At 41.0% G+C, this 115,343-nt stretch carries 90 protein-coding genes and 1 pseudogene (1 of these 91 running past the window's edge); 23 read left to right on the plus strand and 68 right to left on the minus strand.

All coding sequences use genetic code 11. From position 1 onward, the window contains the following. Positions 1-70 precede the first annotated feature (70 nt). From hemG to pepQ, 4 genes are read right to left on the minus strand one after another with little or no spacing between them, the layout of a single operon-like run. Entirely contained in the window at positions 71-595 is a 525-nt protein-coding gene (gene hemG, locus PSE60_RS16940; RefSeq protein ID WP_210835753.1) for a menaquinone-dependent protoporphyrinogen IX dehydrogenase, read from the minus strand. Positions 596-655: 60 nt separating this feature from the next. Further along, positions 656-2,107: a Trk system potassium transporter TrkH gene (gene trkH, locus PSE60_RS16945; RefSeq protein ID WP_004914863.1), complete on the minus strand. Its 1,452-nt coding sequence runs from the start codon at positions 2,105-2,107 to the stop codon at positions 656-658. A gap of 28 nt (positions 2,108-2,135) precedes the next feature. Then, positions 2,136-2,750, minus strand: a complete 615-nt coding sequence (locus PSE60_RS16950) for an IMPACT family protein (protein WP_210835755.1) — start codon at positions 2,748-2,750, stop codon at positions 2,136-2,138. Next, a complete protein-coding gene (gene pepQ, locus PSE60_RS16955; protein ID WP_210835757.1) occupies positions 2,750-4,084 on the minus strand; it encodes a Xaa-Pro dipeptidase in 1,335 nt (444 codons plus the stop codon). The genes PSE60_RS16950 and pepQ overlap by 1 nt, the downstream gene beginning before the upstream one ends. A gap of 257 nt (positions 4,085-4,341) precedes the next feature. Between pepQ and fadB the strand changes: the two genes are divergently transcribed. Continuing rightward, a complete protein-coding gene (fadB, locus tag PSE60_RS16960) occupies positions 4,342-6,534 on the plus strand; it encodes a fatty acid oxidation complex subunit alpha FadB (RefSeq protein WP_272666207.1) in 2,193 nt (730 codons plus the stop codon). A 4-nt stretch (positions 6,535-6,538) separates the two neighbouring features. Continuing rightward, entirely contained in the window at positions 6,539-7,705 is a 1,167-nt protein-coding gene (gene fadA / locus PSE60_RS16965; protein ID WP_272666208.1) for an acetyl-CoA C-acyltransferase FadA, read from the plus strand. A gap of 494 nt (positions 7,706-8,199) precedes the next feature. Here fadA and fre read toward each other — a convergent pair whose 3' ends face one another. The 3 genes from fre to pepE all read right to left on the minus strand — a co-directional run bounded on the left by fre (position 8,200) and on the right by pepE (position 11,225). Next, complete coding sequence (gene fre, locus PSE60_RS16970; RefSeq protein ID WP_272666209.1) at positions 8,200-8,901, minus strand: NAD(P)H-flavin reductase; 702 nt, start codon at positions 8,899-8,901, stop codon at positions 8,200-8,202. A gap of 10 nt (positions 8,902-8,911) precedes the next feature. Beyond that, positions 8,912-10,387 (minus strand): 4-hydroxy-3-polyprenylbenzoate decarboxylase, encoded by a 1,476-nt coding sequence (ubiD, locus tag PSE60_RS16975; protein ID WP_272666210.1) that lies wholly within the window; start codon positions 10,385-10,387, stop codon positions 8,912-8,914. Positions 10,388-10,499: 112 nt separating this feature from the next. Continuing rightward, positions 10,500-11,225, minus strand: coding sequence for a dipeptidase PepE (gene pepE, locus PSE60_RS16980; protein ID WP_210835767.1), 726 nt, complete (start codon positions 11,223-11,225; stop codon positions 10,500-10,502). 165 nt (positions 11,226-11,390) lie between these two features. On the opposite strand from pepE, the gene rfaH reads away from it, so the two are divergent. Beyond that, positions 11,391-11,885 carry a transcription/translation regulatory transformer protein RfaH gene (gene rfaH / locus PSE60_RS16985; RefSeq protein ID WP_272666211.1) on the plus strand — a complete coding sequence of 165 codons (495 nt, stop codon included), beginning with the start codon at positions 11,391-11,393 and terminating at the stop codon, positions 11,883-11,885. Between the two features lie 76 nt (positions 11,886-11,961). On the opposite strand, the gene tatC is transcribed toward rfaH, so the two are convergent. The 17 genes from tatC to ltnD all read right to left on the minus strand — a co-directional run bounded on the left by tatC (position 11,962) and on the right by ltnD (position 27,829). Continuing rightward, positions 11,962-12,729 carry a Sec-independent protein translocase subunit TatC gene (tatC, locus tag PSE60_RS16990; protein WP_004914879.1) on the minus strand — a complete coding sequence of 256 codons (768 nt, stop codon included), beginning with the start codon at positions 12,727-12,729 and terminating at the stop codon, positions 11,962-11,964. A 3-nt stretch (positions 12,730-12,732) separates the two neighbouring features. After that, on the minus strand, positions 12,733-13,278 hold the full coding sequence (gene tatB / locus PSE60_RS16995; protein ID WP_210835778.1) for a Sec-independent protein translocase protein TatB: 546 nt from the start codon (positions 13,276-13,278) through the stop codon (positions 12,733-12,735). Between the two features lie 3 nt (positions 13,279-13,281). Continuing rightward, positions 13,282-13,563 (minus strand): twin-arginine translocase TatA/TatE family subunit, encoded by a 282-nt coding sequence (tatA, locus tag PSE60_RS17000; protein WP_096865125.1) that lies wholly within the window; start codon positions 13,561-13,563, stop codon positions 13,282-13,284. A gap of 113 nt (positions 13,564-13,676) precedes the next feature. After that, positions 13,677-15,311 carry a ubiquinone biosynthesis regulatory protein kinase UbiB gene (gene ubiB, locus PSE60_RS17005; protein ID WP_004914885.1) on the minus strand — a complete coding sequence of 545 codons (1,635 nt, stop codon included), beginning with the start codon at positions 15,309-15,311 and terminating at the stop codon, positions 13,677-13,679. Beyond that, the gene (locus PSE60_RS17010; protein WP_272666212.1) at positions 15,298-15,951 is read right to left on the minus strand and encodes a ubiquinone biosynthesis accessory factor UbiJ; all 654 of its coding nucleotides are present in this window, start codon (positions 15,949-15,951) and stop codon (positions 15,298-15,300) included. Before PSE60_RS17010 ends, ubiB begins: the two co-directional genes overlap by 14 nt. Before the next feature lies 1 nt (position 15,952). Continuing rightward, a complete protein-coding gene (gene ubiE / locus PSE60_RS17015) occupies positions 15,953-16,708 on the minus strand; it encodes a bifunctional demethylmenaquinone methyltransferase/2-methoxy-6-polyprenyl-1,4-benzoquinol methylase UbiE (protein WP_047756010.1) in 756 nt (251 codons plus the stop codon). Positions 16,709-16,783: 75 nt separating this feature from the next. Next, positions 16,784-18,139: a DNA recombination protein RmuC gene (rmuC, locus tag PSE60_RS17020; protein WP_272666213.1), complete on the minus strand. Its 1,356-nt coding sequence runs from the start codon at positions 18,137-18,139 to the stop codon at positions 16,784-16,786. Between the two features lie 107 nt (positions 18,140-18,246). Further along, positions 18,247-18,777, minus strand: coding sequence for a DedA family protein (locus PSE60_RS17025; RefSeq protein ID WP_004914898.1), 531 nt, complete (start codon positions 18,775-18,777; stop codon positions 18,247-18,249). Between the two features lie 150 nt (positions 18,778-18,927). Beyond that, complete coding sequence (locus PSE60_RS17030) at positions 18,928-19,710, minus strand: tyrosine-protein phosphatase (RefSeq protein WP_272666214.1); 783 nt, start codon at positions 19,708-19,710, stop codon at positions 18,928-18,930. Positions 19,711-19,984: 274 nt separating this feature from the next. Further along, the gene (gene udp, locus PSE60_RS17035; RefSeq protein ID WP_004914901.1) at positions 19,985-20,743 is read right to left on the minus strand and encodes a uridine phosphorylase; all 759 of its coding nucleotides are present in this window, start codon (positions 20,741-20,743) and stop codon (positions 19,985-19,987) included. Between the two features lie 289 nt (positions 20,744-21,032). Next, entirely contained in the window at positions 21,033-22,409 is a 1,377-nt protein-coding gene (locus tag PSE60_RS17040) for a GntP family permease (protein ID WP_004914902.1), read from the minus strand. A 10-nt stretch (positions 22,410-22,419) separates the two neighbouring features. Beyond that, the gene (gene denD / locus PSE60_RS17045; RefSeq protein ID WP_272666215.1) at positions 22,420-23,379 is read right to left on the minus strand and encodes a D-erythronate dehydrogenase; all 960 of its coding nucleotides are present in this window, start codon (positions 23,377-23,379) and stop codon (positions 22,420-22,422) included. A gap of 63 nt (positions 23,380-23,442) precedes the next feature. Next, the gene (locus PSE60_RS17050; RefSeq protein ID WP_004914906.1) at positions 23,443-24,210 is read right to left on the minus strand and encodes a DeoR/GlpR family DNA-binding transcription regulator; all 768 of its coding nucleotides are present in this window, start codon (positions 24,208-24,210) and stop codon (positions 23,443-23,445) included. Between the two features lie 12 nt (positions 24,211-24,222). After that, on the minus strand, positions 24,223-25,002 hold the full coding sequence (gene otnI / locus PSE60_RS17055) for a 2-oxo-tetronate isomerase (RefSeq protein WP_272666216.1): 780 nt from the start codon (positions 25,000-25,002) through the stop codon (positions 24,223-24,225). 10 nt (positions 25,003-25,012) lie between these two features. Further along, entirely contained in the window at positions 25,013-25,654 is a 642-nt protein-coding gene (gene otnC / locus PSE60_RS17060; RefSeq protein WP_109912576.1) for a 3-oxo-tetronate 4-phosphate decarboxylase, read from the minus strand. Further along, positions 25,647-26,924, minus strand: a complete 1,278-nt coding sequence (gene otnK / locus PSE60_RS17065) for a 3-oxo-tetronate kinase (RefSeq protein WP_272666217.1) — start codon at positions 26,922-26,924, stop codon at positions 25,647-25,649. Before otnK ends, otnC begins: the two co-directional genes overlap by 8 nt. After that, on the minus strand, positions 26,921-27,829 hold the full coding sequence (gene ltnD / locus PSE60_RS17070) for an L-threonate dehydrogenase (RefSeq protein WP_210835801.1): 909 nt from the start codon (positions 27,827-27,829) through the stop codon (positions 26,921-26,923). Before ltnD ends, otnK begins: the two co-directional genes overlap by 4 nt. 382 nt (positions 27,830-28,211) lie before the next feature. On the opposite strand from ltnD, the gene PSE60_RS17075 reads away from it, so the two are divergent. Beyond that, positions 28,212-28,601 carry a YidB family protein gene (locus PSE60_RS17075; RefSeq protein WP_004914918.1) on the plus strand — a complete coding sequence of 130 codons (390 nt, stop codon included), beginning with the start codon at positions 28,212-28,214 and terminating at the stop codon, positions 28,599-28,601. A 215-nt stretch (positions 28,602-28,816) separates the two neighbouring features. Here PSE60_RS17075 and metE read toward each other — a convergent pair whose 3' ends face one another. Next, positions 28,817-31,090, minus strand: a complete 2,274-nt coding sequence (gene metE, locus PSE60_RS17080; protein WP_272666218.1) for a 5-methyltetrahydropteroyltriglutamate--homocysteine S-methyltransferase — start codon at positions 31,088-31,090, stop codon at positions 28,817-28,819. 108 nt (positions 31,091-31,198) lie between these two features. Between metE and metR the strand changes: the two genes are divergently transcribed. Then, entirely contained in the window at positions 31,199-32,155 is a 957-nt protein-coding gene (metR, locus tag PSE60_RS17085) for an HTH-type transcriptional regulator MetR (protein WP_210835804.1), read from the plus strand. On the opposite strand, the gene PSE60_RS17090 is transcribed toward metR, so the two are convergent. The 3 genes from PSE60_RS17090 to PSE60_RS17100 all read right to left on the minus strand — a co-directional run bounded on the left by PSE60_RS17090 (position 32,040) and on the right by PSE60_RS17100 (position 36,256). Beyond that, a complete protein-coding gene (locus tag PSE60_RS17090) occupies positions 32,040-32,939 on the minus strand; it encodes a carboxylate/amino acid/amine transporter (RefSeq protein ID WP_272666219.1) in 900 nt (299 codons plus the stop codon). The two genes, metR and PSE60_RS17090, sit on opposite strands and share 116 nt — an antisense overlap. Positions 32,940-32,996: 57 nt before the next feature. Continuing rightward, entirely contained in the window at positions 32,997-34,646 is a 1,650-nt protein-coding gene (locus PSE60_RS17095; RefSeq protein ID WP_210835806.1) for a Na+/H+ antiporter, read from the minus strand. A gap of 263 nt (positions 34,647-34,909) precedes the next feature. Then, entirely contained in the window at positions 34,910-36,256 is a 1,347-nt protein-coding gene (locus PSE60_RS17100) for an NCS2 family permease (protein ID WP_004914933.1), read from the minus strand. Between the two features lie 613 nt (positions 36,257-36,869). On the opposite strand from PSE60_RS17100, the gene PSE60_RS17105 reads away from it, so the two are divergent. Continuing rightward, a complete protein-coding gene (locus PSE60_RS17105) occupies positions 36,870-38,558 on the plus strand; it encodes a hypothetical protein (RefSeq protein WP_272666220.1) in 1,689 nt (562 codons plus the stop codon). A 46-nt stretch (positions 38,559-38,604) separates the two neighbouring features. Here PSE60_RS17105 and PSE60_RS17110 read toward each other — a convergent pair whose 3' ends face one another. Together PSE60_RS17110 and PSE60_RS17115 are read right to left on the minus strand one after the other, a co-directional pair. After that, positions 38,605-39,888: an MFS transporter gene (locus PSE60_RS17110; protein ID WP_272666287.1), complete on the minus strand. Its 1,284-nt coding sequence runs from the start codon at positions 39,886-39,888 to the stop codon at positions 38,605-38,607. Positions 39,889-39,982: 94 nt separating this feature from the next. Then, on the minus strand, positions 39,983-40,735 hold the full coding sequence (locus PSE60_RS17115) for a sulfite exporter TauE/SafE family protein (protein WP_210835810.1): 753 nt from the start codon (positions 40,733-40,735) through the stop codon (positions 39,983-39,985). A 211-nt stretch (positions 40,736-40,946) separates the two neighbouring features. On the opposite strand from PSE60_RS17115, the gene PSE60_RS17120 reads away from it, so the two are divergent. Continuing rightward, positions 40,947-41,504 carry a helix-turn-helix domain-containing protein gene (locus PSE60_RS17120; protein WP_272666221.1) on the plus strand — a complete coding sequence of 186 codons (558 nt, stop codon included), beginning with the start codon at positions 40,947-40,949 and terminating at the stop codon, positions 41,502-41,504. On the opposite strand, the gene PSE60_RS17125 is transcribed toward PSE60_RS17120, so the two are convergent. From PSE60_RS17125 to ivbL, 4 genes are all read right to left on the minus strand, one after another. Further along, entirely contained in the window at positions 41,501-42,163 is a 663-nt protein-coding gene (locus PSE60_RS17125; protein ID WP_272666222.1) for a hypothetical protein, read from the minus strand. The genes PSE60_RS17120 and PSE60_RS17125 overlap by 4 nt on opposite strands. A 194-nt stretch (positions 42,164-42,357) precedes the next feature. After that, complete coding sequence (gene ilvN / locus PSE60_RS17130) at positions 42,358-42,642, minus strand: acetolactate synthase small subunit (RefSeq protein WP_070927583.1); 285 nt, start codon at positions 42,640-42,642, stop codon at positions 42,358-42,360. A 2-nt stretch (positions 42,643-42,644) separates the two neighbouring features. After that, on the minus strand, positions 42,645-44,342 hold the full coding sequence (gene ilvB / locus PSE60_RS17135) for an acetolactate synthase large subunit (RefSeq protein WP_272666288.1): 1,698 nt from the start codon (positions 44,340-44,342) through the stop codon (positions 42,645-42,647). Positions 44,343-44,444: 102 nt separating this feature from the next. Beyond that, positions 44,445-44,534, minus strand: a complete 90-nt coding sequence (ivbL, locus tag PSE60_RS17140; protein WP_109912586.1) for an ilvB operon leader peptide IvbL — start codon at positions 44,532-44,534, stop codon at positions 44,445-44,447. Positions 44,535-44,867: 333 nt separating this feature from the next. Between ivbL and PSE60_RS17145 the strand changes: the two genes are divergently transcribed. Continuing rightward, positions 44,868-46,040, plus strand: coding sequence for an MFS transporter (locus PSE60_RS17145; protein WP_272666223.1), 1,173 nt, complete (start codon positions 44,868-44,870; stop codon positions 46,038-46,040). A gap of 242 nt (positions 46,041-46,282) precedes the next feature. After that, entirely contained in the window at positions 46,283-46,690 is a 408-nt protein-coding gene (locus tag PSE60_RS17150) for a helix-turn-helix domain-containing protein (RefSeq protein ID WP_117163030.1), read from the plus strand. A 275-nt stretch (positions 46,691-46,965) separates the two neighbouring features. On the opposite strand, the gene PSE60_RS17155 is transcribed toward PSE60_RS17150, so the two are convergent. Beyond that, positions 46,966-47,487: a single-stranded DNA-binding protein gene (locus PSE60_RS17155; RefSeq protein WP_109912589.1), complete on the minus strand. Its 522-nt coding sequence runs from the start codon at positions 47,485-47,487 to the stop codon at positions 46,966-46,968. A gap of 485 nt (positions 47,488-47,972) precedes the next feature. Between PSE60_RS17155 and uvrA the strand changes: the two genes are divergently transcribed. Together uvrA and PSE60_RS17165 are read left to right on the plus strand one after the other, a co-directional pair. Further along, the gene (gene uvrA / locus PSE60_RS17160; RefSeq protein WP_272666224.1) at positions 47,973-50,807 is read left to right on the plus strand and encodes an excinuclease ABC subunit UvrA; all 2,835 of its coding nucleotides are present in this window, start codon (positions 47,973-47,975) and stop codon (positions 50,805-50,807) included. Positions 50,808-51,050: 243 nt separating this feature from the next. Continuing rightward, on the plus strand, positions 51,051-52,250 hold the full coding sequence (locus PSE60_RS17165; protein WP_272666225.1) for a hypothetical protein: 1,200 nt from the start codon (positions 51,051-51,053) through the stop codon (positions 52,248-52,250). Positions 52,251-52,318: 68 nt separating this feature from the next. On the opposite strand, the gene PSE60_RS17170 is transcribed toward PSE60_RS17165, so the two are convergent. The 10 genes from PSE60_RS17170 to dnaB all read right to left on the minus strand — a co-directional run bounded on the left by PSE60_RS17170 (position 52,319) and on the right by dnaB (position 63,395). Then, positions 52,319-54,880, minus strand: a complete 2,562-nt coding sequence (locus PSE60_RS17170; RefSeq protein ID WP_210835833.1) for a fimbria/pilus outer membrane usher protein — start codon at positions 54,878-54,880, stop codon at positions 52,319-52,321. Positions 54,881-54,946: 66 nt separating this feature from the next. After that, complete coding sequence (locus tag PSE60_RS17175; protein ID WP_247605251.1) at positions 54,947-55,699, minus strand: fimbrial biogenesis chaperone; 753 nt, start codon at positions 55,697-55,699, stop codon at positions 54,947-54,949. Position 55,700: 1 nt separating this feature from the next. After that, the gene (locus tag PSE60_RS17180) at positions 55,701-56,405 is read right to left on the minus strand and encodes a fimbrial biogenesis chaperone (protein ID WP_210835822.1); all 705 of its coding nucleotides are present in this window, start codon (positions 56,403-56,405) and stop codon (positions 55,701-55,703) included. 10 nt (positions 56,406-56,415) lie between these two features. Then, positions 56,416-56,949 (minus strand): fimbrial protein, encoded by a 534-nt coding sequence (locus tag PSE60_RS17185; RefSeq protein ID WP_210835824.1) that lies wholly within the window; start codon positions 56,947-56,949, stop codon positions 56,416-56,418. 8 nt (positions 56,950-56,957) lie between these two features. Then, the gene (locus PSE60_RS17190) at positions 56,958-57,536 is read right to left on the minus strand and encodes a fimbrial protein (protein WP_272666226.1); all 579 of its coding nucleotides are present in this window, start codon (positions 57,534-57,536) and stop codon (positions 56,958-56,960) included. Continuing rightward, a complete protein-coding gene (locus tag PSE60_RS17195) occupies positions 57,511-58,224 on the minus strand; it encodes a fimbrial biogenesis chaperone (protein WP_272666227.1) in 714 nt (237 codons plus the stop codon). Before PSE60_RS17195 ends, PSE60_RS17190 begins: the two co-directional genes overlap by 26 nt. Positions 58,225-58,317: 93 nt before the next feature. Then, on the minus strand, positions 58,318-58,878 hold the full coding sequence (locus tag PSE60_RS17200) for a fimbrial protein (RefSeq protein ID WP_210835830.1): 561 nt from the start codon (positions 58,876-58,878) through the stop codon (positions 58,318-58,320). 426 nt (positions 58,879-59,304) lie between these two features. Beyond that, entirely contained in the window at positions 59,305-60,501 is a 1,197-nt protein-coding gene (locus PSE60_RS17205) for an amino acid aminotransferase (protein WP_115166560.1), read from the minus strand. Between the two features lie 104 nt (positions 60,502-60,605). Then, positions 60,606-61,688, minus strand: coding sequence for an alanine racemase (alr, locus tag PSE60_RS17210; protein ID WP_272666289.1), 1,083 nt, complete (start codon positions 61,686-61,688; stop codon positions 60,606-60,608). A 294-nt stretch (positions 61,689-61,982) separates the two neighbouring features. After that, entirely contained in the window at positions 61,983-63,395 is a 1,413-nt protein-coding gene (gene dnaB, locus PSE60_RS17215; RefSeq protein ID WP_042848859.1) for a replicative DNA helicase, read from the minus strand. A 213-nt stretch (positions 63,396-63,608) separates the two neighbouring features. Here dnaB and PSE60_RS17220 point away from each other — a divergent pair, with 213 nt between their 5' ends. Further along, complete coding sequence (locus tag PSE60_RS17220) at positions 63,609-64,592, plus strand: quinone oxidoreductase (RefSeq protein WP_210835686.1); 984 nt, start codon at positions 63,609-63,611, stop codon at positions 64,590-64,592. A gap of 219 nt (positions 64,593-64,811) precedes the next feature. On the opposite strand, the gene dusA is transcribed toward PSE60_RS17220, so the two are convergent. Further along, positions 64,812-65,849, minus strand: a complete 1,038-nt coding sequence (gene dusA, locus PSE60_RS17225; protein ID WP_272666228.1) for a tRNA dihydrouridine(20/20a) synthase DusA — start codon at positions 65,847-65,849, stop codon at positions 64,812-64,814. A 229-nt stretch (positions 65,850-66,078) separates the two neighbouring features. Here dusA and PSE60_RS17230 point away from each other — a divergent pair, with 229 nt between their 5' ends. Next, entirely contained in the window at positions 66,079-67,596 is a 1,518-nt protein-coding gene (locus tag PSE60_RS17230; protein ID WP_272666229.1) for a phosphoethanolamine transferase, read from the plus strand. A gap of 74 nt (positions 67,597-67,670) precedes the next feature. Here PSE60_RS17230 and ycaC read toward each other — a convergent pair whose 3' ends face one another. The 6 genes from ycaC to PSE60_RS17260 form a co-directional block, all read right to left on the minus strand. Beyond that, positions 67,671-68,297, minus strand: a complete 627-nt coding sequence (ycaC, locus tag PSE60_RS17235) for an isochorismate family cysteine hydrolase YcaC (RefSeq protein ID WP_004260919.1) — start codon at positions 68,295-68,297, stop codon at positions 67,671-67,673. Positions 68,298-68,433: 136 nt separating this feature from the next. Beyond that, a complete protein-coding gene (locus tag PSE60_RS17240; RefSeq protein WP_272666230.1) occupies positions 68,434-68,643 on the minus strand; it encodes a YdgH/BhsA/McbA-like domain containing protein in 210 nt (69 codons plus the stop codon). Between the two features lie 357 nt (positions 68,644-69,000). Continuing rightward, entirely contained in the window at positions 69,001-69,474 is a 474-nt protein-coding gene (locus PSE60_RS17245) for a DUF6882 domain-containing protein (protein WP_272666231.1), read from the minus strand. Positions 69,475-69,477: 3 nt separating this feature from the next. After that, positions 69,478-70,413, minus strand: coding sequence for a uridine-preferring nucleoside hydrolase UriH (uriH, locus tag PSE60_RS17250; RefSeq protein ID WP_272666232.1), 936 nt, complete (start codon positions 70,411-70,413; stop codon positions 69,478-69,480). 98 nt (positions 70,414-70,511) lie between these two features. Then, positions 70,512-72,671, minus strand: a complete 2,160-nt coding sequence (locus tag PSE60_RS17255) for an ornithine decarboxylase (RefSeq protein ID WP_272666233.1) — start codon at positions 72,669-72,671, stop codon at positions 70,512-70,514. A gap of 272 nt (positions 72,672-72,943) precedes the next feature. Beyond that, positions 72,944-73,963, minus strand: a complete 1,020-nt coding sequence (locus PSE60_RS17260; RefSeq protein WP_272666234.1) for a mechanosensitive ion channel family protein — start codon at positions 73,961-73,963, stop codon at positions 72,944-72,946. Positions 73,964-74,106: 143 nt separating this feature from the next. Here PSE60_RS17260 and PSE60_RS17265 point away from each other — a divergent pair, with 143 nt between their 5' ends. Next, positions 74,107-74,514, plus strand: a complete 408-nt coding sequence (locus PSE60_RS17265) for a DUF2750 domain-containing protein (protein WP_272666235.1) — start codon at positions 74,107-74,109, stop codon at positions 74,512-74,514. A 33-nt stretch (positions 74,515-74,547) separates the two neighbouring features. Here PSE60_RS17265 and PSE60_RS17270 read toward each other — a convergent pair whose 3' ends face one another. The 3 genes and pseudogenes from PSE60_RS17270 to rbsK form a co-directional block, all read right to left on the minus strand. Then, positions 74,548-75,564 (minus strand): aldose 1-epimerase family protein, encoded by a 1,017-nt coding sequence (locus PSE60_RS17270; protein ID WP_272666236.1) that lies wholly within the window; start codon positions 75,562-75,564, stop codon positions 74,548-74,550. A 58-nt stretch (positions 75,565-75,622) separates the two neighbouring features. Beyond that, positions 75,623-76,916, minus strand: a pseudogene (fucP, locus tag PSE60_RS17275) (L-fucose:H+ symporter permease). A 108-nt stretch (positions 76,917-77,024) separates the two neighbouring features. After that, the gene (gene rbsK / locus PSE60_RS17280; protein ID WP_102139120.1) at positions 77,025-77,954 is read right to left on the minus strand and encodes a ribokinase; all 930 of its coding nucleotides are present in this window, start codon (positions 77,952-77,954) and stop codon (positions 77,025-77,027) included. A 168-nt stretch (positions 77,955-78,122) separates the two neighbouring features. Here rbsK and deoC point away from each other — a divergent pair, with 168 nt between their 5' ends. Both deoC and deoR read left to right on the plus strand, forming a co-directional pair. Then, positions 78,123-78,791 carry a deoxyribose-phosphate aldolase gene (gene deoC, locus PSE60_RS17285; RefSeq protein WP_272666237.1) on the plus strand — a complete coding sequence of 223 codons (669 nt, stop codon included), beginning with the start codon at positions 78,123-78,125 and terminating at the stop codon, positions 78,789-78,791. Positions 78,792-78,846: 55 nt separating this feature from the next. Next, positions 78,847-79,626 (plus strand): DNA-binding transcriptional repressor DeoR, encoded by a 780-nt coding sequence (gene deoR, locus PSE60_RS17290; RefSeq protein ID WP_272666238.1) that lies wholly within the window; start codon positions 78,847-78,849, stop codon positions 79,624-79,626. Between the two features lie 42 nt (positions 79,627-79,668). Here deoR and rnz read toward each other — a convergent pair whose 3' ends face one another. After that, positions 79,669-80,583, minus strand: a complete 915-nt coding sequence (gene rnz, locus PSE60_RS17295) for a ribonuclease Z (RefSeq protein WP_272666239.1) — start codon at positions 80,581-80,583, stop codon at positions 79,669-79,671. 235 nt (positions 80,584-80,818) lie between these two features. Between rnz and PSE60_RS17300 the strand changes: the two genes are divergently transcribed. The 3 genes from PSE60_RS17300 (at position 80,819) to PSE60_RS17310 (ending at position 99,448) form a co-directional block, all read left to right on the plus strand. Continuing rightward, complete coding sequence (locus tag PSE60_RS17300; RefSeq protein ID WP_272666240.1) at positions 80,819-83,101, plus strand: inverse autotransporter beta domain-containing protein; 2,283 nt, start codon at positions 80,819-80,821, stop codon at positions 83,099-83,101. Between the two features lie 195 nt (positions 83,102-83,296). Then, a complete protein-coding gene (locus PSE60_RS17305) occupies positions 83,297-85,465 on the plus strand; it encodes an inverse autotransporter beta domain-containing protein (RefSeq protein WP_272666241.1) in 2,169 nt (722 codons plus the stop codon). A 450-nt stretch (positions 85,466-85,915) separates the two neighbouring features. Beyond that, positions 85,916-99,448, plus strand: a complete 13,533-nt coding sequence (locus PSE60_RS17310; protein ID WP_272666242.1) for an Ig-like domain-containing protein — start codon at positions 85,916-85,918, stop codon at positions 99,446-99,448. A 59-nt stretch (positions 99,449-99,507) separates the two neighbouring features. On the opposite strand, the gene rtcR is transcribed toward PSE60_RS17310, so the two are convergent. Continuing rightward, positions 99,508-101,091 carry an RNA repair transcriptional activator RtcR gene (gene rtcR, locus PSE60_RS17315; protein WP_272666243.1) on the minus strand — a complete coding sequence of 528 codons (1,584 nt, stop codon included), beginning with the start codon at positions 101,089-101,091 and terminating at the stop codon, positions 99,508-99,510. Positions 101,092-101,577: 486 nt separating this feature from the next. Here rtcR and PSE60_RS17320 point away from each other — a divergent pair, with 486 nt between their 5' ends. The 3 genes from PSE60_RS17320 to PSE60_RS17330 are packed head-to-tail and all read left to right on the plus strand — an operon-like array spanning position 101,578 to position 104,748. Then, on the plus strand, positions 101,578-102,699 hold the full coding sequence (locus PSE60_RS17320; RefSeq protein WP_272666290.1) for a slipin family protein: 1,122 nt from the start codon (positions 101,578-101,580) through the stop codon (positions 102,697-102,699). A gap of 3 nt (positions 102,700-102,702) precedes the next feature. Continuing rightward, positions 102,703-103,929 carry an RtcB family protein gene (locus tag PSE60_RS17325; RefSeq protein WP_272666244.1) on the plus strand — a complete coding sequence of 409 codons (1,227 nt, stop codon included), beginning with the start codon at positions 102,703-102,705 and terminating at the stop codon, positions 103,927-103,929. A gap of 24 nt (positions 103,930-103,953) precedes the next feature. Further along, a complete protein-coding gene (locus PSE60_RS17330) occupies positions 103,954-104,748 on the plus strand; it encodes a nucleotidyltransferase domain-containing protein (protein WP_272666245.1) in 795 nt (264 codons plus the stop codon). A gap of 86 nt (positions 104,749-104,834) precedes the next feature. Here the strand turns inward: PSE60_RS17330 and PSE60_RS17335 are convergent, their stop codons facing one another. From PSE60_RS17335 to PSE60_RS17355, 5 genes are all read right to left on the minus strand, one after another. Next, positions 104,835-105,257 (minus strand): DoxX family protein, encoded by a 423-nt coding sequence (locus tag PSE60_RS17335; protein ID WP_272666246.1) that lies wholly within the window; start codon positions 105,255-105,257, stop codon positions 104,835-104,837. A gap of 205 nt (positions 105,258-105,462) precedes the next feature. Beyond that, positions 105,463-106,029, minus strand: coding sequence for a molecular chaperone TorD family protein (locus PSE60_RS17340; protein WP_272666247.1), 567 nt, complete (start codon positions 106,027-106,029; stop codon positions 105,463-105,465). A gap of 34 nt (positions 106,030-106,063) precedes the next feature. Then, positions 106,064-106,963: a dimethyl sulfoxide reductase anchor subunit family protein gene (locus PSE60_RS17345; RefSeq protein ID WP_272666248.1), complete on the minus strand. Its 900-nt coding sequence runs from the start codon at positions 106,961-106,963 to the stop codon at positions 106,064-106,066. Next, entirely contained in the window at positions 106,960-107,598 is a 639-nt protein-coding gene (locus tag PSE60_RS17350; protein WP_164528339.1) for a DMSO/selenate family reductase complex B subunit, read from the minus strand. Before PSE60_RS17350 ends, PSE60_RS17345 begins: the two co-directional genes overlap by 4 nt. Then, positions 107,595-110,012, minus strand: coding sequence for a DMSO/selenate family reductase complex A subunit (locus PSE60_RS17355; RefSeq protein ID WP_272666249.1), 2,418 nt, complete (start codon positions 110,010-110,012; stop codon positions 107,595-107,597). The genes PSE60_RS17350 and PSE60_RS17355 overlap by 4 nt, the downstream gene beginning before the upstream one ends. Positions 110,013-110,204: 192 nt before the next feature. Here PSE60_RS17355 and PSE60_RS17360 point away from each other — a divergent pair, with 192 nt between their 5' ends. Continuing rightward, positions 110,205-110,978, plus strand: coding sequence for an AraC family transcriptional regulator (locus tag PSE60_RS17360; protein WP_272571697.1), 774 nt, complete (start codon positions 110,205-110,207; stop codon positions 110,976-110,978). 24 nt (positions 110,979-111,002) lie between these two features. On the opposite strand, the gene PSE60_RS17365 is transcribed toward PSE60_RS17360, so the two are convergent. The 6 genes from PSE60_RS17365 to PSE60_RS17390 form a co-directional block, all read right to left on the minus strand. After that, positions 111,003-112,013, minus strand: coding sequence for an adhesin (locus PSE60_RS17365; RefSeq protein ID WP_272666250.1), 1,011 nt, complete (start codon positions 112,011-112,013; stop codon positions 111,003-111,005). 160 nt (positions 112,014-112,173) lie between these two features. Further along, positions 112,174-112,710: a fimbrial protein gene (locus tag PSE60_RS17370; RefSeq protein ID WP_272666251.1), complete on the minus strand. Its 537-nt coding sequence runs from the start codon at positions 112,708-112,710 to the stop codon at positions 112,174-112,176. After that, complete coding sequence (locus PSE60_RS17375) at positions 112,707-113,222, minus strand: fimbrial protein (RefSeq protein ID WP_272666252.1); 516 nt, start codon at positions 113,220-113,222, stop codon at positions 112,707-112,709. Before PSE60_RS17375 ends, PSE60_RS17370 begins: the two co-directional genes overlap by 4 nt. After that, positions 113,215-113,643, minus strand: a complete 429-nt coding sequence (locus tag PSE60_RS17380; protein WP_272666253.1) for a hypothetical protein — start codon at positions 113,641-113,643, stop codon at positions 113,215-113,217. Before PSE60_RS17380 ends, PSE60_RS17375 begins: the two co-directional genes overlap by 8 nt. Positions 113,644-113,657: 14 nt before the next feature. Beyond that, positions 113,658-114,362, minus strand: a complete 705-nt coding sequence (locus PSE60_RS17385; RefSeq protein WP_272666291.1) for a fimbrial biogenesis chaperone — start codon at positions 114,360-114,362, stop codon at positions 113,658-113,660. A 47-nt stretch (positions 114,363-114,409) separates the two neighbouring features. Further along, positions 114,410-115,343, minus strand: the 3' end of a protein-coding gene (locus PSE60_RS17390) for a fimbria/pilus outer membrane usher protein (RefSeq protein WP_272666254.1). Its footprint extends 1,619 nt past the window's final position; only the last 934 of its 2,553 coding nucleotides appear in the window; its start codon lies off the right edge, out of view — the gene reads right to left on this strand; its stop codon occupies positions 114,410-114,412.

Here is a 115,343-nt window from a genome sequence, read left to right on the forward strand (position 1 = left end):
ATTTATTTTACCAAGCGATGAATTATTAAACAAATCACACAAAATAACTACGTTTTGTTGAAATTACGAACTACAAATCATCAAATTCAACCGCGAATTCAGCAACCTTTTCCCAGTTAGTATATTCAATCTCTGTTTTTGGATCGGTTGGACCATCCGTCATTTTCATTATTAGACGAATCATCATTCTATCAAACCATGTATAGCGTGGATAAAACAGCGCTCCGGCAAAAACAGACTTCAATGTCGGCTTCCAAGGACATGCTTCTAAAAACTTTCGCGTATATGCGTTGGTTTCTACCGTATTCTTGCCTTCTTTTCTTGCCGTCAAATTTACAGCAAAAAAACCCGTCTTCATTGAGTTCAATTGATTTTGATGAGAAAGCACGAAGCGTTGTAGCTTTTTATTAAAGTGCCCATAACGAATGGATGCCCCTACTAATACTTTATCGTAGCCTGATAAATTAAGCTGTTGGTCAGTATTTAAATCACGAATATCACATTCACGACCAGAGTTTCTCAGTTGCTCCGCTATTTTTAGAATAATTTTTTTAGTTTGCCCATCCGTACTGGAGTGTAAAAGTAAGTAGCTCATTATTGTTCCTAAATTAATATCATTTCTATATAGGTAATATTATTTATTAATTGTACCCAACTATTCACGCCAAAAAGTGGGAGTCAGTAGCACTAATAAAGTGAAAACTTCCAAACGCCCAAATAACATCGTGACAACTAATATCCATTTCCCTGTAGGGTTCATCGTTGTGAAATTATCAGCCACAGTCCCTAACCCAGGCCCTAAGTTATTCAGTGTCGTTGCAATTGCTGAAAAAGCAGAGAATTCATCAACCCCTGTAGCAATCAGTAATAATAAGCTGACAACAAAGACCAGTGCATATGCAGAAAAGAACCCCCAAACAGCTTCGATGATCCTTTCAGGTAATGCGCGTTGCCCTAATTTGATTGTGTAGACTGCATTTGGGTGAACTAGGCGCTTTAACTCACGCGAGCCTTGTAAGAAAAGTAACAATATACGAATAACTTTTAACCCACCACCTGTCGAGCCTGCACATCCTCCAACGAATGCGGCGCACAATAGCAGCATAGGTAAAAAAAGAGGCCAACCAGAAAAGCTATCTGTCGTAAATCCAGCCGTTGTCGCCATGGACACGACTTGGAAGAATGCCTGATCAAGTGTTTGACCAAAGCTACTATAAACAGAATGGAACATAAGTACTAAGGTACAAATAACCACCAAGACAAACTGGAAGCTAATAAACATTCTAAATTCAGGATCGCGCCAATAAATCCCTAAACTACGTCCAGTTAATACTGCAAAGTGCAAACCGAAGTTACAACCAGAGATAATCAGGAAAATACCAATGATAGTGTTAATCGCAGGACTATTGAAATAACCAATACTGGCATCATGAGTTGAAAACCCACCAATAGCGATAGTCGAAAAGCTGTGAGAAATAGCATCAAAAACATCCATACCGGCTATCCATAAAGCAACTGCACAGGCAATCGTTAGCAGTACATAGATAAGCCATAATGTTTTTGCTGTTTCTGCAATACGAGGCCGCATTTTATTGTCTTTCAAAGGACCAGGCATTTCTGCGCGATATAGCTGCATTCCCCCGACGCCCAAAAGTGGCAAAATTGCAACGGCAAGTACAATAATCCCCATCCCCCCAAGCCATTGAAGCATCTGCCGATAAAATAAAATAGCTTTGGGCAGGGAATCAAGCCCTGTTAGCGTTGTCGCACCTGTCGTCGTCAAGCCTGAAAACGATTCAAAAAAAGCATCAGTTACTGAAAGATTAGGTCTTTCAGAAAAAATAAAAGGCAATGCCCCTACGCTTCCCAGTACCGTCCAAAATAAAACAACAATAAGAAAACCTTCTTTCGCTTTCAGTTCGTGCCGGCTATTACGGGTTGGTAGCCACAAAAAAAGGCCAATTAGCAAAGCAGTGACAAAAGTCTGGCTAAAAGCTCGCCCTGCACCATCACGATAAATTAGCGCAACAATACCAGGAATAACCATGGTAAAAGAAAAGATGATGACAAGCAGCCCGACTATACGGGTTATTGCACGAAAATGCATTCGGCAGGTTCCTTGATAAAACTGTTTACTATTGTGATTCTGACGTGAGCGTTATGGCTCCACGGCTTATATCGCGTAATTTATCATTGACTTCCTGCTCAAGAGTAGCAGGAATTGCAATTTGTAAAGAGACAGTTTCATTATAATCACTGTGTAAAACCGTGCCATTCACCTGGACAAGCAGTTGTTCAATCGCATTAATCAATGAATAGTCACACACTAAATTAAAGATTTTTTGTGGTACTTTTGTCTTTGTTGGTAATATTTTTAATGCTTGCTGAGCACCATTTCCATAAGCTTTAACTAGCCCACCAGTGCCTAGTTTTATCCCACCAAAATAACGTACAACAACACAGGTAACCTCCCCTAGGTTGCTACCTAATAGTTGCGCCATGATGGGTTTTCCTGCTGTTCCTGTCGGCTCCCCGTCATCAGAGAACCCCAATTTTTGTGAATCATCAGGCCGACCAGCAACAAATGCCCAGCAATGGTGCCGGGCATCTGGGTATTGAGCTTTAATCGATTGAATGTAATCTTTTGCCGCTTCAATACCATCTGTATGAGCTAAATACGTAATAAATTGGCTTTTTTTGATCTCTTCTGTAAAAGAAATGGTTTCAGCCGGTATTAAATAAGGTTTCATTAACGTAAATGTAAATCTCGAGTCATATTCTCAATACGATTTGCATGGATCACGATATTATCTTCAATACGAATCCCACCGTAAGGTTTGAAGAACTCAATTTTATCCCAATTAAAGTGCTGGCTGAACTCTCCATTTCTCCATTCAGATAACAGAGATTCAATGAAGTAGAGCCCTGGCTCAATAGTTAACACCATTTTAGGTTCTAAAACACGAGTACAACGCAAGAATGGATACATTTTAGGAGCGGCGAGATGAGTACCACTATCATCTTGCATAAAACCAGCAGCATCATGAACTTGTAGCCCAAGAGGATGGCCTAAACCATGAGGCAAAAACGGCGTTGTTAAGCCACATTCCACCATCGACTCTTCGCTAATACCTTTAACAATATCATGTTTAATTAGTATCTTAGCAATCCTATGATGCATATCCACGTGATAATCTGTATAGCGAACCCCCGCCTTAATCGTATCAATTAAAGCAAGCTGTTCTGTATTGACATCTGCAACCAATTCAGCAAATTCGTCTTTACCTTTCGCCGCATAAGTTCTCGTAATATCAGCAGCATAGCCATTATATTCAGCGCCTGCATCAATAAGAAAACTGCGTAATTCGTTCGGCACTGTTTGCTGCAGTTTAGTGTAATGTAATACCGCCGCATTTTCATTCAGCGCAACAATGTTACCATAAGGCACATTAGTATCTCGATGACCGGTGGATTGTAAGTAACTGACATTAATATCAAATTCGCTCATACCTGCTCGGAATGCTTCGAGAGCCGCAAGGTGTCCATTTACTGCCATTTTTTGAGCTTCTCGCATACAGTAAAGCTCATAATCTGTCTTATAAGAACGATGATAATGATAGTAATCTAAAACCGATTTGGGATTGATATTATGCAAAGAAATCCCTAAAGATTCTGCTCGTGCTGTTGCTGAGCCTATATAGGCGACATTTTCTTTTGATAAGCTTGCGAGAAACGTTTTGATGTCATCCGCATTTTTTAAATGGATTAACTCAATATCTTTAGTCCAAAAACTGTTTGGTAGTGGCTCAACACTATGCCAATAGTCAACGGGAGAATAAAACCATAGCTTAGGCTTATTTATACCATCAACTAATAACCATGAATGTGGAACATCGGTAACAGGTACCCACGCTTTGAAATGAGGGTTAACTTTAAACGGATAGTCGCTATCATCAAGAAAGATGCGTAGGGGTTCACCTGAATGAATCAATATGGCATCTAATTTGCTGCGCTGTAAAACTTGCTGAGTTCTGTTTTGTAACGTTTTAATGTGTTCAGCGTAGAGTGCAGTCAGTTTTTCCATTTCCTTCAACCTTTCAGCATTAATTAGAAAAATTAAGCTTACCACGTTCTGTTATTAACGGATATGCACTCTGTTGCAAACCTTAATTAACCAATTGATATATAATACGTTTATCATTAAAATCATTAATTATTCCACTTAATTGCTGTGACCAACCTTCCATTTTTGTCATTAATCATTTGCAATTAATTAACATTCTAGTCACACTCTTTTCATCTGGTCGTACCAGATAACACTACCACGTAGAGGAGAGCAGAATGCTTTATCAAAGTGACACTATCTATATTCAATGGTTGAAACAAGGGATTGCAGAACTGGTTTTTAACTCACCAGGGCCAATTAATAAATTGGATACCCACACCGTTGCTTCACTTGATGAAGCCGTGTCTGTTCTTGAGCAACAAACCGAGCTGCAAGGTGTAATTTTCCGTTCTGATAAACCCGCTTTTATTGTTGGTGCTGATATCAAAGAGTTTCTGTCACTCTTTGAAGCATCAAAAGAAACACTAAGCGATTGGTTACACTACGCTAATAGTATTTTTAATCGTATTGAAGACTTGCCTGTTCCAACGATTTGCGCCATTAATGGCTATGCACTAGGTGGTGGTTGTGAATGTGTTTTATCCACTGATTTTCGTATCGCCTCTCCTGATGCCCGAATTGGGCTTCCTGAAACAAAACTTGGGATCATGCCTGGCTTTGGTGGTTCTGTTCGGCTACCTCGATTAATTGGTTTGGATAGCGCATTAGAAATTATTACTGCGGGTAAAGATATCGATGCCTCTCAAGCTTTAAAATTTGGCCTTATTGATGCCGTTGTTAATACAGAAGCTCTCGCACAATCAGCGCTACAAGTCATTGAATCTGCAATTACCGGAGCCTTCAATTGGCAGCAAAAACGCCAACCTAAACTTAGTCCTCTGCAATTGAAGCCTATTGAGCAAACGATGAGTTTCAATGTCGCTAAGGGAATGGTGTATAAGGTTGCAGGCAAACACTATCCAGCCCCTATGGCTGCGGTGAATACAATAGAAAAGGCAGCAAACTGTACTCGCGATGAGGCCTTGAAGCATGAAACAGCAGCATTTGTTCCTCTAGCACATAGTGATGTTGCACGTGCGTTAGTGAATATTTTTCTAAATGACCAACAAGTTAAGTCAAATAGTAAAAAAATCGCACAACATGTTGATATTCCTACACATGCCACCGTATTAGGCGCAGGGATTATGGGCGGAGGCATTGCTTATCAGTCTGCCAGCAAAGGCGTACCTGTTTTAATGAAAGATATTAATGTTAAGTCATTAGAATTAGGGATTGAAGAAGCACAAAAGCTATTAAATAACCAATTTGAGCGTGGAAAAATTACAGCTGCAAAAATGGCGGCAACCTTATCATCTATTCACCCTTCATTATCTTATAATGGCGTAGAAAATAGCCAAATCGTCGTTGAAGCCGTTGTTGAGAACCCAAAAGTCAAAGCCGCTGTATTATCTGAAGTTGAGTCCTTAGTAACAAGTGAAACTATACTGGCTTCAAATACATCAACTATTCCAATTTCAATCCTTGCTAAATCACTAAAGCGCCCAGAAAATTTCTGCGGAATGCACTTTTTTAACCCTGTGCATCGAATGCCATTAGTCGAAATTATTCGCGGAGAACAAACCTCTGATAACACGGTTGCTAAGGTTGTTGCCTACGCCAATAAAATGGGGAAAACCCCTATTGTTGTCAATGATTGCCCTGGCTTCTTTGTTAACCGAGTACTTTTCCCTTACTTTGCTGGCTTTAACTTACTGTTACAAGATGGAGCTGACTTTAGAGAAATAGATAAAGTCATGGAAAAAGAGTTTGGCTGGCCAATGGGACCTGCTTATCTCCTTGATGTGGTTGGTATTGATACTGCCTTTCATGCAGAGCAAGTTATGGCTCAAGGTTTTCCTGAACGAATGGGAAAAAAAGGCAAAAATGCCATTGATGTGATGTATGAACAACAACGCTTTGGCCAAAAAAATGGCCAAGGGTTTTATCAATATGAAAAAGATAAAAAAGGGAAACCGAAAAAAGTTGATGACCCGCGGGCTGATGAACTACTTGCTACTATTTGCTCAACAAGACGCTCTTTCACCAAAGAAGAAATTATTGCTCGAATGATGGCTCCAATGATCAACGAAGTTGTTCGTTGCTTAGAGGAAGGCATTATCCAAAGCCCTTCGGATGCAGATATTGCTTTAGTTTACGGTTTAGGCTTTCCACCATTTAGAGGCGGAGTATTCTGCTATTTAGATACCTTAGGTAGTCAATCTTACTTAAAAACAACGGAGTCTTTACAGCATTTAAGTCCTCTATATCATGCGCCTAATGGCTTAAAAGAAAAAGCATCTACCAATGCAAGATATTACCCACAGCCACCAGTAGTGGCGATTGATGTCAAAAAAGTTGCGAGAGGTTAATTCTATGGAAAATGTCGTCATTATTGATGGAATACGTACACCTATGGGCCGTTCAAAAGGTGGGGTATTTCGCCATGTTAGAGCTGAAGACCTTTCTGCGCACCTCATGAATGCGATTTTTGAACGTAATCCAAACGCAAGTAAAAAAGAATTGGATGACATCATCTGGGGTTGCGTTCAGCAAACACTAGAGCAAGGGTTTAATATTGCGAAAAATGCAGCATTACTCACAGATATACCTCATACGGTTCCTGCCGTTACAGTAAATCGCCTTTGTGGTTCATCAATGCAAGCGATACATGATGCGAGCCGGTTAATTATGACTGGTGATGCAAAATCAGTACTCATTGGTGGAGTTGAGCATATGGGCCACGTCCCAATGACTCATGGTATAGATTTCAACCCTAAACTGACTTTACGCGTTGCTAAAGCCGCAGGCGCTATGGGACTGACCGCTGAAATGCTTGCCAAAATGTATAAAATTAGCCGAGAAGAGCAAGATGCATTTGCATTAAGGTCTCACCAACTTGCAGCCCTAGCAACGGAAAAAGGGAAGTTCAATAACGAGATCGTTCCAATTAGTGGCCATGATGCCACAGGTAACCTCATTTCAGTAAATTATGATGAAGTGATTCGCTTTGATGCAAACCTTCAAGGCTTAGCCGCTCTTCGCCCCGCCTTCGACCCTATTAGTGGTACAGTGACTGCAGGTAATTCGTCTGCTCTATCTGATGGTGCATCTGCGATGCTGCTAGCCAGCGAAAGTTATGCCACACAGCAAGGCATTAAACCTCGAGCTAAAATACGCGCAATGGCAGTTGTTGGCTGCGACCCGTCGATCATGGGATTTGGACCAGTACCAGCAAGTGAACTTGCTTTAAAGCGCGCAGGACTAACTTTAAATGATATTGATATTATCGAATTAAATGAAGCTTTTGCGGCGCAATCTATTGCATGCTTAAAAGGCTTGAAGCTATCAGAAAACCAACTAGATGATAAAGTAAATCTCAGTGGTGGAGCTATTGCGCTAGGCCATCCTTTGGGATGCTCAGGGGCAAGGATTTCAACAGCATTACTTAATCAATTAGAACAAAACGATAAACAATTTGGTTTAGCCACCATGTGCATCGGGTTCGGCCAAGGTATTGCTACAATTATTGAGCGTGTTTAACAATTTAGTTTTAGTTTTCGCAAACATTGTATTTTGTCGATGTTCCCGCCTAGTCAGGGGCGGTTTTTTTTTTGCCTTTTTCTGGCCAAATAGCCACGATAAATTCAAAGATTATCGATAGGTGGCAAGTGAATAAGCCCCTAGGAGCATACAAAAGTCTGTGACTAGGGCGACCAACATTTCTACGATTTGAACGGGTCTGATTTCACGCAAAAACCATGACAAGTTTAACCCTCACAGTTCAGATTATCGATAGGCGGTAAGTAAATAAGCCCCTAGGAGCATACACAAGTATGTGACTAGGGCGAATGAGTGAGGTCAATCCCCCTACAATTTGAACGGGTCTGAGTTCACGCAAAAACCATGACGAGTTTAACCCTCATAGTTCAGATTATCGATAGGCGGTAAGCGAATGAACCCCTAGGAGCATACAAAAGTATGTGACTAGGGCGAATGAGCGAAGCCAACACCCCTACAATTTGAAGTAGGACGGGTTAAATGAATTCGTAAGCATCACCAAAGAGTTGTTCAGCCTTAGCTCCTCGCTCATTACAAAACCGCTCTCTCGCTATTTTAGCCATTTCAAAGCGACCTGCGATATAGATATCATGACTGGACAAATCGCCAAAATCTTCTAATACTGCGCTCAGGACTGTTCCTGTTCTACCACGCCATAGTTCGTCTGGTTGCTCTACAACTGGAACAATTTTCAAATTAGGGTAATTTTCACTGAGGGCCTGCAATTCACCAAGGTCATATAAGTGCTCCAATTGGCGCCCTCCCCAATAGAAAGTTATGTCACGATTCGAGTTTTCAGCTAAAGCCGCAAGTAATACAGAGTGGGTATAGGAAAAACCAGTTCCACCTGCAATTAAGATCATTGCGTTACTGCTATTTTCCCGAAACCAAGCTTTACCGTGAGGAATGTCAATATTTATACGTTTCTGGTCCAAAATTCTATCCATGACAGCCATTGCGTATAAATTAATCTCGGAAGCACCAATATGTAATTCAATAGTTTCTTTATTATTCGGTGTAGAAGCCATTGAAAATGGTCGCTTGTCTCTCTCATCCATCACAACCATTAAATATTGACCTGCTTTAAAATGAAAAGGACCATCTGGCAACAAAATCACCCGATAAACCGTATCCGTGATAGATTCAACAGATGTTACTTTACAGCTTAAAGTTGCCATGGTTTCCCTCTTATTTTGTGTCAAAAATATTTAACTGTTCCCAAATATCATCAATGCGAGATTTAACGCTCTCTGTCATTACGATAGGACGCCCCCACTCACGATCTGTTTCACCCGGCCATTTATTGGTGGCATCAAGCCCCATTTTTGAGCCTAATCCTGATACAGGAGAAGCGAAGTCGAGATAATCTATGGGCGTGTTTTCCATCATCACGGTATCACGAGCAGGATCCATACGGGTTGTAATTGCCCAGATGACATCTTTCCAGTCTCGTGCATTAATATCATCATCACAAACAATAACAAACTTAGTGTACATGAATTGGCGCAGGTATGACCAGACTCCCATCATGACTCTTTTAGCATGTCCTGCATATTGTTTTTTCATTGTCACAACGGCAAGACGATACGAGCACCCTTCAGGTGGAAGATAAAAATCAACAATTTCAGGAAATTGTTTTTGAAGAATGGGAACAAGGACTTCGTTTAACGCTTCCCCTAATACTGCGGGCTCGTCTGGTGGCCTTCCCGTATAAGTTGAATGATAAATTGCATCACGACGCTGAGTCACATGAGTCACCGTAAATACTGGGAAATTATCTATTTCATTATAATAACCAGTATGGTCACCATAAGGGCCTTCAGGAGCCATTTCACCCGGCTCAATATACCCTTCTAAAATAATTTCAGCGCCAGCAGGAACTTCTAGGTCATTCGATATGCATTTAACAACCTCGGTTTTATTACCGCGCAATAACCCCGCAAAAGCGTACTCTGATAATGTGTCAGGAACTGGTGTTACCGCACCTAAAATGGTCGCAGGATCTGCACCAAGGGCAACTGCAACAGGGAATTTTTCACCGGGATGTGCTTGGCACCATTCTTGAAAATCCAAAGCGCCACCGCGATGAGACAGCCAACGCATAATAACTTTGTTTTTTCCAAGAACTTGCTGACGATAAATACCTAAATTTTGCCTTTCTTTATGTGGGCCTTTAGTTACTGTCAGCCCCCATGTAATTAGAGGAGCAGCATCTTCTGGCCAACAATGCATAACAGGGATTTTTGTGAGATCGACGTCTTCACCAACCCAAATTTGTTCCTGACAAGCCGCTGAACTTAACCGTTTAGCTGGCATATTCAACACTTGTTTAAATTTTGGAAGCTTATCAAAAAGGTCACGAAAACCTTTCGGTGGATCAGGCTCTTTCAGAAAAGCCAGTAATTTGCCTACATCATGTAAAGCTTTTATGTCTTCTTGCCCCATCCCCATCGCAACACGTTTAGTTGTTCCAAACAGGTTACACAAGACAGGCATGTTATAGCCTTTGGGATTTTCAAATAATAGGGCCGGTCCCCCTGCTCTTAGTGTACGATCTGCAATTTCTGTCATTTCCAAATAGGGGTCGACTTCCATTGTAATGCGTTTTAGCTCGCCTTGTTTTTCAAGTTGCGAGATGAAATCTCTAAGGTCACGGTATTTCATTATCTTCTTTTACTGTTACAGAGGGAGTCCCATTATAAGACGTCCGGCCAAGGTTACAAGTTACTGTCTAAAGCACTTAAAAATCAATCTTTTTCTGGTTTAGTATACCATTTTACTGGCAATCAAAAGGGACTAATTTTTCTAATAGTAATGTATTAAATTGCTCTGAGAATGTTTTATTATGCTGAAATAGTTTAAAACCTTCATCTTTTCCGCTGAAATAATGAAGTTCATTACCTTTAATTTGTAACCCACTTCCTTCCCTGAGTGCAACAACAACTTCATGAGGATTAATCACACAAAATTCTTGTAATCGCTCATCACGAGTTTCTCCCATATGACCAGAGATGTGTGCATCAATATAATGAGGATTAATTTGTAATGGGAATAACCCCAGAGATGGCATAATTGCTGCGTTACTTACAGGCATATCATTCGTAGTACGAATACTTGGCGTCGCTACATTACATCCTGCGCTCCAGCCGATATATGGCACGCCACGTTCACGAACTGCGCGTTGAATCGCAACGATCAATCCATTCTCATGTAGGCATTTATTCAACCACCAAGTATTGCCACCACTTACAAGAATGCATTCTGCCTGTTCAATCGCGTCCACTGGACTAGAAAAATGCTCAATTGACGTAACTTTTATCCCCAATGCTTCGGAAAGCTGCTCTGCTCTTTCGTCATGTGAGCCGCGAAGAACAGCATAAGGAACCAAAACTGCTGACTTTATATTCTTACGAGTAATCATTTCTTTGATTCGAGGTAAGGCGTAACTTAGCCATACAGGATTGCCTGCTAGCTTGCCGTTACTCAACAAAAAGATATCCATTATGTCTCCTACTGATTTGGTTTTTGCATTACAGTTATCATAAGACTATATTCGATTAATATAGACTGATGAATATCAATGATATGGTGCTGTTATTCATTAGTCACATTGTTATGTCGTAATTTGTTATCATAAACATAGTTTTGTCAGATGGAATTCAAAAAAATGGAAAAATGGTATTTGCTTTATTGCAAACGAGGCCAAATTGAGCGCGCTATGGAGCATTTAAGTCGACAGAATGTTGTTTGTATGACGCCCATGACTAAAATGGAAAAAGTGGTTAGAGGAAAAAGAACGACTGTGCAAGAAGCTCTGTTTCCAAATTACTTATTTGTGAAATTTGATCATAATGAAATTCATACGACAACAATCCAGTCAACGAGAGGGGTCAGCCATTTTATTCGTTTTGGCCAATTGCCGACGGAAGTCCCTGAAGAAATTATTGAACTACTACAACAAACTCCTATTAGTTATTCCGTCGCACCAGATATACCAAAGCATGGTGACCAGGTGACTATTACCGAAGGTATTTTTGCGGGTGTACAAGCTATTTTTGGTGAACCTAATGGTGAGTACCGTTCTATTCTTTTACTGAATATTTTAAATAAAAGCGTACCCAAAGTAGTTGATAATACACAGTTTAAAAAAAATACAGATTGAGTATTGAAGCAATAAAAAAGCCCTTCCTAGAGGGCTTTTCATCATTCTGTATTGAATAACAATAGGTTAATACAAATCAGGACTCTTCTTTTTCTTCTTCCTCTGCACCTTCTTGTCGATTTCTACCTTTTCCAACATAGAAATTGGATAGTAAAACACCGAGCTCAAAGAGCAAATACATAGGAACAGCAAGTAAAGTTTGAGAGAGTACATCTGGCGGCGTTAAAAACATCCCAACGATAAATGCCCCGACTAAAATATAAGGACGTTTACGTTTTAGGGCTTCAGGTGTAGTGACGCCTGTCCAACACAGTAAAATAATTGCAATAGGGACTTCAAATGCAGCACCGAAAGCCATGAATAATGTCATGACGAAACTAAGGTATTTACTGATATCCGGGATAAAATTAACGCTATCTGGCGTTGTTTTAACAAAAAAACCAAATGCGAGCGGAAAAACAACAAAATAGGCAAATGCCATTCCCAAATAGAACAAGAAACTACTTGAAACAAGCAAAGGCAACATGAGTTTACGTTCATGCTTGTATAAGGCAGGTGCAATGAAAGCCCATATTTGATAGAGAATAACTGGGATCGATACAAAAACCGAAACCATCATTGTCAATTTAATTGGGGTAAAGAATGTAGACGCCACATCCGTCGCACTCATTTGCGAACCTACTGGCAGCTTATCAATCAAAGGAGCTGCAACCAGCCGATAGATATCATTCGAAAAATAAGCAAGCGCAGCAAAAACAATTAAAACTGTAATTAAACAGTTGAGTAGCCGTTTACGAAGTTCAATGAGGTGGCTAATAAGTGGTTGTGTATCATTTACAGCCATGTGTTATTTTTCACTTTCAGTTTGATTAGAGTTTTTTACATTAGCATCGAGTGACTCTACTTTTTTCACGGCTGCTGAATCTTCCGGTTTCTCATCCTCCTCAACAACTGCCGCCATTTTGGCTGCATGTTCAGGGTTTGGATCAGACTCTTCAGGTTGCTGAGTATTATCTTTCGCTTCCTTTACAGCACTATCGTAACTGTCAGTGATCTCTTTTGCTTTGTTTAACTCTGTTTCAATATCATTAGTTGTCGCTTGGTAATCGCTTTTAAGCGATTGTGCCGCTGTACGCAGTTCTTCCATAGACTGCTTAAGTTCCGGAGAAAGCGCTTCTAAATTCGCTTTTTCTTCCACCTTTTTCAGCGTTTCTTGTAGTTCCTGCAGCTTTAATTCTTGCGATAACTCGTTTTGTACATTTGCAGCCATAGAGCGCATCGCACGGATCCACCCAGCGACAGTTCTCACTGCCACTGGTAACCGCTCAGGGCCTAATACAACGAGACCAATAACTGCAACAAGCAACAGTTCACTAAAACCTATGTCAAACACGGTTTAACCCTGCTCTTTGTTTTTGCTCTCAACTGGGCTTTCTTTCTTTTCAGCAGCCTGTTGTTCCGTAATATTTTTAGGTGCGAAGTCAGCATCTTGCTTTTCTTGCTCTGCTTTTGCTTTTTCGTCATCGCTCATTGCTTTTTTAAAGCCTTTGAGTGACTCCCCCAAATCCGAGCCTAAAGAACGCAATTTTTTGGTGCCGAAAATTAAAATAATAAGCAAAGCAATGATAATGAGTTGCCAAGGACTACCGAAAGCAGCCATTGCAATAGTTGATTCCATTGTTAATACCTCTATAGTTTTGGGATCAATTGTTGTTAGATCTATTATATACAACCAACACAAAATACGGAAATGTTCACAGCCTTATAAACTTGTCGCAAAACAAAGTTTACTTAATTTCCGCCTGTTTTACACCAACCAAACAACCAAGACAATGCTCCTGCCACCATAAACACAATACCAAACGGGGTGAGATTCGAAATAAGGAACATACTCCCACAGAGAATAAATGTGGCACCTATACCTAAAAGGTACTGAGATTTACGCTGTTTATTACGCTGACTTTTCAGTTGTTGCGTTAATTGGTCTATGTTTGATTGTAAGTACTTATGTTGCCGTAATGCACCATAAATTAAATCAGGAATTTCAGGCATTTTTTCTGCCCAATACGGTGCCTTTTCTTTCAATGCTTGAGTAATTGCTGGTATCCCTACTTGGCTATGAACCCAATCCTCAAGGAATGGTTTTGCTGTTTTCCAGAGATCAAGCTGCGGGTAAAGCTGCCGCCCCAACCCTTCAACATACAATAATGTTTTTTGTAATAATACCAACTGTGGCTGAACTTCCATATTGAACCGACGTGCTGTATTAAATAAATTCAATAGCACTTGCCCAAACGAAATTTCAGCCAATGGTTTTTCAAAAATAGGTTCACATACCGTACGGATAGCAAACTCAAAGTCTTCCACATTCGTGTCTGAAGGAACCCAGCCTGAGTCAACGTGTAGTTCTGCTACTTTGCGGTAATCACGATTAAAAAAAGCAATAAAGTTTTCTGCCAGATAACGTTTGTCTTCTTTGTTCAATGAACCGACTATTCCACAGTCTATCCCTATGTATTGAGGATCTTCTGGATGATCGTAACTAACAAAGATATTTCCTGGATGCATATCTGCATGGAAAAAACTGTCGCGAAAAACTTGTGTAAAGAAGACTTTAACGCCACGTTCTGCCAGCAGTTTCATATTGGTTCCTTGCGCTTTAAGCGCAGCAATATCAGAAACTGGGATCCCATATATACGTTCCATGACCATCACGTTTTCACGACAATAGTCTGGATAGACCTCTGGCACATACAGCATTGCGCTGTTTTCAAAATTACGCCGGAGCTGAATGGCATTTGCTGATTCACGAAGCAAATTCAGCTCATCAATCAACGTTTTTTCGTATTCACGCACGACTTCTTTTGGTCTTAATCGCCGCCCATCTGGCAACAACGGAACCCAATTGGCAATGCGGTACATTAATTTAATGTCAGCTTTAATAATTGGCAGAATATCTGGGCGAATAACCTTGATGACAACATCTTTGCCATTTTCTTTTAATGTTGCGGTATGAACCTGAGCAATAGATGCTGAAGCTAAAGCTTGTTCATCAAAATCATCAAACCACTGTTCTAAAGGACCTTCGAGAGATTCTTCAATATAGCTTCGTGCTAGTTTGCCATCAAAACTCGCGACTTTGTCTTGCAATAGCGAAAGTTGATCTGCGATTGCTGGAGGGAAAAGATCTCGACGAGTCGATAGCATTTGGCCAAATTTGATCCAAACCGGCCCGAGTTCTTGTAGGGCGAGACGAAGCCTTTCACCCAATGCTTTGTCTTTATGCTTATTTCTAATCCAAAAGAAACCTAAGCGACCAATTCTTAATGGTAACGTTAGTTTAATTTTGGGGATTAACTCGTCTAATCCGTAAGAGAGAAAAACCCGAATAATGAAGTAAAGTCGTTTTATTTCACCGGGTGTCATGCTTCTCCTCCAACTGGCTTAACCGTTGCTCAAGCGCACTCATTGAATATTCCACTTGCTCGACCTCATCACTAAAATGAGCGAGTTCAAGCTGGCTAGGTGCCATTTTCCATTCTTCAACAATGGCGTCTTTGATATACGTTTTTTGCCGTTTTACTAAATGAGATGCAAAGCAAACACCTTTATTCAGGAACTTACTAAGGCCCTCTGCTGCAACATCACCAATGTAAGGTGACAGATAATGAGCAGGGTTCCAAATAGCTAAGTCAAGCAAAGAAGACCAGTGCTGTACAATTTGCATATCACCTTCAATCACGATATCACCACGATTGATAAGTTGAGCTAATTGCTGTTTGTCTTTCAATTTAACGAGCGTAAAGATGGATGTTTTAATGGTACAGTCCGCAGGCTCAACCCACTGGCTTAACACATCAACATGATTTTCAGCAAAAACGAGTGTCAACGTTTTATTCAGTTCTTTAAGTTCAATTGCCATAACTTTGCCAGCCAAACGCATCCTAGCCGGCTGTAGAACTTTTTCTTTGAACAACATGTGGTTAAGAGAGGTTTCCATCAATGCTGTGATCAAAGAATACAAAACTGTATTTTGGTTTTCGGTATGTGTTGATGGTGCTTCCATCTTAGAATTTAAACCCTTTATGCAATGCGACAATTCCACCTGTCATATTGGTGTAGGAAACCTGTTCAAACCCTGCATTTTCCATCATACCTTTTAGTGTTTCTTGGTTTGGATGCATGCGGATTGATTCAGCTAAATAGCGATAGCTATCGGGATCATTAACGATCGCTTGGCCAATACGAGGGAGTATATGGAATGAATAGGCATCATAAGCTTTATTCAGTGGCTCAATAACTGGTTTTGAGAACTCTAATACCAATAAACGCCCACCTGGCTTCAACACTCGGAACATAGAGCGTAGCGCTTTGTCTTTATCGGTGACATTACGCAGGCCAAAAGAGATTGTAATACAATCAAAATAGTTATCAGGGAATGGCAGCTCTTCCGCATTGGCTTGCACGTAATTAACATTACCAACAATACCAAGATCACGTAGTTTCTCACGCCCCATTTTTAGCATTGAATCATTAATGTCTGCGAGTATGACTTCGCCTTTTTCGCCCACTAAACGTGAAAATTTAGCGGTTAAGTCACCCGTTCCACCCGCAAGGTCAAGTACCCGCTGATTACGACGGACACCACTTGCCTCAATGGTAAAACGCTTCCAAATACGATGAATACCAAACGACATCAAATCATTCATTAAGTCATATTTTGATGCTACTGAGTGAAAAACATTCGCTACTAGGCCAGCTTTATCTTCTTTGCCGACAGTACGGAAACCGAAATCAATGGTTTCTTTAGTTGGTTCAGTCATTTCTCTTATGCCTGCTTATCATTCAAACTTTTGTAGGAAGTGTAACAGTCTTTGAGCCAAAACCCTATCAGAAGTCTAAGATTCCGCACAATTAGGCGTATCAGACCGCTCAACCAATTGAGGCGGGATAGGTTGCTTAATTTCGACTCCTAGCTCTTTAAAACTTTCCGCCTGGCTAATTAAATTTCCACGCCCTTGAGCAAGACGCTTCATTGCCGATAGGTAAGTATTATTGGCTTTATCAAGACTGGCGCCTAAAACCTGCATATCATCCACAAACAAACGCAGCTTGTCATACATTTTTGCTGCTCTATTTGCTATCTCCTGAGCATTTTGCCCTTGGCGTTCATACCGCCAAATATTATTAATCGTTCTCACTGCGACTAACAATGTTGAAGGACAAACTAACATAATATTCTGTTTAATGCCTTCATCAAGTAACTCGGGAGCTTCTTTCAAAGCCAGTAAATACGCAGGTTCAATAGGGATAAACATTAAAACGTAATCCAGTGAACGAATTCCCGGTAACTGGTGGTAATCTTTACGACTCAACATACGCATGTGATTACGGATAGATGCCACATGATTTTTTAACGCTTGTTGCTGTTCATGTGGATCTTCGCTATTGAAGTAATGTTCATAGGAAACCAGCGACATTTTTGCATCAACAACCACATCTTTCCCTTCTGGAAGATGAATAATCACATCCGGTTGATAACGGCTATTATAACTTGTATTGATACTAACTTGGGTTTCAAATTCACTTCCTTCACGTAAACCTGAAACTTCGAGGATCCGAGTAAGAATGGTTTCCCCCCAGTTCCCTTGAATTTTGTTATCCCCTTTCAGCGCTCGTGTCAGGTTAACTGCCTCTTTGGTCATTTGATTATTGAGCTGCTGTAATTGCCGAATTTCATAGGCTAAAGTGTGGCGCTCTTTGGCTTCCTCGCCAAAACTTTGTTGAACTTGCTGACGAAAGCCTTCTAATTGCTCGCGAAAAGGTGACAACATCGCCAATAGGCTTTTCTGTTGTTGCTCAGATGCACGACGCTCATTTTGTTCAAAAATACGGTTAGCTAAGTTTTCAAATTGTGCTGTCAGCCGTTGTTCACTGTTTTGTAAAATGCGCTGTTTTTCTTCGTTGGCTAGCTGGTTCTGTTCAAAACGGGTGATTACCTCGCGAAGCTCTGCTTCTTGCTCTCGGTTAATATCTCTTTGAGTACGCAGTTCTTGATCTAGCCTGTCGTATTCTTCTTTCCATTGCGCAAGGTGAATATTTTTTTCGTCACTTGCCGCAAGTTGGCGGTTGAGTTGTTGCAGTTCTTGATCTTTTTGCGCAATTTTTTGGGCAATAGAGAACCACGTTGCCAAGCCACCAATTAAAACGCCACTCAACGCACCAATAACAGCATATAAAAGAGAGGTATCCACGGTTAAATCCTTACTTTACAAAGTCTAGTGTAAGGTAATGGGATACTGTATAAGTGTCCAGAGGTAATTTCGCCATCGAAGAAAATTTTGCGAAGCGCTTCGCAAGCTTAGCCTATCCAGCTCGCAAACCATTTCAAGCCTAATGCTCCAGGCGCTAGAATACCAAATGCCCAAATCATCGCAGAAGCGATATTAGCGAGCTGGAAATGCCGTTGTGGCATGGCGCAAATCCCTGCAACCAAGGGAACAATGGCTCGCAAAGGCCCGAAGAAGCGCCCAAAGAAAATGCCCCAAATACCCCATCGGTCAAAGAAACGTTGCCCTTTATCAATCATTTGCGGGTTACGAGAAATCGGCCACATATGGCGTACATTTTCTTTGTAATGATAGCCAAACCAATAAGAAAGCCAGTCCCCAAAGAAAGCACCAAGTGCTGCTGCTAGCCATATTGGCCAGAAAGTAATATTACTTTCACCAATCAAAGCACCGAGCGCGAGTAAAATAACCGTTGCAGGTAACAGAAGCGACAAAAATGCCAGAGATTCCCCAAAAGCCAGAAAGAAAATAATAGGAAGCGCCCATACTTCGTGTTCGCGTGTAAAGTCCGTCACTATGGTGACAATTTCATTGAGTGTCACGGTCAGTTCCTTTCATTAGGGGATAATCAGAATACTGTAGCGAAAAAGTGGTAAATCAACGTTAAACAAAGCCAAAACACCTTTGAAAAAACCGAGTTGTGGATAAAGAAAAACGGATTATCCGACAACTCATGTTCCAGTTAGAGCAACTTAGTCCAGAAACTGGCTTTGCAGTGCTTCTCGTTGCTGCCTTCCTAAACCAAAATCTTTTTCTAGCCATTGGTCAACATTGCCATACTGGCTTTCAATACTGTTTAGTGCTGTTCTCAAGAAGTCTTCACGTACCGAATAGACGTACTCGAATTTTTTCACGATGCTTTCGTCCATCGTTTTTGCATGCTCTTCAAGTAAGTGTTTGCGGTAAGGTGCGAGTGTTTCATTAGTCAGTAAGTAATCTTCCATTACGGTGTCTAAATCTGCACCTAAAGCAAATAACACGAGCGCAGACCCGACTCCTGTACGGTCTTTTCCTACCGCACAGTGTTGTACTATGCCACCTTTTTCTGGTTGTTTGAGTAAATTGACTAATTGATGATAAGCAGGATTGTTCAGTGGTAACAATTCATATAAACGGAACATAAAGGCTTGCGGATCAAATTGTTCCAATATCTCTGGCGTTAATTTATCTAAATTTGCGGTGACTTCTTTGGCTAGCGGATTTGCTGGCGCATGTACATAATGCGCGCCTTGCCAAATGACATCAGGCTTATCTAAGATTTCAGCCTCATCACGATAGTCAATGATTTGGAAAAGATTTTGTGAACGCAAAACCGCTTCGTCTTCCTGTGTTAATCGGTCTAACGCACCGGAACGAAACAGGACACCGGGCTTGATTTTGCCACCGTTAGCAAGTTTTTTACCACCGAGGTCACGGAAGTTAATACCGCCCTTCAAAGGCAGAACAGAAGGATGAAGATAAGGTGTTGTTGACATAATAATTCCTTTTCGCCCTATAGCTTTCATTCAAGTTAGCAATAAAACAAACGTAACCTGAATAATTTAAGGGCACATAATATTGATAATTGTTTTTATGACAATAACAGATCTAGCAAATAAGAGGATCAGAATATTTCCTGTAAATTGATTAGTAATTGCCAAATCTATCGAGGAAATAAAGAGAAATGAAAAGTGGATAAAGGGACTAAGCCCGCTTACTTTTTGTCCACAACCGAGTGAAAGTCAAGTAAACGGGCCAGTAAATCACGGACTACAGTAAGCGGCGTGCAGCTTCAACCACAATACTTAATACGTTACCTTCAGTTTTCTTCAGTAACGCTTCATTTGGAATTTCTTGTTGGGTACGATTCACGATAACACCCGCAACCATACCAGCACGTAATCCTTTACTGCTAGAACACATAGTCAGCAATGTGGCTGATTCCATTTCGTAGTTCATTACGCCCATGTCTTGCCACTCTTTCATCGAACCTCTGAAATGACGCATCACACGGCCAGTATAGGTATCATAACGCTCTTGACCTGGGTAGAAGGTATCAGATGATGCAGTAACACCAACATGAACGGTCGCACCGGCATCTTTCGCTGCGGCATAAAGCGCATTAGTACAGTCAAAATCAGCAACAGCTGGGTATTCTAATGGTGCGAAGTGTTGACTAGCACCGTCTAGGCGCACTGCCCCAGTTGTCACCAGAACATCACCGACATTGATATCTTCTTGGATTGCACCTGTTGTACCAATACGTAAGAAAGTACGGATACCAAGCTGTGCAAGTTCTTCAACTGCAATTGACGTTGATGGACCACCGATACCGGTTGAACAAACAATGACAGCTTTTCCGTCAAGCTCACCACGCCAAGAGGTGTATTCACGTAATGACGCAAGGTGCACAGGGTTATCCATCAGACGTGCAATTTTTTCAACACGGTTAGGATCCCCAGGAACAATCGCTACGGTCGCACCCTGTAAGTCACTTTTCTTTAAACCTAAGTGGAAAACGTCAGACATTTCAAACTCCTTTACACAATGGCATCATTAAATCAGTTAATACTGATTAATCGTTATTTGTAATATAGCGAGAAAACGATATTTTTTTAGTGATGAACATCACTTTTAATGAAAACAATAAAAGATTGATTTCATAATTTGGTGATATATATCACATAAATTCATGGATTTTATTTCTCTTTGAATTCCATTGCCATCAGTATAGATGAAAGTTTGGCATAACGACAAAAGCGCCCTTAATTGCTGGGCGCTTTGATTATTTGGCAGAACTAAAACTGATAACGCTATGTTAGAGAATTACATCAAGAACGAGGACACCAACTAAGCCTATCGCCCACGCAATGGTGGTCGGAATAGACCAAACAATCATTTGTTGTTTAACGTCCTTAATTCCCATCATTCTGTTCACCACCCAGTACAGGCTGTCGTTGAAGTAACCGAAGAACAGAGACCCCATGGTTGCCGCTTGCGCAGCGACCAATAAGTTAATATCCGGTATTTGGCTAATGATTGGTGCAGAAATAGATGCTGCGGTAATCATTGCTACCGTACCCGAACCTTGAATCAAACGAACCAATGTCGCGATGATAAACGGAATCAATACTGGTGTAATCGGCAGATTTGCAACATGTTCAGCAAGAATATTTCCTGTGCCACTATCACGCAGTACCGCACCTAATGCACCACCCGCACCCGTAACTAGCAGGATAATACCCGCTGCTTGTAAGCCTTCTTCCATACGGTCGATGACTTCTTCTTTTGTTGCTTTTGGCATTAATGTGTAAACAGAGATCAACACACTAATTGATAATGCAATAATTGGTGCGCCTAAGAATTCAAATGTTTGGAAATACCAATTACTTTCCATACCTTGGAAAGATTCTGTTTTGAGAATTAATCCATTGATAGCATTGATAAAAATCAACAAAATAGGTGTAATAATCGGTAAAAGCGATAAGAACAGGCTTGGTAATGGCTTATTCGCTTTTTCTTCCATATAACGAGCGTGAACTTCTTTCAGGTCTTCGCTGCCCGTTTCATCTGGCATAAATTCAGGGTACTTAGTCCCTAACCATTTTGCGTAAAACACAATACCGATAACACAAGGGATAGCCAGGCTCATACCCGCTAGGATCATGGCGCCAACATCGACACCAAAAATCCCTGCCACGCCTAAAGGCCCTGGTGTTGGTGGAACGGTGTGGTGTGTCACCACTAACCCACCAGCGAGTGCAACGCCTAAAGTTAGTATGCTACGTTTACCATTTTTGGCTAATGCTTTTGCCAATGGGTATAAAATCACAAAAGCAGAGTCAACAAAGATAGGAATACTAACAATATAACCCGTAATCGCTAACGCCCATTCTTCACGTTTTTTACCTAACCATTTGATAAAGCTATAAGCGATTTGTTCAGCAGCACCTGAAACTTCCAGCACCCTTCCCATCATTACCCCGAGTCCGATAACAATACCGATGCTACCAAGTGTTGACCCAAAGCCTTTTGTAATGACTGTCACTGTCTCTGCGGCGGTCAAACCACCAGATACACCCGCGATTGCCGCAGCAATTAGCATGGCTAATAACGCATGAACACGCGTGCGTAATACTAAAAAGATCAGGACAAATATGGCCACTGCGAGGCCAATAACAGGAATATAGGACATAGGCTATCTCCTACTTAGACGAGCCGTGGTGAGTGATAAACGAACGGATCGCATCATCAAACGAGCCATCTGCACGGAAACCGAGATCCAATGCACGGCTGATATCAAATTTACCCGGCCAGCTCGCCACAATGCGGTTAATGCCTTCATCAGGTTCAAAACGAATAAGATCCACCGCTTCTTGGCCTGCAACATCACGCAGAGCATCAATCATGCCTTGAACAGTAACCGTAATACCTGGCAGGTTCACAGTGCGAGATTTACCAAATTTCTCAGCTGGGATACTGACCGCATGAATAAAGTTGTTAATCACGGTTTCAGGGCTGGATAACCATAGCGCAAGGTCAGGGGAGACAGGGCAAACACTTTCAACCCCATTTAATGGTTCACGAATAATGCCGCTTGCGAATGAAGATGCCGCTTTATTGGGTACACCAGGACGAATACTGATGGTTGGCAAACGCATCACCCGACCATCAACAAAGCCTTTGCGTGAATAGTCATTGACCATCAGTTCACACATTGCTTTTTGAGCACCATAGGACGATTGTGGGTTAACGACACACAAGTCTGTGATGACATCCGGTAGCTCACCACCAAACACGGCAAGAGAACTGGTAAACATAAATTTGATTGCTGGGTTCTTGGCACGAGCAACTTCCAATAATTGGCGAGTAGCTTCGAAGTTAACCTTCATGCCCAAGTCAAAGTCACTTTCAGCGTGGCTACTTACGATAGCGGCAAGGTGGAAAACCACGTCAGTTTGTGCATCGATCAGTTTATCGGCCGCGCCTGCTTGCGTTAAATCTAGCGCAACGCAACTGACTCTGGCATCTTCAACTGGTGATGTAGGGCATTGAATATCGGCTAAAACAAGGTGGTCAAATTTTAAACCCTGGCTATTTTTAAGCAAAGCAGCGGCTAGCTGCTGGCCCAGAAAGCCTGCGCCACCAGTAATAATAACTTTCATTGTAATTCTCCTTGCTATAGCCTTTTTGCTGGCTATGCAGTTTTAGGTAAGATTATTTATGTTTTATGTCTTGATTAAATGAAGTTTTATGTTTTGTTCTGTTATCCGCTGCACCACATCAGCTGGCAACTGGTCATCACAGATGATGTCGTGCAATTGATTCAATGGGCAAACACGAAACATGCCATATTTGCCGAATTTGCTACTGTCTGAAACCAATACACAGCGACGGGCAACATCCAATAGCGTTTGTTTTATCTGAACTTTTTCTTCATGTGGGGTAGAAACCCCGTGCTGTAAATCCCATGAACTGGTGCTGATAAAAGCAATATCAACATTGAGCGTTTTCAGCATCATCGCAGCCGTATTTCCTACACTAGAATGGTTACGTTTATCCACCAATCCCCCGGTGTGGTATAGGTTTAGCTGCGATTTATTCATTAAGTACTGCATAATCGAAAAATCATTAGTGACAATCGTTAAGTTAAAACGCTCACCGAGTACGCGCGCTATCTCAAAGGTGGTGGTTCCTGCATCGAGATACACTACTTGCCCATCTTCAACTAATGAGCTGGCAAACTGACCAATTTCACGCTTATGGCGATGATGCAACCGCGCCTTTTCACTCCAAGGTAGCTCTTGGCGCAACACATCATTTAACTTAACGCCACCACTGATACTGAGCACCTTCCCTTCTTCTTCTAACATCCGAATATCACGTCGTACTGTCATATGAGAGACATTCATTAGCTCAACCAAATCACTGATCGATACGGTTTGATGTTCATGCACGTAACGGTAAATAAAATCACGACGCTCAGAAGGGAGCATAGGTTCTCCTAATTATGAATTTGCTTGTTTAAGCCAGCCTAATCCATCTTCGGTGCGGCCTGCAGGATGGTATTCACATCCTAACCAACCTTCATACCCCATTTCATCCAACTGCTTAAAAATCCATGGGTAATTGACTTCACCGCTATCCGGTTCATGACGATATGGGACTGACGCTATCTGAATGTGACTAAATTTACCCCATAAACGTTCAATTGTTTTCAATAAATCACCTTCCATAATTTGGCAGTGATATAAATCCAACTGGATAAATACATTTTCACGATTAATTTCAGGCAGTAATGCTTCCGCTTGTTTTTGCGTCGTCAAAAAATACCCAGGCATATCGCGGGTATTGATGGGTTCGATAAGCACACGAATACCGTGCTCAGCCATCACATCTGCCGCATATTGAATATTTTTGATATAGCACGCGGTTTGCTGTTCAAGTGTATAATTTTCATTCACTTTCCCCGCCATCGCATGAACTTGTTTACAGCCTAATGCTTTTGCGTATTTCAATGCAGTTTGTACGCCCTCGGCAAATTCGCTCTCACGACCTGGGATCGACGCCATACCGCGCTCCCCCAGAGCCCAATTTCCCGCAGGCATATTAAACAGGGCCTGTGTTAAATGGTATTTACTCAGTTCACCCGCAATAACATTGGCATCTTCTTCATAAGGGAAGAGATATTCAACACCGTTAAACCCCGCATTTGCAGCACGTTCAAAGCGCTGTATAAAAGGCACTTCGGTAAACATCATGCTTAAATTTGCAGCAAATTTAGCCATTTTCGCCTCGCTACTTTTGTGGATAACGACTTTCGAGCTGTTCAACTTGCTCTTGCGTTAATGTTGTAAAGCCATGTGGGCGTAATGTGATATATAAACGAGCAGTATCTTCTAACTCTTCTGCATTGAAGAACGCTTGTCTTAACGTTTTACCACCCACGACCGGACCATGATTCGATAGCAATACCGCATTATGTGTCGGTGCTAATTTTGCAATTTCCTCACCAATTCGGTCATCCCCCGGTGGCAAGTATTCAATCAATGGCAGTTTCCCCACTCGCATCACATAATAAGGTGTGATTGGAGGTAAACAATTTTTTGTATCTAACCCCGGCAAGCAAGACAACGCCGTTAACCAAGGTGAGTGAAGATGAACAACCGCTTGGCAATCAGGGCGTTGCAAATACATCGCCATATGCATAGAAACTTCTTTTGTCGGTTTATCTCCCCCAATCCAATTTCCTTGTGCATCGAGTTTACTCAGTTTGCTAGGGTCTAAATCACCAAAACTGGAATTTGTCGGTGTCACAATAATCGAACCATCAGGTAACCGAGCACTAATATTTCCTGCACCACCGCTGCTGTAACCACGGTTAAACATTGATTTAGCCCAATCGACTAACTCTTGGCGCAGCGCCTTTTCATCACTCATTAAACATCTCCTGTGCAAACTGGAAGAAATTTTCTTGGCCGAAATTACCTGATTTCAACGCTAACCAGTTACCGCTTGCTAAGTCCTGTACCCATGGCACACCTGGGGCGATTGGTGAGCCAATACTTAATTGTTCTGTCCCAAGGCTTTGAACCACTTTTCCGGAGGTTTCACCACCAGCAATAATAAAGGTGTCATACCCTTTCGCTTGCAACAGCGCGACGACCTCACCAAATACCTTCTCAACCGCGAAACTCGACTCCGCAGCACCGTATTTCTCTTGTGTTTTTTTCAGTAATTCAGGTGATTGAGTGGCATAAAGCATTGGCGCCAAACCCGTTAGTTGCTGTGCTTGCACCCAATCTGCCAATGTTTTGGCATACTCAGGGTTATTTAAACACTCACCCACATCCAACATTTTTGCAGGAGCAACTTGCTGATAAGCCTGAACTTGTTTGTTAGTCATTACCGAGCAACTTCCCGATAAAATAACTGTTTTTCTGTTTTTACCTGTTGGCTTTTCACCTCGTTGCGTTGTACCGCCCCATGGACATTGGCTATCCACATTGGCCAGTGCAGCACCGAGACCGGACCCCCCTGTCAACAATGGCATCGCTTTAACCGCTTGTGCGATAGGGAGCAAATCATCCATTGTTAAGCTATCAACAACCGCGTAACTCACACCTTGTTGGGCTAACTCGGTCAGTTTTTGGCTAACAACGTCACTGCCTTTTTGAATATCTTCAAGTTTGATTAGACCGGCTTGACCTTTTGATTGTTTTTCCATCACACGCAATAAATTTGCGTCGGTCATTGGCGTTACAGGATGATGCTGCATACCACTTTCATTAAGTAGCTGGCCATTCACAAATAAATGTCCATGAATCACCGTTCTACCGTTAACGGGTAGCGCGGGGCAAACTAATGCTAAGTTTGTGCCCAGTTGTGCCATTAATGCATCTGTAACGGGGCCAATATTGCCTTTTTCGGTTGAATCAAACGTCGAGCAATATTTAAAGAAAATTTGCTGGCAATGCGCTTTTTGTTTCAGCCAATTACATGCATTGGTCGATGCACTGACGGCTTCATCGACAGGACAAGAGCGGCTTTTTAAACTGATCACTATTGCATCAACATCTTGTGGTACTGGTGTGCTCTCATCGGGTTCATTCAATAACTGAACAACCTTCCAACCGTTTTGCACCATAAAGCCTGCAATATCTGTCGCACCGGTAAAATCATCTGCTATTACGCCTAACTTCACTGTCATGCTTTTTTCTCCGGTAAAGTAATACCTTTAAATGTTTTGATCACCGCGCTGTCATCCTGTTGACCTAAGCCTTCATTGCTCGCTGAAATAAACATTTGATGAGCTGTTGAAGCAAGTGGTAATGGGAAATTTAATGCTTTTCCTGTTTCCATCACTAGCCCTAAATCTTTGACAAAAATATCTACTGAAGATTTTGGCGTATAATCACCGTCTAAGACATGTTGCATTCGGTTTTCAAACATCCATGAATTTCCAGCTGCATGCGTGACAATGTCGTACATCACGTCAAGCTCAATACCCGCTTTGGCGGCTAAAGCCATACTTTCTGCCGCAACAGCAATATGTACCCCAGCTAATAACTGGTGAATCGTTTTGACGGTTGAACCTAAGCCAACTTCATTCCCTACGCGGTATAGGCGCTCAGAAATAGCGTCAAATACAGGTGAAAGTTGCTCAAATAAAGCTGGCTCTCCTGAGGCCATTACGGTCAATTTTCCTTCAGCAGCTTTAATTGCCCCCCCTGAAATAGGCGCATCCACAAGGGGTAATTGATATAAGGCAAGGCGCTGAGCGATGTTTTTGGTTTGCTCCGCGGAGAGTGTGCTATGCAACACTATAATTGTACCGGGACGTAGTTGTTCAGCCAGAGGCTGTTCACCCGAAAACAAAATGGCTTCAACTTGACGACCATTAACCACCACCAGCAACAAAGCGTCAATTTCATGGGCAAATTCCGCTGCATTTTGCCCCACTGCAATTGCTCCTGCATTAAATAGGCTTTTGCATGCATCTTGGTTTAAATCAAATCCATAGGTAGGAATGTTATTTTTTATAAGAGATTGTGCGATCCCCATCCCCATAGAACCTAGGCCAATCACGCCAATTTTATTAACGAAATTTCCCATAATGACCCCTGATGTTGTTAATCTTCGTGACTGTTGTGAATTTTTACACAATAAAATTCACAAACACATGACTAATATCACATTTGAGATAATATAAAAAACCAACAAATTAAACCTAAACAACTGAATTAAAACAAAATAAAAGAAAGCTCACCTTAAACACACGTTCACAGGATGATGTGATAAAAAATGTGATGCATATTATGTTTATTCACGTTTAATTCACAAATGATAAACCGTGGTTTTTCTACTGGGCTATATTCAATGCATCATTTCTATTGACCTAAAACTTAAATTGCTGAAAATAGCCGACTACAATTTTTTGAATAATGCTCCATACTATGAATGAGAGCATAAATTGGCGGATTGCCTAGGAGATAACATGGGGTTGTTTGAGCAAATGATGGGTATGGTTGCAGGCGATAAAATGCAACAGTTTCAATCAGTAATAAACTGGGTTGAGAATCAAGGTGGCCTTCAAGGTGTTATCGAAAAATTTAATGAACAAGGCTTAGGTGGTGTTATTGCCTCGTGGATCAGTGAAGGGAATAATTTACCTATCGATGCCAGCCAATTAATGCAAGTTTTTGGAAATGCTAATATCCAAGAATTGGCTCAACAGGTAGGCTTAGAACCTCAAGCAACCTCAGAAATGATTGCTAAATATCTTCCTCAGTTAGTTGACAGCGCCACACCAAATGGTGAAGTTCCAGAAAACCTCGATTTAGCTTCTATCGGTATGAACTTACTAAAATCCAAATTATTTGGTTAATATTTTCTAAAAAGGCAGGTTTCCCTGCCTCAGACTGCTGACAAACATATTATGTTTGGCGGCAAGTCGAATAGGTTTTGAAAATAAACGAGGAAAATCAATTTATTGATTTTCGGCTGATAACACAAAGCGGGAAAAACCACGCTTTTCTCCCGCTTTGTCAACAACCTCAGGCTGGTTTCCCTGCCTTTTTGACACACTAACTAGTCGCCATTTTACTGCTCATTTCTAAGCTGTTTCGCTGCCTCAACCATGTTGGCTAATGCTTGGCGAGTTTCTGGCCAGCCGCGAGTTTTCAAGCCACAATCTGGGTTTACCCATAAGCGCTCAACCGGAACACGCTTCGCTGCCTTTCTTAATAGCGCAACAATCCATTCCACATTCGGTACATTTGGTGAGTGAATATCGTACACTCCTGGACCAATTTCATTTGGATAATCAAAATCTTCGAATGCATCTAACAAATCCATATCTGAACGTGATGTTTCAATCGTGATCACGTCGGCATCCAATGCCGCAATGGAATCCATGATGTCATTGAATTCGCAATAGCACATATGGGTGTGAATTTGCGTGTCGTCATCCGCAATCGCAGCACTGAGTTTGAAAGCATCAACCGCCCATTTAAGGTAAGCCGCCCACTCGTCTCGACGCAATGGTAACCCTTCACGCAGTGCAGGCTCATCGATTTGAATAATACCGATACCCGCTTTTTGTAAGTCATCGACTTCATCACGCAAGGCTAGCGCAATTTGTTTCGCAATCGTTTCACGGCTCACATCTTCACGTGGGAATGACCAACACAGAATAGTGACTGGGCCGGTTAACATCCCTTTGACCGGTTTTTCCGTTAAAGACTGAGCATATTTTGCCCACTCTACTGTAATCGCTTCTGGGCGACTAATATCACCAATAATCACCGGCGGTTTTACACAACGTGAACCATAACTTTGCACCCAACCATTTTGGGTAAATACATAACCATCAAAGTGCTCACCGAAGTATTCCACCATGTCATTACGTTCGGCTTCACCATGTACAAGAACATCGATATCTAAAATTTCTTGTTCTTTAATGGCTTGCTTAATATGCTCACTAATATTGGTGCGATAGTAGGTTTTATCCACATTCCCTTTTTTGAAGTCTAAACGTAATGTTCTGATTTCACTTGTTTGAGGAAATGAGCCAATCGTGGTTGTCGGCCATAATGGTAAGTTAAAGCGTTGACGTTGGCGTGCTGCTCGCTGTGGATAGGGGCTATAACGTTCTGTATCCCCTTCGCTGATTGCCGCCAAACGCTGAGCCACTGAAGCATTATTCACACGGGCTGATGTTCTACGCGCTCGAATAGGTGCGCTGTATGTATCTAATTCAGCAATATGGCTGTCTGTTGGCTGATTTAATGCTTTTGTTAACAGAGCGAGTTCTTCGCATTTTTGGATAGCGAAAGCAAACCAGCTTTTCACTTCAGCATCTAAACGTGCCTCATCATTTAAGTCAATTGGGCTGTGCAGTAATGAACATGACGTTCCTACCCATATATCACGCAGGCCTAAGAGCGGCTTCACCTGTAAGAATTTTTCCCCTAAGTCAGCCTTCCATACGTTACGACCATTAATAATTCCTAGTGATAATACCCAGTCTGCTGGCAGTATTTGGTGTAATTTTTCAATATCATCAGCGCCTGCAACCACATCGACATGTAGACCTTGCACAGGGAGTTGCTTAATCAAGTCTACATGGTGACTAATTCCATCGAAATAAGTGGTTAGCAGTAATTTGATTTGGCCTGACAGCGCTTGGTAAGCCTGCTGATAAGCTTGCTGCCATTGCTCTGGTAAATCTAACACTAATGCAGGCTCATCAATTTGCACCCACTCAAGGCCTTTTTCTGCCAAACGCGACAGGATCTCCTGATATACAGGCAATAATTCATTCAATAATGATAAGCGATCAAACGGTTCACCTTTCACTTTACCTAACCAAAGGTAAGTAATAGGACCAATGATAACCGGTTTCACATTATGGCCTAATGCTAATGCCTCATCGACTTCATCAAACAGCTGTGTCCAAGACAGGGAAAATTGTTGCCCTTTTTGAAATTCAGGCACGATGTAGTGGTAGTTAGTATTAAACCACTTAGTCATCTCGCCTGCTGGAGCAGGTTTGCCCGTTGGTGCGCGACCGCGAGCAACACGAAATAAGGTATCTAAATCAATCGAACCATCTTCATTTTGATGGCGTGGCGGCACATTGCCCAATAGCAAACTGGTTGTCAGCACTTGGTCATACCAAGCGAAATCACCAACGGGTAATAGCTCAACGCCCGCATTTTTTTGTTGCTGCCAATGGCGCACACGTAACTGATAACCGGTTTCTAATAGTGTGGTCTGATCAATTTTACCTGCCCAATAATCTTCTTGTGCACGTTTGAGCTCTCTTTTTAGACCGACACGTGGAAATCCAAGTGTATGATTTATAACAGACATATTGACCCCTTAAAATATTTAGCCGTCTAGATGTTTACACATCCATAATCAACAGGTACTGTATAAAGCACAAGCGCAAATTATTCATTGTCACCGTGAAGGTTTCTCATGATCGAATTAAAACATCTAAAAACATTGCAAGCGCTCAGCCAATACGGTTCATTAGCGGCAACAGCAACACACTTGCACCAGACACAGTCTGCTTTATCACACCAATTTAGTGATTTAGAGCATCGGCTAGGTTTCCGGTTATTTGTTCGTAAAAGCCAACCATTGCGCTTTACGCCACAAGGGGAAGTCTTATTACAATTAGCACAACAAGTCCTGCCATTAGTGAAAGATGCCATTCGAGTATGTAATGAGCCTGGGGTTTGTGCGTTACGCATCGCTATTGAATGCCATAGCTGCATTCAGTGGTTGACCCCTGCATTACAGCAATTCAGGCAAACTTGGCCTCAAGTTAGCGTCGATTTTAAATCTGGGGTGACGTTCGACCCACAGCCTGAATTACTTTCAAGGGAATTGGATATCGTGATGACCTCTGACATTTTGCCAGATCAAGGCATCCACTATACGCCAATGTTTGATTATGAAGTAAAATTGATTGTGGCGAATGACCATCCGTTAGCCAAAAGACCGCATATTGAGCCCCATGATTTGGCAGATGAAACGTTGCTTATCTACCCAGTACAACGGGATCGCTTCGATGTTTGGCGCCATTTTTTGCAACCTGCAGGCGTGTCACCTAACGTAAAAAATGTTGATAACACATTAATTTTAATTCAAATGGTCGCAGCTAAAATGGGTATTGCCGCACTGCCTCACTGGGCGGTTGATTCATTTGAAAAGCAAGGGTTGATTAAAACCAAAACCTTGGGTAGCGGTTTATGGAGCCGGCTGTATGCAGCTTGCCGTGAAGGAGAGCAGCACCAGCCAGCTATTGAGGCGTTTACTGAGACGACGACTGATCACGCTGTGGAGAACTTGTCTTATGTGAAGGCCGCGAAAGGATCCAACGCTTATGCACCCAAAGAGAAGCAACTATTAGGCTCGATCCTATGGTAAAACTCAGCCAATCCGGATGTTGTTGCCAGATAGCAAAATTAACTAATAACCCCGCTGGGACCATCATGTTATTCATAATAGCAAGGGTTCCAGCATCAACTTTGGTTGCGCCATAGTTCCACATAAAGTAGCCAATGCCTGAAGCTGCAATCCCCAACCAGAGTAAGACACCCCACTGGAGAGTTGTTGTCGGCATCATCGATTTATTACCAAATAGCAACCACCCAAGTAATGCAATTAACGTTGCACCAAGGTAAAACCATGAGAAAGCCTGATGTTGAGGGATCGGATGCACCTCCATCAAACGTTTATACCCCACCTGCCCAATCGCAAAAAAGATATTTGCTAGCTGCACAAAAAGCAAACCTAACCAAAAAGATTCGCTCAAGTGGTCATAGCGAATAATTGCCGCGCCAATGACCGCCAATAGAGAGCTAAACAAATAGCCTTTACGCAGCTTTTGCCGTTCTAGTAAATCATAAATTAACGTGACATATAGTGGTGTTAATACCGTAAAAAGCAAAAATTCGGCAACAGTAAGGTATTGATAAGCATGGAATACAAATAAGTACATGATGCCAAGTTGGCAAGCGCCCACTAGCATATAGAGTGCAATCACTTTAGCGCTAAACTGGCGCCAACGTAGGAAAGGTAAAAAAACGAGCGAAGCTAGTGCCACCCGTACAAGTACTGAAAACCAACTATCTACTTGGCCTGCAAGGTATTCGCCGATAAGACTAAACGACGCTGCCCAAAGCAGCGTCGTGATAACAAGTAACCACATAATGCTGTATTTCGCCCCAAACTTAACAATGTTGGCTAGAATACTCGCTTTTTGGTTTTAATGCTCTTTTTCGATCAAGACGGCTTCTAATAAATCCAGATCAACCAACAACGTTTGTAGCGTTTCATTACTGATTTTCTTAGTTGCACGTAAGTGATAAAGCTCACCACGCTCCGCACGTAATGCCGTCAAACGGAAACGTCGTTCAAGGTCTTCAATCAGCAAATTATGATCAATTTCATCTTGCCCTGCCGTGCGTCGTCTTAGATAACCTGTCACACGGGAAGCGACTTCACTGATATCTTCTGAATCGAGTTTTTCATCAACGTCTGCAGATAAACGTTCCTGCATCTTATTTAAACTGACAATCGCCACTTCTGCCATTGCGGCTTTTGCCATTCGAATTTCATTGGCATCGGCTTCTTTGTCTCCCACGGTAAAATTACGCAGCAGAAGCGGTAAAGCAACCACACCTGCAAAAATGGAAAATAAGATAACCCCTGCGGCAATAAATACTAGCTGGTAACGCGCTGGGAATGGTGAGCCATCGGTTAAAAATAACGGAATAGAAAGCACACCCGCTAAGGTAATCGCCCCGCGTACCCCTGCAAAAGAGGCTAGCCAAAGCTCACGTACGGTATAGTTAGCAAATTGCAGTGGCTTTTTCTTTAAGAATAAACGGCTAAACCTTTTCATCAGCCATAGCCAACAGAAACGCAATAGCAGTAGAGCAAAATAGATGATGGCTACTGCCGCGAATAGCATCCAGGTTTCTACGCTTGGGTCGAGATCGGCTTGGATAACAGACGTTTCCCAAATACCGGGCAATTGAAGCCCTAACATGATGAAAACCAACCCGTTAAAGACAAATTCAAGCATCGACCAAACGCTATCAGCACGTAGTCTCATCGCTAACGGAGCGTTACGGATAACCCCGGATTTTGTGATGGTCATACCGGCCGCAACAGCGGCTAAAATACCTGAAAAACCAATATGTTCCGCTATCATGTATGACGCAAATGGTAGCAATAGCATAAACACAATTTGGGTTGCAGGATCATCACCACTCCAACGGCTCATTAGACGCAATGATTTACTGTATAACCAAGTCACGATAATACCCGCGAGTAGCCCACCAATCGCGACCTTGAAAAATTCAATGGTGACGCCAGAGGCACTAAATACCATCGTCCCCATAGCAATTGCTACTGCAAATTTTAATGCTACCAGACCAGAGGCATCATTCATCAATGCCTCCCCTTCTAGCACACTCATCATCCGTTTAGGGATACGCCCCTTTCCGACAATGGATGATAAGGCAACGGCGTCGGTTGGCGATAACACCGCCGCTAGAGCAAATGCTGCAATCAATGGAATACCTGGCATCAGCCAGTAAATTAAATAACCAATCCCAATCACTGTAACCAGTACAAGAACCAACACTAAAATAAAAATTTCTCGACCATTTTGAAAGAATTCGCGTGTTGGCGTTTTCCACCCATCGACAAACAGCAAAGGTGGAATTAACAGAACCATAAAAAGTTCTGGGTCAAAGGTGACATGTAGGCCGAATTGAGGCCAAGCTAATAGCGCACCAATAGCAATTTGAATGAGAGGAAGAGGAATACGAATAGGAAGAATTTTAGCGGCAACCCCTGAAACAGAGACAGCTAAAATCAAAATAAGAATAGTAAAGAAAATTTCCATGTTGCCCTTACTGAATTAACCTAGCGACTAGAACCTAAAATATTGCCTGCCGCCGCATAGTAAGAGATAGCACCGTCCAGACCATGATTATTAAAACCCAGCCAGCCACCAGTGGAAATCATGCACATCCACTTGATTAACCGCCTTCTCTCTATTTTATCCCTAGCCATCCATTTTCGGGGAAAAAATTGAGACTTTACGATTAATTAATACAATAAGTTAAAAAGGTGGCAACATTAGCCACCCTCTTGAAAGAATATACTTTAGATTGCCAATCCTGAAGCGTAAAACGCCACTAAAAGTACCGCAATAATGACTGTACCAATATTCAATTTGCGCCATTCACCTGCACAAATACGACCAATAACCAAAGCAGCAAAGCCCAACATGATACCTGTGACGATATTACAAGTCAGAACAATGAATACCGCACACAATAAACCAGACATTGAATCTACAAAGTCATCGAAATCAAGCTTAGAGACATTACTTAACATTAAAAGCCCGACATACATCAATGCCGGCGCTGTTGCATAGGCAGGCACCAAATAAGAAAGTGGCGATAAAAAGAGAATGAGTAAGAACAGTACGCCAACAACTACTGCGGTTAAACCTGTACGACCACCAGCAGCGGTACCCGCTGCGGATTCAATATACACCGCCGCAGGAGATGCGCCAATCGCTCCCGCAAAGATACTGCTCACTGAGTCTGCGGTTAACGCTTTACCACCATCAATGATTTGGCCGTCTTTATCCAATAAATTGGCTTGTCCCGCCACCGCGCGAATAGTCCCCGTTGCATCAAAAACAGCGGTCATCACTAATGCAAGTAAGCTTGGCAATACCATTGGCTGCAATGCGCCCATGATATCCATATTGAAAACCAATGAAAGCCCATCATCACCCAATGAAGGCAACTTGAAAAAGCCTTGATATTTAACCGCAGGATCAAAAATTAAACCAATAATTGAAATTGCAATAATAACAAGTAATACGCCACCCGGAACACGGCGTTTTTCTAAACCAAAAATGACCGCTAACCCAGCCAATGACATTAATACAGGGAAAGAAGTAAATTCACCTAGAGCAACAGGCAGGCCTGCATTTGGGTTTTTAATCACTAAACCCACCCCATTAGCCGCAATTAACAGTAAAAATAAACCGATACCAATACCTGTGCCATGTGCAATACCCATTGGCATATTGCGTAAAATCCAACTACGGATACCTGTAACAGAAATGATGGTGAACAAACACCCCATTAAAAAGACAGCGCCCAATGCCACAGGAATACTAATTTGCTGCCCTAACACCAAACTAAACGCGGTAAATGCAGTCAGTGAGATAGCACAACCAATTGCCATCGGTAGATTGGCCCATAACCCCATCAATAAGGAACCAAAGCCAGCCACTAAGCAAGTTGCAATAAAGACCGCTGTTGGTGGAAACCCTGCTTGCCCTAACATGCCAGGTACAACGATGACAGAATAAACCATCGCTAAGAATGTGGTTAATCCTGCAATGATTTCACGGCGAACTGAAGAGCCGCGCGCTGTTATCTTGAAAAATGAATCCAATTTGCAACTGGATGAAGCCTGTTGGCCTGACATGGTATACCTCTGCTGTTTAATGGAAAACGACGACCTTCAAATACTGCTAACGACTAATTTTCACGTTGACGTAAACGATTACGTTTTTAAGAAAAAACAAACTAACTGAGAAAAAATCCCAATAAAAACAGTTACGCAATCGTTTGGTTTTTAAAATAGAATAAAACGTACCGTGAGGAGAGCAATTATCATTCTAAACAGGGGGGATGATCAAGCATTTTTAGCATTTCTTACCCGTTTGTTCTTTTTTACTCCCAAATATACAGGCTTTTAAGCAATGAACATTATTTTCAAATAATGATTCTTTTTAGTTACATTTATTTTACGTAAAAATAGCTAAATACCTTTCATATAATGTCTGTTTAAAGAGGAAGGTTATTTCTTTGATACAATCCAAGAATATTTGCTTACAAAACCAATAGCTAAAAACTTATTTACTGGTGGTAATATGCGTCTGTTAAAAATGTGGCTAAAAATCCATTTCTTATTGTTTTTCATTAAAAAAAACATCATTCGCTGAGTAAATATATATTTAAGTATATAAACTCAATTATTATCAATCGCAGTTATAGTTTCAATTTAATCAAGTAAAAAACACATAAAACGTATTAAAATGTCAAATAAGAATGCACCATTAATCATATTACAGCGGAGTATTTTACTACTTTTCATTAGTTTTCTTGCTCTGTATTTATTACCGGGAATATATAGTCATAGCCCTTGGAAGCAAGATGAAAATTATAGTTTTGGTATTATTCAAACTATGTATGAAACTGGTAAATGGTTAGTTCCCACAAATGCGGGTGAACCATTTATGGAAAAACCCCCGCTTTATTATTGGGTTGCTGCGATTTCCTCTCATTTATTTTCAAGCTTTATGCCACTTTATGATGCAGCCCGTAGTGCAAGCTTAATTTTTTCGGTTATCAATTTTTCATTTTTTATCCTTTTGGCGCGTCGCTTTTTCCAAGCCACAGACTTCACTGATACTCGGATTTGGGTCGCTTTTGCACTGTATGCCTGTGCTCCCGGTATTATCAGGCATAGCCATGATATGTTTACCGACGTTGCACTAATGGCAGGAACAACTATTGGCTTGTATGGGTTATTGGGGCTGATACAACAACAAAAAATGCACATGTCTACACTTTGGTTGTCTATTGGAACCATCGTCACCATGTTGTCAAAAGGCGTTTTCATTCCTGGCGTTCTCTGGATTTGTCTATTTTTATCACCTATTTTTCTTACTCAATGCCGAACTAAGCGGTTTTGGCTATACAGTTTAACGGCGGGGTTAATCGCGCTTATCGCCATTTTACCTTGGCCTATCCAACTGTATCTTCAGCATCCTGATTTATTTCTCGTGTGGTTTTGGGAAAACAATATCGGCCGCTTCTTTGGCTTTTCGGTTGAAAAATTAGGGGCAAAAGCTAATTTAACTCGGATTCCAGCGGCAGTATCTTTATTTGCCTTTCCTTCCGGCCTACTGGCTGTCGCTTACTTTCTAAGGCACCCTATTAAGCGTTTATTTAATTCAAACGAGTTTTTGTTGGCGCTATTTCCTTTATTAGGTATCGTTTTTTTACAGATTTCAGCATCTGGTCGCGCGCTATATTTACTGCCTTTTATTGCACCCATGGCCATTTTAGGAACCCAAACACTACTCAATTTCCCTGAAAAAATTCTTAATGGTATCGCTCGCTTTGCGGCTGTTTTATGGTCTGTACTCATTCTGTTTTTATGGCTCTGCTATTTCATCACCTTGGCTGGTCATCAACAAGAATGGCTAGCGCCATTTAGCCGCTGGCTTCCCATGAGCTACCAAATGCCCTTTTCTTCCATTGCATTTATCAGTGGTCTGTTGATTACATTAGTGTGGTTTTTACGCAATAAAATTATTCCAAACTTTATTTCACCGGCCTTTCACATGATGAAAAATTGGTTATTAGGCCTATGTGCCGTTTGGGGGATAATTTTAACCTTATTTTTGGGGTGGATAGACTACGCAAAAGGTTTCGAAGGAGTTTTTGTCGATTTAAACCAGCATTTAGCAGGCCAGTTTACAAAAAACGATTGTATGGCTTCTGATAATATTGGCGAGTCTGAAGCACCGATGCTCTACTATTACACTGGCGTATTACACCAACGCCAAGACCGCTTTGAAAAACCTGAACAATGCCGCTGGTTAATTGTACTCTCGAAAACAATCCAACCTGCACCGCAAGGCATGGAATTATTCTGGCACAATCATCGGCCAGATGAATTCCGAGAAAACCTTGTTGTGTATAAAGTTATTGAGTAAGTATTTATGGTGCTCGCTAACTTAAGTAGAGCACCACAAATGCGCTTTATGGGCTGACTTGTTCAACCATTTGAGCGCTATATTTTTCTCGTGTGAACCATAAAAATACTGCCACAGATAGAACCAATAGCACCGGTAAGCCCACTGGTGAGATTGAAGTCGCCACTCCCGCCAGTAATGGTCCTGATAAATTACCAATTCCCCATAGCATGGCCGCCGCTGCATTAGCGATGATCAATTCATTCCCTTTGAAATATTGGCCGATTTGTACCAAAGCAATCGTATAAATTGCCCCTGCCGTCGCCCCTAAGATAAATAGCAGCACCCAAATTAGATAAGGTTGAGTAATAAGGAAGGGTAATAATAAGCTAGCTGCGAGTGTGATAATGCCGCAAATTCGGTACAGTTTTTCTCTATTCATATGGTCGGCAAGCCAACCAAAAGGTAACTGCATAATGGCATCGCCAGCAAGGATGGCGCTAATCATTAATACAGCAACCGCCTCTGTATGCCCCATTCCCATGCCATAAATTGGGAACATCGATAAAATGGTTCCGTCAAAAAAAGCAAAAAATAAAATTCCACCACAAATACCCGGTGCAATTTTTACAAATTGAATAATTGAAAAATTAGATTTCGCGGCATTTTCAGCTAAACGGTCACCGACTTTTTGATCCATTAAAATAAATAGCACTACAGAGATTAAATGGATCAACGTACAAATCAATAAAGGCGATTTATCTTCCACACCATAATAAGCAATGAATGAAGGCCCAAGTAGCTGACTTACTGTGAAGACAGTGGTATAGATTGCTAAAATCCGACCCCGTTTATTTTCAGGGGATAATTCATTAATCCACGTTTCTCCCAAACAAATCATCACGCCACTCGCTAGCCCCGTAACTAACCGTAATGGAAATAACAGCCAAAGTGGTAACGTGCTCAATAATGGCAATAAGCTAATGGCAGAAACGAGGGTTGCCAATAGCATTGCCTTTCGCTTACCTGACCAACGCACAATACGTTGAACCACAGGGGCAATTAAAAACATACCTAATGCAGGAGCCGCCGAAATAATGCCTATATACAACTCATTGAAACCATAATTATTTAGTCTAAGAGCCACCATTGGAATACTTAGCCCAATAACGATACCAATGACAGCAATACTCATGGTGATGGTAAAAATAGCAAAAGATGGGGAACGACGAAAATTTTGTAAACGCTGATTATCAGAGCTCATGTTGAAATTAACCCGTTTCTTTTTAGCAAAAAAACAGATTTTAACTCCATAAAATAGATTATTATGAAAAATAAAAAACCGCATCATTACTAGTAAAACTAATAATGTTCGTGGTGATTGTAACACGACTCATATATTCTGCTATTTATCTTTATAAAACTATTTTTAATATTCTAAATACTTAAAGAACGAAAAAATATCGATAAAGCAGCACAATACCTGATAATAAAATTATGACATTAATAACTTTTAAAAAACTTTCACGTGAAATTTTTAATGTTATATGCCGACCAGCCCATGTACCAATTAACATGGCAGGGGAAAATGCTAAAGCAATCAATAAAATATCTAGGTTGAGATACACACCCATAACTAAAAATATCACTACTCGAGTCAGCGTGCTAAAGCCAATTAACGTCATTTGAGTGATACGAAAACGTTGTTTGTCTTCAATTCGGCTAGATAAATACATGGCATAGATAAAACCACCACTACCAAATAAAGCACTAAAAACACCACCCACTAAACTAAATGGGATAACCAACGCTTTTGAAAAAGGTGATTTTGATTTTTTAGAAAAGAAAGCATGTAATACATAACCAACAACAAATAACCCAAGTAATAATACGAGTATATCGGGACGAGTTTTTAATAAAATTGCAGCACCCACTAAACTACCAGCTATCATTAATGGAATTATCCATTTAATTTCCTGATAATCTGCATTTTTACCATCTTTAAGTAAATTTAAAACTGCCGCGGTTAGATCTATTAGCGCAAGAATTGGAACAATCATGTTTAACGGCAAATACATGGCTAATACAGGAGTTGCAATAAGAGCAGAACCAAACCCCGCCATGCCAAAAACCAAATAAGCAAACAGCAATGTCGAGAAACAAATCGCCATTTCTGGTGATAACAATTCAAACGGCATGACCTTAACTCCAGAAGTTTTTTAACGTCCTCACTATAGATTTTTTCAAATACATAAAATAGTTTTATTTTTGTAGGGTTTTAAATTTCAAATCTATATCAAAAAACAAAATAGCCGCTTTAAATACAATATACAACTAAGAGTGTATAATTTACTTCTCTGAGTGATACAGAACTAGCACAATAAATTAAAATTCAGGTAAAAACACATTGTGGATAAAAAAATTAATTTAAAAATAGGGCAGAAAATTCGGTTACTTAGGCAAGCAAGGGATCTCTCGCTTAACGAACTATCTCGTTTATCAGGAATCTCGAAAGCCGCTTTATCCAAACTGGAATCTGGTGATTCAAATCCACGCATCGACACATTAGAGTCGATCGCCATTGCTCTGCGCTTCCCACTAAGCGATCTGTTTACACGGCAACATGAAGCTTATCCCTACTTGCTTAAAGCCACTCCTAGTGAAAAAGAGTATTCACAACAGTTTAAGTTTCGCATTAGCATGGGAAATATCTCTGAAATCTGGCAATTAACCATGAAACGAGGCGCTATCATTAATAGCCCCGCCCATATGAGTGGAACTCACGAACACATTATGGTGAATTTTGGCTCACTCATGTTGCGGTTGCATAACGACCAAAATATCCTCTTGGAGGCGGGGGATTTCTATGCTTTCAGTGGTGATTTCCCACACAGTTATCTATGCATGGAAGGGGAGCTCCAAGCCACCGTCGTCATGACATACTCTCATCTTAGTGATAGTGTTTAAATTATGGCATGTTGTGCATCATAACTAATGCGCAACGTTCCCTTTTTAAATTTCATCGACTTAATTGAAAAATGCTGAATATTATCTAGTGAAGAAACATGCGTTCCACCACAAGGCATTTCTTCAGTTTGGTCGATGTAACTGATCCGCAAATCACCCTTTTGCTTTATTGTAACGGGCCGTCCACTGCGAATGCTTTGGTTAACAATATCTTCGATATATTGGCTATCAAGTTTATCAAAAGGAGTGACATCACCTTCCATCATGCTAAATTCTACTCGAGATTCATCAGGAAAATGATGGCCTTTTTGTGCCAGCCAGCCAAAGCGACGTAATTCCCAATTCAGCAAATGACCTGCGGTATGTAGCACGGCGTAACGCTGACGTTTTTCCTTATCTACCCTTGCAACCACATTATTTTCTTGGCTAAAAGTAACGCCTTCAGGTAGGTATCCTACAATTAAGCCACTCGATAGTTTCTTAATACGAACAGAAATATCATTCACCCAAGCTGTATCCATGGGCTGCCCACCACCTTGTGGGTGGAAAATATTGTCTTTTAGAGCCACCCAATAACCTTCATCATCATTCCCTTGCGCCAGTAAGTCCATTTCAATTTCACATAGATAAGCGTCCGACAAATAGATGTTGTTTTGCATAAATTTATACCTGTTTATTATTCAATTTACCAAATACAAAACTGTAATGTATTCAAAAAATCATTATTCAGCAACTGAACTTATATCATTTTTGTTCGCTTTAAGAAACCCTCATTATCGCTATGATTAAACATAAAAGAAAATAGCCCATACTGTTATGTATGGGCTATTAGGTCATAAAATTTGCCTCAGAATTACTGCAAATAATTTTGCATTGTTTCGAAAAGACGCAAATCATCACTAAAGCGTACTTCCCGAACATCTTCTAATTTTTCAACTTGGTTAATCATTTGCGACAAACGCTCATCTTTTTGTACTAATAGCCATATACGGCTTTCATCTTTATCTTTAATTGGCATACATAGAATGCCATCAACATTAAATGCTCTGCGCGCAAATAAACCACAAATATGTGACATTACACCGGGGTGATTACGAACAATTAGCTCTAAAGCAATCGGATGATGTTCAAATACCATAATTACGCTCCAATCATATCAATGTTAGCTGCACCTGGTGGAACCATTGGATATACCTTCTGATTCACATCAATCAAGGCATGGATCAAACATGGACCTTTGGTATTCATTATCGCTTCTAATGCCATTTCTGGATCTGCTTCATTATTTAAATCGCAAGTTTGCAAGCCAAACCCTGCCGCAATCTTGATAAAATCGGTTTGATACGGATAAGCTGCAGCAAATATGCGGTTTTCAAAAAATAAATCTTGTTGTTGATGTACCATCCCTAACGCTTGGTTATTCATTAAAATAATTTTGATATTCAATTGGTGCTCCGCTGCCGTTGCCAGCTCTTGAATATTCATCATCAAACTGCCATCACCGGAAAAACACACAATGGTTTTTTCGGGTTTTGCCAACGCTGCACCAATGGCCGCTGGTAGCCCAAAGCCCATGGTACCTAACCCGCCAGATGTCAGCCATTGACGAGGTCGAGACAGAGGGTATGCTTGAGCCGCCCACATTTGGTGCTGCCCAACATCCGTTGTTACAATTGCATCTTCACCTGCCGCACGTGCCGTAGACAGAACTAAGCCATAATGGTTCAGCGGGTTATCAGCCTCGCTAAAATTCAATGGATATTGCTCTTTTAATTGATTCACTTGCGCCATCCAATCTGTGCGTGCATTGCGTTCTACTAAAGGCAATAATAATTCCAATATTTGCCCTGCATCTGCATGAATAGCGATATCTGGACGCTTAATTTTGCTGATTTCTGCTTTATCAATATCCACATGGATGATTTTCGCGTTAGGACAAAATTTCTCTGCTTTACCTATTGCCCTATCATCAAACCGTGCACCAATCACAATCAATAGATCCGATTCTTCCATGATCATATTAGTACTTGCGGCAGCATGCATACCTAGCATCCCTAAATATAACGGATGCCTCATCGGAAGAGTGCCAAGTGCCATTAATGTCATGGTTGTCGGTAATGAAGCCTTTTCCGCAAAAGCGATCGCTGTTTCTGTCGAATCAGAACTAATTACCCCACCACCAAAATACAGCACAGGGCGTTTTGCGTTATTAATCATTTCAGCCGCTTGCAGAACTTTTTCCATATCAAATGCGGGTGCTTTATCTTTCGGTAATACTTCTGGTATTTCAGTTAGTTCAATTGTGGCAGTTTGCACATCTTTTGGAATATCAATCCAAACAGGCCCAGGGCGGCCTGACTCTGCAATACGAAAAGCATCACAAATCACTTGTGGCAATTCATTGATATTACGAACCAAATAATTATGTTTTGTTACTGGAATCGAAATACCATAGGTATCAACCTCTTGAAAGGCATCTGTACCAATCATTGACGAAGAAACTTGAGCCGTAATACAAACCAGCGGGATAGAATCCAGTTTTGCATCAGCAATAGCAGTTACTAAGTTAGTTGCCCCAGGTCCACTTGAAGAGATACAAACCGCGGCCTTCCCCGTGGTACGTGCAATTCCCTGAGCAATAAAACCGGCACCTTGCTCATGGCGAGCCAGTATGTGGCGGATTTTCTGGCTTTGACCTAATGCGTCATAAAAGGGTAAAGCCGCTCCACCTGGAATGCCAGAAACGATGGTAATACCGTGTTTTTCCAGTAAATGTACGATTAATTCTGCACCCGTAAAGCGGGTTTTATGTGGTGTTGTGGTGCCCGATTCGCTCATCATAATTATCCTTTGCTAGCCTGCGGATCCGAGCGAGAGGTGATAAAAAACCCCGCTCGGTTTGCGCCGGCGGGGTTTCTAAATCTGCGTGATTTGTACCCGTTACGGCGCTAAGCCCACGACCACCACCACACGCACGACCACCGCGGCACGTGGCGCGGTTAGTAGTAGGTTTAAGTGATTAGTCGTCATGTTCACGGGTTCTTCCTATTTAGTCTGTCTAATTTATTGATTATTGTTTTTCAGTGTCTTTTATTAAGAAAACATAAATTTCCCAGCATGACAATCATTTTTTCTTATTTTATCCCAAAGGGATAGTAATTGAGACACTCATCACACATTGAAATAACAGCAATATTATCTATTAAAATAAAAAAATATAGCATTAATCACTACTTAAAATACCATCACAGACCTTGACTTAAAGTCAACTTTAAGTTGTATCCTTTGCACCATTCAGAGGGATTATTCCCTCAATGTAAGAAATATAACCAATTGATTTTTACTTAATAGACAGAGGGATATATGCCAAAATCCGTTTGGTGGTTAACCATCACACTTGCATTATTTATCACAGGAAATGCAATTGTCCTTTCTGTAGCAGTAGTTATTGGCGAAAAACTGGCTACCAACCCAACTTATGCAACTATTCCACTGGTAAGCCAGTACGTTGGCTTAATCTTAGCAACTATTCCGATCGCATTTTTAATGCAAAAATATTCGAGAAGAGTGGGCTTTATTATTGGTAATATCGGTGGGTTAATCGGTGCAGGCTTCTCTATTCTTGGTGTGATAGAAAGTCATTTAGTGTATTTTTCCATCGGGCTGTTTTTCACTGGGATTGCTATTGGTACTGCGCAACAATTTCGTTTTGCCGCAATTGAAGAAGCACCAGTTTCTTTGCGAGCAAAAGCTATTGGCCTTGTTATGAGCGGAGGCATTGCCGCGGCTTTAATTGGACCAACATTAGCCATTACCACCCAACGGTTTTTTACAGAATACCCGTTTGCAGGGCCGTTCATCACGTTAGCTGCCATTTATGTGATCGCATTTATTCTATTACTCGTTGTGCCTTTAAAGAAAATAGTGAAAACGCCATCGGATGAAGCGTTAGTCAAACGCAACTACAGTGCATTGTATTCACAACCTATTTTAAAATTAATCGCTATTGTTAGTGCAGCAGGGTATGCCATTGTGGTTTTCACTTTTGCCTCGATACCGTTATCTATGAAACAACATGACTTCGCCTTTTCCTCGATTGCGATAGTATTTCAATTTCATGTATTAGGTATGTTTGCACCGTCATTTTTCACTGGAACATTAATTCATCATTTAGGGGCAAAACGCATTATTTACTGCGGTATCGTACTGTTAATTTTATCAGCGACTATGAACCTGCTAGGTAACCATTTTTACAATTATTTGTTGGCGGGTATATTTGTGGGTGTTGCGTGGAATTTGCTTTTAATCAGTACCACCAACCTACTACCTCATACATATGAAATGCATGAGCGAGCTAAAGTACAAGGCATTACTGATTTTCTTATCTATTTTTTCGGTGGAATAGGCAGCTTAGGAGCAGGCGTTCTTTTCTTCACTCTCGGTTGGCAGATGATGAATGTTCTATCTGTAATCATTTCCGCTACAATTTTAATTAGTTTTTGGAAGCTAAAAAAATATATCCCCAAACACCAATGAAAAGTGATATCACTGTACGATGGTTTTATATTCAGAGGGCATAATAGTTTCATCTATTGTTAATCGATATCATGATGAATATATCTCCTTAAGATAAACTCCACTGGCTATAAACTAATTAAAAATCGGTATTTTGTCTGTTTTGCCAATTAACAAACTGTATTCAACTTCGTTTACTATTTATTTATTGGATAATGACTGAATGAGGGATAAGATTAAAAAGTAGCTAATAGGAAGATATTATGTATAAAGAAATCCCTGTTCCCTATAATGGGAAGTACACAGAATTTCAATCTACAGTTGTTAATGAAATATTAGTTTGGATTGAAATGAACTTAACCAGTCGTCTATTACTTGATGATATTGCACTAAAATCAGGATATACAAAATGGCATTTACAAAGAGTATTTAGAAAAGTTGTTGGTATGCCTTTAGGTGAATATATTCGCCGAAGGAGGATCTGTGAAGCCGCTAAAGACCTATGCTCCACCGAACTTCAAGTTATTGATATTGCATTGAAATACCAATTTGACTCCCAGCAATCTTTTGCAAAGCGATTTAGAGCTTATTTAGGTACGTCACCGTCAATCTACCGCCTGTCCGGTGAAAGCCAAAATGACCCATTACTACTGGAACCTAAAGTAGCTTGACACGCTAATATGAAAATAAAATTTATATTTCCTTTTTTAATAACACTACCAATACAAAGCCCCATGTAAGTTAATTACTGGGGCTTTTTCTATTTTTTATTTATTTAAGAAATTCTTAATTTAAAATTAATAAACTCTTAATGTTCCAGTTCTTTATTTGTTTTATCATTCCAATAAAAAAAAATATTTTCTAGATATAGATTATTTATATTTATTAAAAATAAAGGCTTCACAAGGAAGCCTTTATTTTATTTATACATTCTAAGTCTTACTGATTAGAATGGAATATCGTCATCAAAATCCATTGGTGGTTCATTGGTTTGTGGTGCAGGTGCTGATGGGCGTGCGGCTGGCGCTCCACCACCACTGAATTGTTGTGCTGCTTGAGGCTGCTGTGGTTGGCCCCAACCACCTTGACCGCCTTGACCTTGTGATGGTGCATCACCGCCACGGCCACCTAACATTTGCATTGAGCCACCGATATTCACAACAACTTCTGTCGTATAACGATCTTGACCGCTTTGATCTTGCCATTTACGTGTTTGCAGAGAACCTTCGATATAGACTTGTGAACCTTTTTTTAGGTATTCACCTGCTACTTCAGCAAGTTTGCCGAAAATAACGACTCGGTGCCATTCGGTTTTTTCACGCATCTCACCGGTTTGCTTGTCACGCCAACTTTCAGAAGTTGCCAGAGTCAGGTTCGCCACAGCTCCGCCGTTAGGCATATAACGGATTTCTGGATCTTGTCCTAGGTTACCGATAAGAATTACTTTATTTACGCCTCTGCTGGCCATTTATTACTCCTGATGCATTGAATTTTAATCTCTGGATTAGCCGTGAAGTTTACCACGACCTCGCTTTTTTGCACCACGAAATTGAAACTACTGAGCGTTCTTGCGAAACGCTTTCCAACTTTTGGTGAAACGCTACCGTGCCAATTTTCAGTATAGACACAAAATAGTTCACACCGTATCTATCTTTTCGATAAATTCAGATCGCTGTTTTTCTGTTTTTCTGTTTTTCTGTTTCACCATTAAAATCTTACTCTAAATAGTTCAAGCTGTGGCTAGGCGGCAAACGAAGATATCGTAGGGAGCATACAAAAGTTATGTGACCTACTTAGCTAAGAGCAGCCAACACCGCCACGGTTTGAAATATGACGAGTAGGAAAATATGACATGCAGGAAAATATGACAACCACTGTATATCCATTCAGCCATAAATATGTGATAATAGTCTCTTGCGATTGTTCAATATCAAATCATCCGGGAAGTGGTAAATGGATAATATCGAAGTCCGCGGCGCACGTACGCATAATCTGAAAAACATTAATCTCATCATCCCTCGCGACAAACTCATTGTTATTACTGGGTTATCTGGTTCAGGGAAATCATCTTTAGCTTTTGATACCCTGTATGCAGAGGGTCAGCGCCGTTATGTTGAATCTTTATCTGCTTATGCCCGCCAGTTTCTTTCTTTAATGGAAAAACCGGATGTCGATCATATTGAAGGGTTATCTCCTGCTATTTCAATTGAACAAAAATCCACTTCACATAACCCACGTTCGACGGTCGGAACCATCACAGAAATTCATGACTATCTGCGATTATTATTTGCCCGTGTTGGTGAACCTCGCTGCCCTGATCACGACATACCGCTTGCGGCTCAAACGGTTAGCCAGATGGTCGATAATGTTTTGGCTCAGCCCACCGATCGTCGAATGATGCTACTTGCTCCTGTCGTTAAAGAACGTAAAGGGGAGCATGTTAAGTTACTCGATAACTTGGCCAGCCAAGGCTATATCCGCGCCCGAATTGATGGGGAAGTTTGCGATCTATCAGACCCACCAACGCTTGAATTACAAAAAAAACATACAATTGAAGTCATTGTTGACCGTTTCAAAATTCGTGATGATATTGCTCAGCGTTTAGCCGAATCTTTTGAAACCGCACTAGAACTATCTGGTGGTACCGCAATTGTCGCGGATATGGATGACACAAACGCAGAAGAGCTGGTTTTTTCAGCAAATTTTGCCTGCTCCGTTTGCGGCTATAGTATGGTAGAACTTGAACCTCGCCTATTTTCTTTTAACAACCCAGCAGGAGCCTGTCCAAGCTGTGATGGCTTAGGTGTCCAGCAGTTTTTTGATCCCGAAAGAGTCATCCAAAATACCGAAATCTCACTTGCCGGTGGCGCAATTCGGGGTTGGGATCGCCGTAACTTTTATTATTTTCAAATGCTGATGTCATTAGCTGAGCATTATAAATTTGATGTGGAAGCACCTTACGACACCCTGAGCCCCGCTATCCAAAAAATTATTTTATATGGTTCAGGCAAAGAAACGATTGAGTTTAAATACCGTAATGACCGTGGCGATATCACTGTACGCCGACACCCTTTTGAAGGCGTACTCAATAATATGGAGCGCCGCTATAAAGAAACGGAATCAACGGCTGTCCGTGAAGAATTAGCGAAATATATCAGTAACCGTCCATGTGTCTCTTGCCATGGAACACGCTTACGTAAAGAAGCGCGATTTGTCTTTGTTGAAAATACGACTTTGCCGGAAATCGCAGATTACAGCATTGGCCACGCAATGGAGTTTTTCCAAAACCTAAAACTCACTGGCCAGCGTGCTCAAATCGCAGAAAAAGTCTTAAAAGAAATTAGCGATCGCCTGAAGTTTCTCGTCAATGTTGGGCTTAATTATCTGACCCTATCACGCTCTGCCGACACCTTGTCCGGTGGTGAAGCACAACGCATCCGTTTAGCAAGCCAAATTGGTGCAGGTTTAGTGGGCGTGATGTATGTCCTTGATGAACCATCAATTGGCTTACACCAACGTGATAATGACCGATTACTTGAAACATTGATCCACCTACGCGATCTAGGAAATACCGTGATCGTGGTTGAACATGACGAAGACGCGATCCGCGCCGCAGACCATGTGATTGATATCGGCCCTGGTGCTGGGGTGCATGGCGGGCAAATTGTTGCCCAAGGAACATTGGAAGATATTGTCGCAAACCCAGATTCACTCACAGGTAAATTTTTAAGTGGTGAGCGCAGAATTGACATCCCGCAAAAACGCGTTCCAATTAATAAAGATAAAATGCTGACCGTGTTTGGGGCAAAAGGTAACAACCTGAAAAATGTGACATTAAAAGTCCCAGTTGGGTTATTTACTTGTATTACGGGTGTATCGGGTTCCGGTAAATCGACCTTAATAAACGACACGTTGTTCCCTATTGCTCAACGCCAATTAAATGGCGCGACCACCATCACACCCGCGCCTTATTTGGATGTCGAAGGCTTAGAGCACTTTGATAAAGTGATTGATATTGACCAGAGCCCAATAGGCCGGACACCACGTTCGAACCCTGCCACCTATACTGGTGTGTTTACACCTGTGCGTGAGTTATTTGCTGGTGTACCTGAATCTCGGACTCGCGGTTATAACCCAGGACGTTTTAGCTTTAACGTAAAAGGTGGCCGTTGTGAGGCTTGTCAAGGTGATGGAGTCATCAAGGTTGAAATGCACTTCTTACCTGATGTGTATGTCCCTTGTGACCAATGTAAAGGTAAACGCTATAACCGTGAAACTTTAGAGATTAAATATAAAGGTAAAAATATCCATGAAGTTCTGGATATGACTATCGAAGAGTCTCGTGAATTCTTTGATGCTGTACCTGCCCTTGCCCGCAAGCTACAAACTTTGATGGACGTTGGTTTATCCTATATCCGTCTCGGTCAGTCAGCCACAACTCTATCAGGGGGTGAGGCACAACGTGTGAAATTAGCTAAAGAGTTGTCTAAACGCGGAACAGGCCAAACTATCTATATTTTGGATGAACCAACAACAGGTCTGCATTTTGCTGATATCCAACAACTTTTAGTTGTTTTACATCAGCTTCGTGATCAAGGAAATACCATTGTGGTGATTGAGCACAACCTTGATGTCATTAAGACAGCGGACTGGATTGTCGATTTAGGCCCAGAAGGTGGTAGTGGTGGCGGTGAAATTTTAATTGCTGGCACACCAGAAGAAGTCGCTGAGTGTGAAAAATCGCACACTGCAAGGTTCTTGAAAACAATTTTAGAACGCGGCTATTAATCAACAAAACATAAGGGAAAGCCGATATTGCTTTCCCTTTACTTTATCGATATTCACTCAAGTTTCGCAGCAATAACGAGCAAATTATCGCCGAAACCTCGACATTCTATTTATCTTAGCAATTTCTATGACGAAGAAATTAAAACAACGTATATTATACGAAATACTTCTTTCATTGTAGATTAGTATCTATGAAGTACTAAGTCTCCTTTTCTTTTATGTGGTCAGGATATGACAATAGCGATGAACACAAACATACATAAAAAAAACACTTATACGCGATCGAGCCTCATCGCTATGTTATTTGTTGGTATGTTAGGGGTATCTCTTTCATCTGAGTCAGCCGTTGTTGGTACCGCGACACTAAAATTACATGGCGTCATTGATCTAACTTTATCAGATCGGTTCGCACAAGAAGTGCAAGGAACGTTAACTGGAGATACCGTCTTAGATGCCGAACCTATTTTTGATAATGTAGAAAAAAAATACTGGCTAGAAACCATCCCCTTGTTAGGTATCAGTAATAACCAATCACAATGTGACTTATCCGGCTTTGCTAAAATTCCTTATATGATTGCTAATACTTATGGTGCCCCACTCGTCAATAATGAAGGGGGAGTAAATGCATATGTGGTTCCGCAACTCGATTATGATTTAATTATTAGTAAATATTCTAACCGGTTAGAACCTGCATACCATGGTACCTTTTTTACCCGAGATAATAGCTCGAAACTCAGCCATATCCCGAAACCTGGGGTCACTGGTGCCTGTTTTCATCCATCAGACAGCTATAACTCTGTCCCTAAAGGTGGTCATAAAAACCTAACATTATCTGTTTCACGTCCCCAATTACTGTATGTTGATAGCAATTTACCTTCAGGTAAGATGCAATACAGTAATAAAGTTCCATTGTATTTTATGACCAGTGGATATATTAATGCAGCAAAAAGCGCCATCCGCTTAAATATTGATGCGGATATTACTATATTGCGCTATTGCGAAGTCAGTAATCTCACTAACAGCCAAATTAAACACTCTTTCTCAGATGAAATGCAATCATTACATAAATCTTCACTCACAATAACCTGTAATGGTAGTAAACAGGACAGTGTCAGAATGATAGCAAAAGCAAAAGACACCGATTTTGATGCAAGTAATCCCAAAAAATTACTCTTAAAACCTGTTGATACCACCGTTAAGTCAGAGGTTTTACCTTGGGTTATTGGTCGCATTTATGAATCAGGGAAATCTGCATCCTTAAACTGTAATGATTCCACCAATTCACAATTAATGAGTTTCCACGGTGAGGAAGTCGATCTTGGTGTAAAAAACACCCAAAAAGCGATGTTGTTTGATATTTCTTGGGCATTGTGTAGAACACCGGAGGTACCAAGTGGGGAGTATCAAGGTAAAGCAGATCTAGAATTTTTTATTAAAAGTTAGTTTTCATGACGTGACTAAATAGATGAGAAGACGTGCTAATGTTAATGCACGTCTTTTTATTTTTTATATTAACGAACACAATTTAGAGAAAGTGTCCTGATGGGATTATCTGGGGTTGGCGTTATATTTTGCAAATCACTGAAATGCACATCGCATGATTGTTTATTTTGCATTCCCCATTGAATGCGCAACACTCCCGAGTTTGGCAATCCACTCATATACAATTGGCCGTCATCCCCGACTAACCCTGTATTTTCCTCTGTTACAGAATCATCCACTAATGTGGCAACTGCTCCAAATGGAATGATCCCATTATCATCATTTAGTTGAATAATAGCCTGATAACCTATACGGGTATCAAATTTCACTTTAACAATAGCGCCTGAGGTTGGATAAATATTTTTCGATGTTTGTGTTAGTGTCACATCATCAGGAAGAGAGTTGACATCTAAACCGACACTATTTTTTGAATATTCAGAGAGATAAGGATAAATTGCCTGGCCTTGAGCATTGATTTGCGTACTCCCTATCGCTAGATGGGTTCCTTCAGCACCTTCAGCTTCGACAATAGCAAAGCTATCACTCATACTACGACCAAATAATAACCCTCCCGAATAAATGACCATTCCGCCATTAATTCCCGCATTTACAGAATTATAACTATTTGAATAATTATACCCTGCAGAAACGGTTCCTTTTGAGCCTGCATAGTTAGTGTAAAGGCTGCCTGAACTACGTTGGTTTTGGTTACCCCAGCTTTGTGAAACGCCATAAGTCAGTTTTGAATCTAATAAGCTCCCACTAACACCTGCTTGCTGAATTGTTTTACCGTTATTATCGTGGCTAATAGAGTAAGTGCTGCTAATGTTACGGGCCGCTGGTGAATTCGAAAATAAACTAAAAGGGATACTGAGGTTAAAACTTATTTGGCGATTTTCTGGCCATTGCTCGCTATTTTTAGTTCTATCAATGCTGTAATTGATACCGTATGAGACCCCTTTAATACTGGTATTGTAACCCGCTGAAACTTGAGTGACATTCTGTTCATCATTCCAATATTCATTACGACTTCCAGAAAAATATAGGTTGCCATAGTTTCCCAGCGGTTGCGAGATTGAGGCCGAATATTGTCGACGTTCCTGTATCCCCGTCCAAGGTGCAACATCATCAACATATCGATAGTTATAATTATTAAAATTATTGAAAGTATAATAATCTTTCGAGGTATAATGTGTTCCAGATAAATCAATTGAGGTATTCGTGGCTACAATATTTTTTGCGTAGCGCACACGATAGGCCTGTGCTTGGTGAGTTTGTTGATCTAACGTTGCCTGAGCATGGGTAATATCAGCAGAAATAGCACCGATATCTCCCATTGAAAACCCAATCCCAGAAACACCTGACCAATAGTCTTGTGCTGCAATCACTCCCCCATAAATCGTAATATCATTTGGCAAGCCATAGATACCACTAGCCAGAAGAAAATCAGACTCTTTTGACCCAACAGTTACACCACCATCATAGCGACCTGTTGTGAGTTCATATTGCCATCCGCCAGGGCGCTGCATAATCGGCAAAGACGAAAAGGCCACCGTAAATGTCCGCTCAGAACCATCTTCTTCCTTTACGGTGACATCTAATGCCCCCGAATTACTACCTGTTGCAAGGTCTTGGATACTAAAAGGCCCAGGAGATACGTAGGTTTGATAAATAACATAACCATTTTGACGTACGGTAATTTGGGCATTTGATTGAGCAATCCCTTTGATATCAGGAGCAAAACCACGGAGACTACTTGGCAGCATTTGATCGTTAGAGCTTAATTGAACCCCTTTAAAAGGGATCGAGTTAAATAGCTCACCACGAGTACTGCTTTCACCAACCAATAATTCAGAACGCATGCTATACAAATTTCGAGAGACCGCTGTATTTGAAAAGTGGCTTCTCGTTTGATTATGGCGAGTACCATTACCATACTGACGATTAACGGTATGAGAAAAATTTGAACGAAGTCGCCATGCACCAACGTTAAAACCATTATTTAGATTAATAAATAAATTATCGTTCTTTTGCTTTCCTGATGAAAACTGCTCATTCGTTGAATGGTTACCTGTTATCATATAATTTGTTTTTAATGCCGTAATACCATCATCAAGAAGTTCATTGGGAATATAGCCTTCTGCGGTATTATCCATCGCAATTTGTGGAATACTGATATTGACACTTAGTGTTGATAAATGTGTATCGACACTTGCATCTTCAATAAAATCAGGTAGTTCCGTAATAATATAATCTTTAGGCAACCCTCGTAATTTAGAAATAGCATCAATTTTCACACCGAGAGAAGACAACAATTCAATCGTTAGTTCGGGGACTACAACATCATGCTTATTAATAATAAAGTTAAGGCGATGTTCACCTTTAGGTTGCTGGTTAACGAAAACCTGCAAAGTATATTCCCCTGTAGGGGTGCTGTTATTTTTTGTAAACTGGCTTAGGTTGATATCACTGGCATCAATACCAAGCTGTTCATTGAGTAAATTCGGATCAAAATATTCATCACCTTGACTCATAAAAGGCAATAAAACTAATGAAGGCAGTAAGCCAATTTTAAAATAAGGTAACTTCATGATAAGTTCATCGCCTGTGCTGTTCTGCTGAGTCATAGACAAAATAACAGTAAAAAATTCTAATAATTATTTTATTAAGCTTACTTTTTGTTTTGTTGGTAATAAGTATTCATCTAAAATTGCCCACGAAACAGAACCTGATGGTAGGTTATCATAATAAAACCGCTGCTCTGAAAAAGGCGGAACTGATAAAAAAAGCACCTCTTCACTAAATGTATGCCCATTTATTGAAAGGTTATCAAAAGTGGCATAAATAGGGCTGTTATTTTTAACTACCAATGCATTCTTTTCACGTTGAAAGGACAGATTTTCCGCCACCTGTTCTAACGTTATTTCTTTTAATTCCACTGGTCGATAATACACTTTAAACAATAAAGAACGCGTAACCGTAAACTGTAGTGATTGCTCAATTTGACGTTCTGTCGAAGGAATAGCTTTTAGCTGAACAAGGAAAACGCTTTCCCTATCTGATGGTAAATTTTGCGTTTGCCCAGTAAACATAATCCGCCAACTATAATACTCACCACCATTTAATTTATGCAGGGGAGGTGTAACAGTAAAAGGAATTCTTTCACTTTTATTGAGAATATTAATACCTGTTCTTTCATCAAGCCACTGCATATTCGCTTGAATTAAGTAAGCATGGGTACTTACATTACGCAAGCTAACTGAAACGCTTTTTTCTCCCGTCACATAAGTGAGCCGTTGTAATGAAAATTTTAGGTTATCAGAGTCCGCTTTAACTGAAAAATAAGTTAGCGCCCCGATAATCAGTACTAAAACTCTCAGTAACCTTAACAGATTAAAATGTAGTCCCATGTTATTTTACCGATGAAGGGGCTAAGGGATAATGAAAAAAATCAGATAACCCACCAAAATCATTGATCATTTGCCAGCTTGCTGTCGTGATTTTACCATTAACACCATCAATAGTTGTTTGGTTAAATGGGGGTAACGTCAGGTTTTTTTTATAAGTTTGTTGGTTTATTTTTATGTTCACAACAGTGAGATAATAAGGTGTTGGATTATTAAATTGCCATTCAGTCCCTTTTGGGATTAACGTCACTTGCTCAAATATATTAGTGTTTGGTACCGCTAAATGATTTGGACGATATAAGACCTTAATGATGATATTGGTCACAAAGGTAAGTTTAGCATTACTTTCCTGCTCGTTTGGCTGTTGTGTGGCAGGAATAGCACGAGTATAAAGATAAAAAAGTGATTCTTTATCGGTTGGTAACTCTTTCTTATTATTAACTAATATTTTTGCACTAAATTTACTTTTTGCATCTAATCTAAATAATGGCGGCGTTACAATGAAAAAAGGTGACTTTTTTCCTTCCAGCTTATCGGTAACCGCTGTTTGAATTAAGTATGGTGAATTATCATCATTCAAAATACTAAAAACTTGGCTAGCACTGTCACTATTTATAATGACTCTGGTTTGGTCTAATCGAATTCCATCGGCCTGAGCAGTCAAGCTTAATGAAAATGCCAAAAATAACAATGTAATTAATTGCTTCATATCGCCTCAGTTAATCCACAATAAAAGAAAATGTAATCGTGGATTGAAAGTTCCCGACTTGCGGATCACAAGGTGTTCCCGATGCACATCTCACGTATGTATAGAGTGTTTTATCCAACTTATTTGCATCAATTTGAGTCCAGACATTCGATTCTTTTTCCATAAAATCACTGATGTTCGCTGAACTTGCAACATTGTCATTCTCAGAAAAACTAATCCCAAAACCTTTGGTTGGATCATCAATGAAAGTAATCGTGTCAAGATAGTTTTTTGGTGATATTTTCACCGAAGAGTTAGTGAAGTTTTTGGTTAAACAATCTGATAGAGAAATTTTAATCGGAATGGGCTGAACTTTATTTGCTTGGATATCGGAGAATGTTAAGTTACCAAAATCAACTTCATTAGTCGACGTGCCAGTTACTGATATTTTGCACATTTGAGCAATAACTTTCACATTAAAAGTAAACTCTGCATTATTATTTGATAATGCGAAAGGTGAGATAAACAACAAACTAAATAAAATAAAGCTAAATATTAATTTCATTATTCTCCTCATGGCTGTAAGAACGTAAAAACAATAGCCGCACTGAGTTTTCCTGGTTTTATCGCTGAATCGTCTAATTTAACCACTTTAGCTTCAAAATGTTTTTCGTTATCTCCATTTTGAATTGGAAAATCAAGAATGCTTTCATGGTTAGTAAAATTAATTGTTGTGCAATTTTTTTTCAAACTATCACATTGCAAGAAAGTAAAGGCTGCATTCGTCATATTATTCTTTGGTGACAGTTTACCCTCTATAATTTGAGACTGACTATCTGCTGCCATTGTTACCTGTAAGTCAGGCAATATTTCATTATTATAGTCTTGGCACTGGTATTCCACTGAAAAAGGCTCTACAAGTCTTGTATTATCTATATTATTAATATCTTTTACTGTCAGCACTCGAGAGAAATTAACCACTTTATGGCTAAAGGTAAAACCGCACGTACCTTTTGATACATGACCTTTAACAATCAAGTCAACATTCGCATCTTGTTCCGTAAGCGAATACGCTGAATGATATGCTGTACTCAGAGAAAAGATAACAGCACAGCAAGCTAGGAATTTAAGGAAGCTGCGCTTTAAACTCATTCGTTCCACCTAAATCAGTGATAGCACGCCAAGTAATTGTTCCTTTCTGCATATTGGATGAAATTGGGTAAGTTAATGATGAATAGGGAGCAATTGTTGTATTTCCTTTTTCCATACTCATACTGATTTTTTGTTTATTAATATTTATTTGGGCAAGATTAATATAGTAAGGAGAGTCATTCGTCACTTTCAATTGGTTACCCTGACTTTGAAATGACAGTTTTTTCTGTGCTTCTTCTGAGGTTAATTTCAAATTTTTGGGTCGATAAAATACTTTAATAACATGATCATAACCAATATTTAAACCATCACCATCTACCTTTTCAGATTGACCTGCAATCATTGTGGCATGAAAAAAGAATAGTGATTCTCTATCACTCGGTAAATTATTGCTCTTTTCTAAAATTCTCACTTCTTGTTGAGACTTGGGCGCTATCTTAAATACAGGCGGCGTTGTCTCAAATGGTACATTACGATCATTATTCGTTGAGGTAATAAAAGTTCGCGTTAAATATGAAACTTGTGAATGACTATTTTTTATAGATATCGATACACTTTTATCCCCTTGAGGATAAACAATACGAGTCGCATCTAAGCTGACACCATCAGCAAAAGAAAATGTTGAAGCTAACAATAACAATGAACTAAAACTAAATATTTTGGTGGTGTGAAACATTTCAAATTTCATATTGTTACCTTAATGTTCAAAGTCCCCAAAGGGACTCTGAAAATATTTCTATTGCTAATGTAGCATAATATTAATATTTTTTAACCTGTACTTTTAATTATAGGATACAGTGAAAGTTACAGGTACTTTCAAGCTATCACCTACAGTTGCTTGATTAACCATAATGAGTCGTGCTTGCATCGGAATATTAGCAAAACCATCTTTAGCAATCGTATCTTCAATAGTCATCTGGGTTTCTTTATTTGGTAAAATATCTTGTGCTTTATTATCAGCATCGATTGCTTTTAATTCAACTGCCAGAGATTTCGCCGCAGAGTTAGCAAATAATGATGGATTAAATGGTGAAGCAGCACCTGATGCATGAACAAAGACAGTTGAATCACCAGCGTCTGCTGCTGAGCACTCAGTTAATGTTAAATGGAAATTTTTAGTTTCGCCAATCGCATTCCCTTTAGTTGCGCTTGCTAATTCTTGAGTCGTAAATACTCCCCAGTTAACCATTGAACCTTCTGTTGTTGATGACACATTACAGCTTGCTGCACGTACTAAGGCTTCAAATGTAATTGTTGCTGCTTGATTTTCAGCAAATGCAGCTGGCATAGATAATGTTGATGCAATGATAAATGCTGGAGCAATTTTATTTAATAAAGTCATGTGTGTGTCTCTCATATTAAAGTTTAAGTTTTAAAAGTTTTAAATTCTTTTTTACATTCATTAATTAAAAATAAAGACTGGTTTTAATTAATAAAGCAGATTATATATCTTGTTTCGATGAGAGAATAATACGAATATTGTTTTTAGAAATAAACATTAAATGTGTAAGATAACTCAGATTAAGTGTGAATAATTTTAAAAATAAATAAAGAACAAAACAAAAATAAGCCATAAAAATCAATTATTTAATAATTTAACATTGAAATATTTGTTCACATTTCATGAAAATATACTTAAATACTATTAATCTGTAGTCGCATTGTTTTTATTTGAGAATGGCTAATATCATTAACTATGGGATATAAAGAAATAAAAAAACGCAGGCTAAGCCTACGTTTTTTAACAACTCTTTTGGGGAGTAAATAATTATTGGCTAACGGCGGCAAATGCTTCCACAATACGTTTAACATTATGGCGATTAACACCTGCCATACAAACACGGCCAGTTCCAACCAAGTAAACCGCAAACTCGTCTTTCAGGCGAGCCACTTGCTCTTTAGAAAAACCCGTGTAGCTGAACATACCGCGTTGCTTTAATAAGTGGTCGAAATTTTGGTTTGGTAGTGCCTTTTTCAGCTCATTAACCAGTACCGTACGCATGTCTAAAATACGTAAGCGCATCTCTTCCACTTCCGCTAGCCATTTGGCTTTTTCAGCGCTATTGGTTAATACCGCAGCAACAATTTTTGCGCCATTAGATGGTGGGCTAGAATATAAACGGCGAACACCCGCTTTTAGCTGACCTAACACACGGTCACGTTCATCTTGGTTTTCACAGATCACCGACAGGCCACCTGCGCGTTCGCCGTAGATACCAAAGATTTTAGAAAATGAATTACTAACAAACACGGGTAAACCCGCTTTAACCATCGCTCGGATAGCATAAGCATCTTCATTAATGCCTTCTGCAAAACCTTGATAAGCAATGTCTAAAAATGGGATCAGTTTGTGTTCTAATGCCACCTTAGTGACTTCATCCCATTGTGCAGGAGTCAGGTCGGAGCCTGTTGGGTTATGACAACACGGGTGCATTAGGATGATGCTATTTGCTGGCAATTTTTTGAATGTTGCTAGCATTTCATCAAATTTAACACCTTTGGTTTTTTCATCAAAATATGGGTAGTAATGCACTTTTGTCCCCGCGCCTGAAAAAATAGAGGCATGGTTTTCCCAAGTTGGGTCACTGCACCACACTTCGGAATCGGGATAATATTGATGTAAAAAATCAGCACCAATTTTTAACGCACCAGAACCACCAATCGTTTGGACAGTAGCGATACGTTCCTGTGCAATTAGCGGGCAATCCTCACCAAAGACTAATTTTTGTAATTCAGTACGGTAATCTTTCAAACCTTCCATAGGCAAATACAGTGATGCGCTTGCTGGCAGTTTATTTAAAGCCGCTTTTGCTGTACCGACTGTCGCCAGTTCAGGGGTTTTTCCTTCACCATCATAGTAAAGACCGATACTCAAATTAATTTTATTTTCACGAGTGTCTTTATTAAATTCATCCATTAACGACAAAATTGGGTCGCCCGGATAAGCATCAACATGTTCGAACACAGGACATCTCCTAATCATTGTTTTACGCTAAATAAACCAAGCGATGATTTGCCATATTTAGCACCATTTTTTTACGTTGTTATCTGAAAATAACCCTTTGCTGACTATTCGTCTACATATTCCATTGCAACTCTAGAGGTTAACTTCGTCAGTAACTCATAGTTTATAATGCCTGTTTGTATGGCAATTTCTTCAACTGGCAGTTGATTTCCCCATAAAATAACGTCATCTCCCACTTTATCTTCGGCATTTAATCCCAAATCCACCACGGTCATATCCATGGAAATTCGCCCAACAATAGGTACTTTTCGCCCATTAATTAACACAGGTGTGCCTGAAGGTACGTTACGCGGATAACCATCCCCATAACCGATAGCAACAACACCAAGCAGTGTGTTTTTGTCACTGCACCATGTTTCACCGTAACCCACACATTGCCCAGCCGAATGTTCCCTAATTGCAATTAATGTTGATTTTAATGTCATCACAGGAAGTAAACCGAAGTCTTTTGCACTTTTCCCTTCTTGTGGGGATGCACCATACATCATGATCCCTGGGCGAACCCAGTCATAGTGAGCTTCTGGCCACAGTAAAATTCCGGCGGAGGCGGCAATGGATTTTTCTCCCTCTTTACCCGCAATAAACTGTTTAAAACAAGTAATTTGTTTTTCAGTTGTCGGTAAATGAGGTGCATCTGCTTGGCAAAAATGACTAACAATATTAATAGGAAGCTGAACTTGTTGGCAGCGTTGTAAACGTTGATAAAAGTCTTCGGCATCTTTCGGCAGTACACCAAGGCGGTGCATGCCTGTATCCAGTTTCATCCAAACTTTAAGAGGATAAGGTAATTTAGTCGCTTCTAGCATTTCAAGCTGTTCAATACAATGGATCACGGTGTCAATCTGGTGCTCTGCCATCAACAGCAAGTCAGACTGCTCAAAAAAACCCTCCAGTAAAACAATCGGTTTTATCACGCCGTGCTGTCGTAAAAGTAGCGCCTCATTGAGTCTTGCCACACCAAAGCCATCCACCAGCTCTTCTACTGCCTGACCAACCCCTACTAATCCATGACCATAAGCGTTTGCTTTGACAACTGCAATCATTCGGCTATTTGGTGCAATTTCTTTCACCCGTTGCAAGTTGTGTCGCAGAGCGCGGCGGTTTATCAATGCGGTTGCCGCTTTCATTGTTTCCTCGTTCTTTTTCTCTAAACCCGCTAAAAATTGAGCTGCCATTTGGCAGCTCAATATGTTCTCTATTTGTTATACGCTAAAAAATATCAATTTCCATTCGATCTTGTTTCTTTATAAAGAAAAAAATCATTTAAGGTAGTTTCGCTTTAATACTCTAACGTCAATACTCTAAATAGTTTGCAGTGTCGCTAGGCGGCAAGCGAAGATATCGCGGGGAGCATACATAAGTATGTGGCTCGCGTAGTTGAGTGTAGCCAACACCGCGACAGTGTAAAATATGACGAGTATTTAGTCTTCGTCGTTATACGCAGGCCCCGCGTAATTATCAAACCGAGACCACTGCCCATTAAACGTCAACCGCACCGTACCAATCGGCCCGTTACGTTGCTTACCGAGAATGATTTCCGCAACGCCTTTGAGTTCACTGTTATCGTGATAAACTTCATCACGGTAGATAAACATGATTAAGTCCGCATCCTGCTCGATAGACCCTGATTCACGCAAGTCCGAGTTAACAGGGCGTTTATCTGCACGCTGCTCAAGACTACGGTTTAACTGTGACAACGCCACTACGGGAACATTAAGCTCTTTTGCTAATGCTTTGAGTGAGCGTGAAATTTCAGCAATTTCTAACGTTCGGTTATCAGAAAGAGCAGGAACTCGCATCAATTGGAGGTAGTCAATCATGATCAAACTTAAACCACCATGCTCACGATAAATACGACGCGCACGTGAACGCACCTCTGTAGGAGTCAGGCCCGAAGAGTCATCGATGTACATGTTGCGCTTTTCCATCAAAATACCCATCGTGCTTGATATTCGAGCCCAATCCTCATCATCGAGCTGCCCAGTACGAATGCGAGTTTGGTCAACGCGGGATAATGATGCCAACATACGCATCATAATTTGGTTGCCGGGCATCTCCAAGCTGAAGATCAGTACCGGTTTTTCTTCCGTCATTGCTGCATTTTCACACAAGTTCATCGCAAAGGTGGTTTTCCCCATCGACGGACGTGCAGCGACAATAATTAAATCAGAGCCTTGTAAGCCTGCTGTTTTTTTATCGAGATCTTGATAACCTGTTGAAACCCCAGTAACACCGTCGTGCGGTTGTTGGTAAAGTTGCTCAATTTTCTCAACGGTTTCCGACAAAATGGCTTCGATGCCTTTCGGCCCTTCGTCTTTATTCGCACGAGATTCTGCAATTTGGAAAACTTTGGTTTCGGCAAAATCGAGAAGATCTTCACTACTACGCCCCTGAGGATCATACCCAGCATCCGCAATATCATTAGCGACAGAGATCATATCACGCACAATGGCACGTTCGCGGACGATGTCAGCATAAGCATTAATATTCGCCGCACTTGGAGTGTTTTTCGATAACTCGGCTAAGTAAGCAAAGCCCCCAACGCTATCCAGCTCACCTTGTTGTTCAAGGGATTCTGACAAGGTGATTAAGTCAATGGGCTTACCCTGCTCAAGCAGGATCTGCATTTGTGCAAAAATAGTACGGTGGGGGCGGCTAAAAAAGTCAGCATGGGTAACACGCTCTGAGACTGTATCCCAACGCTCATTATCCAACATTAACCCCCCTAAAACAGACTGCTCCGCTTCGAGAGAATGAGGTGGAAGTTTCAACCCTTCCATTTGATGGTCTCGAGGGGCGTCAGTTTTAAAATTCGATGAGGGTTTTTTAGCCATACATTAATATCCAAGTCTATAATTAACCAAGAGAGCCGTAGTATACGCCAATCTGCTTTGAGTTGTGGTTTTCTTTACGTCTTTCCTTTGCAAGATACCAATCAAAATAAACAATACAAAGCACAAACCAATAATTCTTCTGATTGAAACATGGCGTTATGATAAAACGATTGTTATTGTAATTAAAACGAATAGTCCTTATTGGAGATTGTCATGGCAAAACGTATTGAATTCGCGCAACATGGCGGCGCTGACGTACTTAACTTGGTAGATTATTCCCCAGCAAATCCAGCAGATAACGAAATTCAAATTGAAAACCGGGCTATCGGGATTAACTTTATCGATACCTACGTTCGCAGCGGCTTATATCCTGTTGCTCAACTTCCCTGTGGTCTAGGTACAGAAGCAGCGGGTGTTGTTGTGAAAACAGGTGCACATGTTACAGGTTTCAAACCAGGTGACCGTGTCGTTTATGCGCAAGGCCCTTTAGGCGCTTATAGCGAAATCCATAACGTGCCTGAGAGTGCGGTTGCCCATCTCCCTGATAGTATTACTTTTGAACAAGCCGCCGCCAGCTCATTAAAAGGCATGACGGTTTATTACTTATTCCATCAAACCTATCAACTGAAACGTGATGAAGCCTTTCTGTTCCATGCCGCAGCAGGTGGTGTTGGGCTGATAGCTTGCCAGTGGGCAAACGCACTCGGTGCTAAGATGATAGGCACTGTGGGTTCTGCGGATAAAGCATTAAGAGCCAAAGATGCCGGGGCATGGGAAGTCATCAACTACCAAACAGAAGACATTGCAGCTCGCGTGAAAGAAATCACTAATGGCGAAAAAGTAAATGTGGCGTATGATTCTGTAGGGCAATCCACATGGCTTGCCTCGTTAGACTCGCTCAAACGCCGTGGCTTGATGGTTAGTTTTGGTAATGCCTCAGGCCCTGTCACCGGTGTAAATTTAGGGATTTTAAACCAAAAAGGCGGGTTATATGTCACTCGCCCATCACTTGGTGTGTATGTGACTAACCGCGCTGAGCTAGACCAAGCTAGTAATGCCTTATTTGATATGATTTTAAGCGGAAAAGTGAATGTAGATGTGCCGCAATCACAAATTTTTGCCCTAAAAGATGCGCAAAAAGCCCATATCACCATCGAATCGAGGAAAACCCAAGGCTCAAGTTTATTAATTCCGTAATCAGCCGCCCAACATACAAAAAGCGCCAATAGGCGCTTGAGGTTGTTGACAAAGCGAGATAAAAGCGTGGTTTTTCCCGCTTTGTGTTATCAGCCGAAAATCAATAGATTGATTTTCCTAATTTATTCTCAAAACCTATTAGACTTGCTGACAAACATAATATGTTTGTCAGCTGTCTGAAGCGCCAATAGGCGCTTTTTCTTTTCTCTTCGCACTAAGCTATTCACCGCGAGTGACAAACTCCAGAGCTTGCTCAACAACGGCTAAGTCAGCGCCTTTTTTATGTGCATTTTCACTTAAATGACGGCGCCATTGGCGTGCACCGGGGATACCTTGAAAAATTCCTAACATATGGCGAGTCATATGGCCTAAATAAGCGCCTTTTGTTAATTCATTTTCTATATAAGGGTACATCGCCCTAACCGCATCAACACCATTGGTGACAGGAAAGTGCTCACCAAATAATTGGTTATCGACTGCGGTTAAAATTGACGGATTTTGATAGGCTTCACGCCCCACCATCACACCATCTAAATATTGAAGGTGCTGTTTGGCTTCTTCTAAGGTTTTAATACCGCCATTAATGGCCATCGTCAGATGCGGAAAATCACGTTTTAGCTGGTAAACACGCAGGTAGTCTAACGGTGGGATTTCACGATTTTCTTTTGGGCTAAGGCCTGATAACCATGCTTTACGCGCATGAATAATAAACATTTCGCAGCCGCTTTGGTGAGAAACGGTTTCAATGAAGTCGCATAAAAATTCGTAGCTATCTTGTTCATCAATACCAATACGAGTTTTGACCGTAACAGGAATAGAAACAACGTCTTGCATAGCTTTCACACAATCGGCAACCAATTGGGCATCACCCATTAAACAAGCGCCAAAACGCCCATTTTGGACGCGATCTGATGGGCATCCCACATTTAAGTTAATTTCATCATAACCACGTTCTTGAGCCAGTTTCGCACACTGTGCTAATGCAGTAGGATCGCTGCCGCCAAGTTGTAATGCGACTGGATGCTCTTCCTCACTAAAAGCAAGGTAATCCCCTTTCCCGTAAATAATCGCTCCCGTTGTGACCATTTCGGTATACAACAAGGTATTTTTGCTTAATAGGCGATGAAAGTAACGGCAATGGCGATCTGTCCAATCGAGCATCGGCGCAACGGAAAATCGGTTTAGGTTGGTATAGTGTGTCTTACCTTGAAAACTCTTGTTTTCATTGTTTTTTATATTTGTCGTGTTTCCGTGCATTTTTACCTGGTTGAATGTCATCAATGTATTAATTTGGCATAAAAAGTTAAGATAGATTATTATAGCACAGGCAAAAATGAGGATAGAGTAGAAGTTATGCGGCAATACCACTCTCATTGTTCTTACAATGACAAAAAATTAATAGCTAAAGAACCAATTTTCGTGACAAGATAAAAGTATGTTGTCACATTTTTCATAAAGTTAACGTATAAAACCCCAAAATAAAAATATGCCAGTAGCAAAATTTCTCACTAAAAACAGTTTCTTATTAAATATAGTCTTAATATTTCTATTTTTTACGCTTGTCCATTATGCTATGGGGTATCACTTTAAGCCTTTTTATGTACTGGCTATTACGGGATTCGCTATATTCTTAAATAAGTATAGAAAACTCTATTTGGCTACTATCTTATTTTACACTGTAGTTGCATCGTTTTATTTCCCTGTTGGCGTACTTTATGGTCCTCCTGACTATAATATTTTTTCATCCTTTTATTATACTAATACCGAAGAAGCTAAAGGGTTTATTAGCAATATAAACTTAAGGTACTATATCTGGTCTATCCTACTATTCTTTTTTGGAATTTTTATTTGCCGAATTAAATTCAATTTTAGTAAGAAAATAAGAATAGGTGGATTTTCATTTTTTATTATCGTGGTACTGATACAACCATTCAAAGCGGTTTATAGCAACAGCCCGAAACTGTTTTTAACATCTGGCCTTCCTGAAATTAGATTTTTTACTGAAAGTTTGTACTATTTAGACTACTTAGATAAAGAAAAAAAATCGATAGAAGGGGATAACACTTTCGGTTCTCTCACCACTGATAGTCCATATGACACTTATGTTGTCATCATAGGCGAAAGTGTGCGCCGTGATTTCATGAATAACTATGGGTTTCCTATCAATAACACACCTTTTATGAACAACGTTAATGGCGTTTTTTATAATAACTACATCGCAGCAGCAGGATCTACGAATTTATCATTATCAAGAAGCCTTTCTATGTACCCAACAATGCCTAACAACATCATTACATTGGCAAACAAAGCAGGCTTTAGTACGTTTTGGATATCACGACAAGGACAAAGTGGTAAACATGATGGCCCTGTCGCTTCTATTGCTAAAAAAGCGGGAAAAACGTACTTTGTTAGTGGTAAAGCAAAAATTTCTGATACGGTAATCTCGGATGATGGTCCAGTCTTACCTAAGTTTATTGAATCACTTAATAACCCTGCCCCTAAAAAATTAATTGTTATTCACTTAATTGGTAGCCACTCTCCATTTTGCACAAGAGTTTCTGAGCAGTACGATACATTTTATAAAAGCAAAGACTTATCTTGTTATATTCAGAGTATAAAAAATACCGATTTACTTCTTTCTCAAGTGTACGCTGAACTATCAAAAACCCAAAAAACTTGGTCTATGTTATATTTTTCAGACCATGGGCTCTCTTTTATCGACCAACAGCAAGACCTAATTCATGGCTATAGCCGCCATCAAAATTTTGATGTCCCACTTTTTATCACCTCATCTGATTCTGATAAGAAAGAAATAATACAAGCACGAAGAAGTGGGCTTTATTTATTTGATTTATTTTCAGAATGGCTAGGAATAAAACAAGATAATAGAAATACATCCTGTAAAATGTTATCGAATGACGACTGTAGTAACCAAAATACAGTTGTTAACTCCGACCAACAACACATCGATTATGACCGGCTATCAGATGATAGTATTAAATAAATACCCCCCGATATGCGCAAATACATATCGGGGGTTACTAAACCAATTATGTCATTTTAATACTCAGTCACACACTATTTTTTCGCAGAAAGCAGTGCATAGCTAGTCATTAAGTTACGGTAATCAGGGATATGGTTTGAAAACAACGTCCCTAACCCTTCCACATCATTACGCCAGTCACGGTGTAATTCACAAGCAGCACCAAACCAGCTCATTAGCTGAGCTCCTGCTTTTGACATTCTATCCCATGCGGCATCACGTGTTATTGGGTTAAATGTACCTGAGGCATCAGTAATAACAAAAACTTCATAGCCTTCTTCCAGTGCAGATAGTGCAGGAAAGGCCACACACACTTCTGTCACAACACCGGCAATAATTAGCTGCTTTTTACCCGTGGCTTTGACAGCTTTGACAAACTCTTCGTTATCCCACGCGTTGATTTGCCCTGGGCGGGCAATGAAAGGGGCATCCGGAAATGTTTCTTTTAATTCAGGAACTAATGGGCCATTAGGACCATCTTCAAAAGATGTCGTCAAAATAGTTGGTAAGTTAAAATACTTTGCCAGATCGGCTAGTGCTAACACGCTATTCTTGAATTTGTCTGGATCTTGGTCACGAACTAGCGATAACAAACCCGTTTGATGGTCGACAAGTAATACAGCTGCATTATCTTTATCTAGGCGGTTATATTTAAAGCTCATATCAGCGACTCCTCAATGATTAGAAAAGTACTCTATGTTGGTTTAGATAAAACAAAAGTGGCATTTAATCTACTTACTGCTCTAAAACACCACTTTTCATCAAAAATATTTCAATAAGATGAATTCACACAATTCGTTATTTAGTTTCTGCACTCATTGTGACAAAATTTCCCATACGAGCACTGGTGATTGTATAGCTATCCGCACCAGCTGCTTTCGCTTTAGCGGCAATTTTTGCTTCTGTTGAAGCCAGCGTATCACCTGTTGCAGTGATTGTTGCTGCTGATACACCAAATGCAACGAAAGATAATACAGAAGCTGTCATCAAAGTTTTTAACATGTTCATAGTCTAATTCCTTCACTTATTATTCAATGAGACAACCCTTGTTGTCTGCGATGAAGGTATCTTATCGATAATCACATTTAGGTTAAAGCTAATAATATCGCTCATCTTATTCAATTAAACTGAAAGAAATGAATGTAAGAGGAATAAGAAAGAGATTTATTGATGGCTAAGTGGCGGAATACATCGATCCAACCATCGATGATTAGTTAACTCTTTATTAATTCAATAAGTTACTCAGCCAATTCTGGAGTTACTGCTGATAGCAAGTTCCTCATTGAAAAAGTGAGTGTAACGAATAGGTTATGGAGTAAAGGAGTTAAAATGCCTTATCGACCAGAGATAAGGCACCAATACAACCTAAATTTGCTGAAGAGAAACCTCACCAAATGTCATAAAGATCAAAGTATGCCCCGCAATTCCACGGTATACCCCTTGTTGACTATTGAGTTCACAGGCTAATGCCGTTAATTGCCATGCGTCATATTCTTCGATTTGACTAATGCGAGCGGTTAATAATGCATTGTCTTTCCGCTCACCATAAGCTTTCACCGCGATTGCATCTTGTGTTAAAGCGCTGTCGATAGAACTGTTTGCCCAACTCCACATCCAACTACCTTGGCTTTGGTCATATGTGCCAACAATTTGCACCGGCGCTGTTGCCATAAGATTATCAGGTGCATGAAAAATAATGGTTCCTTCGTCTTGATTCACTGACCAATCTGCTTCATCTAATTTCCATGTATCACAATGAAATTGGTTTTTGGTCTGTAACGCGTTCATGCTACGTTCAATTAATGCCTCATAAGGCATTTGTTCTATTTCATTATCCATTGATTACCCAATATTTTTTAATGCATTGATAATTAACTGCCAAAATTTATGATGATCTAATTTAACAGCAACTTGAGTATGGCAATTTTCAGGCGCTGGATGGCGGAAATCAGCCACTGTCATGCCTAACGTGTGTGTCCCAGTAAGCTCAATATTTATAGGGACTTTTTGTGTGGTCATTACAGTCGGAGCAATAACATAAGCAACCGCACAAGGGTCATGTACTGGCGGAGCATCGAAGCCTTGGGCTTGTTTGTACATTTTCCCAAAGAAATCCAGTAGTTCGACGACAAACTGTGAACAATCACTGCCAATCGCAGCAATTTTATTCACCACATCAGAAGTTGCCAGCGCTTGATGGGTAAGGTCTAAGCCCACCATGGTTAACGGCCATTTTTCATTGAAAACAATATGAGCCGCTTCTGGGTCTATTTTGATGTTAAATTCAGCTACCGCACTCCAATTCCCAACATGATAGCCTCCTCCCATCAGCACCACTTCTTTAACTCGCTCGACAATACGAGGCTCAAGGCGAGCAGCAAGCGCAATATTGGTTAATGCGCCAGTAGGCACTAAAGTTACCGTTTTAGGGGGGTGAGACATAATAGTTTCGATAATCAGTGAAACAGCATGTCTTTCATCAAGCTGCAATGTTGGCGTCGGTAGTACAGGCCCATCAAGCCCTGAATCCCCATGAATATCAGGTGCAACTTCAATTTCCCGAACTAACGGACGTGCTGAACCTGCGGCAAAGGGAATACCCGTAATTTTCGCCATTTCAGCGATAGCCAGTGCATTATGAGTGACTTTTTCGAGGGTTTGATTGCCAGCAACAGTTGTTACCGCCAATAATTCAATGTCAGGGTTACCATAAGCCAGTAATAAAGCGATAGCGTCGTCATGGCCGGGATCACAATCGAGGATTATTTTTTTGCTCATACCTTACCTTATTAAAATTGGAGTCAGAAATGGCACTGACCCCAATTTAGCGAGCTAGTAAGGTAAAATCTATGCTTAATATCTGAATATTCAGAAATTTATTTTAAAACATGCGCATAAACACGTTTTTTCTCACCTTCATTTTTTGAAATATACACACCTTGTAATTCCGGCGCAAAGCCCGGTAATGCATTAATACCGGTTTCAAGTGCTTTGAAATAGCGCAGTACTGGCCCTGACCATACTTCCCCAGGCACAACGCACAATACGCCCGGAGGGTACGGTAATGCCCCTTCAACAGCAATACGTCCTTCTAATTCATCCAATGGCAATAATTCACAGTTGCCTCGAATAAATTCTAAATGTGCTTGCTGAGGCGCCATTTTCACTTCAGGGAAATGCGCTTTACGGAACATCTCTTTTTGCAGCTGTTTAATATTGTCATTAACGCTGAGTTGGTGCATTTCTTGGCACAAACGACGCAAGGTATAGCCTTGATAGTGCTCTTGATAGCGTTGATAAACCGATGGCAAAACCTCTTCCAATAGTGCGTCTTCATCCAGTAATTGCTCAAAACGTACTAAATGAGAGACCAATAGCGCTAATTTTTCCTGTGTTTCTGCAGGGGTTAACAAAAATAAAATTGAGTTTAAGTCACATTTTTCAGGGATCACACCATGTTCACGTAAAAAATGCGCCAATATCGTCGCAGGTACGCCAAAAGCTTCATATTCTCCACTTTCAACATCAATACCCGGGGTCGTTAGCATCAGTTTGCAAGGGTCCACAAAGTACTGATCCTGCGCATACCCCTCAAATGCATGCCAACGCTCTTGCGGTATGAAGTTAAAGAAACGCTGCTCAGCGGCGATCTGCTCTGTAGGGTATTCTTGCCATAACTTGCCATCAACAATTTCAGGGACAAAAGGCTTAAAATAGCGGCAGTGCTGAAATATCGATTTTCTTACCTCAATTCCCACTTTCACACAGTCCATCCACATCATTTTACCTGCATCACCTTGGTGAATACGTGCATTGACATCTAAAGAAGCAAATAAAGGATAAAATGGGCTGGTAGAGGCGTGCATCATAAAAGCATTATTGAGTTTTTTGTGTGAAACAAAGCGCTCTTGCCCTTTGATATGATTATCTTTTTTATGGATTTGTGATGCTTGAGAAAAACCAGCCAGTTGTTTATGAACTGACTGAGTGACCATAATTCCGGGGTCGTTTTCATTTAATTCAAGTAGTAATGGCGAGCACTGGCGCATCATGGGAATAAATTGTTCGTAACCGACCCACGCAGAATCGAATAAAATGTAATCACATAAATGACCTATTTTATCAACGACTTGCCTTGCGTTATACACAGTGCCGTCATAAGTTCCAAGTTGGATCACCGCTAAGCGAAATGGTCGTTTGGCTTGCGCTTTTTCCGGCATCACTTCTTGGATAACTCCACGTAAATAACTTTCGCTAAAGCAGTGCGCATCAATACCACCAATAAAACCAAAAGGATTACGTGCCGTTTCAAGGTAGATAGGTGTTGCCCCTGCCTGTATCAGCGCCCCATGGTGGTTTGATTTATGATTATTACGATCGAACAAAACTAAATCACCCGGTGTTAATAGCGCGTTTAGCACCACTTTATTGGATGATGAAGTGCCATTTAATACAAAATAAGTTTTGTCCGCATTGAACACTTTTGCGGCGAATTTTTGCGCTTCTTTAGCTGCGCCTTCGTGGATCAATAAATCGCCCATTGCGACATCAGCATTACATAAATCGGTACGGAACAGGTTTTCACCATAAAATTGATAAAACTGCTCCCCTGTCGGGTGGCGACGGAAAAATTGGCCGCCTTGGTGCCCTGGGCAGGCAAAAGTCACATTATGACCCGCAGCATAATCCATCATTCGAGCAAAAAATGGCGGTAATAACTGCTCAAGATATTGATTCGCAGCATCAAGTAATTGACGACTATTTTCTTCACGAGCAGCGGGGGCGGGTGGTAATAGCGCCGTCAAATAAGGTGGTAAATTTTCATCGGTTGGCAGCTGTTTATCACTGATGATAAACAGCGGAATACTCAGCTGACTCTCAACGACTCTTTCCCACAACCCTTGGTTGGCATCTTGTTCAGATAGCACGACAGCGGCAATATTGTTTAACTGTGCATCGCGAATATCTACCCACTGAAATTGATTAGTGAAATAGATTGCGACCCCCTGGCTACATGCCACATTGATTTTGTTCATAGCAGTCTGGCTCTTAGTTAGCTGAGGAAAAGAGGCGGACAATATACTTGATAGATCAGGGAATTGAAATGATTAGCATGGTAAGAAAAGATAGCTAGATTTAGAAAGTCGAATATATTTTATAAGCCACTGGTTAATAGCATAAAAATTCTATCTCATCACAACCCACTCCCCCATACTTCAGGCCATCATAAAGATAATAAAAAGATAAATTAACCAATTAACCCGGTGATCACCACCAATTAATCGGTCAATTTATCCGTAATGGGACGTTAGTTGTTTTTTTCCACATACAAAGTCTGTGATGGGAATGCAAAGTCCGCATCGTGGCGTTTAACTATTTCAATGATCTTCAAATACACGGCTTGTTGCGCCGCTAACCATTCCGCCCAAACTGTTGTTTTGGTAAAGCAATACACCATAATATTTAACGAAGAGTCGGCAAAAGCATCGAAATAAACTAATAAGGTTTGGCTGGTATCGATATTCGCATCTTGTTGTAACATTGTGCGGATATCGTCGACAATCGCCCCAATTTTGTCTGAATCTTCGTAACGTAAGCCAATTTCAGTTTTGATGCGCCGGTTAGTCATGCGCCCTGGGTTTTCCACACTAATAGAAGAAAAAACCGAGTTGGGGATATATAGCGGGCGGTGGTCAAACGTAATAATTTTGGTGATCCGCCAACCGATTTCAACCACCGTTCCTTCGATATTTCGATCCGGTGAGCTGACCCAGTCACCAATGTTGAAGGGCCGATCAAAATAGAGCATTAACCCAGAGAAAAAGTTACTTAGGATATCTTTACCAGCCATACCGATAGCAATGCCGCCAATCCCGCCAAATGCCATCAAACCAGAAAGGCTCATTCCAAAATGCTCACCAAACAGTAGCACCATAATGACAAATATTGCGGTTTTAAATACGCGGGCGACAATACGTGCCGAAGTGGGGTCACTACCTTTTTTAATCTGCGTTTTTTCTAATCGGTTCGCTAACTGGAACAGCTTTCGCATTAAAATCAATGCAATCAATGAGATGGTTATAAAATTAACCAGAGAAGTTGAAATAAAGGTTAAATCAAAATCCGTTGCGGCCATGTCTACATATTGAGCAATAACAATCACCACGCCACACAGCACAAGAGTTTGAACCACATGGATCAAAATACTTTTGCGCTTATGTTTATGTTTACGTCGTTTATGTACAACCTCAAAAACTAAATAGACTGCGAGAAAAGCCGCAATTAAGGTCATGCCAATCGCATATTTTTCAAGTAATACTTCTATCATTTCTAACCGCCCTAAAATTTACCTGATAGATCTTATTTTTATTTGTTTTACTGTGTATTATTTCTCGTTATCTTGTTATTAAGATAACAATTATAAAGATAATTTTCCCAATAATTATCAGTTACTTTTTAGATTATCCAATAATGAATAACAACCTATTTTCCCCAAATGACAAAGAAATAGACAATGTCCATGCACTTAGGCCGTCCCAACAGTATAACTATTTCATTGGTAAAATAGCTGACTGGGAGCAGGTATGGAGCCTCGGTGATGGGGAAAACCTCGTTACCGCATGGAATGATGAAAAATGCCTCTTTCTGCCCCTCTGGCCTGCCAAAGCGTATGTTGAGTTGTGTTTAACGGGTGAGTGGGCGAATTTTACGCCAATGCTATTTACTCTTGAACACTTGATGACAGAAATTTTACCTGATATGCATGAAGCAAATATTAAGGTTGCGTTGATGATGCAACCTGATGGGAAAAAAACATTAGTTTATGATGCGGCGGCACTTCTCGCTGATTTAGAAGAAGAATATCAGCAATATGAGTAAAAGGCAGCAATTCACTGCCTTTTATTACGAGAACTACTTTTCAACACCGGTGGTCACGGTGAATTCACGGGTTTGCCCCGCTTCTAACCAAATCAGAGTTTGGCTATTTTTTGCGGCTAAAAAGCCTTCTGGACGACAAGTGGCAGGCAATACAAATGCGCCAACTTTTTGGTCACCATTGTACAAAATCCAACGAGTTGCATAATTTAGTTGGTTAGATTTAAAACGCGTAACAAACGTATCTCCTGCGGGTGAAATCATCCTAAACTCAGGCGTTGCGGTATATTGGCTGAGGTCATCCATAAAAAACACAATTTCAGGGTCACACATTTGTGGCTGATTAAGCTGATTTAATGAGACTTTGCCAGATTTCAATGCTTCATTAAATTCGAGCCATTTTTCAGTTGGCTGTACATGCCCCGGTATTGATTCACGCAATTTAATCGCATTTTCAGGAATATTTTGTGTTAGCGTTGCATTCTCCACGTAAGCATAATTCATATGGCACATATATTGGAGAGGCATAGGAACCGATGCTAAATTGGTGACTGACATATGAATATCAAATAATGCACTGCCCGCATTTAATTGCACTGACGGTGTCGCACGGTAATGGTGACCAAAACCCATCACATACTCATATTCGCCGACAACGTTCAAGCTTTCGTCTGTCAGTTCCAGCCAAGCGCTATCCATTGATGCACAGGGCATTTCTCCATGTAATGGATGTGAATCTTCTGGAGAAGGACAACCATTGCTGATTAAACCTGAATGGAATGCAAAGCAACCGTAGGTTTCAACTACTGTTGGAACACGTTTTGGCGCTGAAAACATATTTTCCATTTTCAGATTTTTGCCACAAAATTCCGCATCCCAAATCATTTGTCCTAAAAAAGGCAAAATAGTTAAATGCCCTTGTTGATTTTCAATTCGTAACCCTTCCACGCCAGTGTGATAACGAAATGCCGTGGCAGTAAATTGGTTATTTTTTAGAATAAGCGTCGGGTTTTCCGTAAATAAGCTTTTGTGAAGCGGTATCAATGTTTTCATTTTCATACTCACGGTTTAATAAAAGAAGTTGGGTAGCACACGCTACCCAGTTTGAAGACTATTTCGTGGCTTGTTTCGCTTTAAAACGGCGTTCACCAACAAAGTAAATACCGACATACACGAAACACAACATGGAAACGAGGAATGAAAGTTGTAATGAGTGCAGCATATCTGCGACATAGCCTTGAACAGCAGGGACAACCGCAGCACCGACAATCGCCATCACAATGACCGCCCCGGCCATTTCAGTATGCTCATTATCCACAGTATCCAATGGTTGCCCAGCAAGGTCCAAACAGAATACTGACCATCACCGCTGCATAGACCGCTGTAAAACTCGGAATAAATGCAACATAAATTAGGAACAGCGCACCAATCACCGAGTAGATAATTAGGACTTTTTCTGCATTAAAGCGGGTCATTAAAATATTGGCAATAAACTTACCAATAAAGAAACAAGCGAAGCTATACACCATGAAATTCGAGGCATCACGTTCGTTAATATCCCCCATTTCTAATGCGAGACGAATGGTAAATGACCATACTGCCACTTGCATTCCGACATATAAGAATTGGGCAATAATTCCTTTTCTAAAGCGGCTATTTTTCGCTAAATATTTTAAGGTTTCTAATGCAGTAGGACGCTTATGATCTTGCGTTTCTGCCACTTTACATTTAGGAAACTTGGTAATAAGGAATAAAATCATTACCACAACCAATACCATAATCATGTAACGATAAGGTTCGAGGGTATTTTCCAGCATGGCTAAACGGAACTCATGGATTTGCTCCGCATTCATTCCCGCCATTTGGTTTTGTAAGCTATCCCCTTCGGAAAATACCAGATACTTGCCCAGTAAGATCCCGCCTGCGGCGCCAATTGGGTAGAAGGTTTGGCTAATATTTAAACGCAATGTGGCGTATTGTTTCGGACCTATCATTGAACTATAGGTATTCGCAGCGGTTTCGAGGAAGCTTAAACCGATCGCAATGGCGAAAATAGCCGCCAAGAACATGGTATAAGTCGCCATATGAGAAGCAGGGAAGAACATACTGCAACCTGCGATATACAGGATCAGTCCCACCATAATGGCATATTTATAGCTGGTTTTTTTGATCACTAACGACGCAGGAATAGCGATTAAGAAATAACCACCATAGAATGCGCTTTGTACTAAAGCCGAGGCGAAGTTGCTGAGTTCAAAAACACTTTTAAACTGTGTGATTAAAATATCATTTAATGCTGCTGCACATCCCCATAATGGGAACAGGCACGATAGTAGGATAAATTGGAATAGAGGCGTCTTACTCAGGTAGCCATCCGGTAACTGAGTGATGTTCTTAATGTTCATAGTAACCCTTATATTTTTATAATTTATACCCGATGAGTGGCTATGTGGCTCTGATGACCACTTAATTATTCAAAGGGTATATAGCTACGTTGGACTATTATTATTTAGCTATTCATTAGCTGTGTTGATTTGCACAAATTCATTAAATTGCTCAACACTTGGATAAGAAGATTGAGTTCCTTTCCCTGTCACACTAAAAGCCGAAAACATCACTGCTTTTTTCAGTGCTTCTTCAATATTCCCCGTATGGACATAGTAATGTGAGAAGCAGCCGATAAAGGCATCCCCTGCACCACTGGTGTCAATCGCATTTACTTTAATTGCGGGTATATGTAACTCGCTGTCGCGAGTCATCCATAACGCCCCTTTTTCCCCTAATGTTACGATGACGTTTTTTAACCCTTTATCCAATAAAGACTGCGCAGCACGACGAATGTTATCCATCGTGTCGACTGGCATATTGGTTAAAATTTCGAGTTCCGTTTCATTAGGGACAAAGAAATCACATCGGCAGGCAAAATCGAGATCGAGCGTACGTTGTGCAGGGGCTGGGTTCAGTAATACTGGGATCCCATGCTTATTGCCGAATGAAATCGCGTGATAAACCGTTTCAAGCTGGACCTCTAATTGCAGAACGATCAATTTACATTTCTTCAGATCTTCCGCTGCACGATCAATATCTTCAGGTGATAAAAATTTATTCGCCCCTTTGACGATCAAAATACTATTTGATGAATTTTGATTAACAAAAATAGGTGCGACGCCACTTGAGGTACAAGGTACTTTTTCCACATAACGGGTATTAATACCGTAAGACTCAAGATTACGGATCGTATTATCTGCAAAAATATCATCACCAACTTTGGTTAACATGATCACTTTTGAATTTAACTTAGCAGCAGCAACCGCTTGGTTCGCACCTTTACCACCGCAACCAATTTTGAAAGCTGGCGCTTCTAACGTTTCGCCTTCTTTTGGCATTTGATCGATGTAAGTGATCAAATCAACCATGTTTGAACCAATAACTGCTATATCCATAATGTCCCTCGTGTTAAATAAATCACATAATGATATGATAGTAACATTATCATGTTGCAAAAATATCATTTGTGATTAGGATCTCGAATAACGAATGATCAAGTGTTATATCTACCACATTTCCTCATTCTTTGTTGTCTATCCCACATTTATATAGGAAAGTTGAAAATGCAAGACTTAGCAAAATATATTGATCACACTTTACTTGCTGCGAATGCGACTGTCAGCGATATTACCAAACTGTGTACGGAAGCGGCAGAACACCATTTTGCATCGGTGTGCGTAAACACGGGTTATGTTCCTTTAGCCAGTGAACTTTTAAAAAACAGCGACGTTAAGGTTTGCTGTGTGGTAGGCTTCCCACTAGGTGCAGGCTTAACGGAAACCAAAGCATTTGAAGCTGCAGAAGCCGTACGCCGTGGTGCTGATGAAGTGGATATGGTTATCAACATTGGCATGCTCAAAAGTGGCGACTTAGACTTTGTTCGCAAAGACATTGAAGCGGTATTTGCTGCCTGTGGTAAAGCAACATTAAAAGTTATTTTAGAAAATTGCCTATTAACCGATGAAGAAATTACTCAAGTTTGTGAAATTTGCCGCACAATTAAAGTCGGTTTTGTGAAAACTTCAACAGGTTTCAGTACAATGGGCGCAACAGAACACCATGTCGCCCTGATGCGCAAAGTGGTTGGCGATGAAGTCGGTGTAAAAGCCTCTGGTGGTGTGCGTGACCGTGAAACCGCAATTAAAATGGTTAAAGCAGGCGCAAACCGTGTTGGTGCTAGTGCTAGCGTTGCCATTGTCACAGGCAATAACACCAAACCAAGTGACTATTAAGTGATGGGGCGCGGTCTAACCGCGCCAATTTTGTATATCATAAAAGGATCGTAGGGTGATAGAAACTAAACAAAAAGAACGCCTTCGTCGTTTAAGTGAATGTTTAAAACGCTCAGGCCGCATTCATTTAAAAGAAGCCGCTAGAATACTCGAAGTCTCAGAAATGACTATTCGACGAGATCTCAGCGCAGATACAGAAGGCCCCATCCCCATGTCACTGCTTGGTGGCTATATAGTTTCTGTTACCCAACCTGCTAATTTAGTCGCTAATGAACAACAAGCGGACGTGTTTACCCCAGATCAAACGGAAGAATTATATATCCCGAACCTTGCCGCTAGCATGGTGACAGAAGATGATGTGATCTTCTTTGATAATGGCATTGAAATGGCAACCCTGATCTCCCTCATTCCTGAAGAGATCAATTTTACGGGCATTTGTTATTCACATAACGTTTTTCTCGCTCTTAGCCAGAAAAAAAATGCCACTGCGCTATTATGTGGCGGGGAATATCGCCCTAAAAGTGATTCTTTTTACAACCCATCACTCCCTTCATTACTTGATTCAATCAACCCGAAAAAAGCCTTTATTTCAGCAGCTGGTGTGCATGGGAATTTTGGCGTAACTTGCTATAATCTCGATGATTTACCCATGAAGAAAAAAGCGATGGAAAAATCTATCCGTAAGATTTTACTCGCCCCTTATAACCTGTTTGATGAAGTCGCTACCGCCAATATGGGGGAATTATCACAATTTGATGTGATAGTCACAAACAGGCAACTTTCTGATGAATATGAGACATATTGTCGTAATGGCTTTGTGAAAGTAATTTATTAAAACCATCAATAGATTAAGCGGACAATATCTTGCCCGCTGACATTAGATCTTCACTGTCAAATAGTCTTCTGCGATTTCGCTCGCGGGGAACACAGCTTGGCATTCCGCAAGTAATTTTGGGATATCCTCACTCGTATAGCGACCACTCAAGTGAGTGGCAATAAACCGTTTAACGCCTGCCGCACGAGCTAGCTCAGCCGCTTGTACCGTAGTCGAGTGCCCTCGCTCATTAGCTTTTTCTGCAAACTCCGCTTCTAAGGTTGTTTCATGGATCATCACATCGGCATTTCTCGCGAGTTCCAACGCTTGCTCTGTCGGTTGCGTATCGCCAAAAATCGCAACGACTTTACCGGGAACGGGCTCACCGAGGTAATCAGCCCCATTGACTGTTCGGCCATCATCAAGAACTATCGTTTCCCCTGCCTTGAGTGCCTGCATCCAAGGGCCACGAGGAATATTATCATTGGCTAATTTCGCCGCGTCTAGTGCGCCACTTTTCGGATGTTCTTCAATACGATAGCCATAGCACTCCACACGGTGATCAAGGGCATAGGCCGTCACAATCAGCTCCCCATCGTCAAATAACAGGCCAGCTTCGATTTCCACTATCTCCAGTGGGTATGTCATATAAGACACACTCACGGTGAGTACCGTTTCAATATATTGTTTTAACCCTTTCGGCCCATAAACAATCAGTGGGTCTGTAGCTCCCCCCATAGAGCGGCTACATAACAAACCGGGTAAACCAAAAATATGGTCGCCATGTAAATGAGTAATAAAAATTTTCTCAATCTTGGGCGCTTTAAATGGGCTGTTTAAAATACGGTGCTGTGTCCCTTCACCACAATCAAATAACCAGTAGCTTTTACGGATGCCGACTAAATTTAATATCATACTGGTGACATTTCGCTCTTTTGTCGGCACACCAGCACTGGTTCCTAAAAATGTTAATTCCATAATGCCCTCATCTAATTTATTGTTTTTATTATGGTAAGATTTTTTCCAATAGAAAATTTATTTATTTTATTCATCTATTATTCAATATTTTCCAATTATAAATAAACGTCGGTTATTCCTGATTTTTCCAATATACAAATCCCTTTTCTGTATTAATCCAATTAATTCCCAAGCGTTTTTTACGCCGCATATTCCACAATACTAAAAATGAATATCCAATCTAGGAATATATTTAATGCTTTGCTCTAAAAAGAAATTTCCTGCCCCTTTGGCCTTATTGGTGGCGACATGTTCATTAACTATTATGCCAACATTGTCCAGCGATGCAAAAATGCTAACACCGGATGAACTCCCTCTTTTAGGTAGTCCTATCCCAAAACTAGAAAGTAACGATGGCGAACGTAACTTAGCGCAATACAGTAAAACTGCCGCATCATGGCTTGCAGAACAAAAAAATAGCCATGAAATCTCACAAATGGCACAAAGTTATCTCAGTAATCAAGCGGCTAATGCAGCAATAGAGGAAATTACCCATTGGCTCTCAAAAGCGGGTAATGTGAAAGTCAGTCTGAATTTTGATAAGCAATTATCACTTAAAAATAGTCATTTTGATTGGCTGATCCCTTGGTATCAACAAACTAATATGCTGTTATTTACCCAACACAGTATTCACAACACGGATGGGCGACTACAAAGCAATAATGGGATTGGTTTGCGCCATTTCAACGAGCAGAGCACTGTGGGTGTCAATGCATTCTTTGATCATGATCTTTCACATTATCACTCCCGGTTAGGCGTTGGCGCTGAATACTGGCAAGATTACTTAAAACTCAGCGCTAATACCTATTTTCCCGTTTCGTCATGGCGTAGTTCATCTGAGCTAACTCGCGCTTATGATGCACGTCCTGCGCGTGGGTGGGATGTACAAGCTCAGGGATGGCTACCGGCTTACCCGCAACTGGGGGCTAATCTTAAGTTTGAACAATATGTCGGTCATAATGTTGCTCTAATGGGGAAAAATAAACTTCAAGAAGACCCAACCGCAGCCACTTTAGGTGTAAATTGGACCCCTTTCACTCTTATCACCTTGGGTGCAGAGCACAAAATAAGCAGTGGATTACAAGATACCAGTGCCAAAGTGCAATTTAACTGGGCATTTGATAAGACTTTTATTGAGCAAATTGACCCTGCTAAAGTCGGTGAATCACGACGTGTTTCGGGTAACCGCCTTGACTTCGTCAATCGCAATAACAATATTGTTCTTGATTATCAAAAGAAAATAGCAATTCAATTGAAGCTCGCGGCAAAAATTCAAGGTGAAGCCGGACAAGAGTTGCCATTGGTGCAATCAATAACAACGCAATATCCACTGAAAAAAATTGTCTGGAATGCACCTGAATTACTCGCTGCCGGTGGTGTTATTAGCTCATCGGGTCAAAATGCTACCGTAAAATTACCCACTTATAAAACGGCATCAACACCATCAGAACGGGAAAGATTGAATCGTTATCGCTTAAGCGGTATTGCTTATGATATTCATGGCAATGCATCATCGACCACCGATACCCTCATTGAAGTGACCAGCAAAAACACCGCAACAACTAGCCAACCAGTGATACAAAGTCTTAACATCGTTCAGACAGCAGCATTGGCTAATGGTAAAGCAGCCAATATGATTACTGCCTATATCACCGACGCTCTAGGTAATCCCATCGCAGGAGAAACCGTTAATTTTAGCGCGACTCGTGGTAAAATTGACGCTCAAGGGGTGACAAATCAAACAGGAGTTATTGAAATGCCACTCACTAGTGTACACAGCGGAATTAGTAGAGTGACCGCAACAATAAATGGCCAAAGTGAAACCGTTACTGTTTATTTTATCAGCGGAACATTGAAAAAAATTGAGATCCTGAATACGCAATCGCCCCATGCAGGAGAAGAAACTGTTATGGCTCTCAGGTTAACCGATGTGAATGGTAATCCCGTTTCTGGCGCAGATGGGATCATCATGGTCAATATTGGCAATAAACAAGTTCCTGTCGAGATTGAAGAAAGTTCGGTTAATTTAGGTGAGTATAGCGGGTTACTTGCAGGGCAAATGTCCGGAGATTACACCATTAGCGCTTCTTTACATGGAAAAACGTCACCTAAACATAGGCTAACGGTGAATCCACCACTCACTATCAATGCGAAAAATTCTGATGGCAGCGGCCCTCAAGGTCAGTTAGGTGTCGTCGAAAACATCGAAATATCTGCATCGTCCACGCATAATGTCACCGTTGGCAGTGATGTGCTCATTACGGTCACTCTTAGCGATGCCTTTGGCAACACACTTGAGGGTATAAACCCTAAAAATATCGACCTTGGTCGTTATAACACTAATATCCTTGGTTGGTATGAAGAGAGTGATGGGGATTATTCTACCTACTTAACATTATTAACACCGGGTGATATTGATATTATTGCTTCTATCAATGGGCATTCTAGCTCTAAATTTACGGTGCCTGTGACACCTTAATTCTCCTTAAACTTTTCCCCCTCGTCTTTAGAGGGGGAAATAAAAAACACCGATTAATCAATAGATAATAATAACCATTCCTAACAATTCCATAATGCATATTTCCTTTCCGTTTAAATCCAATCAATTCACAAGCACTGAGCACTTTCTACCCTGAAAATAGCAATGTTAATATTGATATCAGGAATATGTTCGATGAATCTCCCTTCGTCAAAATTGAAGCCAAAGCAACCAAACCGCTTAGTACTCTCTACGGCTATTTGGTCAGTTGCCATTGCGCCAATCATGCCGAGTTATGCCAAAATGCTCAGTACAGACGATTTACCAACACTCGGTAGCAGTGCCACTCAATTTGAAGGAACCCAACCTGAAGATAGCACCGAGCATTTTTTAGCGGAATATGGGCAAAATGCGGCAAATTTCGCATCAAAAGAAAACAAAACAAAAAACCTCACGGATATGGCGCAAGATTACGCTCGCCATAAAGCCGCAAATATTGCGACTGATGAAATAACGCATTGGTTATCCAAAGCAGGTAATGCCAGGCTGAACATTAACCTAGATAAAAAATTGTCAATTAAGACTTCTCAATTAGATTGGTTAGTACCTTGGTATGACCAACCCGATTTATTGCTATTTTCCCAACATAGTATTCATCGCACTGATGGTCGATTGCAGACTAATAACGGCCTTGGATTACGTCATTTCCAGCAAAATAGCATGGTCGGAGTAAATGCTTTTTTTGATCATGATTTATCCCATTACCATTCGCGCTTAGGGTTTGGTGTGGAGTATGCTCAAGATTATGTTCGAATGAGTGCGAATAGCTATTTGGGGTTATCGACTTGGCGTAGTGCGTCCGAGTTAGCCTATGAGTATAATGCGCGTCCTGCTAACGGCTGGGATATTCAATTTGAAGGCTGGTTACCCACGTATGCTAATTTAGGTGCGAATCTCAAGCTGGAGCAATATTACGGTGATGATGTGGCTTTATTTGGTCAAAATGAACGCCAGAAAAACCCAATGGCAACAACTTTCGGCGTCAATTGGTCTCCATTTCCCCTCCTCGCGCTAAATGCAGAACATAAAATGGGCAGTAGCGGCGCAAATGAAACAAGTGCAAAAGTTGCGTTCAATTGGTTGTTAGGGAAAAGCTTAGCGCAACATCTTGATGCTTCAGCGGTAGAAGCCACTCGTCATATCGCCAGTAACCGCTATGATTTTGTTAACCGTAATAACAATATTGTATTGGAATACCAAAAGAAAACCTTAATTTCATTGTCATTACCGAAAGTTATTCAAGGCATAACAGGAGAAGAACTCTCGATTATCCGCAATTTATCCACTAAATACCCACTCGATAAAATAGTGATAGAAGCCCCTGAATTGATAGCGGCTGGGGGAGAAATTCACCTTAACGGTTTAGAGAGTTCAGTCAAACTACCGTCTTACAAAATTGCCAGCAACACAGTTAAAAACCCACAACTCAACCTTTATCGTTTAACAGTGACAGCTTATGACACCAATGGAAATGTTTCGCCACAAGCGGAAACGTTAATTGAGGTGACTAACACAGGCACTCTCACCATCAGCCATGCAAATACCGCCAAAAGAAACAATGCCGTTGCTGATGGTAAAGACACAAACACCTTTGCCGTCGTCATCAAAGATGCGCTTGGCCACCCAGTACCCAATGCGAAAGTCAACTTTACACTGCCTACAAGCCTTAAATCTAGCGATCAAAAAAACACAGGATACTATTCATTACTTAATCATTTTATGTGGAAGGCTCAGGCAGCAAAATCAGTTCCGGAACAATCCCATAGCATCATCGCTAACAGTAAAGGTGAAGCTTCCATTCAATTTACCAGTTTGGTATCAGGAAGTTATGCAATAAAAGCAAATATTGATCATGGTACAGAAATTAATGAAATGTATAACTTTAAATCCGATATTAGCCAGTCATTTATTGGTAGCATTGATATTATTCAAAATAATGCGGTGGCAGATGGGAGCAGTAAAAATACAATTAAATTACATATTGTGAATAATAACCGACAAAGCATCGCTGGTGCGCAGGTTCATTTTGCAGCCCTAAATGGCATTATCTCAACGGTTAACCTGACTGATGAATATGGATATACAGAATTAAAAGTCAGTAGTTTAGTTGAAGGTTCAATGGATGTCATTGCGACCCTAAATGGCGATAGTAGAACCATACAAGTCAACTTTCTAAGGAATGGATCTGCGATAAATATTCAGCCAAGCACAGGAACTCTTTTCAAATCTCCAATAAATGAGCAAAACAGACCTACACGCACACCGTTAAGTTTGCTAAGGCAGCTATTTCAAAAAATGGGATAACACTCTTCATAAGAAAATAGACGTAATTTAATTGTTCTTTCCGTGTCAAAAAATGCCCCTTAACAAAGGCACTTGAGCTTGTTGATAAGGGCATTTTTAATTTAACTAACTGAGTTTATGGCTTTATTGCATCACGACGAAATTTACTATCATACCCACCAAACAGCGTCTTTTATTCATACCTTTAAAAGCCATATTCCCGTGTGATTATCGCATTCATTTATAAGCTAATTAATTGTTTTTATTTAGGTAAGATTTATTCCCAAGCGCTAAAAAAACGGTCAAATCAGCGAGGAGATTATTTTTTAATGTTATCAATAAAAGCCACCTATTCCACACTTTTCCACCTTGCAAATTCAGCTTCTGTTTAAGTCAAACTAATTCACAAGCTCTTACCACTATAAGCATTCAACAATAGCCAAGTTAATATTGAAACTAGGAATGAATTGAATGAACCCCGCTACGTCAACCACAAAACCAACACTGAGACATAAAATCTCAAATGGCTTTGTCCTCTTTACCGCAATATGGTCTTCAGCCTTCATGCCGGTTATGCCAAGCTATGCAAAAATGCTCACCCCTGATGACCTTCCAACCCTGGGGAGTGACTCTGTACTCAGCAATAGCAATGATGATAAAACAGAGAAGTTTATTGCTGAATATAGCCAAAGCGCGGCACGTTTTATTTCTGATAAGAAAAAGGCCGCAGATCTTGCAGATATGGCACAAGACTTCGCTCGCAGTAAGGTCACAAACGCGGCAACTGATGAAATTAACAATTGGCTATCCAAAGCCGGTAATGCCAAATTCAGTGTTGATGTAGATAAAAAGTTATCCATTAAAAATACCCAATTAGATTGGTTAGTGCCTTGGTATGACAGTACCGATTTATTATTGTTTACCCAACATAATATTCATCGTACTGATGGCAGGTTGCAGACCAATAACGGTATTGGGGTTCGTCACTTTACTCCTGAGCGCATGATGGGCATTAATGCCTTTTTTGACCATGATTTATCTCGCTACCACTCTCGCTTAGGTTTCGGCGCCGAGTACGCACAAGATTTCTTAAAACTGAGTGCGAATACCTACTTACGAACATCAGCATGGCGTAGCGCTCCTGAATTAAATAATGACTACAATGCTCGCCCTGCTAATGGGTGGGATTTACACGCTGAGGGTTGGTTACCTTCTTATCCAAATATTGGCGGAAACCTTAAATTTGAACAGTATTTCGGCGACGATGTCACCTTATTCGGTAAAGAAAAACGCCAAAAAGACCCGCTCGCCACCACAGTTGGCGTTAATTGGACTCCGTTCTCCCTGATGACTTTAAGTGCAGAACATAAAATCAGCGGTGGATTAAGTGAAACCAATGCCAAAGTACAGTTCACGTGGGCACTGGGCAAAAGCCTCGCAGAGCAGCTTGACCCAAGCAAAGTGGGTGATGCTCGTCGCTTAATGGGCAGCCGCTATGATTTTGTGAATCGTAATAACAATATCGTACTGGAATACCAAAAGAAGACCCTGATAACCCTATCCTTACCATCAATAATCCAAGGGAAAACAGGGGAATTATTACCTTTAATTAATACCCTCAATACCAAATATCCATTAGATAAATTGACCGTACATGCACCTGAATTTTTAACCGCTGGGGGTGAAATCATTCTCGACGGTGCGTCTACAAGAATCAAATTGCCATCCTATCAAGTGGCAATGACCGAACAAGAAAGGAAGAAAATCAACCTTTACCGATTCACAATAACGGCATCTGACAGTAAAGGAAATATTTCACCACAAGCCACAACATTAGTTGAAGTCACAAACTCTGGCGTTTTATCAATTAGCCAAAGTGAGGTTATCAGGCAAGGAAACACAGTTGCCAATGGCCAAGATATTAATACCTTAACGGTTACGGCCAGAGATAGCTTAAATAATATCGCGCCAGACTCAACCGTGACCTTTATCCTGCCGGCTGACCTCAAATTGGTCACGCAAAAAGCCACGTCTTCAAGGATGGCGTTTAGCAATTTATTCAAAAAAATGCAGGCGGCAAAATCAACATCGCAAAATAAATATCAAGTTGTCACTAATATGAAAGGCGAGGCTTCAATTCAGTTCACCTCGCTAGTCACGGGTGAACACCGGATTCAAGCCGTAGCAAATGGTGGCGTTCCCATCGAAACCGCTTTTTTCTTTATTGCCGATACCCATCAAGCACATATTAATCATTTCAATGTTCTAAGTGATAATGCCGTTGCCGATGGTAAATCTAAAAATAAAATTCAATTCCATATTACCGATAACAACGCTCACCCAATTCAAGGTGCCATGCTGCAATTGGATGCGAAAAATGCACACACCACACAGTTAGCGCCAACAGATGAACAGGGTAACACTGAAGTAGAAGTTGACAGTCACGCCGCAGGCCCCGTAGAAATCACTGCAACACTGAACGAACAAAGCGCTACAGTAAAAGTACATTTTATCTTTGGCAAATTAGCCCATGTCAGCATTTTAGAACTCACGAAAGCTGAGGCTGGCACAGACAGTAGCATCGCCATTTTATTAACTGATATGCACGGTAATACCGTATCTGGAGCTGATGGTACTATAACAGTCAATATCGATGGTAAACCTACGCCAATAACCATTAGTGAAACCTTTCCTGGTAGCGGAGTTTATACCGGAAAATTACCAGGGCAACACACTGGTACACCAAGTATCACCGTTACTGTTGATGGGCAAACTTCCTCCCCAGAGACGTTAATTGTTGAGCAGCCAAAACCGATTTCGCCGAACAACTCGAACGGTACAGGTCAAAAAGGAGAAAAAGGGGTTATTGATAATATCACCATCACTCCAAACAAAACCCAGAGTTTACAATCAGGGGATACCCTTAATGTGACAGTAACCATCACCGATACCTTTGGCAATGGGTTATCAAACTTGAATACCGATAATATCGATATCGGTAAACACAAAGGTGACACGCTGACGTGGACGGATAATGGTGATGGCTCTTACACTACCACCTTGCCATTAACCGAAGTCGGCAACAATGACCTAACTGCCTCCATCAATGGCAGTACTAGCCCGAAAACAGACATTCAAGTCAATCATGCCACCGGAACAACCCATGTTGATAAGGTAAAAATCACTAAAATAGAAAAGCCTGCCGCAGGTATGGATAGCACTGTAACTATCGAGTTAACTGATAAATATGGTAACTCGGTTGTCGGGGAAAAAGAAATCACCATCAATATTAATGGTCAGCCTCACACTTTACCTACAACCGAAACATCACCGGGCATTTACCAAGTGATTATTGATGGACAACTCGCGGGCAACCATGATCTTTCCGCTGTCGTTAACGGGAAAAAATCCCCCAAAGAGTTGCTGATTATTGATAAGCCACAGCCTGTTAAGCCTAAAAATCCAAATGGTACAGGACAAAAAGGTGGGCAAGGCGTTATTGATAAAATAGAAATTACGACAGGCAATACGAACAATCTGCAATCTGGCGATAATCTTGAAATCACTGTGACCATTACCGATGCCTTTAACAACGGCTTAGCTGGCTTGAACACCAATAATATCGATATTGGTAAACATAAAGGTGATACGTTGGTATGGGTTGACAACGGTGATGGCTCTTACACCACCACCTTGCCACTCACCGAAGCCGGCAATAATGACCTCACCGCTTCCATTAATGGCTCTGCGAGTTCACAGAAACAAATCCAAGTGAGCAATGCCACAGGGAAAGACAAGGTCAGCAAAGTTGAAATCATCAAAACAGAAAAACCTGCCGCAGGTTCAAGCAGCATACTGACCGTCGAGTTAACCGATAAAAACAGCAACCCAGTGGTCGGTGAACAGGAAATAATTGTTGAGATTGATGGCAAGCTACACACCTTGCCAGTAAAAGAAGGGAAACCGGGTATTTATGAAGTCACACTGCCAGCACTGCAAGCAGGCCAACATAATATCCATGCGAGTGTAAATAGTACTGTATCAATCAAAGAAAGCTTGCTAGTTGAACAACCAAAACCGATATCCCCTAATAACTCTAACGGAACGGGTCAACAGGGTGAGAAAGGCGTTGTTGATAAGGTGGCGATCACACTTGATCACTCTAACCGTTTTGAATCCGGCAATTCCCTTGATATCACTGTAACAGTGACGGATGCCTTTGGTAACGGCTTGGTGGATTTAAACAGGGATAATATCGATATCGGTAAACACAAAGGGAGTACCTTAAACTGGGTGGATAATGGCGATGGCTCTTACACCACCACCCTGATCTTAACCGACGTTGGTAGCAATGATTTAACTGTTTCTGTCAATGGCACCCACAGCCCTCTAACTGAGGTACAGGTTAATAACGCTGTAGGAACTGTTCACGTTGATAAAGTAAAAATCATCAAAACAGAAAAACCGTCAGCAGGCACAAATAGTACTGCCACTATCGAATTAACCGACAAACATGGCAATCCCGTTATCGGGGAAAAAGAAATTACCATCAATGTTGATGGACAAACCCATAAGCTTCCAGCAAAAGAAGGAAAACCGGGTATTTACGAGGCGACACTACCCGCACTACAAGCAGGAAATCACAACATTAGCGCGAGTGTGAATGGTAAGGGCTCAACTGATACAACTTTAGTGGTTACCCCACCAACGCCAATTAAACCCAATAACACAGGTAAGCCGGGAGAAAAAGGCGTGGTCAATAGTATTGTCATGACAACGGGCAATACCGACAACTTACAATCTGGCAGTCAACTTGAAATCAGTGTGGCCATCACCGATGCCTTTGGTAACGGTTTAACAGCACTCAACACCAATAATATCAAACTTGAAGGATATAACGGCAAGCCAGTATGGAAAGATAACCGCGATGGTTCTTACAGCGCGACCATCACGTTAACTGAAGTTGGCGCGAAAGGTTTAGTTGCGTCAATTGATGGCAATAAAACTCCCGTAAAACCGATTCAAATCAATCTTGCCAAAGGAACAGACAAGGTCAGCAAAGTTGCAATTATCAAGACTGAGCAACCTGCCGCAGGTTCAAGCAGCATACTGGCAGTTCAATTAACCGATACACATGGCAACCCGGTAGTCGGTGAAACTGAAATTATCGTTAATATTGATAACAAACCCCACACTTTGCCAGCAAAAGAAGGGAAATCAGGTATTTATGAAGTCACACTGCCAGCTCTGCAAACCGGTAAATACGACATTCATGCAAGTGTGAATGGCCAAGGCTCCGTTAAAAATACTTTAGAAGTGAAAAAACCGGTCCCAGTTAGCTCGAATAATACAAGCGGAACAGGTAATAGTGGCGAACGAGGCGTTATCAATAACATTACCATGACAACAGGTGATATCACACATCTGCAATCAGGTGACAGTCTGAATATCACAGTGACCATAGTTGATGCATTTAATAATCCCTTAACCACTATCGATACCAGTAATATGATTCTGGATGGATATAAAGCGAGCTCGTTAAAATGGTTAGATAAAGGTAACGGCACTTACACGACTCCGTTACTGCTAACGCAAACAGGCTCTACTGATTTAACGGCTTCGATTAACGGCCATAAATCACAATTAATTTCCATTACCGTAAGTAATGCGATGGATATCAATAAAGTGGCTAATGTCGAACTGGAACCAATCACGCCGAGTGAAGCAGGTGAAAACCAAACTATCACAGTGAAAGTTACCGACAAGTATCAGCACCCCGTAACCACAATTGCTAACAACATTACCGTTAAGATTAATCAACAAGCTCAAATACTACAGTTTACAGAATCAGCATCCAACAAAGGGAGCTACACTGCCACATTACCTGTTGAAAAAATGGGAGATTATAATGTTGAAGTTAGTGCTAACAGCCAAAATACATCAAAAATTTGGCAAGTGAAAAAACCAGCAATTATTACTGTTAAAAATAACAATGGCAGTGGTACAGAAAATCAACGTGGCGTGGTAAAAACGGTTGAATTAACCTCATCACCAACCAAAGATTTAAAGTCTGGCGATTCATTACAACTAACCGTGACACTAAAAGATAACTTTGGTAATTACCTTGACGGTGTTGATGGTTCACATATCCAATTACAAAATCAGCAAGCTAAAACAATCAGTTGGTCAGACAACCGGAATGGAAATTATACCGCCATTTTACCACTAACTAACATTGGAGAAGATGACTTAGTCGCTACTGTTAATAGCCATGCCAGCCCACTAATTAGCATTAAAGTCGGCAATGCCACTGGTACGACTCAAATCAAACAGGTTGAAATCAAAAGCCTGACTAAACCAGCTGCCGGTGAAACAAGCTCCATCACGTTGGCACTCACTGATGCCAATAATCAATCCATTACAGGGATAGATAGTAACGCAGTTGTGTCTATCGATGGCGCTGAAGAGTTGCTGAAGATAGCAGAAACCAGCAGCAAAGGAACTTATACTGGCACACTTTCTGGCCAAAAAGCAGGCGTTCATAAAGTCATTGTCACTGTTGGTGGCGTTAAATCTGCTGAGTCAACCTTAACAGTCACCTCCCCGACAGCGCTAGCCAACAATAACAGTGGTAAAAAAGGTTCTCGCGGTATGGTCAACACTGCGACACTCACGGTTTCACCTAGCAAAGATTTAAAGTCTGGCGATACGTTAAAGCTAACTGTTACGTTAAAAGATGCCTTTGATAACTCGCTAACTGGCGTCGATTTAGGTCAATCACTCACCCATCACCAAAAAGGTAAAGTGACTTGGGTAGCACAAAAAGATGGAACCTATACGGCTAGCTTAGTCTTAACGCAATTGGGGCAAGATCACTTATTTATCACAGCAAATAAAATACAAAGCTCCACTGTTGTTATTGATGTCAAATCACAGTTAGGCAGTAATGCTATCCATAAAGTCGATATCATCGATGTCACACCAGCCGCCGCCGGTACAGGCAGCGAATTTACTGTGGCCTTAACGGATAAAAATGGCCACCCAGTTACTGGCATCAAAAGTGTCGATGTTAAAATAGGTCAACAACAGCTATCAAACGTTGCCGTTACCCAACAAGCAGATGGCCGCTATACCGGAAAATTACCGGGCCAACTGAGTGGTTCACACCCAGTGATTGTCACGACCAATAGCCAAGCATCAACGCCAAGACCACTACAAGTTGCAAAACCAGATACCGCCTTGGCAGCACCAAATGGTGGGGGAACAGCAGGAGCACGTGGTGTCGTCAATGAGGTCACACTGGCTGTAACACCAAATACTAACGTTAAATTAGGCGATAACTTACAACTGACCGTGACCTTAAAGGATAAGTTTGATAACCCACTTAAAGGCGTTACCAGTATCACTCTGCAACAAAATCAAGGCAGTACAGTGACATGGAGTGATAACAATAACGGCAGTTATACCACAACATTACCAGTAAAAGTGTTGGGAAGTGGTACGCTAAAAGCCATCGTTAACCAGAAAGAGAGTTCAACCGTAAACATTACGGTGGAAAACACCAACCAAGTCAATCAAGTAGATAAGGTTATCATTGACCCTATCGCCCAGTCAGAAGCCGGGAAAGCGGGCAATCTTACTGTAAAAATTCAAGATACCCATCAACAAGGTGTGACTCAGATAGCTAATGACATAAAAGTCACTATTAACGACAAATTAGCAGACCTCAAGTTCACTGAAATTAGCACCAAAGGCACTTACAGAGCGACGCTACCGGCAAGTAAAGCAGGCAGTTACACCGTTAAAGTCACGGCTAATAAAAAGGAAAACCAACAAAGTTGGGTCGTTAAGGCCGCCTCAATCATTAAGGCAACTCAAACTGATGGTTCAGGTAAAGCTGAAACGCAAGGCGTGGTTAAAACCGTTGAACTCAAGGCTTCAACAGTACAAAACCTCAAATCTGGCGATAAGCTCACCCTGACATTGACGCTGAAAGATGCGTTCGACAATACACTGACGGGTATTGCACTCGATAAAATCACCCTAACCCATAACCAAACAGGTAAGGTGACTTGGACTGAACAAAATAATGGGACTTATACCGCGAGTTTACTGTTAGACACGCTTGGGACAGATACACTAATTTCCACAGCGAATAGCGTGAATAGCCGGCCAATTAGCATCATTGTTAAAAAAGCAGAAGGCAGTAACAGCGTTAAACAAGTCGAAATCATCAATATCACACCAGCCGCCGCCGGTACAGGCAGCGAATTTACTGTGGCCTTAACGGATAAAAATGGCCACCCAGTTACTGGCATCAAAAGTGTCGATATTAAAATGGATCAGCAACAGCTATCAAACGTTGCCGTTACCCAACAAGCAGATGGTCGCTATATCGGAACATTACCGGGGCAATTGAGTGGTTCTCATCCCGTCATTATCACGGCCAATGGCTTGTCATCAACAGAAAAACCGTTCAATGTTGCAACTCCAGATACCGTCTTAGCAACTCAAAATGGCGGAGGAGCTAAAGGCACTCGTGGCGTGGTTAATGAGGTCACACTGGCTGTAACACCAAATACTAACGTCAAATCAGGCGATAACTTACAACTGACCATGACCTTAAAGGATAAGTTTAGTAACCCACTTAAAGGCGTTACCAGTATCACTCTACTACAAAATCAAGGCAGTACAGTGACATGGAGTGATAACAATAACGGCAGCTACACGGCACTATTACCGTTAAAAGTGCTGGGTAAAGCCCCATTAAAAGCAATTGTTAACAGTGTGAATAGCACATCAGTGAATATTACTGTCACAAATGCGGATCAGGTTACGCAGGTAAAAACGATCAATCTGGACTCGATCGACGCTTCCGCAGCAGGTCAAGCGAAAATCATCACAGTGAAAGCTAAAGATAGTCATGGCAATGGCGTTACTCAGATAGCTAATGACATTAAAGTCACTATCAACGACAAATTAGCAGACATCAAGTTCACTGAAACTAGCACCAAAGGCACTTACAGCGCGACGCTACCGGCAAGTAAAGCAGGCAGTTACACCGTTAAAGTCACGGCTAATAAATATACAGAGCAACAATCGTGGGCAGTAAGTCCAGCCACAACCATTAAAGCGAATAAAGCCGACGGCTCTGGCACAAAAGAGACCCTCGGAGTGGTTAAAACCGTTGAGCTCAAGGCTTCAACAGTACAAAACCTCAGATCTGGCGATAAGCTCACCCTGACATTGACGCTGAAAGATGCGGTCGACAATACACTGACGGGTATTGCACTCGATAAAATCACCCTAACCCATAACCAAACAGGTAATGTGACTTGGATTGATAACAAAGATGGGACTTATACCGCGAGTTTACTGTTAAACATGCTTGGTAACGATGAGCTAATAGCTACTGTCAATAATATCAATAGCCAAGCTCTTCCTATCCGAGTTGAAAAGGCCGTAGGCGGTAGCCATGTTGATAAAATTACAATCCTCGCGATACTTCCAACTATGGCAGGTGCAGAAAGCACATTGGCGGTCTCACTGACAGATGCAAACGGTCACTCTATTGACGGCATCAAAGAGGTAACGGCTAAAATCGGCAATAAAAACCCATCAGTAGTTCTCGTTTCTCAACAGCCGAATGGTAACTATGTTGGCACACTACCAGGTCAACAACAGGGTAAATACAGCCTTGTTGTCTCCGTCAATAATCACGATTCTGCCGCTAAAACATTGACTGTTGCAAAACCCACCACCCTTGTTGTCATCAATGGTAACGGTAGCGGTGCTAAGAACCAGCGTGGCGTAGTGGATGACCTGTTATTCACGACTGCCCCAACGGATAATCTTAAAACCAGTGATAAATTAAAGCTTACCGTGACCTTAAAAGACTATTTTGACAATCCGTTAAGGGGAATTGAGAGCAAAAGTATTGTCATCAATCATAAACAAACCAGTTCCGTCGTATGGAAAGACAATGCAGATGGCACTTATACCGCCGAGTTATTATTGAAAAAACAGGGTAAAGATACTCTAAAAGTAACAGTTAATAATAACAGTAAAGAAGTAAACATTAATGTTGGCTCACCAGAAGGTAAATCTGCCGTTCAAAACGTAAAATTAGACATTATTAACAGTAAGTTATCTGTGAATAATTCAGTTGAATTGAAATTAACACTAACTGATAGCCATGGTAATGGTGTTGAAAAGGTACAAACTAACGACATTCAAGTAGAACATAACAATGCTCTTGTCACTGCTCTGGTTTGGCAAGAAAAAAGTGCAGGTGTTTACATAGCCAGCCTCCCATTGCATAAACAAGGGAGAAACACCTTTGTCAGTCGAGTTAATAACCAAACAAATACACCAGTAACTATTGATGTCAGTGCGCTAGCGGGGCCAAAACACGTCAGCAAAGCTGAACTCAAAGCCAGCACCAATCAACTGACCGTTGGTAGTACAACCGAGCTGACACTCAAATTAACCGACCAATGGGATAATGGCATTGAAGGAATTAAAAATACCGATATCGTAATCCGTGATGCTCATACTCAAAAAGACCTTTCGGGTTTAATCTGGACATCAAAAGGAAACGGTATTTATACCACACCAGCCGTCATCTCAATTGCAGGTATTCACTCGCTGAGAGCTACTGTTAATAAAATACCAAGCACAAATGTCTTGATTGAAGTGAAGCCTTCAACAGACTCAAAACGAGTTCACAAAGTAACGCTAACGGCAACACCAAACGTGATCACCGCGGGTGATAACCTAACGTTGTCCTTAAAAGTGACTGATGCCGATAACAACCCAGTTATCAACCTCAACAATAGCGACATTGATAATACAAGCATTCCTAGCAAAGGACCAATAATTTGGAATGAAGATAAACATGGCTTAGGTATCTATACCACCACCATCATGTTCAGCGAAGTTAAAACACATACTCTGAGTGTAGGTATTGGTAAATTTACCGATAAAACCAATGTCACGGTCAATTCGCCAGTTGGTAAAGATGCAGTAAAAACAATCACTATCTCACCGATAGCTGACAGTGACGCAGGAGAATCATCATCGTTATCCATTAGTTTAACTGACCAATATGGCAATACCGTTAAGAATGTCAGTAGCAGTGATATCAAAATGAAAATTAACGATAAAGAGCAACACATTATCTTTATGGAAAAAAATGGACTAAATAAATATATCGCTCAACTTCCTGCATCCAAAGCGAACCGTTATAAGATAGCGATGGAAGTCAATGGCCTATCAAAAAGCATTGATTGGAACGTCAGAACACCAACAGAAATTTCGATTAGCTCTTATGATAAAGATGGTTTGCGTGGCTCATTAGATACCCTGTCTATCACCCACAATGCAAAAAATAATACAGTGGATTCCGCAGAGAAAGTCACCCTAACAGTAAGTTTAAAAGATAAGTTTGGTAACAAACTGACTGGAGCATCGTTAAACTTGAAATTATTGACAGACTTGCAATCGACCTCCATATGGAAAGAATTTAAAGGTGGTTTTTACTCTCAAGAACTCACTATGAACAAGCTACACAAGCAGTCTATTCAAGTTGCCGCAGATAACATACTCAGTGATAAACTTGAGCTAACCGTTGCCCCTGCCAAAGGGATAAGTAAGGTCCATAAAACCACTCTTGAAACCGATGTAGTAACCCTTAAAGGCGGTAATGAAGCGCTCTTGACATTAGCCTTAACGGATAGTGTTGATAATGGTGTTATTGGTATCAATACAAGCGATATTCAACTCACCAAAAATGATAAACCGATTAACGTAAAATGGCTTAACCCACAAGATGGCATCTATACCACCAAACAGCGGTTAGAAACGGTCGGTAATTACCAATTTAAAGCCACAGTCAATAATAAGCCAAGCCGTATACAAACCGTGGAAGCAACCTACCCAAGTGGTAAAGATGTGGTGAAAACAGCAACACTTACCACTAAGGCTACAACGCTTGATGCAGGTAAAAAAGTTGAATTAACGTTGGAACTGAAAGACCAATATAACAACTTGATCACTGGCGTCGATGGGGCAGATATTGCGTTAACCGATAGTCATACAGGAGAAACTATTGATAGCAGCAATATTGCTTGGAACATGAAATCGGTAGGCGTGTATAAAGCCATTTTACCATTAACTAAAGTGGGCAAACATATGCTAACTGCAACAGTTAATAGACAGAATGCCGATACCAAAGAAATCACGGTGACAGCCTTAAAAGGTGTTAGCAACGTTAAGGAAATTAAATTAACCAGTGCCGAAACTTCAATGAATGCAGGTGAAAGCACCACATTAACCCTCACCTTACTTGACAGATACGGTAATGAAGTCACCAATATTAAACCAACTGACATTCTGCTTAAGAATACCGATAGAGCGATTACCACCAAAGCACAGTGGACGAAAGCACCATCAAGCGAGGGTATTTATACGGCTAAAATCACGTTAGAGAAGGTTCAAAAACACACTTTATCGGTGGATGTAAATGGTCAGGTAAAAAATATCGAAATTGAGGTGAAACCACTGGAAGGTGCTAAAAATGTCGCGAAAGTTGAGCTAAGTATGTCGATAGCTCCCAAATTAGGTGCGAATGTCCCACTAACATTGCACCTCAAAGATAAGTTCGGCAATGGTGTTATTAATGTTACCAATCAAAACATTCAATTAACTAATGGTGGCCAAGCAGAAAATATTACTTGGGTTGAAGGCTCTCAAGGTCAATACACCACTAATTGGCAATCGACGAAAGTCGGTACCCATCAATTAGATGTGACCGTGAATAGTAACAGCTTGGCAAAACCAACCGAAATCATATTTACCGCCCCTCAGGGTGCAGAAAGTGTTGCAACCATTAAGATAGATACCCTAGATACCGCGGAAACTGGGGTTACGGTTACATTAACTCTCAAGCTACAAGATAAGTATGGTAACGGTATTATTGATATCAGTTCGAGTGACATTACTTTGTCGAGTGATAAGCAGACGTTATCATCATTAGTATGGAGTGATGATAAGCATGGGAACTATTCAGCCAGTGTTCAGTTTAACATTGGAGGACAGCATACATTAGCAGTGAATATCAATAATTCAGCCAAGACAGCAGAGAAAAAAGTGATTAATATCAAAGCAGGTGTCCCTGTTTTTGACAGCGGAAAAAGTGAGTTCTCTGTTGATACTGATTCAATTGAAGGTAATGGTAAAGACAAAGCGACAATAATGCTAAAACTCATCAATGAAAAAAGCATCCCTATCTCAGGTAAAAAACCCAAGCTCACCTCAAGTAGTGGAGTTCTTAATAACGCTGTTATGAAAGAAACCGCAACATTGGGTGTATATACCACATCTATATCAAGCTCAAAGGCAGAGAAAATAATAGTAACGCTTGACTCTAGTTCAATTGATCATATGGGCGCCGAACAGAAAACTGATATCTATTTCTATTCTTTCCAAGATATTAATTACCCTCGCACCACACTAATTGATAAGCAATATATTAATTTAACTTCAATAGATACAGATTATAAAAGTTACACATGGGAGAGTGAAGATCCCGATACGATAGACAATGATTCAGATATGTCACTTTATTTAAAGAGTAAACCAAGAGTTCAAAGAAACACCATAAAAGTAATTGCTAGACCGAGAAATAATAGCCATAAACTTAAGGCTATACGCGCAACGATAACAATAAAGAAATTTATCTACGCCTCAAGTGAGGAAACTTATAAGTTTGATGATCGAGATAACTTGTGCCGAGTAAAAGGTAATAGAATAGCTGAGTTCGCCGAACTAAAAGAGTTGTATACCCCCGAGCTAAGTACTTTCCAGCATTATCATGTGTACCATACAATATACTGGTACAAAAATAAAATGGCACTTCTTACTGGCAGCTCTATCGATGTGATAACCGATAATTACCTCCAAAATAAGTTGCCCTACCAATCACTTTGTGTTGTAAGTTATTAACCCCCACATCCCCGCTTCGGCGGGGATTTTTCTTTTACGACTTAGCAATATAAAGCCTTTCAATACCCCGCTTTCACCCCTTCCCAATCCAACTTAAACTTAGCTAAATATTTTCTCAACCTGTCCGCATCATTGGGCTGTTTTTTATGTTGCCGTGATACCGCAAACAGCTCACGCCCCGCTTCGGAAAGGGTAGATGAACGGCGGCAAACTTCAAGCACCATTGCCAACTGTGGTTGGTCGAATAAATCAATTTCACCAATTTGCTTTGGTAATGTATTGGTTGATTTTGGCTGCCATTGAGACTGCAAACGGCCAATTTCCTCCTCGGCGACCACTTTGGTGATGCGCCCGCGTTCGGCAAAAGTGGCCATTCGGCTAATGGAGGCACCCAATTCCCGGAAATTGCCGCGCCACTGGGCTTGCGGGGAACAAGCAAACCTCACATACACATTGCGCGCTTCGCTATCAAAACGGATTTGGCTTTGCTGAACTTGGCAAAATTTGGCTAATTCATAATCGATATTGGGTTCAATATCTTCACGACGTTCTTTTAACCCCGGTAAGGCAAAGGTCCACATATTGATACGAGCGTATAAATCTTCCCGAAACTTACCGGATTCCACTTGCTCTGCAAGGTTGCGGTGGGTGCCCGCAATCAGTTGGAAATCACTCTGGGTTTCATTGTCGGAGCCAAAAGGAAAAAAACGTTTTTCTTCAATGGCTTTGAGTAACATAGCTTGTTCATCAAGGCCAAGTTCTGCAATTTCATCTAAAAATAAAATGCCGCCATCGGCTTCTTTTAACAAACCGCCTCGTGCATTTAGTGCCCCAGTAAACGCCCCTTTTACATGGCCAAATAGCGTCGACATGGCATTATCACCGCGCAAAGTGGCACAGTTCACCTCAATAAAACGCCCTTTGACTTGGTGGCGGCTTTCGCGTAATTGATAAATGCGGCGCGCTAAGAAAGATTTTCCTGCCCCTGTTGGGCCATTGAGTAAAATCGGCGCTTTCGAGCGCAGTGCTACCCGCTCGATTTGTTCAATCATGGTGTTAAATGCGGCATTACGCGTGGCAATCCCAGATTTTAAAAACGAAACCTGTTGCTGCTGCTCTTTTTGGAAGCGGCTAGTAATGTGTGCATAACGGCTTAAATCTAAGTCAATAACCGCATGAATACCAACAGGGTCTTTTTCTCGCCCTTTTTGGCTGGGAGACGTTTGGATTAATTTAGCGGGTAAATAATGGGCTTCAGTTAATAAAAACCAGCAAATTTGTACCACATGGGTGCCGGTAGTGATATGCACCAAATACTCTTCGTTGTCAGTATCAAAAGGATAACTTGAAGAAAAATCCAATAACGAGGTGTATACCTCTTCGAAATCCCACGGGTCGGCAATATCCACCTCATGCAGTACCACTTCGGTACTGGGAGAGGCTTGCTCAATATCCTCTTTCACCCGATTCGCCATACCATAATCATTCACTTGATGTAGCAGTTCAAAACGGCCGATATCCAAATCAGGTTGTTGGCACAAGCCTACCGTTGGGCGCCATTTTGTCCAGCGATTGGCTTTTTTGCCTCGTCTATCAAGTACCGTACCCAGTACCCCAATAACCACTTTGCGTTTTTTATTCATAATGAATTTATATAAATTTATAAATAACGATATAAAAAGATAATAATTAGCATAATCCATCTACCAAGCCAATGTTTACTACTTTTATCTTAAAATTATTTTTCATTTATATTTCAATCAAATAAAAATATTTATCCCGTTTTTAAAAAAGTTGGCACGCTTCTGGCAATTAGACATTCATCTACTGCCGGAAATTGTCTGAACTTCGCGTTCAACCGGTGCAGACATGGTGGCGTTAGTCACTACATGATCTGTATTCCGTCCGCTGGGAGATACCTTATGGTAATAGCACAGCTATCAGGTTCGACTCCTGAAACTAACGTCTCCAAAACGTATAACAACGAGCTGAAGTTAAGCTTAACGCCGCCACTCGAGAGCCACGCCGAGTGATGAGCAGAAATTTAGACAGCCCAGTTAGGCACTCTACTTTTCCCCTCACCACTTCGCTTTTTTCTTCAGTGGCGGATAAATATTAAAAAAGGAAAAATAATGAAAAAAATAAAAGTTGCTCAAGGACTTATCGCATTGACCGCTAAAAATGGCGATTTTCAGCACCTATTATTGGCTGGTGAGCACAAAGTGAATGATTGGTTTAACAAATTAACCGTGACCATGTATCCATTAAATGAAGAGCCAATTGAAAATAAGCTGGCAGAACATTTGCGCCAATTTCACTCAGACTGGGTTGATGAGCACTGCCTTGATGTAGCGTTATCTGATGATGAAATTGGATTTATTTATTTACACAATAGCTTGAGCGAAATCTTGCCACCAGCAACTCGTCGGTTGTATTGGAAAAATGGTAATAGCTTAAAAGTGGAACTGCTATCGCTAGAAGATAGTGTCATCGACTCCACCTTAGTTGCACGCTTAATGGGTAAAAAACGCCTTAAAGGCAATGAGTTGGCATTGATTAGTCAAGTGCCTGCATGGCATGTGGGTATGTTAAAAATTGATGGTGAGATACAAAATTTATTACAACCGGGAACTTACGGTTATTGGAAAATCAACCACAAACCGGAAGTTGAAATAATAGACACTCGTTTGCAATCCCTTGAAGTGAGTGGACAAGAGATTTTAACCAAGGACAAAGTGACGCTGCGCATCAATCTTTCAGCTAACTGGCGCTATCACGATATTTTGTTGGCGTTCTCAAAATTGAGTCAGCCTGTAGAGCATTTATACCGTGAGTTACAGTTTTCATTAAGGGAAATCGTCGGTACCCGAACTTTAGACGAACTTTTAGAAAATAAGCAGTTAATTGATGAGTTGATGCTAACTCAAATAGCACAATGCGTAACGGAGTTTGGTTTAGAAGTCGACAGTATTGGTATAAAAGACATTATTTTACCGGGAGATATGCGTACGATTTTATCCCAAGTGGTAGAAGCCGAGAAATCGGCACAGGCTAACGTGATCCGCCGCCGCGAAGAAACCGCCGCGACTCGCTCACTGCTAAATACCGCTAAAGTAATGGAAAACAACCCAGTTGCACTGCGTTTAAAAGAACTTGAAACCCTAGAAAACATTGCGCATCGCATCGACCAAATTTCAGTTTACGGCGGTTTAGACCAAGTATTAAACGGATTAGTAAAAATTAAGGAATAAATAATGATAAATAATAAATTCAATGAATTAACTCAAGAAAATAGCGCACCCGTAAAAATGTGGACCAATGGGGTGCCTGTTGACCCAAAAGCGGTAACCCAGCTGCAAAACACTGCAAAAATGCCGTTTATTTTCAAGCACCTTGCTGTGATGCCAGATGTGCACGTGGGAAAAGGATCGACAATTGGGAGCGTGATCCCGACCAAAGGGGCCATTATCCCTGCAGCGGTTGGAGTGGATATTGGTTGTGGAATGATTGCCGTAAAAACGTCCTTAACGGCATCAGATTTGCCGGATAGCTTGCAAAACATCCGTTTTGCCATTGAAGCGGCAGTGCCGCACGGCCGAACCACCCATCGACATGGGCGTGATAAAGGGGCTTGGCATCGTACACCGGATATTGTCGATACCCACTGGGCGCACTTGGATGAAGAGTTCAAACGTATCTGTGATAAGTACCCAAAACTGCGCCAAACCAACCATTATAACCATTTAGGGACGTTGGGAACGGGAAACCACTTTATTGAGCTGTGTTTAGACGAACAAAACCGTGTATGGGTAATGCTACATAGCGGATCACGCGGAGTGGGAAATGCGATTGGTAACTTGTTTATCACATTGGCACAAAAAGATATGCAACAGCATATTGCTAATTTGCCCGATAGAGATTTGGCTTATTTCGAAGAAGGAAGTGTGCATTTTAATGACTATATGGAAGCGGTGGGTTGGGCGCAAGACTTTGCCCGCCATAACCGTGAAGTGATGATGCACCGCGTATTGGAAGCACTATCGCGTGAAATTCCAAAACCGTTTATCACAGAGCAAGAAGCCGTAAATTGTCATCATAACTATGTGCAAAAAGAGCAGCACTTTGGTGAAGAAGTACTGGTAACCCGCAAAGGCGCAGTATCCGCTCGAAAAGGCCAAATGGGGATCATTCCAGGGTCTATGGGGGCAAAAAGTTTTATCGTGCGCGGGTTGGGTGATGAAGAAAGTTTTTGTTCCTGTAGCCACGGTGCAGGCCGTGTAATGAGCCGAACTGAAGCCAAAAAACGTTTCTCAGTCAGCGACCAAAAAATGGCTACCGCCCATGTTGAATGCCGAAAAGACAGTGATGTGATTGACGAAATACCGATGGCCTACAAAGACATCGACGCGGTAATGGCAGCACAATCATCACTGGTAGAAATTGTTCATACCCTACGTCAAGTGGTGTGCGTTAAGGGTTAAATATAAAAAGTAACAGGAGAAAGCATGGAAACTGACCATGAAAGTGTATCCGTGCTAATGAGAGAACGGATAGGAAAAACACTCAAAGAAATAGAAGAAACTCATCACGTTAAAATACTGTTTGCGTGTGAATCCGGCAGTCGCGGTTGGGGTTTTGCCTCCCGCGATAGCGACTATGATGTTCGATTTATCTATGTTCACAAACTCGATTGGTACCTAACATTAGATAAAAAGCGCGATGTGATAGAAAAGCCAATTGATGATGAGTTAGATGTGTCAGGTTGGGAGCTATCTAAAGCATTGAAATTAATGCGCAACTCAAACCCGGCATTAATAGAATGGTTACATTCACCAATTGTTTATTTTAAAGATGAGGCATTTTTTGCTCAACTGGGGGAATTGGCGGCACAATTTTATTCACCGTTAAAGTCACGTTATCATTACTTATCAATCAGTAAGCGTAATTTACATACTGACTTTAAAGGCGAGCGTATTAAATTAAAAAAATATTTTTATTTACTACGTGCAGTATTAGCTTTGCGTTGGATAGAAACAAGCAAGAGCATGCCACCAATGGCATTTTCAGAGCTAGTTAATGCAACTGTTAAAGATAAATTAGTACGGTTAGAAATTGATGAATTGTTGGTAATAAAAGGCCAAGCAGACGAAAGTCATTATGGTGCAAGACGCCCAGCTATTGATAAGCTCGTTTTGGAAGTTATAGCCAATGCAGAACACATGCAATTCCCTGAGCCCGCTTGCCGTGACAGCCGTTTATTAGATGAATTTTTTCGTAAAGCCGTGTTAGAAAATCATTAACGAGTATTTTTCAAAAAAATAGACCATCAGAAAATTTTTGATGGTCTTTTTTCAAAGGCAATGTCAAACACAAAAGAAAAACAGGTTTATCGCCAGTTCGGGTTTTTAATAATGGAATATTTACCCGCGCCTAAAAATGCCAATGCAATACCACTCAAGAAGAAATACACCAAACTTTCAATCGCCCATGCGCCTGTTTTATCAAGTAAAAACGTTTTATCTAGCCCAATCATCAGCCATGCAACGACCATAGTGAAAGCCACTAATAATGCCGATGGACGAGTTAAAATCCCTAAAATAATGAAAATAGGCGCAACCACTTCACCTAGAATTGTTCCATAAGCAATAAATTCAGGTAAACCATAAGAAGCCAGCAGCGCTTTAATACCACTCGCACCAGTCATTAATTTGCTCATACCATGAAATAACATGAGCCCACCAACAGAAAGACGCAATAACAACCTGCCAGCATCTTCATGGGACAACAAACGATTTAATAAATTGACCACTTTATACCCCCTATGGATATCCAAAACATCATTAAGTAGTATGGCTTAAAAATGCATTATGGCTTAGAAAGATAAAGTAAGAATCATTTTAATTTGCATTTCTTATAACTAAATCAATTTTCATTTAATTAAAATTTGTTAACTTTTCATCCATTCAAATATTACGTTTAATTAACCATTTAATAATCAAAAATATTGAACAATATTACAAACAAGACCTGACAGTCACCAGAGCTAATTCGGTTAATGCATTATAGAAAGGGCTATGTGTTGTTCGATTTAATTGCTGAGAAAATTGCGGTAACCAACTCCCCAAATGGTCATTCAACAATTCCTTTAATGCGGCCTCCCTAACCTGTGAAGCCAAAACTGCCGCTTGAAATAACATTAACCCAACATGGTCTGAGGGCTCTGGATAACGTGTCTGAATTTTTAAACGCTCTCGCTGTAAAAAATCACTCAGTGCCAGTGTTGAAGAGCCTTGTAATACTCCCTCTGGGTCAAGATATACCGAGCCCCATGGCGGGGCGGGTAATGCTTCTGGCCCAATAAACAAATCTGTCCACTGAGTATGCAGTGTCGCAATCTCAATATTTAGCGATGCCGATAGCCGTTCGCTAAGTGAGGTACTGACCTTACAAGGCCACTGAGATGCGAAGTCATTTAACTTGAAAAAGCTTATTGCATAATGACTTGCATCATCATTCGGTGAAAATAAATAGCATGTGCCTAAAATATTAAACGCCGCTGCATAGTGTGAAAAATGGATCATAAAAAAGATAATTTCCTAAGCAATACGCTGTTATCTATATGTGGATCGTGTAAAAACAGTAGCGCAGCATAAACTCAGCAACCATCGCCGCTGTACAACCAACCACTAAATACCTTTTACTATTTGAGGTAATGACCCCATTCGCCGTTTGTCGTATATGACGAAACAACCCATATCCCAATACCATCACCGCCAATATTCCAACTACCCAACTCGTGATACGCAGTGACCAAATCCCTTGGTATGCATAGATAGAGTCGATAGGAAATGTAATGGATTCATTATTATAGCTAGTGTGAACCAAGTAACTTTCATAGGCAGGCTGATAAGCTAAACGAACCAGTAAGCTAACCCCAATCACCGCCCATAATATCCATAGCCCACGAGTTGATATCTGAGCCTCTACGGCTCCGACGTTAAAACGCAATAACAAATTGATTAATAAGTAATACCCAGCAGCACCTGCTGTAAACATGGTGCCGTAGAACATCAAATAAGTATTATCATTCATCCACGTTAACATTGATGTATAACGATAGATTGAAGCCATGGCATACACATCACATAGCCCTGCAATAATCGCTAAACCAAGTAACAGATATGACAATTCCTTTTTGAACCATAACCATAGGAAAGTGAGCCCAAGAAAAGAAAAATAGGTGGCAGTGAATACCACTTCACGGCTTAACCACGATGAAAAAATATTCAATAGGGAATTAGGCGCATTCAAAGGAACCCCTAAGTGGGTAATTGAAGACAATAAACCGATCCCCGCAAATACGCAGGCGACAAACACATACCACAGCAAAAACTGTGTGTGCGTTTTACCCGTTAAATTCGCCGATAATTTGTTTGCAAAAAGCGCTAACATCACACTCAACCCAATGGATGTTTGCATTAAAAATGTGAATAATAACAGTGGCCATTCATTCATTTGGCTTCTCCTTGTGAGTCTTGTGTACGACCCGCCCCAAGATGTGGATGGATCACTAAATTTGGGTGGGTAATCGATGAGTCTGGTAATCCTCGGACATCCGCTAGCTCCCCATAACGTTGTCGTAATTCATCAATTGGGCCAAATTGAATGGCTCCTAGTGGGCAAGTGGCGACGCAGACGGGCTGCTCCCCTTTTAGTTGTAAATCAATACAAAAATCACATTTCGACATTTGCTTGGTTTCAGGGTTCATTTGCGGTGCACCATACGGGCAAGACCACGCACAGGTTCCACAGCCCACACACTTATCTGTATTGACCATCACAATGCCATCCCCTTCACGCTTGTGCATGGCTGTCGTCGGGCAATTTTTCACGCACATTGGGTCAGCACAGTGGTTGCATGAAATGGACAACGTATAGGCAAAGACGTTATTCATCAGCCCCCCTGTGCCATTTTCAATAAACTCACCACCAGCGACTTCGTATACACGACGATATTTGCGACCCACGTCGAGGTTATTTTTATCTTTGCACGCCACTTGGCAGGCTTTACAACCGGAACAACGGGCAGAGTCAATATAAAAGCCAAGCTGTTTGTCACTAATCGCGGGATAAACCTGAAATTTACTCATGCTTTGCTTACCTCCACCAATAAGGTTTGATGGGCATTTCCATGTGCCATCGCTGTACTGCGGGAAGATGTTAAAACGTTCGCACAACCGCCTTGGTCAATGCCATTTTCATCAGGTTGCCACCATGCTCCGGCTTGTAAAGCGACAACGCCAGGCATAATGCGCTGGGTAATTTTGACTGGCACCATGGTGATACCGCGGTCATTCTTCACTTTGACCCGCTCCCCATCCGCGATATTTCGTCTTTTTGCATCGATGGGATTGATCCACAGCTCTTGGCGTTGTACTTCTTGTAACCACGGGTTAGCAAATTGCGTTGAATTAGCGCGATTACGGCCTTTCCAAGTGATTAATTGCAATGGATAACGGGAAGCCAGTTCATCTTCCGGCCCCTCAATGGCGGGCACATAATGAGATAACGCAGGGATATCCACATCATTTCGCTGATAAAGGCGCTGAGAGAAAATTTCGATTTTTCCGGATGGTGTTTCAAACGGGTTATTCTCGATATCGTTAATATTTTTTTCGAAGGCGACATGACCCACATGCGGTTTGTGTTTTAACAAATGGCGGCGCTTAACCAGCAACTCATCAAAGGTTGGAATGCCATCTTCTGGGCGTTTTTGATGAGCGTCATTGACTAAATGCTCAATCCACTGTTTTTCTGTGCGCCCTTCACTGAATTTTTCACCAACACCGAGTTTTTCAGCCACGTCGCGCAACCATTCATAGTCACTACGGCGCTCAAATTCAGGCTCGACGACTTTTTCAGATAAAATAATATAGTTACCGGTTCCCCAAGTGCCGCCCACATTCCAGCGCTCTAAGAAACTGGTTTCAGGCAATAAAATATCGGCATACTTGGCGCTAGGAGTCATGTATAAGTCGCTGTAAACAATAAACTCAACTTTACTTTCATCTTCCAGAACTTTAGCGGCATGCAAAATATCGGGGTTCTGGTTAGTCATATAGTTACCCGCTAACGAAAAAATCATTTTGATTTCCGTATCGAGTTTTTCCGCATTTTTTAAACCATTATTTGGCGTTACCAAATCTTTATTTTCACAGGCTTGTACCCAATTGGTGATGTTGATTTTCGCTTTAACTGGGTTGTCAAATAAGCTAGGGCCCGCTAACGTTTTACGGAGATCCGGCGTGACTGCCATGCCATAACCTGCTGCCCACCCCCCTTTTACGCCCACATTACCCGTGATTGTTGCCAACAAGGTCGCGCCTCGGGCGGAACGTTCACCACAGATATGACGCTGGGGCCCCCAGCCTTGCATTAATGCCGCAGGTTTGGTGTTGGCATATTCACGCGCCAGTTGGCGTATGGTGTCGGCGGGTACTTTGGTAATGGGTTCCGCCCATTCTGGGGTTTTCACTATTCCATCTTTTTTTCCCATTAAATAAGCCATTAATGACTCATTTTCGGGTATGCCTTCGGGCATCTGGTGCTCATCAAAACCAACAGTGAATTTATCAATAAAGGCTTGATCATGCAGCCCCTCACTGATGATCACATACATCATGGCATCCATCATCGCATTGTCTGTGGTCGGCAAAATAGGGATCCACTGGTCAGCTAATGACGATGCGGTATCCGAATAACGCGGATCGACAACAATGAATTTGGTGCCATTTTTCTTCATTTTTTGAAAATAATGGTTCGTATGGCCAAAAATGGTTTCGTTGGGATTATGCCCCCACAGGATCACCAATGGCGTATCTTCGAGTGTGTCTAGCGTGCTACCGCTTGCTGATGTGCCATAGGTATAAGGTGTGACCGCCATGGTATTGCCGTTACTTACTGAATGGTAATTTTCTAGAAAACCACCCGTGATATTAAATAGGCGGCGTAGCATATTCGCACCAGAGAAAATCCCACCAGTTACCCCTGTGCTGAGACTAACAAAGCGCGAGGCAGGGCCATATTGCTCATTGATACGCTGCATGTTGTCAGCAATCAATGTCGTTGCTTCTTCCCAGCTAATACGCTCAAATCGCCCTTCACCACGTTTGCCCACTCTTTTCATTGGGTATTTCAAGCGATTTGGGTGATAAACAAATTTCCGATAGCTGCGGCCGCGCACGCAAGCACGCATGATGGGCATCTCTTCATCTAAATCGGCATCTGGGCGGGTACTAATTCGGGTTACTACCCCTTCTTTAACGTGTGCTCGAATATCACATTTACCACCACAGTCAAAACTGCTACAGGTGGAGACCACTCTCTCACCTTCATTTTGCAGCGTTGTCGTTGGGATGATATTCGGGTTTTCTGGTGTCGATGCGACCGTGTTTGTGGCAATAAAGGGGACAGCCATGAGCGCAGAGCTGCCTTGAATAAACCGACGACGGGTTAAGGGTTCAATCAGACTCTTGCTATCCGCCCGATCGTGATAATTTTCCATGATAACTCTACCTCTGGCATACATTAGGTTGCCGCGCTAGAGTAATCATTTCCCGGTTTGCCAACTTTCGAAAAACCGCCAAACACATTGGAATTTCAGCCAACCATATAAAACATGTGGTTATGTCAATAAAAACTGCCTATATTCAGAAAATAGATAATAATTTTTGAATCTCAGCCAAGATAAATTCCTATGCGAAATATTCCTCTAAAAACTGTCGATGCCACTCCACGTGATGTGTTAGCTATCGGCACTGATTACCTACCAAACGTGTTACTCGATTCTCACGTCCATCGACGCGCCCAGTTTTTATATGGTGCGACAGGCTTGATTGAAGTCAGTACTGCAGATGGGGAGTGGGTCATCCCCCCTGATAGCGGGGTTTGGATCCCCTGTAATACCCCCCATGAAACCCGGATGTTGAATGTCAGTACACGTAGTTTATACATAGAACCCAAAGCGGCTCCACGTAGAGGAAATAAGTGCGAAGTACTCAGGGTTTCTCCCCTACTTCGTCAGTTATTGCTCGAAGCCGTTGATACCCCAATTGAATATGATTTAAATGGTCGTGATGGAGTCATGTACCAATTGATTTTGCATGAAATTGCACAAGCAGAGCCCTTGCCTTTCTACGCACCCATCCCACGGGATGAACATTTAGCTCAGTTGTGCAGGGAATTCCTAAAAGCCCCACAAATCACCTCATTACCACAGGAATGGGCAGCAAAATTACATAAAAGTGAGCGTTCATTTAGCCGTTTTTTTGGTGCTCAAACGGGGCTCTCTTTCTCTGACTGGCGGCAGCAAGCTTGCTTATTAAGTGCGATTACCCACATTTCTGCGGGTAAATCCATTACCGAGGTCGCATTCGATTTAGGCTACAGCAGTGTCGGGTCTTTTTCGACCATGTTTAAAAAATGGTTAGGGCAAAGCCCATCCAGTTTTATTCAGAGAATTGGTGGATAATATCTAACCATTCAAAAGCTCAATTTAATCAAATGTGGCGATTAACCATGCAGACCCTTGATAGCTTCCTGCGTCTGCATTAGCTCCTTGAATACGACTACGTATCTGAATCGTACGATCTGACTGAATTCCCACACGAATGTCTGTGCCTGTCGCCCCGGTTTGCTCATCCACAATTTCTAACTGACTGTAAATCGTTCTATTTGCAGCATCTTTCATCGGCAATCGCTTTTGCGGGTCGCTATCGGTCGCATAGTCTAACCGCAGCCTGACCTTTGTTAAGGCAGCAAATTTGCAGGTGTATCTGATGCTTTCACTCACCAAGCTATCATAATAAACGCTACTTAATTGGCCATGTCGCAAATTGACTGTACTAGCCTGCCCAGAGCTCGTTTGCGTGGAACACATTGCTTTTACATTTAGCTGAGAAGCCGCAAGACGCATTGGCACTGTTGAGTCAGATAGTGGCCAGCTATCAAAAGGTGGTACAGATTTAGGTTCAGTAAAAGCGCGAACATAACCGGCTAAATCCATTGCGGGAATAACTAATTTTCCATCAATAATTTGCTCATTAATATAAAATGTGATGGTAATCGGAAATTGACTCGTAAACTCATGGGCGGAGCGAACGAGCCCCACATAAGCATATGAGCACATTCCGGCATCAATATTTTTCCAATCCATAATAGGGGCTTCTACTGTCATCACAAGGTTATTATTAATTCGGTAGGCGGTTTTTCCATCAATCGTCACTCCCGCAGAAGCCACATACATAAACAAACGATGAAATGCCTGTGATGAATGAATTCTGGTATTACTGCTCCCCCACCGTCTTCCAACACAATCAACCAAGCCAGATACGCTCACTTGGGCGCTATTGCCATCAATAACGATAGGGTTTCCCACGCGATGATAATTTTTACCATCAGAGCCCACTCGTGAGACGGGGTCAATAACACTATTGCTGTCGAGGCGAATTAAATAACCTGCATTCGAATTTTGTATTCGAGGTGCATAGTCCGCATAGGCTTTCATTCCATACAAACCGAGAATAGCTACCAGAGAATACATTGAGAGATTAAATAATTGCTTAAAGAATCCTTTCCCCAAAAATAGGGAAGATTGCCTTTTCACTATTGAGCTAAAAAACACCTGAAACAGGATTTGAAAATTAGACATAACCGATATTACCGCCTTAATAGTAAGTGACCGAAATCATGGCAATAGCACTAAATTTTCCAGCACTGAGCTGATTCGCTGGCAGGGTATTGACGAGCTCAGCTTGTAAAATAATTCGCTGCAACGTGGCATCTATTTGTTCAGGAAATATTTGCTGAATTTGATTAACTTCAAGTGGATGAGCCACACCGCCAGTTAGGTTATTGATATTAATGCCAAGGCCATCGGTACTGGTTGATAAAATAGTTTTTCCTTGATAAACCATAGTGTTACTATTTTTGGGGTTAATCATGATACCAAGAGCTTTATTCCAATTGCAGCCTGTTAAATACAACGGAAATGTATGGGATTGAGAAACATCATCTGAATTAATTGGTATATTAATCACCCCAAAATTAATTTTTAATGGTGTGCTGTTATCTTCGCTACGAAGCTGGCAGGCTGGGTCGACTAATGTCGCACTCACATCGATTAAAACATCTGACTTAGACATAAATGAGATGAATAAAACACACAAAATTAATTTAGATGACAAATTGGTTGTATTCATCATTCATACTCCAATGTAAAAGTCGCTGAGCTTGAGAAAAAACCTTTTTTTGCCTCATTCAATGGGTTTTTACGGACAAATACGCCAAATTCCAATTGCTGGCTTCCATCAGCCACAGTAACCGGTTCTACCTCAATCGATTGTTCCCAAATAACAAGAGCCCTTTGCTTATCAACCACCCCTAGCAATACTCCACTATTACCATCTGTTCCAAGGTAACTTTGCCCCTCTATATTGACGCGTTTTGGGCTTTTCCAAGTAATTTTAATCATCTTATTGAGGTCAGCTTGGCTGCATTTTTCAATCGTGATAAAAAACGGAGTGATATCACTGGTAATGTTGTCATTAATCGACTTCAAACGTATATTTTCAATTTTCACCTGCTTAGTAATGGAATCAGCCGCTAACTGACAGGTTTTGTTGACTAAAATGCCACTAAATTCCACATCAAGGCTATCCATACCCCAACCCAATATAGGAATTCCAAGACTTAAAAGTAAAATGACCTTACTCATAAACCACCTCCAGCCGTAACACTTTCGATTTGTGTATAGCAACAGGCGGGTGAATCAAATTATTACCGTTGAGTAAACTCATTTTCTCCATGGCCGTAACATTCCCATTTTGCACATCATAAAAGCGTATTCGTGCAGGCGTTGTTTGTGTTTTGTTAGCAGAAAAGGCGTCGCCTGCGCCACATTGCGTCAACATCACCGTTGAGGTTGATATTTTTAAATGACAAGGTGAATTGAATAATTCAGCGCTGACTTCTAACCATCCACTATTTAAATCTTCATAATGCGATTCATTCACCGCAATATGATTTAAAAATCCGCTCGCTGAAGCCATTCCCTCCATCATGCCACTAATGAAAAATAGACCGATAAGCATATGTTTTATCAATGCATTACTCCTTCTATTATTAATGCTAGCCATATATTCCTACCTAACTAGCGTTCATCGACCACAGTGCAAATGTCTTGCTGGCAACGAAAAGCCAAAGTCGGTTTTCCGCCATAGTCGTTGATATAGGTTAAATGAGGTTTTGTCAGAGGCTGGGAAACAAGCTCTTGGGTAGATTTAGGCGGTACCATCACTACCTCAAATTGACTTTGCTCAGATTGTTTTTGGTTATTACCCAACCCAATAACAGTCAAATTAAAAGGCGTTGAATTATTGAGTTGATACCCTTTATGCGTTTTCATTAATGTGACTTTATGAGCCCAATTTGTCTCAGACTCAGCTAGAATGGATGCGGGTCGATAAAAAAGCTTCACCCGCGATTGCAAAGCAATTTGTAAGGTATTCGCATCATGAGATTTAGGCGGAACTTCCCGTAAATTAAAATAAAATACGGATTCCCTATCTTGCGGTAACTGGCTAAATAAAGGCGTAACACTCAAGCGAACTAAACTTTGGCTATTCGGCTCAACACGTTGTAGAGGTGGCGTGGCTAATAATGCACCCTTTATTAACTTCTGACCTTGCTGGTCTTCAATCCAACTCTGCGCTAGGTAAGCTTCTTCTGGGTTATCATTAGTTATTTTGATATTGATCGATTTTGCATTCCCGGGGAAAATGATCCGAGTTCGATCCAAGGTTACTGCGGCATCGGTATTAAAGGTCAATATTGGTGTGACAAACAGTACTCTCATAATCCATTGATGATAGATATCTAACTTCCACATAATTAGCCTCACAATCATTTACTTGATGACGAAGAAATTGAACCAAGAGCTTTGACCGAAGAACACGGCAGTAATAATAGATCCGTAAGCTCATCTAATTTTTCAGGTAGAGATAACTCGCACTGTGGCTGGTTATTCCAATACAACGACAGTTTTTCTTGAGGTGAAACCCCCACTAGCCATGTCACTCCACCTTCACCAATAAGTCCCAATTCTTGGTTATTTTTATTGCGAACGCTCGCGCCAAAAGGTGGGTGCCTTCCATCAGACAGAACAAAAACAGCGAATAACTTATGGCCTTTCATCACTGATAAGCTGCGATAACCAATGGCGCCTTTGGTTAAGGTAATATCTGTTGAGGGATCAAGGCTTTCTATATCATCAGGAAGCTGACTCGTATTAATTGAGGCGGTTGATTTCCGGTAACTATTCATATTAGGAATAACAGCTAATCCAAATGCATTGGTTTTAATCACGCCATTATCGAGAGGAACGCCGCTCACATCCGGTGTTTCAATCATAAGCCGTGTATCGCCGTGCGCTGAGCGGTGTAATGCCGCCCCTTTAGAGGTTAATGTGACCCCACCATTTATTGACCCACCAATGCTGTGGTATTGATCTGGTACATAGCTCGCATTTATCGATGTACTTGCTTGGGACAGGTCTCGTGAGTAGAAGCCACTCAAACTGGCTTGGTTATCAATATGTTGGCCATGGCTATAACCCACATTGATATTGTAATTGTCTTGCTCCCCATAACCGCTATAACCAACCTGATGATTAAATTGGTTATTTCCTGCTGAGCGTGAGTAGAGCTCAGAAAATGTGACACTATGCCCACGGAATAATGGCAAGGTGAGATACAGATTAATAGCATCATCTTCATTACCATTGTCTCGTTCAGTACGAGTCGCTGATAATGATAAATTTGCCGCATTTCGGGACAGA

It is taken from the genome of Providencia sp. PROV174 (assembly GCF_028480685.1).
Lineage (GTDB): Bacteria > Pseudomonadota > Gammaproteobacteria > Enterobacterales > Enterobacteriaceae > Providencia > Providencia rettgeri.

Bases quoted from the DNA above. Each gene is read 5' to 3' on its own strand.
- PSE60_RS17300 (WP_272666240.1), top strand. From the start codon at position 80,819: ATGCTTTGCTCTAAAAAGAAATTTCCTGCCCCTTTGGCCTTATTGGTG.
- PSE60_RS17200 (WP_210835830.1), bottom strand. From the start codon at position 58,878: ATGACTTTATTAAATAAAATTGCTCCAGCATTTATCATTGCATCAACA.
- PSE60_RS17310 (WP_272666242.1), top strand. From the start codon at position 85,916: ATGAACCCCGCTACGTCAACCACAAAACCAACACTGAGACATAAAATC.
- PSE60_RS17100 (WP_004914933.1), bottom strand. From the start codon at position 36,256: ATGTCAGGCCAACAGGCTTCATCCAGTTGCAAATTGGATTCATTTTTC.
- ubiB (WP_004914885.1), bottom strand. From the start codon at position 15,311: ATGACACCCGGTGAAATAAAACGACTTTACTTCATTATTCGGGTTTTT.
- deoC (WP_272666237.1), top strand. From the start codon at position 78,123: ATGCAAGACTTAGCAAAATATATTGATCACACTTTACTTGCTGCGAAT.
- uriH (WP_272666232.1), bottom strand. From the start codon at position 70,413: ATGAGCAAAAAAATAATCCTCGATTGTGATCCCGGCCATGACGACGCT.
- PSE60_RS17260 (WP_272666234.1), bottom strand. From the start codon at position 73,963: ATGATAGAAGTATTACTTGAAAAATATGCGATTGGCATGACCTTAATT.
- tatA (WP_096865125.1), bottom strand. From the start codon at position 13,563: ATGGAATCAACTATTGCAATGGCTGCTTTCGGTAGTCCTTGGCAACTC.
- tatC (WP_004914879.1), bottom strand. From the start codon at position 12,729: ATGGCTGTAAATGATACACAACCACTTATTAGCCACCTCATTGAACTT.
- uvrA (WP_272666224.1), top strand. From the start codon at position 47,973: ATGGATAATATCGAAGTCCGCGGCGCACGTACGCATAATCTGAAAAAC.
- hemG (WP_210835753.1), bottom strand. From the start codon at position 595: ATGAGCTACTTACTTTTACACTCCAGTACGGATGGGCAAACTAAAAAA.
- PSE60_RS17180 (WP_210835822.1), bottom strand. From the start codon at position 56,405: ATGAAGCAATTAATTACATTGTTATTTTTGGCATTTTCATTAAGCTTG.
- PSE60_RS17365 (WP_272666250.1), bottom strand. From the start codon at position 112,013: ATGAAAGCCTATGCGGACTATGCACCTCGAATACAAAATTCGAATGCA.
- rfaH (WP_272666211.1), top strand. From the start codon at position 11,391: ATGGAAAAATGGTATTTGCTTTATTGCAAACGAGGCCAAATTGAGCGC.
- PSE60_RS17240 (WP_272666230.1), bottom strand. From the start codon at position 68,643: ATGAACATGTTAAAAACTTTGATGACAGCTTCTGTATTATCTTTCGTT.
- PSE60_RS17075 (WP_004914918.1), top strand. From the start codon at position 28,212: ATGGGGTTGTTTGAGCAAATGATGGGTATGGTTGCAGGCGATAAAATG.
- PSE60_RS17230 (WP_272666229.1), top strand. From the start codon at position 66,079: ATGCCAGTAGCAAAATTTCTCACTAAAAACAGTTTCTTATTAAATATA.
- PSE60_RS17095 (WP_210835806.1), bottom strand. From the start codon at position 34,646: ATGGAAATTTTCTTTACTATTCTTATTTTGATTTTAGCTGTCTCTGTT.
- PSE60_RS17380 (WP_272666253.1), bottom strand. From the start codon at position 113,643: ATGGCTAGCATTAATAATAGAAGGAGTAATGCATTGATAAAACATATG.
- PSE60_RS17350 (WP_164528339.1), bottom strand. From the start codon at position 107,598: ATGAGTAAATTTCAGGTTTATCCCGCGATTAGTGACAAACAGCTTGGC.
- metE (WP_272666218.1), bottom strand. From the start codon at position 31,090: ATGTCTGTTATAAATCATACACTTGGATTTCCACGTGTCGGTCTAAAA.
- fre (WP_272666209.1), bottom strand. From the start codon at position 8,901: ATGGCAACTTTAAGCTGTAAAGTAACATCTGTTGAATCTATCACGGAT.
- PSE60_RS17150 (WP_117163030.1), top strand. From the start codon at position 46,283: ATGTATAAAGAAATCCCTGTTCCCTATAATGGGAAGTACACAGAATTT.
- ivbL (WP_109912586.1), bottom strand. From the start codon at position 44,534: ATGACGACTAATCACTTAAACCTACTACTAACCGCGCCACGTGCCGCG.
- denD (WP_272666215.1), bottom strand. From the start codon at position 23,379: ATGAAAGTTATTATTACTGGTGGCGCAGGCTTTCTGGGCCAGCAGCTA.
- udp (WP_004914901.1), bottom strand. From the start codon at position 20,743: ATGTCTGACGTTTTCCACTTAGGTTTAAAGAAAAGTGACTTACAGGGT.
- otnK (WP_272666217.1), bottom strand. From the start codon at position 26,924: ATGACAGTGAAGTTAGGCGTAATAGCAGATGATTTTACCGGTGCGACA.
- pepE (WP_210835767.1), bottom strand. From the start codon at position 11,225: ATGGATATCTTTTTGTTGAGTAACGGCAAGCTAGCAGGCAATCCTGTA.
- PSE60_RS17195 (WP_272666227.1), bottom strand. From the start codon at position 58,224: ATGAAATTTGAAATGTTTCACACCACCAAAATATTTAGTTTTAGTTCA.
- PSE60_RS17345 (WP_272666248.1), bottom strand. From the start codon at position 106,963: ATGAATGAATGGCCACTGTTATTATTCACATTTTTAATGCAAACATCC.
- PSE60_RS17165 (WP_272666225.1), top strand. From the start codon at position 51,051: ATGAACACAAACATACATAAAAAAAACACTTATACGCGATCGAGCCTC.
- alr (WP_272666289.1), bottom strand. From the start codon at position 61,688: ATGAAAGCGGCAACCGCATTGATAAACCGCCGCGCTCTGCGACACAAC.
- ilvN (WP_070927583.1), bottom strand. From the start codon at position 42,642: ATGGTATTTGAACATCATCCGATTGCTTTAGAGCTAATTGTTCGTAAT.
- PSE60_RS17245 (WP_272666231.1), bottom strand. From the start codon at position 69,474: ATGGATAATGAAATAGAACAAATGCCTTATGAGGCATTAATTGAACGT.
- fadA (WP_272666208.1), top strand. From the start codon at position 6,539: ATGGAAAATGTCGTCATTATTGATGGAATACGTACACCTATGGGCCGT.
- PSE60_RS17355 (WP_272666249.1), bottom strand. From the start codon at position 110,012: ATGGAAAATTATCACGATCGGGCGGATAGCAAGAGTCTGATTGAACCC.
- ubiD (WP_272666210.1), bottom strand. From the start codon at position 10,387: ATGAAATACCGTGACCTTAGAGATTTCATCTCGCAACTTGAAAAACAA.
- pepQ (WP_210835757.1), bottom strand. From the start codon at position 4,084: ATGGAAAAACTGACTGCACTCTACGCTGAACACATTAAAACGTTACAA.
- dnaB (WP_042848859.1), bottom strand. From the start codon at position 63,395: ATGGCTAAAAAACCCTCATCGAATTTTAAAACTGACGCCCCTCGAGAC.
- PSE60_RS17190 (WP_272666226.1), bottom strand. From the start codon at position 57,536: ATGAGTTTAAAGCGCAGCTTCCTTAAATTCCTAGCTTGCTGTGCTGTT.
- fadB (WP_272666207.1), top strand. From the start codon at position 4,342: ATGCTTTATCAAAGTGACACTATCTATATTCAATGGTTGAAACAAGGG.
- PSE60_RS17090 (WP_272666219.1), bottom strand. From the start codon at position 32,939: ATGTGGTTACTTGTTATCACGACGCTGCTTTGGGCAGCGTCGTTTAGT.
- ilvB (WP_272666288.1), bottom strand. From the start codon at position 44,342: ATGAGCGAATCGGGCACCACAACACCACATAAAACCCGCTTTACGGGT.
- PSE60_RS17105 (WP_272666220.1), top strand. From the start codon at position 36,870: ATGTCAAATAAGAATGCACCATTAATCATATTACAGCGGAGTATTTTA.
- PSE60_RS17325 (WP_272666244.1), top strand. From the start codon at position 102,703: ATGATAAATAATAAATTCAATGAATTAACTCAAGAAAATAGCGCACCC.
- otnI (WP_272666216.1), bottom strand. From the start codon at position 25,002: ATGGCTAAATTTGCTGCAAATTTAAGCATGATGTTTACCGAAGTGCCT.
- PSE60_RS17040 (WP_004914902.1), bottom strand. From the start codon at position 22,409: ATGTCCTATATTCCTGTTATTGGCCTCGCAGTGGCCATATTTGTCCTG.
- rbsK (WP_102139120.1), bottom strand. From the start codon at position 77,954: ATGGATATAGCAGTTATTGGTTCAAACATGGTTGATTTGATCACTTAC.
- ycaC (WP_004260919.1), bottom strand. From the start codon at position 68,297: ATGAGCTTTAAATATAACCGCCTAGATAAAGATAATGCAGCTGTATTA.
- PSE60_RS17050 (WP_004914906.1), bottom strand. From the start codon at position 24,210: ATGCTCCCTTCTGAGCGTCGTGATTTTATTTACCGTTACGTGCATGAA.
- PSE60_RS17360 (WP_272571697.1), top strand. From the start codon at position 110,205: ATGCGAAATATTCCTCTAAAAACTGTCGATGCCACTCCACGTGATGTG.
- PSE60_RS17255 (WP_272666233.1), bottom strand. From the start codon at position 72,671: ATGAACAAAATCAATGTGGCATGTAGCCAGGGGGTCGCAATCTATTTC.
- PSE60_RS17340 (WP_272666247.1), bottom strand. From the start codon at position 106,029: ATGATCCATTTTTCACACTATGCAGCGGCGTTTAATATTTTAGGCACA.
- PSE60_RS17375 (WP_272666252.1), bottom strand. From the start codon at position 113,222: ATGAGTAAGGTCATTTTACTTTTAAGTCTTGGAATTCCTATATTGGGT.
- PSE60_RS17145 (WP_272666223.1), top strand. From the start codon at position 44,868: ATGCCAAAATCCGTTTGGTGGTTAACCATCACACTTGCATTATTTATC.
- ltnD (WP_210835801.1), bottom strand. From the start codon at position 27,829: ATGGGAAATTTCGTTAATAAAATTGGCGTGATTGGCCTAGGTTCTATG.
- PSE60_RS17010 (WP_272666212.1), bottom strand. From the start codon at position 15,951: ATGGAAGCACCATCAACACATACCGAAAACCAAAATACAGTTTTGTAT.
- rnz (WP_272666239.1), bottom strand. From the start codon at position 80,583: ATGGAATTAACATTTTTAGGAACCAGTGCTGGTGTGCCGACAAAAGAG.
- PSE60_RS17270 (WP_272666236.1), bottom strand. From the start codon at position 75,564: ATGAAAACATTGATACCGCTTCACAAAAGCTTATTTACGGAAAACCCG.
- PSE60_RS17330 (WP_272666245.1), top strand. From the start codon at position 103,954: ATGGAAACTGACCATGAAAGTGTATCCGTGCTAATGAGAGAACGGATA.
- rtcR (WP_272666243.1), bottom strand. From the start codon at position 101,091: ATGAATAAAAAACGCAAAGTGGTTATTGGGGTACTGGGTACGGTACTT.
- PSE60_RS17185 (WP_210835824.1), bottom strand. From the start codon at position 56,949: ATGAAATTAATATTTAGCTTTATTTTATTTAGTTTGTTGTTTATCTCA.
- PSE60_RS17220 (WP_210835686.1), top strand. From the start codon at position 63,609: ATGGCAAAACGTATTGAATTCGCGCAACATGGCGGCGCTGACGTACTT.
- ubiE (WP_047756010.1), bottom strand. From the start codon at position 16,708: ATGACTGAACCAACTAAAGAAACCATTGATTTCGGTTTCCGTACTGTC.
- trkH (WP_004914863.1), bottom strand. From the start codon at position 2,107: ATGCATTTTCGTGCAATAACCCGTATAGTCGGGCTGCTTGTCATCATC.
- PSE60_RS17030 (WP_272666214.1), bottom strand. From the start codon at position 19,710: ATGTCAACAACACCTTATCTTCATCCTTCTGTTCTGCCTTTGAAGGGC.
- PSE60_RS17125 (WP_272666222.1), bottom strand. From the start codon at position 42,163: ATGCAAAACAACATCTATTTGTCGGACGCTTATCTATGTGAAATTGAA.
- metR (WP_210835804.1), top strand. From the start codon at position 31,199: ATGATCGAATTAAAACATCTAAAAACATTGCAAGCGCTCAGCCAATAC.
- PSE60_RS17155 (WP_109912589.1), bottom strand. From the start codon at position 47,487: ATGGCCAGCAGAGGCGTAAATAAAGTAATTCTTATCGGTAACCTAGGA.
- PSE60_RS17305 (WP_272666241.1), top strand. From the start codon at position 83,297: ATGAATCTCCCTTCGTCAAAATTGAAGCCAAAGCAACCAAACCGCTTA.
- otnC (WP_109912576.1), bottom strand. From the start codon at position 25,654: ATGAGTGATGAAAAGGCGCTGCGCCAAGAGTTAGTCGATTGGGCTAAA.
- PSE60_RS17385 (WP_272666291.1), bottom strand. From the start codon at position 114,362: ATGAGAGTACTGTTTGTCACACCAATATTGACCTTTAATACCGATGCC.
- PSE60_RS17265 (WP_272666235.1), top strand. From the start codon at position 74,107: ATGAATAACAACCTATTTTCCCCAAATGACAAAGAAATAGACAATGTC.
- PSE60_RS17370 (WP_272666251.1), bottom strand. From the start codon at position 112,710: ATGATGAATACAACCAATTTGTCATCTAAATTAATTTTGTGTGTTTTA.
- PSE60_RS17110 (WP_272666287.1), bottom strand. From the start codon at position 39,888: ATGATGCGGTTTTTTATTTTTCATAATAATCTATTTTATGGAGTTAAA.
- PSE60_RS16950 (WP_210835755.1), bottom strand. From the start codon at position 2,750: ATGAAACCTTATTTAATACCGGCTGAAACCATTTCTTTTACAGAAGAG.
- PSE60_RS17175 (WP_247605251.1), bottom strand. From the start codon at position 55,699: ATGGGACTACATTTTAATCTGTTAAGGTTACTGAGAGTTTTAGTACTG.
- dusA (WP_272666228.1), bottom strand. From the start codon at position 65,849: ATGCACGGAAACACGACAAATATAAAAAACAATGAAAACAAGAGTTTT.
- PSE60_RS17170 (WP_210835833.1), bottom strand. From the start codon at position 54,880: ATGAAGTTACCTTATTTTAAAATTGGCTTACTGCCTTCATTAGTTTTA.
- PSE60_RS17115 (WP_210835810.1), bottom strand. From the start codon at position 40,735: ATGCCGTTTGAATTGTTATCACCAGAAATGGCGATTTGTTTCTCGACA.